Below are 108,246 nucleotides of genomic sequence, written 5' to 3'. Positions count from 1 at the left end.
CGGACGAAAGCCGAAGGACCTGCCCGAGTTCCAGTGGATCAACACCGTACTGGGCAACCTCAAGACCAGTCTGAGCGGGAGTTACCATGCATTCGACTTCCGAAAGTATGCGGCCCGATATCTCGCCGCTTTCACCTATCGATTCAATCGCCGATTCGATCTCAGCACACTGCATACGCGCCTGATCGTCGCCGCTGCCCGCTGTGGGCCGCACCCGCAGCGGGTGATTCGGACGGCTGAGGTTCATTGCTAATCAGGTTAACTGTTGAGCCAGATCGCAACCTTGTGGGAGGGGCTTTAGCCGCGAAACAATGTCAGTGTTTCGAAGATTTTCGCGGATGAAACGGAACGCCGCCCGGCCGCTCCTACAAAAACCTTATCTCTCATGCAACAGATAACGGGTACATCGCCATTTTTTAGTCGATTGCTGACCTAATGCTCGACCTGTCGGGGCGGGGGCGCCTGGCAGCCGCGAATTTGACGGCCGATGCGGGGCGTCGTCCGGCCGCAAATGGCGTACTGTTCCCAGCGCTTAACCGCCGAATCATCGCCCACAGGCCGAGTCGACCCTGGCCTGTGCCTGCTGCGGCCCTGATGCTCGCTACAGCAGCTCAAACCGTTGGGTCTGCACGGTTTGCGAATCCAGGCCGATCTGCACCTCGAATTCACCCGGCTCGGCCAGGTGCTGCAACTGCGCGTTGAAAAACTTCAGGTCCTCGTCATTGATGCTGAAACGCACCTGGGTCTGTTCGCCGGCCTTGAGCGTGACCTTGCGAAAGCGCTTCAATTCCTTGACCGGACGCACCACGGAAGCCGCAATGTCGCGGATATACAGCTGAACGATAGTCGCGCCGTCACGCGCCCCGGTGTTTTTCAGGGCCAGGCTGACGTCGAGGGTGCCGTCGCGTGCCAGGCGGCGGCTGGAAAGCTGCAACTCGGAAAGACTGAAATCGGTATAGCTCAAGCCATAGCCGAACGGATACAGCGGCCCGTTGGGTTCCTCGAAGTACTGCGAGGTGTAGTTGCCCGGATGGCCCTCGACAAAGGGACGACCGAGGCGCAAGTGGTTGTAGTAGGTCGGAATCTGTCCGACCGAGCGCGGGAAGGTGATGGGCAGCTTGCCGGACGGGTTGTAATCGCCGAACAGGACGTCAGCAATCGCATGACCGCCCTCGGTGCCGCTGAACCAGGTTTCCAATATCGCGTCGGCATTGGCCTGCTCCCAGTTGAGTGCCAGCGGCCTGCCATTCATCAACACCAGCACCAGCGGTTTGCCGGTCTTCTTCAGCGCGCGCAGCAATGCCTGCTGGCTGGGGGGAATGTCCAGACGTGTGCGGCTCGACGATTCGTGTGACATCCCCCGCGCCTCGCCAACCGCTGCGACTATCACATCGGCCTGTTCAGCGGCTTGCAGCGCTTCGGCGATCAACTCGGCGGGCGGACGCGGGTCCAATACGACCACCGGCTTGTCCTCTTTGAGGAAGTTCAGATAGTCGATAATGTGCTGATCATCGGTCATGTTCGCCCCCAGGGCGTAAATTACGCGCGCCTGTTCGCCCAGCGCCGCGTTCAGGCCCTGGCGCAGCGTTATCGACTGCGCAGCGTTACCGGCTGCCGACCAGCTACCCAGCATGTCGATGGGCGAATCCGCCAGGGGGCCAACCAGGGCAATGCTGGCGGTCTTTTTCAGCGGCAGGGTCTGCTGGTGATTCTTCAACAAGACCATCGACTGGCGCGCCACGGCCCTGGCCTCGGCGCGATGCAAGCGGCTTTCGGCGTGGACGTCAGCCGGGTCTTCGGCAGCGATGCCGATGCGCCGGTACGGGTCATGGAACAAGCCCATGTCGTATTTGGCACCGAGCACTTCACGCACGGCATTGTCGATCTCCTGCACCTTGACCTCACCCGCGCGCACCAGTGCGGGCAGCTCCTGGCGATACAGCGAGTCAGCCATGCTCATGTCGATTCCGGCCTTGATCGCCAGCTTGGCGGCCTCGCGACCATCCCTGGCAATCCCGTGGCTGACCAGTTCGCTGATCGCACCGTGATCGCTGATCGTGACCCCAGTGAAGCCCCAATCGCGGCGCAGCAGATCCTGCATCAGCCAGGTGTTGGCGCTGGCCGGCACGCCGTTGATCGTATTCAGGGCGACCATCAAACCGCCCGCACCGGCGTCAACGGCAGCACGGTAGGGCGGCAGATAGTCCTGATGCATGCGCATCGGGCTCATATCCACCACGTTGTAATCGCGCCCGCCCTCGACCGCGCCATACAGGGCGAAGTGCTTGACGCTGGCCATCACACTGTCGGCGGCGCTGGGCGTTGCCCCTTGCAAGGCTTTGACCATGGTTTGGGCAATCTGCGAGACCAGATAGGGATCTTCGCCAAAGCCTTCCGAGGTGCGCCCCCAACGCGGATCGCGGGTGATATCGACCATCGGCGCGAAGACCATATCGAGGCCGTCGGCGCTGGCCTCGATGGCGGCGATGCGACCGCTCAGGGCAATCGCCTGCAAATCCCAACTCGACGCCAGCGCCAGGCTGATCGGAAAAATCGTGCGATGGCCATGGATCACGTCGTAGGCGAAGAACAGCGGAATCTTCAGCCGGCTGCGCTGCACCGCGGCGTCCTGCATGGGGCGATTGTCGCGGCGCGTGACGGTATTGAAGGTGCCGCCGATATTGCCGGCGGCGATCTCCTCGATAATGCGCGGGCGCGGCATATCCCCGCCGATGCTGATCAAGCGCAATTGCCCGACCTTTTCCTCGAGCGTCATCTGCGTCATCAAATCGGCGATGAAGGCCTGTTTGTTGTCCAGCAGGACGGGAGAAGCCCCGGCCAGCGCCGCGTGACTGGTAAAGCAGGCTATCAGGCCAAGCAGATACAACCTGTTCATTCGATGCTATTTCCTGAGTGATGCAATGCTTGGACGCCACGGGGGCACATGGGTTGGGCTGCGCGATTGATGTATAACCGTGCCAGACGTTGGCACCGCCCAAGCGCCGGTCATGACCCGCGCAGGGTGTGCCGTGCGCACCAGCCAATCATCAGCAACGCGGGCAGGCTCTGACCGGTTGCCCGGCAGTATGGTTCACAACCAGCGGCGAACTCTGGATTTATAGTGATCAAATTCAGCGCCGAACAACGCCTCAAGCGCACGCTCCTCCACGGCAATCTGCAAGCGGTTCATATAGAGGGTGAACCCCAGTACCCCAACCAGCGCCCAGGGCGAGGCAAGAAACACCGCCCAGGCAACGAGAAACAGGGCAAAGCCAAGGTACATCGGGTTGCGCGAAACCCGGTAGATGCCCGAACTCACCAGCGCCGATGCCGTCTCCGGTTTCAGCGGGTTGACCGTGGTCCTGGCCCGGCGGAACGACAGCACACCCGCCAGGCAAAAGAACGCGCCAAACGCCAGCACCGCTAGCGTGATGGCTATACGCAGCGAATCGCTCACCTCGATGCCCGGCACAACGCTTGAAAGCCCCCACATAAACAGCGCGAACAGGGTCGCGACCAGGGGCGGTGGAATCCTGTTTTCAAGTGCTTGCATAGGCTGTCCTTGGATGGGGTTAAGGGTGCAGGGCATGATTGCTCCCACATGTTAGCCGGGGCAGGCCGGTCAGGTCGTCATCAGGTTAGCGGGCGGTCAACCTTGACAATGCACCTTGACCATAAAAAGTTAATCACTATGATTAATTTGAAATCAAAATGATGAATGCCAGCGCAAATGAAGACGCATTGCGCCAGACAATCGCCGCTCCTGAAAGTGGTCTGTCGTGCCTGTCTTTCGCGCTTACTTAAGGAGTAGCAACCATGGCACATACTGCCGAAACTAGAGTAGTCACCGCGCACGTCCCACTGCAGCTTGCCGAGAAGGTCGATCAGATGGCCGCTCGCCTGGACCGCTCCAAAGGCTGGATCGTCAAGCAGGCCCTGGCTGCCTGGATCGACCAGGAAGAAGAACGCAGCCGCTTGACCCGCGAAGCACTGGCCGATGTTGACGCCGGTCAGGTCATCGATCATCAAGCCGTCCAAGCCTGGGCCGACAGCCTTGGCACCGACACTGTGCTGCCGGTCCCGCGCTGATGGAGTTGAAGTGGACCGGCAAGGCGCTCAATGACTTGGCCAGGCTCTACGAATTTCTGGCCAGCGTGAACAAGGCTGCCGCTGCGCGCACGGTTCAACAGCTCACGGCCGCACCGATAACCCTGCTGAGCAATCCGCGTCTTGGCGAACGACTGGAAGAATTCGATCCGCGCGAGGTGCGACGTATTCTGGTCGGGCACTATGAGATGCGCTACGAAATTCAGGAATCCGCCCTCTACCTGTTGCGCCTGTGGCATACCCGCGAGAGTCGATAGCAAGGGTGTGCCGGGGTTAAAGAGTCGTAGTGCTACTTCACGCCGGGTGTCCGATTGTTCACTGCCCCTGACTGTTCTCTTCGTCTGCTGCTCGTCAAGGGCAATTACGGGACAGCCAGCCAAGTTGCTCTCCAATACGTAGCCCCTGCATAGGAACGACACTCGCAATACCTGCAGCCTTCAACTGTGGCGCCAAGAACTCCCGGTAGCGTTCGCCCGCCAAAAAGACAGCTCGGTTAATGCTGGGTGCGCTCGCAATGGGGCTCTGGTAAACGGCCAGCGCCCATGCCCGGCGATCCTCAATGGCCATCCTGTTAAATGTCTTTTCGTACGGGGCGATTACCGCTTCTGGTTCAACAAGGTTTCCGAGACGTCAAAAGCGAGCATTTAGGCTTTGGACTGAATCTGCACCGCAGTCGCTGTGCCAAGCGTATTGAAATACTCCTGTTGATTGCGGCCCTGGCTAATTACCTGGTCTTTTTACTTGGTTTAAAGGCCCGCCTGGCAGGCTATGAGCAACGCTTTCAAAGCAACAGCCTTGAGCACAAGCGGGCGTTATCGCTCTGGCGATTAGACGTTGAATATTACTGGATCGCAGAGGGCGGCAGACTGGCCAACTTATCGAGAACTTTAGCGCTCTGTGGCTTGGCGATCTACTCGCTGTAGATCTGCAACTTATTGAATAAAAAGGAATTACATCCTTAAGTCAGTGCCATTCCACTCTGACCCCATTGATCTGCATTGATCATATGACTCCATTGATTAGAGCCAGTAACCGTAGGATGGGTGACAACCCATCGCCGCGATTGATGGGTTATCACCCGTGATCCTTGAGTGCCCCAGTTTGCTGCGCGACAGCGCGGTATCGAAGACGGCGAGCGAACTCCTACGAGGTTGTGGGTTGTTCAGGCTCGGCGGACACTGGCAACTTCGCTCGCTGCCGTGATGCTTTCCGCTGCCGTCTAGTGGCCATGCGCGCCCCTGTTGCAATCGAGCTCATGCCGATACCAGTCGTTTGATCCATTCCAGCAGCACCCCGGGTAACAACTCGGGCTTGGGCAGCAGGGCGTATTGGCGGGGGCCGAACACCGCCGGCAGGTAGTTCGCGGCCTGGCGGTCGATGGTCAGGCAGAAGGGGTAGATGCCTTGCAACTTGGCTTCGGTCACCGCCTGGCGCATGTCTTCCACACCATAGCGCCCCTCATACTCGTCAACATCGTTCGGTTTGCCGTCGGAGAGCAGCAGGAGCAGCCGGTGTCTGGCCGCTTCGCGCATCAGCAAGGTGCTGGCGTGGCGGATGGCGGCGCCCGCCCGGGTATAGCGTTCCGGTTCGAGCGCGGCGATGCGCCGACCGACCTCGTCGCTGTAGCGCTCATCAAATGCCTTGAGCGTGCGTAGCGTGACCTGCTGCGACCCTTCGCCGGAGAACGCCAGCACGCTATAGGGTTCGCCCATGCTTTCCAGCGCCAGACAAACCAGGAGCAAGGCTTCGCGCTCGACATCGATGATCCGTCGATGCTGGGAGAGCCAGCCGTCGGTGGAGCCGCTGACGTCGATCAGCAGCATGATCGCCATGTCACGCCTGGTGCAATGCTGCGTCTGGTACAGCGCCTGCGGCATGCTCAGGCCGGCGCGGGCCTCGGCACAGCCATCGATATAGGCTTCCAGATCGATATCGTCGCCATCGAGTTGCTTACGCAGCCTGACACGACTGGCACGCAACCTTTCGAATTGCCGGCGGATGGCATCGAGCATCGAACGGTGGGTCTCCAGAGTCTGGTCGACCCATTGCTGCGGGCCGTCCTGGGCGCCGCACAGGCGCACAGTCGCGCCCGGGTCGCGGTAGGTCTGGCTGCGGTAATCCCATTCGGGGTAGCTGATCCCGTCGGCTGCCGGGGCCTCGGCGTTGCGCTGAACCCGCGTTTCTGGCGGCTCGTCGGCAAGCAGTACTTCCTTCGGCCGGCCCGGCGCGACCACCAGTCTGGCTTCGTTCAGCTCCGCCAGCGAGTCGGCGAAATCGGCGGCTGGGGTGGCGGTGTCCCGATCCGTGGGGCGCGACATGCCCATGGGGTCTTCGGCATGTTCCAGCGGCTCGCCGGGTTGCACCATGCTCGGGCCCTGTTCCTGGGCGTCATCCTCGCCGGCATGAGCCTCGCGCACGTTCGGTCGGCGCGGCAGGCGCGCGCTGCGCGGCAGGGCATCGGCTGGTTCGGTTTCGGCGCCGACAGTTTTCGGCAGTTTCAAGGCGGTTGCCGGCAAACGTAGATCGCCGGTCCAGGCGTCACACAACAGCGGCTGGGCGCCGAGCCTGCGGGTTTGCTCAGCCGACATAAGGCGTGCCGCCAGCGCCTGCGCCTGTTGCAGCGAGTCGGCCGCTGTCGCCGGTATCGGCAAATGCTCCAGCGGTTGGCCGCATTCGCTGCGCAGCAGGGCACGCAGGAAACTTTCCAACGGCTGGCGCTGGCTGGAGAAGGCGCGCATGGGCGGGCGATTGGCCAAGGCCTGCTGACGTAGCGCCTGCAGCGAGACGGTAAGCCCCGGCAATTGCTGTACAAGATCGCGATCTGCAGCCCAGGCTTCGAGAAGCAGATAGAGGCTGCGCTGCAGCGGATCGTCGAGAACATGCAGGTGGGCGGCGCTGCCGCGCTGGGCGCGCATTGCCTGTTGCAGGGCGAGGGTGCGGTAGCGCGCCAGGGCGAGCGGGGTATCCGCGCCGTCCAGTTGTCCCGGCAGCCATATATGCACGCCATCGGTAGCAGGAACGGCGGTCTGCTGGCGGGGTTTTTCGTTACGCCGGAACAGCTTTACCAGCAGCGTGGGTGGCAAGGGCGGTTGCGCGACACGTAGCGGATAACTGGTGCCGAACAGGGCCCTGATCAGCAGATCGAGGCGTTGCGCGACATCTGCCAAGGTGACGACTTTCGCTGCGTTCGCGGGACTGTGGTGGCGCCGCCACAACGCCTGGGCATAGACCGTGGCATGCCGCGCGACATCGGTGATGACATCTTCGGCTTCGGCCATTCAGATGAATGTCAGGTCGACCAGGTCGCGCATGGCGCCGACCAGCGCGGCATCATCGGACAGCGGTGAGATTAGCGCAGCCCGGCAGGCGATGGGGGCGGCGATGCCGCTGCTGATCAGGCGTGCGCTGGCGATCAGCAGGCGCGTGCTGGGGACTTCCGCCAGGCCGCGATCCTGCAGGGCACGCAGCCGCTGCGCGAGCGCGACCAGGGCGTGGGCGGTGGCGTGGTCGGTGCCACCTTCGTGCATGACGATGGCGATCTCGCGCTCGGCCGGCGGGAAGTCGAAGTCCAGTGCCACGAAGCGCTGGCGGGTACTCGGCTTCAAATCCTTTAGCATGCGCTGGTAGCCGGGGTTGTAGGACACCACCAGTTGGAAGTGCGGCGAGGCTTCGACAGTTTCGCCGGTTTTGTCCAGTGGCAAGATGCGCCGGTAGTCGGTCAGCGGGTGCAGCACGACAATGGTGTCCTGGCGCGCTTCGACCACCTCGTCCAGGTAGCAAATGGCGCCTTCGCGCACAGCCCGGGTCAGTGGGCCTTCCGCCCAATGGGTGCCTTGCTGACCGATCAGGAAGCGCCCAACCAGGTCGCTGGCGCTCAGGTCGTCATGACAGGAGATGGTGATCAGCGGGCGCTTGAGGCGCCAGGCCATGTGCTCGACGAAGCGGGTCTTGCCACAGCCGGTTGGTCCTTTGAGCATGATCGCCAGTTGCTGGGCATGGCATTGCTCGAAGATCGCCACCTCGTCACCGGAGGGCTGGTAATAGGGCTGTGCTTCCCGCAGTACGGACTCCGCGCCAGAGCGGTGCGACAGCGAATGCTCCATCATAAGGCAGCATCTGAGGTCGGCGGCGTTGCCAGAGCCGGATCGGGCTCGTCGATAACGAAGCGCGGCGCATGGCGGAAGAAATCGAAGATGAACAGCCCTACACCCAGGGCGAAGAGAGACGCAGTGGCCACCAGCATCAGGAAGTGCACCTGGATCTTCAGTTGCACGTCCAGGTAGCCCATACCGAGGATGCGTTCGAGGTAGACCTGGGCGATGCCGGCGGTGGCGAATGACAGGGTCATGCCGAACATGCCCGCCAACTGCAGCCAGAACGCCCAATAACCGATGCTGCTGCCTTCCTCGTTGCGCCGGGTCATGCGCGGCAGGGCATAGGTGATCATCGCCAGGATGATCATGGCGTAGGCTCCGTAGAAGGCCGCGTGGCCATGCATGGCGGTAATCAGGGTGCCGTGGGTCCACTTGTTAACGTCGGGAAAGGTGTGGGCCAAGCCCAGGAGACCGGCGCCGAACAGGGTGAAGATCGCACTGCCGAGGGTCCAGTGCAGCGCCAGTTTATTGGGGTGGGCGAGCCCGGAACGGCGTAACGCGTTGTAGGCATATATCGCCATGCCGGCCAGCGCTGCGGGCTCCAGCGCGCTGAAGACGCCTCCGATCGGCAACCAGTAACCCGGCACGCCGACCCAGTAATAATGGTGTGCGGTGCCGAGGATGCCGGCGATGAAGACCAGGCCGACGATCACGTACAGCCATTTTTCCATCACTTCACGGTCGGCGCCGGACAGACGTATCAGCAGGTAGGCGAGGAAGGCGCCCTGGATCATCTCCCAGACGCCTTCGACCCACAGGTGGATGGTCCACCAGCGATAGTAGATGGAGACCGTGTAGTTCTCGTAATGCAGCAGGGCCGGAACATACAGCACGGCGGCGCTGCCCAGGCCGAGCAAGAGCACGCCTTCGGTGGTGGTGAAACGCCCGGATTTCTTGATCGTCATGCCGATGTTGTAGAGGAAGATCAACATGCAGATGACGATCACGAGCTTGTGCGGCAGCGGTTGTTCGAGCAACTTGTTACCGGTGCCATAGCCGAACAGGTAGCCGATGATCGCGGTGACGCCCATGGCCGTCCACAAGCCGAGCTGGATGTACGCCAGCTTGGTGCTATGCAACTCGGTGCGTGACTCGTCGGGCACCATCCAATAGGTCGCGCCCATAAACCCGGTCAGCACCCAGACGATCAACAGGTTGGTGTGGATGACCTTGGTCACATCGAACGGCAGGAACTGTAGCAGCGGGTCCGGCCCCAGGTACTTCGCCGCCGAGAGCAGACCGAAGACCAGTTGCAGGCCGAACAGCACCATGGCGACGGCGAAATACCAGTAGGCGACGGATTGAGACTTGTAGCGCATGGTCATCCCCTGCGATCAGTTGCGCCGTTGCGCACGAGGCAACCGGCGGTTACTGGAAGGACGCCAGATAGGCGACCAGTTGGTCGATCTGTTCAGGCGTCAGCGATTTGGGGTAGGTGTTGGGCATGAAAGACATGCCGTCGGCTGAATACATTTCGCCGGGATGGAGGTAGGCGCTCGGCGTGATTATGGATTCGCGAATGAAGCCTTCGACGTCCTTGGCGTCGCCCTGGTAGTCGGCGGAGGCGATGACCTGTTTGGCCCGGCTGGCCAACCCGGCGAGCGTTGGCCCGGCAAGATTGACCCCCGGCGCAATGGAGTGGCAGGCGCTACACACTGGTGTAGCCGTGCGAAACAGCGCTTCACCGAGGGCGATCGGGTCTTCTGTACCGGAGATCGGGCGGGCACCAGGCGGCAGGAGGCTCTCGGATGGGGTCGAGCCGGAGACGTCCTGTTGTGCCACCGACAGGTCCGTACCGGGGATCGACGAGCCAGTGACCAGAATCGGTCGTGGCGGCCAGCCTTGGTTGTCGACCTTGCTCACCCAGTCAAGGAAGGCGATCAGCCCGGCGATTTCCTCGTCGTCGAGGTTCAGGTTTGGCATCAGCCGGCGATGGCGCTGCTCGTCGTAGAACTTGGAGGGATCCTTGAGGAAGGCCGTGAGATAGGGTGCGCCGCGCTGCTGGGAGATTTTCGTCAGATCGGGGGCGTAATAGGCGCCCTCGCCGAACAGGGTGTGGCAATTGATGCAGTTGTACTGGTGCCAGACATCCTTGCCGCGCGTGACTTGCGGGGTGATCTGGTCGGCATTGGTCAGTTTGGGGAACTGTCGGTGACTGTCGACTGTCAGGCCAAGAAATACAACAACAGCGATAGCGGTCGATATCAGAGCGAACGAGCGTGTTTGTCGTTTATTCATTGCCAACTCTCTAGACGCCGATGCCGGTCCAGTAGGTGATGCCGATAAGCCCGGCATAGACGACTGCGCCGGCCATCAGCGCAAGGATCACGAAGCTGACTATCTTCAGTGCTTTTTGCACGGCTGCATTCCTGGTTGAAGGTGCAGTTGGAAAGTGTCCGGCAGATCGCTGCGGCTGTGCCTCCTGACGCTAGCGACTTCGATTCGCGATTCGCCGACTATTGCCTGAAAGCTGAGTTCAGAGATTGGCCAGTAGGCAATGTGGATATTCACGATTTCACCCGCGTCCGCCTGCTTCAGGGGCCATGGTCGGGTGTCATGAAATTAAGTAAAGATGAAGGTAGTTAAGCTTTACGCCACTGTCCAGAAACGTGGCGGGATCGCACTTAACCCGGATGTTTCATAAAAACGGCAGTCTGCTCAAATTTTGAGCAGACTGCCGTTTTTGCTCGTGCGCTTGGAGGCCAGAACGGGTGTGGTCAGGATGGCGTAGATGCAATGCACATAAAGAACCCTGCAGGAGCGGATGTATCCGAGAATTTCGCGGCTGAAGCCGCTGCCACAGGGTGGCCTCGACACCAACGGCGTGCGCAATAGCGGATGACTACAAGGCCGGTTTATTCGTCGTGAACCGTGTTCGACGATCCTTGATCGAGGTCAAGCTCGGGCGGGCCTTTCTCGGGTAACTTCCACTGCATATTGTGTTTCAAGACAAATAAATGTCTATATGTGGTGTCAGGAGACGACATGCTTAGCCCGGTTAAGACCCTTCATCCTCAGCAATTATGCAAGCGCGATGGCAGCATTGCCGCGTTCGATCTCGGCAAGATTCGTCAGGCGATCGTCGCGGCGGGCGAGGCCAGTGGCGAGTTCGACGAGGTACTGGCGGGGGAGTTGGCCGAAGCGGTGCTGCTGCGCCTGCTGGACTTGCCCAGTATCGATGTCGAGCAGGTGCAGGATCGCGTCGAGCGGGTGTTGATGGAGGCCGGATTCTACCAGACCGCGCGCGCCTATATCGTGTACCGCGAGCGTCATGGCCGGTTGCGCCGTGATCGCAAGGCGCTGGTGGATGTGGCGGCGTCGATGAACGAATACCTGTCGCGCGAGGACTGGCGAGTACGGGCCAACGCCAACCAGGGCTATTCCCTCGGCGGCCTGATTCTCAACGTGTCGGGCAAGGTCACCGCCAACTATTGGCTGGACGAGGTGTACAGCCCGGAAATCGGCCAGGCTCACCGCGAGGCCGACCTGCATGTCCACGACCTCGACATGCTCGCCGGTTACTGCGCCGGCTGGTCGCTGCGCAGCCTGCTCAACGAGGGGTTCAACGGCATTCCCGGACGGGTCGAGGCGGGGCCGCCCAAGCACCTGTCCAGCGCCCTGGGGCAGATGGTCAACTTCCTCGGCACCTTGCAGAACGAGTGGGCCGGGGCCCAGGCCTTCAGTTCCTTCGATACCTACCTGGCGCCCTATGTGCGCAAGGACAACCTGGGGTTTGCCGAGGTGCGCCAGGCTATCCAGGAGTTCATCTATAACCTCAATGTGCCGTCGCGCTGGGGCACCCAGACGCCGTTCACCAACCTGACCTTCGACTGGGTCTGCCCGGAAGACCTGCGCGAGCAGATCCCCTATATCGGCGGGGTGGAAATGCCCTTCGCCTATGGCGAGCTGCAGGCTGAGATGGAGTTGATCAACCGCGCCTATATCGAAGTGATGCAGGCCGGCGACGCCATGGGCAGGGTGTTCACCTTCCCGATCCCGACTTACAACATCACCCACGACTTTCCCTGGGACAGCGAGAACGCCGACCGTCTGTTCGAGATGACTGCACGCTACGGCCTGCCGTACTTCCAGAACTTCCTCAACTCGGACATGCAGCCCAATCAGGTGCGCTCGATGTGCTGCCGCCTGCAACTGGACGTGCGCGAACTGCTCAAGCGCGGTGGCGGCCTGTTCGGCTCGGCCGAGCAGACCGGCTCGCTGGGTGTGGTGACGATCAACTGTGCGCGCCTGGGTTACCTCTATAAGGGCGACACCCAGGGTCTGCTCAAGCGCCTCGACCAGTTGATGGAGCTGGCGATGGAGAGCCTGGAGGTCAAGCGCAAGGTGATCCAGCACCATATGGACGCCGGTCTCTATCCCTATACCAAGCGTTACCTGGGCACCCTGCGCAATCACTTCTCGACTATCGGCCTGAATGGCATGCACGAGATGCTGCGCAACTTCACCGCTGACCAAGAGGGCATGCATACGCCGAAGGGGCGTGAATTCGCCCTGCATCTGCTCGACCATGTGCGGGCCACCCTGGTGCGCTTCCAGGAAGAAACCGGGCAGATGTACAACCTCGAAGCCACCCCGGCCGAGGGCACCACCTACCGCTTCGCCAAGGAAGACCGCAAGCGTTACCCGGACATTCTCCAGGCCGGCAGTAGCGAAGCGCCTTACTACACCAACTCCTCGCAATTGCCGGTGGGCTTCACCGACGACCCCTTCGAGGCGCTGGAACTGCAGGACGAACTGCAGTGCAAGTACACCGGCGGCACCGTGCTGCACCTGTACATGGCCGAGCGGATTTCCTCGATCCAGGCCTGCAAACAATTGGTGCGCAACGCCCTGGGGCGTTTCCGCCTGCCGTACCTGACGATTACCCCGACCTTTTCCATCTGCCCGGTACATGGCTACCTGGATGGCGAACACGAGTTCTGCCCTAAATGCGACGAAGCGCTGCTGCACAAGCAGCAAAGCTGTGCCTGATCGCTGGCGATCTGCCGGTGTTGCGGGCGGATCGCGGCTGAAGCCCCTCCCACAAAAAACCTCCCACAAACAGTGACGCAGGCAACAGGTCCACGCCTGGAATTTTCCGTTTCCCCACAGCAAGGAGCAACACCATGCAAAGCACACAGCAACTCCCCGCAGAACAACGCCAGCGCTGCGAGGTCTGGACTCGGGTGATGGGCTATCACCGGCCGGTCACCGCATTCAACCCGGGCAAGCAGTCCGAGCACCATGAGCGTCAGCACTTCACCGAAGCGGCGGCGCGAGTACGCACTGCGTGAGCAGAGTGCTACGGGTCGGGGGCATGGTGCCCCTGACCACCCTCGACTACCCCGGGCTGCTGGCCTGTGTGCTGTTCTGTCAGGGCTGCGCCTGGCGTTGTCGTTATTGCCACAACCCGCAACTGATCGCAGCCCGTGGCGAGCAGGAGATCGCCTGGTCGCAGGTGTTGGGGTTCCTCCAGCGGCGTCAGGGCCTGTTGCAGGCGGTAGTGTTCAGCGGCGGCGAGGCGACCCTGCAGGGTGGTCTGGTGCCGGCGATGGAGCAGGTGCGTCAGCTGGGTTATCGCGTCGGACTGCACAGTGCCGGGATCAAGCCCTGGGCGTTTTCCTGGGCGCTCAAGGCGGCGGATTGGGTTGGTTTCGACATCAAGGCCCTGGCCGAAGATGCCGAGCTGATCACCGGGGTCAGTGGCAGCGGCAAGGCCAACTGGCGCAGTCTGGAACACCTGCTGGTCAGCGGCGTGGATTACGAATGCCGCACCACCGTACACTGGCACCTGTTGGATGTGGAAAAGCTCTGGCGCATCGGCCAGCGCCTGCAAGCCTTCGGCGTCAAACGCTTCGCCGTGCAGCTGGTGCGCAGCGCGCACATGCTCGACCCGGAGCTGCCCATGACCGCGACGCCGCACGAGGCGGGCGAGCTGTGGCTGCGCCTGGCACAGCTGTTCCCTCATTTCGAGTTGCGCGATCATTGACCGCGCGACAGGTCATCGCTGATGCCTGTAGCTCGTGGGTTTCGCGTAGCTCAGTCAACGTGGCACGGCTCAACCTGCGAGCTGGATAGGCATTATGGACGCTGGAGCATCGAGAGCTGCATGCCCACGCGGAGCGTCATCGCTCTCACGATCATCTGCGCCTTGATTGACTTCAATCAGGTACGACGCTCGGACACGCGCCCTACAATCGCGGCATAATCCCAGCTACCGAACCGGGTGGGTGTTTTTTCCGCCGGTCTACCTATTCACTCCTCTCGCATCCGGCGCTTCGCGCCGCCTTCTCCCGGAGGTATAAAGTTAGCGGGAGGTCGTCGCCACGCGACTTTCACACTATAGAGGTGGTCGAACATGGACCAATCGCTGAACTTCAATCGCGCGCTGGTCGAGAAGTACGATCGACCGGGGCCGCGCTATACCTCTTATCCCACCGCGCCGCAGTTCCATCAGGCGTTTGCCATGGACGATTATCAGAACGCCGTTGCCGCCAGCAATCAGGCGGTCGCACCCAAGCCGTTGTCGTTGTATATCCACATCCCGTTCTGCCAGAGCCTTTGCTACTACTGCGCCTGCAACAAGATCATCACCAAGAAGACCCACCGCGCGGTGGAGTACCTGACCTATCTCAAGCGCGAGATCGCCATGCAGGCGGCGTTGTTCGACAGCACGCGCAAGCTGACTCAGCTGCACCTGGGTGGCGGTACGCCGACCTATCTGACCAGTGAACAACTGGCCGACCTGATGGCCACCTTGCACCAGGCGTTCAATATGGATGACAGCGACGATCACGAGTTCTCCATCGAGGTCGACCCGCGCACCATCAGCACCGAACAGATCCAGCATTTGCGTGGGCTCGGCTTCAACCGCCTGAGCTTCGGCGTGCAGGACTTCGATGCGGATGTACAGGCGGCAGTCAACCGGGTGCAGAGCGAGGAACAGGTCTACGCCCTGGTCGCCGCCGCGCGCGAGGCGCGCTTCAAGTCAGTCAGCGTCGACCTGATCTACGGCCTGCCGCTGCAGACGGTGGCCAGTTTCGACGTCACCCTGAGTAAGATCATCGCCCTGCGCCCGGACCGTATCGCCGCCTACAGCTATGCCCACCTGCCGGAAATGGTGCGCGCGCAACGGCTGATACGTCGCGAAGACATGCCGCCGCCGGAGCGCAAACTGGAGCTGCTGGAGCTGACTATCAAGCGCCTGACCGACGCTGGCTACGTGTATATCGGCATGGACCATTTCGCCCGGCCGGATGACGAGCTGGCCCTGGCCCGCGCCAATGGCACCTTGCAGCGTAATTTCCAGGGTTATTCCACCCATGCCGATTGCGACCTGATCGGCCTCGGCGTGTCCTCGATCGGCAACGTCGGCGACAGCTACAGCCAGAGCGTCAAGGAACTCTCGAAGTACTACGCGCGCCTCGATCAGGGCCTGCTGCCGGTGCATCGCGGCTACCGCCTGAACGCCGACGACCTGCTGCGCCGCGAGGTGATCAGCGCCCTGATGTGCCATGGACGGATCGACTTCGCCACTGTCGAGGCGCGTCACGGGATTGACTTCAAGGACTACTTCGCCGACTCCCTGGCGGCACTCGAGGAGCATGTAGCGGATCGCCTGGTGGAAATCCATGACGATGCTCTGGTGCTGCTGCCACAGGGGCATCTGATGATGCGCAGCGTGGCCATGGTCTTCGACGCCTATCTCGGTGACGCGCAGAAGGGCAACTTCTCGCGTACGGTTTGACGCCTGCCAACCCATCGTTTCCGGCCTGACCCACTGGTATTTGTAGGCGCTAGCTTGCTAGCGATTTTTGGACCATCAGATCGCCAGCAAGCTGGGCGTCCCCTGGCTCCTACGATCATTTCGAGGTGGTTCACTGAGACGGCTCACCAGAAAGGATCTCGTTATGAGTTATTCACTGCTGCATGTCGTGCACCTATTGGCGGCGATTGCCTTTATCGGCACGCTGTTCTTCGAGGTGATCATTCTCGCCAAGGTCAAGCCGCAGCTCGCTCCTGGCTCGCTGACCGAGCTGGAGCAGGCGCTCGGCCGGCGCACCCGCACGGTGCTGCACTGGGTGGTGCTGCTGGTCTACGGCGCCGGCTTCGGCCTGGCCTGGCAGCACCGCCAAGCGCTGGCCGATCCCTTCTCCAGCAGTTTCGCCACCTTGCTCAGCCTGAAAGTCGTGCTGGCCGTCAGCCTGTTCTTCAGCTTCGGCCTGGTCGCCATGCTGCTGCGCTCCGGACGCATGACCCCGAGCCTCTACCGCAAGCTGCACTGGGCCGTGCTGGCGCAGATGCTGGGCATCGTCCTGCTGGCCAAGGGCATGTTCTATATCCACTGGTGAGTCAGTCGCTTGGCACGTCAGGAGGCCACGGCCTACAAGAGCCGATGGTCACTCCAGGCTGCGTCGAACCGTGATTCGCGGGATGGTGTGGAGCGCAGCGATACCCGCCGCAACGGTTACCAGCAAGCTTCGCGGCCGACGCGGAGCACCGTCCGACCGATCAGCGCAGGGGGGCTGCTGCCCTATGCCCAGGTTGCCGCGCGGATGCAGCACAGCCTGCGCGAGCAGTCCACGCGCCGCGCCCTGCGACATTACCTGCTGGCACTGGGTAGGTGAGAGTTTTTTCACAGCCTCTCAGTTGTCGTACCCCAGGTTCGGCGCCAGCCAGCGTTCGCTGACATTCAGGGCCTGGTTCTTGCGCACCGTATAGCTTTCCACCTGGTCCTTGTCGATCTTGCCGACGGCGAAGTACTGCGCCTGCGGGTGGGCGAAGTACCAGCCGCAGACCGAGGCGGCCGGGAACATGGCGTAGTGGTCGGTGAGGAACACACCGCTGCGACCGGCCTGGCCTTCTTTGGCGGTGGGGTCGAGCAGATCGAACAGCGTGCCTTTCTCGGTGTGATCCGGGCAGGCGGGGTAGCCAGGGGCGGGGCGGATGCCTTTGTAGGTTTCCTTGATCAGCTCGTCGTTGGAGAGCTGTTCGTCCGGTTCGTAGCCCCACCAGGTCTTGCGCACCTGCTGGTGCAGCCATTCGGCGCAGGCTTCGGCCAGACGGTCGGCGAGGGCCTTGACCATGATCGAGTTGTAGTCGTCGCCGGCGTTCTGATAGGCCTTGGCTACTTCCTCGGCGCCGATGCCGGCGGTGGTGATAAACCCCCCCACGTAATCGGTGATGCCGCTGTCCTTGGGGGCGACGAAGTCGGCCAGGGAGAAGTTTGGCTTGCCGTCGGGCTTGATCGTCTGCTGGCGCAGGTGGTGCAGTTTGGCCAAGGGCTGGCCGTCCTCGCCATACAGCTCCAGGTCGTCGTCCTGCACCTGGTTGGCCGGCCAGAAGCCGAATACCGCACGGGCGCGAATCAGCTTCTCATCGATCAGTTTGGTGAGCATTTCCCGCGCGTCTTTATAGAGCGCGGTGGCGGCTTCGCCGATCACTTCGTCGTCGAAGATGCGCGGATACTTGCCGGCCAGGTCCCAAGCGATAAAGAACGGCGTCCAGTCGATGTATTCGGTCAGTACCTTGAGATCGATATCCTCCAGTACCTTGACCCCGGTAAAACTCGGCACGCTGGGCTGATAAGTCGCCCAGTCGAATTGCGGTTTGTTCTCGATCGATTTGGCGTAGCTCAGGCGTTCGGTGCGGGCGCTGCGGTTGGCGGTGCGTTCGCGCACCTGGATGTAATCGAGGCGGGTACGCTCGATAAAATCGGCCTTCAGTTCCTTCGACAGCAACTGGGTGGCCACGCCAACCGCGCGCGAGGCATCGGTGACATAGATCACCGCGTCGTTCTGGTACTTGGGCTCGACCTTCACCGCGGTGTGGGCTTTGGAGGTGGTGGCGCCGCCGATCATCAGCGGCAACGTGAAGCCCTGGCGCTGCATCTCGCGGGCGACATGGACCATCTCGTCGAGCGACGGCGTGATCAGCCCGGACAGGCCGATGATGTCGCATTTTTCGGCGATCGCGGTCTGCAGGATCTTCTCCGCCGGCACCATCACGCCCAGGTCGACGATGTCGTAGCCGTTGCAGCCCAGGACCACGCCGACGATGTTCTTGCCGATGTCGTGCACGTCGCCCTTGACCGTGGCCATGAGGATCTTGCCCTTGGCCTCCGGCTTGTCGCCTTTTTCCAGCTCGATAAAGGGGATCAGGTGGGCCACCGCCTGCTTCATCACCCGCGCGGACTTCACCACCTGGGGCAGGAACATCTTGCCCGAGCCGAACAGGTCGCCGACGATGTTCATGCCCGCCATCAGCGGGCCTTCGATCACCTCGATCGGACGGCTGAAGCCCTGTCGCGATTCCTCGGTGTCTTCGACGATATGGGTGGTGATGCCCTTGACCAGTGCGTGCTCGAGGCGCTTGTTGACGTGCCAGGTGCGCCATTCCTCGGTCTCGACTTCCTTGACGCTGCCATCGCCCTTGTAGTTGTCGGCGATCGCCAGCAAGGCCTCGGTGCCGTTCGGCGTGCGGTTGAGCACCACGTCTTCCACTGCATCGCGCAGCTGCTTGGGAATCTGGTCGTAGATTTCCAGCTGGCCGGCGTTGACGATGCCCATGGTCAGGCCGTTCTGGATCGCGTAGTAGAGGAACACCGAGTGAATCGCCTCGCGCACCGGGTTGTTGCCGCGGAACGAGAACGATACGTTGGACACGCCGCCCGAGGTCAGGGCATGGGGCAGGTGGTCGCGGATATAGGCGCAGGCTTCGATGAAGTCCACTGCGTAGTTGTTGTGTTCTTCGATGCCGGTGGCGATGGCGAAGATGTTCGGGTCGAAGATGATGTCTTCCGGCGGGAAGCCGACTTCATCGACCAGAATGTCGTAGCTGCGCTTGCATATCTCACGCTTGCGCGCAGCGGTGTCGGCCTGGCCGGCTTCGTCGAAGGCCATTACCACCACGGCCGCGCCGTAGCGCTTGCAAAGTTTGGCGTGATGCTTGAACTGCTCGACGCCTTCCTTCATCGAGATCGAGTTGACGATGCCCTTGCCCTGGATACATTTCAGACCGGCTTCGATCACTTCCCACTTGGAGGAGTCGATCATGATCGGCACGCGGGAGATGTCCGGCTCGCCGGCGATCAGATTCAAGAAGGTGACCATCGCCTTCTGCGAATCGAGCATGCCCTCGTCCATGTTGATGTCGATCACCTGGGCGCCGGCTTCGACCTGCTGCAGGGCGACTTCCAGGGCTTCGGTGTAGTTGTCATCGCGGATCAGTCGGGCGAACTTGGCCGAGCCGGTGATGTTGGTGCGCTCGCCAACGTTGATGAACAGCGAGTTGCGGTCGATGGTGAAGGGTTCCAGGCCCGACAGGCGGCAAGCCTTGGGGATATCCGGGATGGCCCGGGGCGGGTATTTGCTCACCGCCTCGGCGATCGCCTGGATATGCGCAGGTGTGGTGCCGCAGCAGCCGCCGACGATATTGAGAAAACCGCTCTGGGCGAATTCCTCGATCACCGCCGCGGTTTGCGCCGGGGTTTCATCGTATTCGCCGAAGGCATTCGGCAGGCCGGCGTTGGGGTGGGCGGAGACGAAGGTTTCGGCCTTGTTCGCCAGCTCTTCCAGGTAGGGACGCAAGTCCTTGGCCCCGAGCGCGCAGTTCAGGCCTACGGAAATCGGCTTGGCATGGCGCACCGAGTTCCAGAAGGCTTCGGTGGTCTGCCCGGACAGGGTGCGGCCGGAAGCGTCGGTGATGGTGCCGGAGATCATGATGGGCAACTCGACGCCATCGTCCTCGAACACCTGTTGCACGGCGAAGATCGCCGCCTTGGCGTTGAGGGTGTCGAAGATGGTCTCGATCAGGATCAGGTCCGCGCCGCCTTCGATCAGGCCGCGGGTGGCTTCGCTGTAGTTCTCCACCAGCTCGTCGAAGGTGACGTTGCGGTAGCCGGGGTTGTTGACGTCCGGCGACAGCGAGCAGGTGCGGCTGGTCGGTCCGAGGACGCCGGCGACGAAACGCGGTTTGTCCGGTGTCTCCAGAGTCTTGGCATCGGCCACCCGGCGCGCCAGGCGTGCGCCTTCGACGTTCAGCTCATAGACCAGCGCTTGCATGCCGTAGTCGGCCTGGGACACCTGGGTGGCGTTGAAGGTGTTGGTTTCGAGAATGTCGGCGCCGGCATCCAGGTAGGCCTTCTCGATGGCGCCGATCACATCCGGACGGCTGAGGATCAGCAGGTCGTTATTACCCTTCACATCGCTGGGCCAGCCGGCGAAGCGCGTACCGCGGTAGTCCGCTTCTTCCAGTTTGTAGCTCTGGATCATGGTGCCCATGCCGCCGTCGAGGATCAGGATGCGTTCTTTCAAGGCTTGCTGAAGGGCGTGGAGGCGGGCGCTACGATCGGACAGGGACATGGGCGGAACTACCTGAGCAAAGCTGACACAATGGGGGTGAGCAATGATAACAAAGCTGCGCGCTTTTGCAGTGCTCCGGTCTTTTGCATGAATTATTCTCATGTTGGCGCGCTAAGCTATGCGCTCTGCTCGACAGCTGAACTCACCGATTTAAACGTCCTGCTAATACGCTCACTCAGGGAATAGGTAGATGCCTTATTGCGCAATGCTCGGTGCTTGCTTGTGGTTTATCAGTGCGCTGCTGGCGGCCGAGCCGATTTCCTACAGTCGCGATATTCAACCGCTCTTCACCCAGTATTGCGTGGCCTGCCATGCCTGCTACGACGCGCCCTGCCAGCTCAATCTGGGCAGCGCCGAAGGCCTCGAGCGCGGGGCACACAAGCTGCCGGTATACGATGGCAAGCGCCTCAAGGCGCAGGACACCACCCGCCTGTTTCTCGATGCGCACGGCAGCGCGGCCTGGCGGCGCAAGGATTTCTTTTCGGTGCTGGAGCAGCAGGGCAGCCAGGCGACGCTGCTGACCCGCATGCTCGAACTGGGCCACAGCAAAACGCTCGAGGCCAACGTCAAGCTGCCGGCCGGGCTGGATATCGGCATCAAACGCGACAATCAGTGTCCGCGGCCCGATCAGTTCGCCGGTTTCGCCAGGGAAAATCCACAGGCCGGCATGCCCTTCGCGGTTACCGGCCTGAGCGAGGAGGATTATCAGACCCTGCAGCGCTGGCTGCAGCAGGGCGCGCCCGTCGACCGTCACGCGCTCGAGGCGAGTAAGGCCGAGGCGGTGCAGGTCGAGACCTGGGAGCGTTTTCTCAATGCCCCGGGTGCGCGTGAGAGCCTGGTCTCGCGCTGGCTGTACGAGCACCTGTACCTCGCACACCTGTATTTCAACGGCGGCGACCCCGGGCATTTCTTCCAGCTGCTGCGTTCGCGCACCCCGACCGGCCAGCCGGTCGACCCGATCGCCACGCGCCGTCCCAATGAAGATCCCGGCGGCCCCTTCTATTATCGTTTGACGCCGGTCCAGGGCGTGATCGTGCACAAGACCCACATGACCTACCCGCTCAGTGCGAACAAGCTGGCGCGCGTCAAACAGTTGTTCTTTGCCGAGGATTGGCAGGTGGAGGCGCTGCCCGGCTATGGCGCCCAGCGCCGCGCCAATCCGTTCGAGACCTTCGCGGCGATTCCGCCGCAGGCGCGCTACCAGTTCATGCTGGATAACGCCGAATACTTCGTGCGCACCTTTATCCGTGGCCCGGTGTGCCGCGGCCAGATTGCCACCGACGTGATCCGTGACAACTTCTGGGTGGTGTTCCAGGACCCGCGGCACGACCTGTATATGGTCGATGCCAACTACCGCGCCGAGGCGACACCGCTGCTGGCCATGCCCGGTCAGTTCGACGATATCGGCAATCTGCTCGGTCTGTGGCGAACTTACCGCAACCGGCGCAATGAGTACGAGGCCTTGCGCATGGCCAGCTACGCCGCTGCCCCCGCACCCAGCTGGGCGCATATCTGGGCCGGCAACGACAATGCGCTGTTGAGCATCTTCCGCCAGCATGACAGCGCCTCGGTGCGCAAGGGTCTGATCGGCGAGATCCCGCAGACCCTCTGGTGGATGGACTATCCACTGCTGGAACGGGCCTATTACCAGCTGGTGGTCAACTTCGATGTGTTCGGCAACCTGTCGCATCAGGCGCAGACGCGCTTGTATTTCGACTTGATCCGTAACGGCGCCGAGCAGAACTTCCTGCGCTTGATGCCGGCTGACTCGCGTCAGGCGATCCTCGATGACTGGTATCAGTACAGTGGTCAGCTGAAGCTGTGGCTGGACTACCAGCGCATCGACACCGAGACTCGGACTGCCCTGCAGTTGCCGGCAAAAGATCCCAAGCGCGGTTTTGCCGAGGCCCTCTTGAGCCGCTATGGCAGCCTCAATGCGCGGCCTGACCCGATCAGCCGTTGCCGCGGCGTGCACTGCCATCGCGCCGGGCTGCCGGCCGAGCTGCAAGCAGCCGAGCAGGCGCTGAGTCGTCTGATCGGCAAGCCGGCTGGCGGGCTCAAGGTCATTCACCAACTGCCGGAAGCGACCCTGCTGCACGTCGAACTGACCGATGGCAAGCGCGAGGTCTATAGCCTGCTGCGCAACCGCGCGCACAGCAACGTGGCCTTCATGTATGGCGAGGAACTGCGTTATCAGCCGGCGCTGGATACCCTGACCGTTTACCCGGGAGTGCTGACCAGTTACCCGAATTTCATGTTCAGCCTCGCGGCGCAGGAGGTTCCGGAGTTCGTGCGCAGCCTGGAATCGGCGCGTGATGGCCAGGCGTTCGGCAGGATTGTCGAGCGCTGGGGCATTCGTCGCAGCCATCCCGAGTTCTGGCGCTATTTCCATGACTTATCGGCGTATATCCGCGAAACCGAACCGATCGAGGCCGGCGTGCTGGATATGAACCGCTATGAAAACCTGTAAGGGTCAGCGCCTGGCATTATCTGTTTGCCGGCTCGTCTGTCTGGCTGTGGCTTAGCTGATGTCGCACATGTCGTGGTAAAACTATTCCGAGGTAAACACTCAAGCTTTATCGAAGCCCGGCGGTTGGCGTACACTGCGTGCATGTTTGCGAGGAGTTGCCATGAGCACCATTACCATTACCGACGCTGCCCACGATTATCTGGCTGATTTGCTGAGCAAGCAGAACACCACGGGCATCGGCATCCGTGTCTTCATCACCCAGCCGGGCAGCCAATACGCCGAAACCTGTATCGCCTACTGCAAGCCGGGCGAGGAGAAGCCGGAGGATACCGCGATTGGCCTGGCCAGCTTCACTGCCTGGATCGATGCGGTCAGCGAACCTTTTCTGGAAGATGCCGTGGTCGATTACGCGACCGACCGCATGGGCGGCCAGCTGACGATCAAGGCGCCCAATGCCAAGGTGCCGATGGTCAACGAAGACAGCTCGATCAATGAGCGCATCAATTACTACCTGCAAACCGAGATCAATCCGGGGCTGGCCAGCCATGGCGGCGAGGTGAGCCTGATCGAGGTAGTCGAAGACGGCATCGCAGTATTGAAGTTTGGTGGTGGCTGCCAGGGTTGTGGTCAGGCCGATGTGACCCTCAAGGAAGGCATCGAGAAAACCCTGCTTGAGCGGATCCCGGAACTCAAAGGCGTGCGCGACGTGACCGACCACAGCAACAAGGAAAATGCCTACTACTGAGGCGCGGGTTCAATAGATTCTGTACGAGGTGGCCCAATGGCCACCTTTTTTTGTTTTTATCTTTCAACCATCGGTTGGTGTTTTGCCGTAAAACTGCTGTCTATCATCAAGGCGAGGTGCTAACCCGTTGAAACCAGATACAGCTGATCTGTCGGGATCCGGCAGGCAGACAACTATAAGAAAGTGATGCGTATGACCGTCAGTAATCTGCTCATTTGTGACGACTCCAGCATGGCGCGCAAGCAATTGCTGCGTGCGCTGCCTGTCGACTGGCCTGTCGCCATCGTGCAGGCTGCCAACGGCATGGAGGCCATGGAGGTTCTGCGGCGGGGGCAGACCGATGTGATGCTGCTCGACCTGACCATGCCCGAGATGGACGGCTATCAGGTACTGACTGCCCTGCAGAGTGAAGGTCTGTCCTGCAAGGTCATTGTGGTGTCTGGCGATGTTCAGGAGCAGGCGTTGCAGCGGGTCATGGCGCTTGGGGCGCTGGCCTTCGTGCAAAAGCCGGCTGACCCGGATCTGCTCCGACAAACCCTCAATCGCCTGGGGTTGTTCTCTAACAGTGCGAGTGAACTGGCCGTGTGCGCGCTCGGTGATCAATCCGTTATCAGCTTTTTCGATGCCTTCCGTGAGGTGGTCAACGTCGCCATGGGCCGCGCTGCGGCCTTGCTGGCCAGGTTGCTAGGCGTGTTCGTGCAATTGCCGGTGCCTAATGTCAGCCTGTTCGAGGTCGGCGAGCTGCACATGGCCCTGGCCGATGCCCAGCGTGGTGACGGGCTTACCGCCGTCTGCCAGGGGTTTATCGGCAGCGGAATCGCCGGCGAGGCGCTGCTGATCTTCCATGACTCGGAAGTGGGCGACATGGCCCGCTTGATGAGTGGTTTTTCTTCCGACTATTCCGAAATAGAAATGCTCCTGGATCTGTCCACCGTCTTGATTGGCGCCTGCCTGAACGGCATTGCCGGGCAGATAGATGTGCAGTTTTCCCAAAGCCACCCCATAGTGCTGGGCGAGCACGCCTCCATCGAGGAGCTGATCAAGCTCAACCGCCCGCGCTGGAAAACCACCCTGGCGGTGGAAATCAGCTACAGCATCGAAGGCCACCATATCCATTTCGACCTGCTTTTGCTGTTCACTGAAGACTCGGTGGCGTTGCTTTCCAACAAGCTTGCTTACCTGATGAACTGAACATGAACGAAAAACCGGATCTCAACGAATTTCACTGGCTGCTGGCCGTGGTGCAGAGCATCGATGTCGGCGTCGTGGTGCTGGATCGCGAATACCGCATACAGGTCTGGAATACCTTCATGGAGAACCGCTCGGGCCTGCAGCCCCATGAGGTTCACCAGCAGTCATTGTTCAGCCTGTTTCCCGAAATCGAGGAGAACTGGTTCCGCCACAAGGTCGAAGGCGTGGTGACGCTGGGTACGCCGGCTTTCACCATCTGGGAACAGCGACCCTACCTGTTGAAATTCAAGAACTACCAGCCGATCACCGGGCAGGAAGAGTTCATGTTTCAGAACACCACCTTTCTGCCGCTGCAGGCCACCAACACCAGTATCGAACATATCTGCCTGATCATTTACGACGTGACCAGTGTGGCGGTCAACAAGCAGCAGTTGCAGGCGGCGAACCTGCAGTTGCAAAAACTCTCGCGCACCGATCGCCTGACCGGCTTGAACAACCGCGGCTACTGGGAAGAGTGCCTGCAGCACGAGTTTGCCCGGCACCGGCGCTATCAGAGCATGGCCGCGCTGGTGATGTTCGATATCGATCATTTCAAGAAGGTCAACGACAGCTATGGTCACCCGGCCGGGGACAAGGTGATTCAGGCCGTCGCCGAGGTGATGCGCGAGCAGGTGCGCGACACCGATTACGCCGGGCGCTATGGCGGCGAGGAGTTCGTGGTCCTGCTGCCGGATGTCGACAGCGCCGGTGCCATGCTGTTTGCCGAACGCCTGCGCCAGCGCATCGAATCCCTGCTGGTCACCTATGAGGGGCAAGGTATCCCGTTCACCATCAGCCTGGGGGTGGCTGATCTGAGCGACCCTGTCGAGGACTATCAGCAGTTGATCGAGCGGGCCGACCAGGCTCTGTATGCCGCCAAGGAGGCAGGGCGCAATCAAGTCAAGGTTTACCACAGCAACCAGGTGGCACTGCCGCCACCGACCTGAACCTGACGTCGAGTGCTTCTCCGTCAGTTATCGAGTCTCCAGGCGACTGCCGTCGTCGCCAAGGCCGGCGACCCGTTGTCGATCAGCCTGTCGCTCGGCTCCTTCGCTGCCTTCCGCGTGGCGGTCTTCGGCTTTCTCGACCTGCCATTTTCGCCGCCTGCGCAGGTTGAACATCCGTGTTCAATGCGCTGCTGGAACCGTTCAGAGGCCCAGTTCCGACAGGCCCGGGTGGTCGTCGGGGCGACGGCCCAGGGGCCAGTGGAACTTGCGTTCGGATTCCTTGATCGGCATGTCGTTGATGCAGGCAAAGCGGTTGGCCATCAGCCCGTTTTCATCGAATTCCCAGTTCTCGTTACCGTAGGAACGAAACCAGTTCCCCGAGTCGTCATGCCACTCGTAGGCGTAACGCACGGCGATGCGGTTGTTGGTGAACGCCCACAGCTCCTTGATCAAACGGTAGTCGAGTTCCTTGGCCCATTTGCGGGAGAGGAACGCCTTGGCTTCTTGCCGATTGAAGGCGAACTCGGCACGGTTGCGCCATTTGGTATCCAGGGTATAGGCCAGCGATACCCGTTCCGGGTCGCGGCCGTTCCAGCCGTCCTCGGCCAGGCGGATCTTCTCGATGGCGCTTTCCCGTGTGAAAGGCGGCAGGGGTGGGCGAACGGAGTTTTCAGCGGTCATGTGTTTCTCCTTGGTGAGTCGGGCCGGGTAGCTTCTAGTTTGGCCGTCTGACCAGCTCACCGCCACAGTTTGGGCAGCTGCCGTGCAGGAACTCGTCGCTGCAGTCACGGCAGAAGGTGCACTCGAACGAACAGATCAGCGCCTCAGTCGAGTCGGTCGGCAGATCGCGCTTGCAGCATTCACAGTTGGAGCGCAGTTGCAGCATGCTTGACTCCTGTCTGGAGGGTTGGGCTTCAGGCGAAGCGCTCGGCGTATTCCTGGGGGCTGACCGACAGATGCTTGTGGAAGCTGCGGCGCAGGTTTTCCGGGTGAGCGAAACCGGTCAAACGCGCCACCGTAACGATCGAGGCCTGAGCGTCTTGTAGTAGATGGCGTGCCGCTTCCAGGCGAATGCGTTCGACATAGCGGCCCGGCCCCATGCCCAGTTCCTGAACGAACACCCGCGACAGCGTGCGTGGGGTCATGTGCGCCTGGGCGGCCAGCGCCTCCAGCGACAGGTCGGCACTCAGGTGCGCAGGAATCCACTCCAGTAAAGCGGCCAGACGCGACACGCGGCTTGGCTCGGGCGTGAGCAGGGCGCTGAACTGGGCTTGCCCGCCCGGCCTGCGCAGGAACATCACCAGACGTCGCGCCACCGCCAGTGCGGTGACACGGCCGAGGTCGGCTTCGATCAGGTCGATACCCGCGGTGACTCCTGCCGAGGTGAAGACATGGCCATTGCCGTGCAGATCCTGCGGGTCATAGGTGTGCAAGCAGTCCGCGAGGACCTCGACCTCCGGATAATCCCGGCGCAGTTTGTCCGCATCGGCCCAGTGGGTAGTCGCCCGGCAACCTTCGTGCGCGGCTTCACGGTGATCTCGGCAGCGAGGATTGGCTATGTACAACAGATAACGGGTACATGGCCTGAGAGGGTGTGAAAAACGCTCGCCTACTGCGCACCCTGCTGCAAACGCCGGGAGGCGGCCTCGCGACGGCGCTCGAGATTTTCACAACCGCAGAGGATTACTCCGGCATGCTCCAGGGAGCCAGGTCGTAACCCTGCTGGCTCAATTCGGCACGGGACTTGTTCAGCACGTTGGCTAGCTGGATCGGGTCGCTGTAGATGCTGCTCGACAGCTGGGTGCGGCCCAGTAGACGGGTGCTGGTGCGGTCGATGACCGTCAGGCTGAGTTCGCAGCTGCCGCCGTCTTGCGGGGCCCAGGCGACACACTGGAAAGGTTGAAAGGCGCGATCGGCGATCAGCAGTGCTTCGTTACAACGCAACGGGGCGTCCATGGGGTCGGTTTCTCCGAGGTAATCCCAAAAGTCTTAAGAGCCTGCGGCGTGGGTCGCTCGCTGGCCAGTCATAGTGTTGATGATATGAGTTGACCGTCAAGTCACATTAATGTTCGAAAAGTGTGCACTTTGGCGAAGAAGAGTAAATGCATGTCGCACATCGCCAGGTGCCGCTCGCGACTCTTGTTACGCCTGCTTCGCCTTGGTCTGCCTCGAGCCTGCAGACCGTCAATATATGCCGCAGATAATGCGCGACGTAATTGCGGACGCGGCGGTCGTCCCAGTGGGCCAGATGGCGTATGGCGTTTGTACCAGAGTCGACCGGCCCGGCGCCGGCCGACGAGCCAGGCGACTGCGCCCGTATGCCGGCGCGGTTAGATGTCGAGGAGCTGCCGTCACATGCCGTTGGCAAACGCCAGGTTGCTCATGTCGATGCTTTCGCGCACGGCTGCAGGGCATTGGGGTATTTGCCCAGAATATCCAGGGCATAATCGATGCGGCCGCGCAGGCGCTGGTGGGCTTCGCTGGCGGGCTCGGGGCTGCTGAGAACCTTTTCGACCTGGCGCACGATCAGGTGCTCGGGGACGTAGCAGAGACGACAGTTCTTGTCGCTGGAGGCGCGCAGTTCGCTGATCGGGTAGGCGCCACCGGCGCCGGATGAAACGCCGACCAGCAAACCAGGTTTGTGCGCCAGTTCGGCTTTGTTGGCGTAGATGAAAAAGTTCTTGATCACCGGCCTGGGCGGCAAGGCATCGGGCGCCAGCCACTCAGACGCGGAACTGATCCATCAGCTTTTGTTGCTGGTTGGCCAGGCGGTTGAGGTTCTGGCTGACCTGGGCCGATTCGTCGGCTTGTCCGGCCATGGTTTCGGTGACGTCGCGGATCGAGGCGACGTTGCGGTTGATCTCTTCGGCTACCGAACTCTGCTGCTCGGCCGCGCTGGCGATTTGCAGGTTCATGTCGGTGATCACGCTCACTGCCTGGCTGATCCGCTGCAGCACGGCCACCGCTTGTTCGACCTGTTCGACACTGCCCTGGGCCTGGCGGTGGCTGCTGTGCATGGTACTGACCACCTCGCGGGTGCCCTTTTGCAGGCCTTCGATGACCTGGCGGATTTCCTCGACCGAGTCCTGGGTACGTTTGGCCAGGTTGCGCACTTCATCGGCGACTACCGCGAAGCCACGCCCAGCCTCGCCGGCACGGGCCGCTTCGATGGCGGCGTTGAGTGCCAGCAGATTGGTCTGGTCGGCAATCGAGCGAATCACTTCGAGCACCGAACCGATCTGTTCGCTGCTGTTGGCCAAGCCTTCGACTTCCTGCATGGCCACGTTCATTTCGTTGGCCAGTAGCTCGATGGTCGCGGTGGTCTTGCCGATCACCCCCAGCCCCTCACTGCTGGCCTGGTCGGCGCTGCGGGCGGCGTCGGCGGCTTGTGCGGCGTTATGCGCGACGTCATGGGCGGTGGCGCTCATTTCCTGGAAGGCGGTGGCCACCTGGTCGACCTCGCGGAACTGCTGCTGCATGCCGGCGCTGGTCTGGCTGGCGATGGCGGCGGACTGGTCTGCAGTGCCGCGGGCGTCCTGCACGCTGCGTTTGACCTCGGCGATGATCGGCTGCAGCTTGTCGAGGAAGCGATTGAACCAGCCGGCCAGCTCGCCCAACTCGTCTTGTCCGGGGTAGTCGAGGCGACGGGTCAGATCACCTTCGCCGCTGGCGATGTCTTTGAGCATGGCGGCGACACCCAGGATCGGCCGGGTCACCCCGCGGGCGGTCAGCCACATCAGCAGCAGGCCGAGGAGCATGGCCAGCAGGCCGATGGTCAGCGCCACTGCGCTGTCGCCGGTGCGGCGCTGGTCGAGTTGCCGCTCCAGTTGCAGGGCTGGCGCGAGCAGTTGCTGCTCGGGCACTTCGAGCAATACGCTCCAGGGCTTGGCCTCGGGAATCGGCTTGAACGGCTGCAGCACGCGGAGCATCTCGCCGTGCTGCAATTCGGCGGCTTGGCCGCTGGCGATCAAGGGCCGCAATTCGCCGGCGTGTTCGCTGTAAGCCTTCTCGACCGGGTTGCTGAGCAGGCCGGCAGCGCGGCTGTGGCCGGCCAGCAATGCTGCCGGGCTGAAGATGCTGACATGGCCGGCACCGTCATAGAGTTCGCGATTGGCTTGCAGGCTCAGCTGTTGCAGGCTGTCCAGGCTGATGTCGAGACCGACCACGCCGATCACCTTGCCGTCCAGTTCGAGGGGGAAGGCGATGCTGGTCATCAGCACCTGCTGGCCGCCGACTTCGTCGTAGTAAGGTTCCAGCACGCAGGTCGTGCCGCTGTCACGTGGGCAGGTGTACCAGGCGTTGTAAGGGTCGCCACTGGGGCCGGTCTTGGTGTCGCTGAGCATTTCCTCGCTCATCGTTTCCGACTCCAGTTGCCCCGGCTTGGGTTGCGACCAGTACAGTGAGAAGCGTCCCTGGTCATTGCTGCCGAGTTCGGTTTGTTCGGCGAACAGTTCGTCCTTGCCGTCCAGCGCGTTGGGTTCAAACACCATATACAGGCCAAGCAGCGAGGGGTTGGCTTCCAGGCTGCTGCGCGCTTGCCGGGTAAGGTCTTCGCGCAGGTCGAAGGCATCGAGAAAGCGCTTCTCGGCCTGGTCGCGCAGGAACAGGATTTGCCGGGAAAAGCCTTTGCCGTACTGGTAGGTGTCCATGAAGTAGCGCTGGATGCGCATCGCCTGTAGTTCGCCACGGGCCTGCAGGCGCAACTTGGCGCTGTCGGCCAGCATGCTGCTGCTGGCACTGCGCACCAGCTCGGCACTACGGGTGGACTGGTAGAGCGAGGCGCCGACCAGCAACGTCACGATCGCGAGCAGGCACAGGCCGGCAAGCAGGGTGATTTTCCACTGGATAGAAAGACGGCTGAACGGCATGAAACGCTCCTTATTCTGGTGTTTTACCAATCGGCTATCGGCGCGTGTGTGGTTTTCTTGATCGAATTGGCCGCGTCGTGCGCGATGACCATGGCTTATTGGGGCTGTTGCTCAGCGCCCGAGCAGGATTGTGCACGGCACGATCGGTATTCTGCACGTTATATTTTTGACAGCTCAGTGGGCTTGCGGCAGAGTACGCGGCTTTTTTCGGGGTGTAGCGAGGTTGCCGGTCCGTCTGCTGTTTGACGGCTGGGCTGCGCCGATCAAGGGCGGCGAACAGGCATCCGTCGGCACGGCCACGCAGCATCCACTCTCGGGTTTTCCAGCAGAGCTTCTTTGGAGCGTTTATGAATGCAGTAATCGCAGCGGTCGGCATCATGCTTATCCTCAGCCTGTGCCGTGTGCATGTGGTGGTCGCGCTGATCGTCGGCGCCCTGGCCGGGGGTGTGCTCGGCGGCTTGGGCTTGGACGGTTCGCTGACGGCGTTCAATCGGGGCCTGGGCGGCGGCGCCACGGTGGCGCTGTCCTATGCCTTGCTCGGCGCCTTCGCCGTGGCCATCGCCAAGTCCGGCCTGGCTCACGCGCTGGCCGACAAGGCCCTGGCGCTGGTCGGCAAACAGGATGCACAGGGGGGCGGGTTGCTCAAGTGGCTGTTGATCGCCTTGCTGCTGGCGGTGGCGATTGCCTCGCAGAACGTGCTGCCGATCCACATCGCCTTCATTCCGCTACTGGTGCCGCCGTTGCTCTATGTGTTGAGCAAGCTGCAACTGGATCGTCGGCTGATCGCCTGCGTGTTGACCTTTGGCCTGATCACGCCCTACATGTTCCTGCCGGTCGGTTTTGGCGGCATCTTCCTCAATGAAATCCTCCTGGCCAATGTGGCCAAGGCCGGGGTGGATGTGATGGGTGTCAGCATCACCGAGGCCATGGCGATTCCGGCGCTGGGCATGCTGCTCGGTCTGCTGGTGGCGGTGCTGTTCAGCTACCGCAAGAAACGCGTCTATGATCTGGCGAAGATCGAGCAGGCCGAACGCATCGATGTGGCCTACAACCCGTTGAGCCTGCTGGTGGCCGCTGTGGCCATCGCCGCGGCATTCGTCGTGCAGTTGTGGCTGGACTCGATGGTCATCGGTGCCCTGGTCGGTTTCGTGATCTTCTCGGTGTCCGGGGTGGTGCGCTGGAAAGAGGCCGATGGGCTGTTCACCGAAGGCATGAAGATGATGGCGATGATCGGCTTCATCATGATCGCCGCCGGCGGTTTCGCCGAAGTGATGAAGGCCACCGGCGAGATCAAGACCCTGGTCGACAGCGCGGCCGAGCTGGTGGGGCAGGACAAGGCCTTAGGCGCATTGCTGATGCTGCTGGTCGGCCTGCTGGTGACCATGGGCATTGGTTCGTCGTTCTCCACCGTGCCGATCATCGCGGCGATCTTCGTGCCGCTGGGCGTGCAACTGGGTTTCAGCCCGCTGGCCATCGTCTGCATCGTCGGTACTGCCGGCGCCCTGGGCGATGCCGGATCGCCGGCCTCGGACTCGACCCTCGGACCGACCTCGGGGCTGAATGTCGACGGCCAGCACAACCACATCTGGGACAGCGTGGTGCCGACCTTCCTGCACTACAACCTGCCGCTGCTGGTGTTCGGCTGGGGTGCGGCGATGGTGCTGTAAGGGCTGCTCGGGTTTGGCGTCTGCTCGACAAATAACCGGGCCTGGCGACGCTGGGCTGGCACTTGACGGCTATGCTGCTGACTAACCAGAGATATTCTCATACTGGTACTCAGCCATGTTACCGCCCAGCATTGAACAAAAGACCTTCCTGATCCTGTTGGTCGGCGTCACCCTGGCTTTCGGCTGGCTGCTCCTGCCGTACTACGGTGCGCTGTTCTGGGCCGTGGTACTGGCAGTGGTGTTCGGCCCGGTGCAGCAGCGCCTGGTGCTGCACACGGGGGGGCGGGGCAACATGTCCGCGCTGCTCACCCTGGTTATCTGCCTGCTGGTCGCGGTGCTGCCGGTGATCGTGATAATCGGCATGCTGGTCCAGGAAGGGCGCTCCATTTTTCAGCGACTCGAGTCCGGGGAGCTCGACATCGGCATGTATGTGGCACAGCTGAAGGATATGCTGCCGCCGTTCCTGCAACGTCTGCTCGACAGCGTCGGCATGGGCAACTTCGATGACCTGCGCGAGCGAATCTCCAGCGCCGCCCTTGCGGCTAGCGAATTCCTCGCCACCAAGGCCTTCGACATCGGCCAAGGCACCTTTCACTTTGTTGTCGGCTTCTTCGTGATGCTCTACCTGCTGTTCTTCTTCCTGCGCGATGGCCCGGAATTGACGCGCAAGCTGCGCATGGCGATTCCGCTGGGTGCCATGGAGAAGCGTCGTCTGCAGATCAAGTTCACCCGGGTGGTGCGTGCCACGCTGAAGGGAAATATTGTCGTGGCGATTATCCAGGGCGCTGTCGGCGGGCTGATCTTCTTGCTGTTGGGTATCCCCAGCCCATTGCTCTGGGGCGTGCTGATGGCGTTTCTGTCCCTGTTGCCGGCTGTGGGCTCGAGCATCGTCTGGGCGCCAATTGCCGCTTACCTGCTGCTCAGTGGCAGCTTCTGGCGAGGGCTGACGCTGGTGTTCTGCGGGATCTTCGTGATTGGCCTGGTGGACAACGTCCTGCGTCCGCTATTGATCGGCAAGGACACCAAGATGCCGGATTATCTGGTGCTGATCTCCACCCTCGGTGGGCTGACGTTGTTCGGCCTCAACGGTTTTGTTATCGGCCCCTTGATTGCCGCGCTGTTCATCGCCACCTGGGATCTGTACGTCAATGAAAAGACCAGCATCAATCTGCCCTGAACCAGGCGTTTACCGGATGATCCCCGCCAACCCGGCGCCGGGCATGCTGTTCGGCCTGCTGGTGGCCATGGGCATCGGTTCGCCGGCCTCGGACTCAACCCTTGGGCCGACCTCGGGGCTGAATGTCGACGGCCAGCACAATCATACGATTGCCGGTACGTCCTGGTTTCAAAGGATGTGAAAAAACCAAGGGCGCCGCGAGGGCGCCGTCAGGCGCGCGAAACAAGGCGCGCCAGGTGAAAACGAGGGAGTCTGCCAGGCCAAATGGCCGAGGTTTTGACTCGCTTCGCTCGCCCTGCGGGCCAGTCGCGGCTGTTACTCCGCTGTGCTCTGTTTGCGCAACGCAGTTGCAACCGCCCGCCGCTAGTCGCAGCAGGCAAGCGATTTTTCACAACCTCTCAGCCGGGCAACTGGCGCAGCAGGGCGAAGGCGTTCTGCAGGCGACCCTCGCTGACCACAAAACCGCGCAACTGTGCCTGCGCGTCGAAGGCCTGGGCCAGCATGCCCTGGTCGTTGAAGCTGAGCTGCCAGTCGAGGTGCTCGCCGATGGTCTCGCCGGCCAGTTGCAGCGGCAGGCGCGGCGTCTTCACCCGGATCAGCATGGGCGGCAGCTGCAGCGCCTGCGGCTGGCCGAGCAAGGTCTTGGCCAGGGCGCTGGCCGCCAGCTGGGTCGGCTGCAGGAACGGTAGCACGCGGCCATCGATCTCGGCGCAATCGCCCAGGGCGTAGATGTGCTCGGCGCTGGTCTGTAGATGGCGGTCGACCTGAATGCCACGGCCTACGGTGAGCCCGGTCTGGCGTGCCAGTTCGATGTTCGGGCGCAGGCCGATGGCGGCGATCGCGCTGTCACAGTCGACCGATTGGCCATCGCCCAGGTAGGCACGAATGCCGTTGTCGCTTCGCTCCAGGCGCTGCAGGCCGCTACCCAAGCGCAGCTGCGCGCCACTGGCGACCAGGCAGGCTTGCAGGCGGGCGCTGACCGCCGCCGGCATCAGGGACGCCAGCACGCTGCTGGCCTGGTCGACCAGCACCACCTGTTTGCCGCTGCTGAGCAGATCCATTGCCAGCTCGCTGCCGATCAGCCCGGCGCCGAGCACCAGTACGCGACGCGCATCGCGCAGCTGCGCCTCGGCGGCCTGGTATTCGCCCTGGCTGTTGAGCGTCAGCAGCAGCTCATGGCCCGGCACTGGCGGCACCAGGGCACTGGCCCCGGTGGCCAGCACCAATTGTGCGTAATCGTGGCTGCCGTCGGCGGTGTAGAGGCGCCGCGCCTGCGGGTCGATCGACTCGACCCGGGTGAAGGGTTGTATGACGACCTGGTACTGCTCGGCGAAGCGCGCGGCGCTCAGACGGGTCAGCTCGGCACTGCTGCGGCCCTGGCTGAACACATGGCTGATGTCCGGCTTGTTGTACTCGTCGCCGCTGTCGGCAGTGAGCAGGCGGATGGGCACCTGCGCGTCCAGTTTGCGCAGGCTCTTGACCAGTTGGCAGGCGGCGAAGCCCGAGCCGATGATGAGGATTTCGTGGCTCATGCTGCTTTCTCCTGCAGTACTTCAAAGACATCCTTGCCCAGGCTGCATTCGGGGCAGAGAAAATTGTCCGGCACCTCGCTCCAGGGCGTGCCGGCAGCGACGCCTTGAATCGGCTCGCCGAGTTCGGGTTGGTAAACCCACTGGCAGACGCTGCACTGCATGGCCGGGCCGACATCGCCCAACGGGGCGACGGGCGCCTGAACGGCGGGTTTGGCCGCTGCCGGGGCCGCGGCTCGGCTGAATCCCGACGGCGCTGTCAGCGCCCATTCGCGGGCCAGTTGCCGGCCATGGGCGCGACAGGCTTCAAGGGCGCTGCCATCGGGGCGCCATTTGCTCTTGAGCGACAGCGAGGTGGTGAAGCCGGCGTCCATCAGGCGGGTCTGGATGCGGTCCACGGCGCCGCCGTTCCAACCGTAGCTGCCGAAGGCGGCGGCCTTCTTGTTGCGAAAGCGCAGGCCGGTGATCTCCTCCAGCATGCCGGCGACCTTTGGCATCATCACGTTGTTCATGGTCGAGGAGCCGACCAGGACGGCCTTGGAGCGGAACACCTGGGTGAGGATCTCGTTCTTGTCGTGGCGGGCGACGTTGAAGATCTTCACCGCTACGCTTGGGTCGGCCTCGTGGATACCCTGGGCCAGGGCATCGGCCATCATCCGGGTGTTGTTCGACATGCTGTCGTAGAACAGGGTGATACGGTTTTCCTGATAGTGATCGGCCCACTCCAGGTACTTGCCGACGATCTGCGCCGGATCGGTCCGCCAGACCACGCCGTGGGCGGTGGCGATCATCGACAGCGGCAGATTGAAGCCGAGCACCTCGTTGATCTTGGCGGTGACCAGCGGGCTGAAGGGGGTGAGGATGTTGGCGTAGTAGCGCAGGCACTGCTCCAGCAGCTCCTGCTGATCGACCTCGTCGTTGAACAGGTGCTCGTCGCAATAGTGCTGGCCGAAGGCGTCGTTGCTGAACAGCACGGCATCGCCGCTGAGGTAGGTCATCATGCTGTCGGGCCAGTGCAGCATCGGCGTTTCGATGAACACCAGCTGCTTGCCATTGCCGATGTCCAGGCTGTCGCCGGTCTTCACCGGGATGAAGTTCCAGTGCGGCTGGTGGTGATGGCCGGTGATCGAGTCGATGGCGTTGGCGGTGCAGTAGATCGGTGTGCCCGGGATGAGCGCCATCAGCTCGGACAGCGCGCCGGCGTGATCCTCTTCGGCATGATTGATGACGATGTAGTCGATGCTCGCCAGGTCGACTTCGTTGGCCAGGTTGAGGATGAATTCCCGGCTGAAACGATGGTCGACGGTGTCGATCAGTACGGTCTTCTCCTCACGGATCAGGTAGCTGTTGTAGCTGGTGCCCTTGAGGGTCTTGTACTCGGTGCCGTGAAAATCGCGGACCTCCCAATCGCGCTGACCGACCCAGTGGATGTTCTCTTTGAGCAAAATTGTCATGCAGATACGTACCTTGCAGAAGTGGATGGATAAGCCTGCCCATCTCTACTGCAGGGTGCGTGCCAATATTCAAGTCATTGAAATATAAGGTATTTATAATATGTGTTTGTCAAATGTACAGTGCCTGTGTAGTGTCATCGCGACATACATTGGTCATAAAGACAGAACATGACGCTTTCGATGGATAACCTGGCGCGTATCGCCCTCGATCTACAGTGGGGCATCTGCAATCAGGATCGTTTTCAGCAGTTGATCAACAGCCTGCGTCAGCTGTTGTTGTGCGATGCCCTGGCCCTGTTGCGCTACGAGGGCCAGTTGTTCCGCCCGCTGGCGATCGATGGGCTGGCCCCGGACGTGCTCGGTCGGCGTTTCCACCTCGGCGAGCACCCGCGCCTGGAGGCCATCGCCCGCGCCGGCGATGTGGTGCGCTTCCCCGCCGACAGCCAGTTGCCGGACCCTTACGACAACCTGATCCTGCCCAGCCGTGAGCAGCTCAAGGTACATGCCTGTATCGGCCTGCCGTTGTTCGCCAACCAGACCCTGATTGGCGCGCTGACCATCGATGGTTACGACCCCGCCCAGTTCGATCATTTCAACGACGAGGAGCTGCGCCTGATCGGCGCGCTGGCCTCGGCGGCCCTGAGCAATGCGCTGCTGGTCGAGCGCCTGGAACAGCAGACGATGGCGCCGATCGCCAACCCGCAGGCGAACAAGCCGGGGGCGGACGAGATCGTCGGTTTGTCGGCCGGCATGCTGCAGCTGAAGAAGGAGATCGGCGTGGTCGCCGGCTCCGACCTCAACGTGCTGATCATGGGCGAGACCGGGGTCGGCAAGGAGCTGGTGGCCAAGGCCATCCACCTGGCCTCGCCGCGTGCCAGCCATCCGCTGGTCTACCTCAACTGCGCGGCGCTGCCCGAGTCGGTGGCCGAGAGCGAGCTGTTCGGCCACGTCAAGGGCGCCTTCACCGGCGCCATCCACCACCGCGCCGGCAAGTTCGAGATGGCCGACCAGGGCACCCTGTTCCTCGACGAGATCGGCGAGCTGTCGCTGACCCTGCAGGCCAAGTTGCTGCGCGTGCTGCAGTATGGCGACCTGCAGCGCATCGGCGACGACCGCAGCCTCAAGGTCAACGTACGCATCCTCGCCGCCACCAACCGCGATCTGAAGAGCGCGGTGCTGGCCGGGCAGTTCCGCGCCGATCTCTACCATCGCCTCAGCGTGTTCCCGATCACTGTGCCGGCGCTGCGCGAGCGACAGGAGGACATCGCCCTGCTCAGCGGCTTCTTCTGCGAGCGTTGCCGCAGCCAGTTGGGCCTGGGCAGCCTGGCGCTGAGCAAGGCTGCGTTGACGCTGTTGCAGCGCTACCCCTGGCCGGGCAACGTGCGCGAGCTGGAACACGCCATTCACCGCGCCGCGGTGCTGGCGCGTGCCGAACAGGGCCTTGGCGAGGTGCTGCTCAATCCGAGCTATTTCAGTCTGGAAGGCTCGGCCCAGGTCGCCAGCCAGACCCCGCTGACGCCCGCCACGGCGGCCACCGCAATGCCTGGCGTCGGCCTGCGTGAGGCGCTCGACGAGTTCCAGGGCCAACTGATCCGTCAGACCCTGGAGAGCTTCAGCGGCAACTGGTCGGCTACCGCCCGCCACCTGCAGATCGACAGCGGCAACCTGCACCGCCTGGCCAGGCGTCTGGGGGTCAAATAGCTGGACGGGATGCCCGACGATCTGCTGCGGCGCGCTTTGTGACGAGCGGGAGAGGGGGATGGCTGCGCAGGCCGCGCCGGAACCCCCGGGTTTACGAGGCGAAGCCGGCGTTTAGTATTAACTCCAGCAACGGTTGCGGATAAACGCCGAGCATGAACGCCAGCAGGGCGACGATCAGCAGCATGACGCCGCCGGCCCGTTGACCCCAGTTGAACGGCGCATCGTGACGGCGCAGGTTGGGTTCGACCATGAACAGGGTGACCATCACTCGCAGGTAGTAGAACACCCCGATCGCGCTACCCAGCACCAGCGCGCCGAGCAGCCACCAGAGTTGGGCCTGCACGCCGACGGTGATGATATAGAACTTGCCGATGAAGCCCGCGGTCAGCGGAATGCCCGCCAGCGACAGCATCATCACCGTGAGCACCGCGGTCAGGTAGGGCCGGCGCCAGAACAGCCCGCGGTATTCGTACAGGGCATCGCAGTCGCGGCCGTTATAGGGCGTGGACATCAGGGTGACCACGCCGAAGGCGCCGAGCACGGTCAGCACGTAGGTGGCCAGGTAAACGCCGACCGCTTCGACCGCCAGGCCCTTGCTGGCGATCAGGGCTACCAGCAGATAGCCGAAGTGGGCGATCGAGGAGTAGCCGAGCAGGCGCTTGAGGTTGTTTTGCAGCAGGGCCAGCAGGTTGCCGAAGAGGATCGAAGCGACTGCGATCAGCGCCAGCAGATCGTGCAGCGCCGGGCTCGCAGCTGCGGGCGACAGCTGGAACAGGCGCAGCAGCACGGCAAACACCGCGACCTTGCTGGCGGTGGCGAGAAAGGCTGCGACCGGTGCCGGCGCGCCCTCGTAGACATCCGGCGTCCACAAATGAAAGGGCACCAGCGACAGCTTGAACGCCAGTGCCACCAGCAGCATGGTCATGCCCAACTGCACCAGCGGACCGGGCTGCGCGGCCGGTGCCAGGATGGCACCGATCCCGGCAAAGCTCAGGCTGCCGGCGTCGGCATACAGCAGGGCCATGCCGAACAGCAGGAAGGCGCTGCCTGCGGCCGACAACACCATGTACTTGAGGCCAGCCTCCAGTGAGCGCTTGTTGAAGAAGGCATAGGCGACCAGCCCGTAGGTCGGCAGCGAGAGCAGTTCCAGACCGATGAACAAACCGGCCAGGTGCTGCGCGCTGACCAGCACCAGGCCACCGGCGGCAGCCAGCAGCATCAGCAGGTAGAGTTCTTCGCGGTTGCCCGGATAGCCCTTGGCCTGCTTCTCGCCGAGGTAGGCGTGGGCCAGGGTGATGCAGGCCAGGGTGGCGATCAGGATCAGGGCCATGTAGAAGCAGGCGAAGCGATCGACCATCAGCAAGGCGGTGACCGGCAGCGGGGCGACCTGCAGCGCGGGGAGCAGGGACAGCAAGGCCAGGTTGAGGCCGATCACCGCGAGCAGAAAACTCTGGGTATGGTTGCGCCGCCAGGCGATCCCGAGCATCACCAGCACGGCGGTGGCGCTGGTGATCAGCAGCGGCAGCAGGGCGATGAAATGCTGCAGGGTCAGGTCCAAGTCCATGTCCATGTGCGCTACCGGGCCGAGAGCAGTTGAGAGAAGGCCGTGGCCAGCCATTGCTGGACGCCGTGCATGCTCGCCGCCGAGGTGTCCAGCACCGGCTGCGGATAGACCCCGAGCAGCAACAACAAGCCGATCAGGCCGAGCATCATGCTCAACTCGCGGCCATCCAGCCCCTGCAGTGGCCCTTCGGCTTTGGCCGGGCCATAGAACGCGCGCTGGATCATGATCAGCGAATACACCGAGGCCAGCACCAGGCCGCCGGTGGCGATCACGGTGATCAGCGGGGCGACCTTGAAGGTGCCGAGCAGGATCAGGAATTCGCCGACGAAGTTGCCGGTACCGGGCAAACCCAGCGAGGCGGCAGCGAAGAACAGCATCACCCCCGGCAGGTAATTCAGGCGCCCCCACAGGCCGCCCATGAGGCGCAGGTCGCGGGTGTGCAGGCGCTCGTAGAGCTGGCCGCAGAGGATGAACAGCGCCGCGGCAGACAGGCCGTGGGCGAGCATCTGGATCACCACGCCTTGCAGCGCCAGCTGCGTGCCGGAATAGATACCGATCAGCACGAAGCCCATGTGCGACACGCTGGTGTAGGCAATCAGTCGCTTGATGTCGGTCTGGGCGAAGGCCAGTAGGGCGCCGTAGACGATGCCCAGCACGCCGAGGCCCATGGCGATCGGGGCGAACTCGGCCGAGGCATTGGGGAACAGCGGCACGCCGAAGCGCAGCAGGCCGTAGGCCGCGGTCTTCAGCAGGATCCCGGCCAGGTCCACCGAGCCGGCGGTCGGTGCCTGGGCGTGGGCATCCGGCAGCCAGGAATGCAGCGGCACCACCGGCAGCTTGACGGCGAAGGCGATGAAGAAACCGAGCATCAGGGTGTATTCGACTGCCGGGTCGAGTTTGGCTTGCAGCAGCAGGGCGTAGTCGAAGGTCAGCACGCCGCTGCCGTGGAAGTTGGCGAATACCAGGCCGAGAATCGCCACCAGCATGATCAGGCCGCTGGCCTGGGTGTAGATGAAGAACTTGGTCGCCGCGTTGATCCGCGAGGTCTTGCCGTCCGCCGCGCTGTGGCCCCACAGGGCGATGAGGAAGTACATCGGCACCAGCATCATTTCCCAGAAGAAGAAGAACAGGAACAGGTCCAGGGCCAGGAACACGCCGATCACGCCGCCGAGAATCCACATCAGGTTGAGGTGGAAGAAACCGACCCGCTTCTGGATTTCCCGCCAGGAACAGAGCACCGACAGTACCCCGAGCAGGCCGGTGAGCAGGATCATCAGCAGCGACAGGCCATCCAGCGCCAGGTGCAGGCTGATGCCGAAGCGTGCGATCCACGGATACTTGAACTCCAGCGCCCAGGCCGGCTCGCTGCCGGCGCTGGGCGCCAACTGAAAGTCGCCCTGCTGCCACAGCCACAGGCTGATCAGCAGCACCAGGCCCATGGTCAGCAGCGCCAGCCAGCGTGGCAGGGTGCTGCTGTGGCGCTCGGCCAGCCAGCAGAGCAGGCCGCCGATAAAGGGAATCAAGACCAGCCAGGGCAGAATCACGCGGTCACGCTCCTTGGTTCCATGATCAGAGCACCTTCAACAGGCCGAGCAGCAGCACCGTGCCAGCGGCCAGGCTTAGCGCATACCAGCGCAACTGGCCGGTCTGGCTGCGGCTGAGCAGCAGGTGCAGAACCCGCGCCAGGCGCGGCAACAGGCCGATGCTGCGGTCGAACGGATCGCGCCGCAGCACCCGGCACAGCCACAGGTAGGGTTTGACGAACAGCCGGTCGTAGAGCCAGTCGAAGCCCCAGGCGGCGAACCACCAGGCGCTGAAGAAGCGCCCCGGCGCACTGGCGGCCAGACGCCTGACCAGCTCGCGCTGGCCGAGAAACAGGGCCGCGGCAGCAGCAATGCCAAGCACCGCGATAAAGCCGGAGAACAGCTCCAGACTGTGTTTGCCTGCGCCCCCGGCATGCCCGACGCTGTCTGGCAGCACCCCGGCCAGGGGTGGCTCGATCAGCGCGCCGACGAAGGTCGAGAGCAGCATCAACAGCGTCAGTGGCAGCCAGTAGGCGACGCCCTTGCCCGCATGGGCCTCGCTCTGTTGCGGGCCGTGAAAGACGATGAAGATCAGGCGGAAGCTGTACAGCGAGGTCAGTACCGCGCCGACCAACCCGGCCAGCAACAGCGGCTGGTTACCACTGGCCAGGGCTTCCCAGAGGATTTCATCCTTGGAGTAGAAACCGGCCGTGACCAGGGGCAGGGCGGCCAGTGCCGAGCCGCCGACCAGGAAGCACAGGTAGGCCAGCGGCAGCGGTTTGCGCAGCCCGCCCATCTTGAAGATGTTCTGCTCGTGGTGGCAGGCGACTATTACCGCTCCGGCGGTGAGGAACAGCAGGGCCTTGAAGAAGGCATGGGTCATCAGGTGGAAGATCGCCGCCTGCCAGGCGCCGACGCCGAGGGCGAGGAACATGTAGCCGATCTGGCTCATGGTCGAGTAGGCGAGGATGCGCTTGATGTCGGTCTGTACCAGGGCGGCGCAACCGGCCAGCAGCAGGGTCACGCCGCCGACCAGGCCGACCAGGCCCAGGGTCAGGGGCGTCAGGCTGAACAGCGCGTGGCAACGGGCGATCAGGTAGACCCCGGCGGTGACCATGGTCGCCGCGTGGATCAGCGCGGAGACCGGGGTCGGGCCGGCCATGGCGTCGGCCAGCCAGGTCTGCAGCGGCAGTTGCGCCGACTTGCCCACCGCGCCGCCGAGCAGCAGCAGGGTCGCGGTGGTCAGCAGCGGATCGCCACTGGCGAATTTCTGCGGCGCCAGCGCCAGCATGTCCTGGATATTCAGGGTGCCGAAGGCATGGAACAGCACGAACAGGCCGAGGGCCATGAACACATCGCCGATGCGGGTGACGATAAACGCCTTGAGCGCCGCGCCGCCGTTGGCCGGGTTGCGGTAGTAGAAGCCGATCAGCAGGTAGCTGCACAGGCCGACACCCTCCCAGCCGAAATACAGCAGCAGCAGGTTATCGCCGAGCACCAGCAGCAGCATGCTGGCGATAAACAGGTTCATGTAGGCGAAGAACCGCGAATAGCCTTCCTCGCCGCGCATGTACCAGGAGGCGAACAGGTGGATCAGAAAACCCACGCCAGTGACCACCCCGAGCATGGTCAGCGACAAGCCATCCAGGTGCAGGGCGACGCTCGGGGTAAAGCCATCCACCGCCAGCCACTGCCAGAGCACCTGCACATACACGCCGTCGGCTGGCGGGGCAGTGAGAAATTGCCAGCCGGCAAACAGACTGACCAGGGCGGCGAGGCCCACCGAACCGACGCCGATCAGCGCCGTCAGCTGTTCGGTAAAGCGCCCACGGGAGAAGGCCAGCAGGCAGAAACCCAACAAGGGCAGTAGCAGCGTCAGGTAGAGAAGGTTCATCCGTGCATCTCACTGGCAGCGTCGATGTCCAGGGTGTGAAAACGGCGGTACAGCTGCAATAGCAGGGCCAGACCGACGGCCGCCTCGGCGGCCGCCAGGGTGATCACCAGGATGAACATCACCTGGCCATCGGCCTGGGCCCAGCGACTGCCTGCGACGATAAAGGCCAGGCCGGCGGCGTTCATCATGATTTCCAGGCTCATCAGCACGAAGAGGATGTTGCGCCGCACCATCAGGCCGACCAGGCCCAGGCAGAACAGCACGCCGGCCAGGGCCAGGCCATGTTCCAGCGGGATCGACGCGATCATGATTTCGCCTCATAGCGGCCCAGGTGAAAGGCGACGACCAGCGCCGCCAGCAACAGCAGCGACGCCAGTTCGACCACCAGCAGATAGGGGCCGAACAGGCTGATGCCGACCGCCTTGGCCTCCACCACCTGGGTGCCCAGCACGGCGCCGCTGGGCGTGTCGAACAGCACGTAGAGCAGCTCGCCGAGCAGCAACAGTGCCAGCAGCGCCGGCCCCAGCCAGATGCCCGGGGTCAGCCAGCGGCGCTCCTGGTCGATGGCCGCCGGGCCGAGGTTGAGCATCATCACCACGAAGACGAACAGCACCATGATCGCCCCGGCATAGACGATGACCTCCAGGGCGCCGGCGAAGGGCGCGCCGAGGGCGAAGAAACACATCGCCACCGCCAGCAGCGAGATGATCAGGTAGAGCAGGGCGTGCATCGGGTTGCGATTGGTGATCACCCGCAGGGTGGCCAGCACCGCGATACCCGATGCGAAATAGAAGGCGAACTCCATCAGCGACTCCTCGGCGTCATGGCAGCAACCCCTTGACGTTGACCGGCTCGGCCTCGTTCTGCGCCGCGCCCTTGGGTTTGCCGGCGATGGCCAGGCCGGCGACCCGGTAGAAGTTGTAGTCCGGATACTTGCCGGGGCCGGCGATCAGCAGGTCGTCCTTCTCGTAGACCAGCTGCTGGCGATCGAACTCGGCCATCTCGAAGTCGGGGGTCAGCTGGATGGCGTTGGTCGGGCAGGCCTCCTCGCACAGGCCGCAGAAAATGCAGCGTGAGAAGTTGATGCGGAAGAACTCGGGATACCAGCGCCCATCGGCGCTTTCGGCCTTCTGCAGGGAGATGCAGGCCACCGGGCAGGCCACCGCGCAGAGGTTGCAGGCCACGCAGCGCTCCTCACCGTCCGGATCGCGGGTCAATACGATGCGTCCGCGGTAGCGCGGCGGCAGGTACACCGGCTCCTCGGGATATTGCAGGGTGTCGCGCTTGCGCCAGGCATGGGCAAAGATCATCCCCAGGCTGCGCAACTGGGTAAAGGTGCCATGCAGGATGTGCCAGATGTAGCTGAACATACCGGTTCTCCCTAGTCGGCGGCGGCCAGCACCAGGGCGCCGGTCACTAGCAGGTTGAGCAGGGTCAGCGGCAGGCAGAAGACCCAGCTGAAAGTCATCACCTGGTCGTAGCGCGGCCGCGGGATGGAGGCGCGCAGCAGGATGAAGACCATGATGAAGAAACCGGTTTTCAGGGCGAACCAGAGGAACGGTGGCAGTAGCGGGCCGTGCCAGCCGCCGAAGAACAGGGTCACCAGCAGCGCCGAGATCAGCACGATGCCGATGTATTCGCCGACGAAGAACATGCCCCATTTCATCCCGGCGTATTCGATGTGGTAGCCGTCGGCCAGTTCCTGTTCGGCTTCCGGCTGGTCGAACGGGTGGCGGTGGGTGACCGCCACACCGGCGATGAAGAAGGTACAGAAACCGAGAAATTGCGGAATGATGAACCACAGGTGCTGGTGCTGGTAGTCGACGATGTCGCGCAGGTTGAACGAACCAGCCTGGGCCACCACGCCCATCAAGGCCAGACCCATGAACACTTCGTAGGACAGCGTCTGCGCCGAGGCGCGCAGGCTGCCGAGCAGGGCGAACTTGTTGTTGCTGGCCCAACCGGCGAACAGCACCGCATACACCGACAGCCCGGCCATGGCGAAGAAGAACAGCAGGCCGATATTGAGGTCGGCCACGCCCCAGGTCGGGGTGATCGGCACCACCACGAAGGCGATCAGCAGCGCGCTCATGGCCATAACCGGCGCCAGGGTGAAGATCAAGCGGTCGGCGAACGGGGGCGTCCAGTCTTCCTTGAAGAACATCTTGAGCATGTCGGCAGCGATCTGGAACATGCCGAAGGGGCCAACCCGGTTGGGCCCGTAGCGATCCTGCCAGAGACCGAGCAGGCGGCGTTCGACCCAGCTGAGCAGGGCGCCGAGAATCACCACGCTGAGCAGAATCACCACGGCCTTGAGTACCGCGAGCAGGATCGCCTGCAGGTCGGGGGTCAACCAGCTCATGGCGCCACCTTCTGCAGCACGGTGACCATGGCGCCGGCGATAACCGCCGGGATCCCGGGCAAGCCGACCGGCAGGCCGATCAGGCCGCTGGCCAGTTCGTCACACACGCGCAACGGCAAACGCAACACCTGACCGTCGATGGTCAGCGCCACTGGCGCACCCTCGCCAAGCCCGAGGCGCTCGGCATCGACTCCGCCCATCGCCACATAGGGCGGCGGGATACGCTGCTGCAGCGGCGCGGCGCGGGCGGAAGTTTCTTCGCTGCCGAACAGGTGATGCATGGGCACGGCCTGCCAGGTGCCCGGCGCCGGCTCGAATGCGGCGGGCACGCCGAACCAGGGCAAGGCCGTGCCTTTGGCTTCGATCAGGCGCACACCCGGATCGCCGGCGCGCAGATGGCCGCCGACTTCATCCTGGAACTTGTTCCACGCCTGCGGCGAGTTCCAGCCCGGCGCCCAGGCGAAGGGAATCTGCTGGCGCCGTTCCTGGCTGCCGGAATAACCTTCCATAGAGAAGGCCAGGGCCGAGTCCTGATCCTGCGGCTGGCGTGGCTCATGCACGCTGATATTGGCGCGCATGGCGGTGCGGCCGCTGTAGCGCAGGGGTTCGCGCGCCAGCTTGAGGCCCTTGATGCGGAACGCGGCATTCGGCGCGGCTTCGCCGATTCGAGCCAATAGAGGGTTGCTGGCCGCGCAGGCGGCGGTGACTTCATCCAGTTGGGTCCAGTCGACCGGCTTGCCGAGCAGGGTGCTGTGCAGCGCATGCAGCCAGCGCCAGCTCTCGCGCACCAGGTTGTCGGCGTCGTAGTAGGCAGGGTCGAAGACCTGGAAAAAGCGCTGGGCGCGGCCTTCCTGGCTGACCAGGGTGCCGTCGGCTTCGGTAAAGCTGGCCGCGGGCAGCAGCAGGTGCGCTTTGGCGCTGGTGGTCGTGTGTTGATGGTCGACGACTATCACCAGCTTGGCGGCCTGCAGCGCGGCATCGACTGTGGCGCTGTCGGCACGGCGGTAGAGGTCGTTTTCCAGCACCACCACGGCATCGGCCTGAGCGCTGCTCAGGGCCTGCAAGGCGGCGTCCAGCGACTGTTCGCCGAACCGTTCGTCGAGTAGCAGTGCCAGGCCCATGCTGTTGGCTTCCGCCACTACCGGGCTGATGGAGGCGTTTTTCCCACGGTTGTGCAAGGCGCTGGCGATATTCGCGGCCGCCTCGATCAGCGCCGTACAGCTCAGGGAGGTACCGCAGACCAGCAGCGGGCGTTCGGCTTCGAGCAGGGTCGCGGCGATGCGCTGCGCCAGTTCGGCGGCGTCGCCTGGCATGCCGTGCACCGCTGGCGCGTTCGGGTCGATGGCGTGGGCCACGGCGCAGCCCAGGCGCGCCAGGTCGACCGGGGCGGCATGCACGCACTCGGCGGCGATGTCATCCAGGCGGGTGGCTGTGGCGCTGGCGATAAACAGTGGGTTCAACGCATGCTGGCCAACGTTGTGCACGGCGGCGTTGTGCCATGGCGCGATGTTCAGCGCGGCGGCCATGGCGGTCGCCTTGCCTTTCACCGCCTGGCGCAGGGCCAGCGCCAGGCGGGCGGCGGTCTGGGTCAGGTCTTCGCCGAGGATGAACAGCGCATCGTGGCTTTCCACCTCGCGCAGGGTCGCTACCGGCAGCGGCCCGTTCAGCAGCAGATCGCGGATCAGTACCAGGTTTTCCAGCTCTGCGGCGGCGATGCCGCAATAGTAGTTGTCGTCGCCGACCAGCTCGCGCAGGGCGAAGTTGCTCTCCAGACTGGCGCGGGGCGAGCCGATGCCGATCACCTTGCGCGGTCTGAGTAACGCCGCCGCCTGGTCGAGGGCCGAGTCGAGGCCCATCTTCATCTTGCTCAGCATCATCATCGGCTGGCGCGGGCGGTCTGCGCGATTGACGTGGCCATAGCCGAAGCGCCCGCGATCGCAGAGGAAATACTGGTTCACCGCGCCGTTGAAGCGGTTCTCGATGCGCCGGATCTCGCCGTAGCGCTCGCCGGGGCTGATGTTGCAGCCGAGCGAACAGCCGTGGCAGATGCTCGGGGCGAACTGCATGTCCCACTTGCGGTTGTAGCGCGCCGAGTGGGTCTTGTCGGTGAACACCCCGGTCGGGCAGACCTCGGTGAGGTTGCCGGAGAATTCGCTTTCCAGCACACCGTCCTGTACGCGGCCGAAGTACAGGTTTTCATGGGCGCCATACACGCCCAGGTCGCTGCCGCCGGCGTAGTCCTGGTAGTAGCGCACGCAGCGGTAGCAGGCGATGCAGCGGTTCATCTCGTGGCCGATGAAGGGGCCCAGATCCTGGTTCTGGTGGGTGCGTTTGCTGAAGCGGTAACGCCGGCGGTTGTGCCCGCTCATTACCGTCATGTCCTGCAGGTGGCAGTGGCCGCCTTCCTCGCACACCGGACAGTCATGCGGGTGGTTGGTCATCAGCCACTCGACCACGCTGGCGCGGAACTGCCGGGCTTCCTCGTCGTCGATGGAAATCCAGCTGTTGTTGCTGGCCGGGGTCATGCAGGACATCACCAGGCGCCCACGCGTGTCGTTCTCGTCGCTGAACTGCTTGACCGCGCATTGCCGGCAGGCGCCCACGCTGCCGAGCGCCGGGTGCCAGCAGAAGTAGGGAATATCCAGGCCCAGCGACAGGCAGGCCTTGAGCAGGTTATCTGCGCCATCGACTTCGAACGCCTTGCCGTCTACGTGAATAGTGGCCATGTCTTCAGTCTTCGTATGCCCATGGATGCGGGCGGGCTAAGGTCATCATTCATGCCCCACTGGCCTGACTCACCAGGGGCGTCTGCGTTGGCGGGGCGGCGGATTTTCCCGTGATCCCCGCTTCGAATTCGTTGCGGAAATACTTGAGCGCGCTGGCCAGCGGTTCGACGGCGCCGGGGGCATGGGCACAGAAGGTCTTGCCCGGGCCGAGGAAGCTGCACAGTTGCTCGAGGATGTCGATATCGCCGGGTTGGCCCTGGCCACGTTGCAGCGCGTCGAGCAGCTTGACGCTCCAGGGCAGGCCATCGCGGCAGGGGGTGCAGAAACCGCAGGACTCGCGGGCGAAGAACATCTCCATATTGCGTAGCAGGCCGACCATGTCGACGCCGTCGTCCACTGCCATGGCCAGGCCGGTGCCCAGGCGCGTGCCGACTTTGGCGATGCCGGTGCTGCACAGGGGGGCGTCGAGGTGCTCGGGCAGCAGGAAACCGGTGCCGGCGCCGCCCGGCTGCCAGGCTTTCAGCCGATAGCCGTCGCGCATGCCGCCGGCGTAGTCCTCGAACAGCTCGCGGGCCGGGATGCCGAACGGTAACTCCCACAGCCCGGGGTGCTTGACCTTGCCGGAGAAACCCAGCAGTTTGCTGCCCATGTCTTCGCTGCCGGGGCGGGCCAGGGCCTTGTACCAGTCGACGCCGTTGCCGATGATCGCCGGCACGTTGCACAGGGTCTCGACGTTGTTGACGCAGGTCGGCTTGCCCCATACGCCGACGACGGCGGGGAAGGGCGGCTTGGCCCGCGGGTTGGCCCGGCGCCCCTCCAGCGAGTTGATCAGTGCGGTTTCTTCGCCGCAGATGTAGCGACCGGCGCCGCTGTGCACCAGCAGCTCGAGGTCGAAGCCGCTGCCGAGGATATTGTGGCCGAGCAGGCCGGCCGCCTCGGCCTCGGCGATGGCTCGCTTGAGGTGCCGCGCGCAGTCGATGTATTCGCCGCGCAGGAAGATATAGCCGCGATAGGCCTTGAGCGCGTAGGCGCTGATCAGCATGCCCTCGATCAGCAGGTGCGGCAGCTGCTCCATCAGCAGGCGGTCCTTGTAGGTGTTGGGCTCCATCTCGTCGGCGTTGCACAGCAGGTAGCGTTTGTTCTGGGTTTCGTCCTGGGGCATCAGCCCCCACTTCACCCCGGTGGGGAAGCCGGCGCCGCCACGGCCCTTGAGGCCGCTGTCCTTGACCTGCTGGGTGATCTGCTCCGGGCTGAACTGGGCGAGGGCCTTGCGCGCGGCGGCATAACCGTCCTGGCGAACGTATTCGTCGAACCAGACCGGTTCGCCGTCGTCGCGCAGGCGCCAGGTCAGCGGCTGGCTTTCGGCGCTGCGCGGGCTGTGGTTGGCGGTACTCAAGGAGACGCAACTCATGGGTAGCGCTCCAGCAGTTCGGCGAGGCTGGCGGCATCCAGGTGGCTGTAGGTGTCGTCGTCGATCATCAGGGTCGGCGCCTTGTCGCAGTTGCCCAGGCAGCACACCGGCAGCAGGGTGAAGCGGCCGTCGCTGCTGGTTTCGCCCAGGCCGATGCCAAGCCGTTGCTGCAGCGCGACCTGGATCGCCTCATGGCCCTGGAGATAGCAGACCATGCTGTCGCACAGCAGGATGATGTGGCGGCCCACCGGCTGGCGGAAAATCAGACTGTAGAAGGTGGCCACGCCTTCCACGTCGCTGGCCGGGATGCCGAGCAGCTCGCCTATGGCCGGGATAGCGCCGTCCGGCACCCAGCCGCGGGCCTTCTGCACGATCTTCAACGCCTCGATGGAGGCCGCGCGCGGGTCCTCGTAATGCGCGAGTTCGTGCTCGATGGCCAGGCGTTCGCTGGCGCTCAGGGCAAAACGGTCGGTTTGGATCAGCGAGTCGGTCATATCAGCGGTCCACGTCGGCCATGACGAAATCGATACTGCCCAGGTAGGCGATCAGGTCGGCGACCATGCTGCCTTTGATCACCACGGGGATCTGCTGCAGGTGCGGGAAGCTCGGGGTGCGGATGCGCGTGCGGTAACTCATGGTGCCGCCGTCGCTGGTCAGGTAGTAGCTGTTGATGCCCTTGGTCGCCTCGATCATCTGCAGGGATTCATTGGCCGGCATTACCGGGCCCCAGGACACCTGGAGAAAGTGGGTGATCAGGGTTTCGATGTGCTGCAGGGTGCGCTCCTTCGGCGGCGGCGTGGTCAGCGGGTGATCGGCCTTGTACGCCCCGGCCGGCATGTTGCGCAGGCACTGCTCGATGATCCGCAGGCTCTGGCGCATCTCCTCGACGCGGATGGTGCAGCGGTCGTAGGCATCGCCATTGACCGTCAGGGGGATTTCGAATTCGAAGTGATGGTAGCCGGAGTAGGGCCGCGCCTTGCGCAGATCGAAGTCCAGCCCGGTGGCGCGCAGGCCCGAACCGGTGACGCCCCATTCCAGCGCCTGAGCGCTGTTGTAGGCGGCCACGCCGATGGTGCGACCGCGCAAGATACTGTTCTGCAGGGCGGCTTTTTCGTACTCGTCGAGGCGTTTGGGCAGCCAGGTGACGAACTCCTGCACCAGCGTGTCCCAGCCGCGCGGTAGGTCATGGGCGACGCCGCCGATGCGGTACCAGGCCGGGTGCATGCGAAAGCCGGTGATGGCCTCGATCACCCGGTAGGCGCGCTGGCGATCGGTGAAGGTGAAGAACACCGGGGTCATGGCGCCGACGTCCTGGATATAGGTGCCGAGGAACAGCAGGTGGCTGCTGATGCGGAAGAACTCGGCGAGCATCACGCGGATGAAGTCGACCCGGTCCGGCACCTTGATCCCAGCGAGCTTCTCCACCGCCAGCACATAGGGCAGGTTGTTCATCACCCCGCCGAGGTAGTCGATTCGGTCGGTGTAGGGAATGAAGCTGTGCCAGCTCTGGCGCTCGGCCATCTTCTCGGCGCCGCGGTGGTGGTAGCCGATCTCCGGCACGCAATCGACGATTTCCTCGCCGTCCAGTTGCAGGATGATGCGAAAGGCGCCGTGGGCGGAGGGGTGGTTGGGGCCGAGGTTGAGGAACATGAAGTCCTCGTACTCGCTGTGGCGTTGCATGCCCCAGTCTTCCGGCTTGAAGCGCAGGGCTTCCTGCTCCAGGTCCTGCTTGGCGGCGGACAGGCTGTAGGGGTCGAACTCGGTGGCGCGCGCCGGATAGTCCTTGCGCAGGGGATGCCCCTCCCAGGTTGGCGGCATCATGATCCGGGTCAGGTGCGGGTGGCCGTCGAAGCGGATGCCGAACAGGTCCCAGACTTCCCGCTCGTACCAGTTGGCGTTGGCCCAGATGCGCGTGGCGCTAGGCAGGCTGAGGTCGCTTTCCTGCAGGGCGACCTTGAGCATGATGTCGCTGTTGCGCTCGATCGACAGCAGGTGATAGAACACGCTGAAGTCCGCAGTCGGCAGCCCGCGGCGCTGGGTGCGCAGGCGCTCGTCCATGGCGCTGAGGTCGTAGAGCATGACGTAGGGCTTGGGCAACTGACGCAGGTAGTTCAGCACCTCCAGCAGCAGGTCGCGCTCGACCCAGAGCACCGGCATACCGGTGCGGGTGTCTTGCACGGTCAGGTTGCCGGCGCCGAAACGCGCCTGCAACTCGACGACCACGTCAGGCGTGGCAAGCGGTTGCGAGGCTGTGTGCTGGGCGCTTGATGCAGTCATGGTTCGCTCGCTGTCCGTTAGCAGGCTGTTGAAAAACTACCTACGTTGGCAATACCGCGTTAAAAACGGCCTCAAAATGCTCATTTACAGCATGTAAACTCCGCTTTTGACTCGCTTCGCTCGCCCTGCGGGCCAGCCTTCGGCTGTTACTCCGCTGCGCTACGTTGCGGCCGTTTTTGCCTTGTCTTGCCTGCCTCGCCTACGTTTTTCAACGGCCTGCTAGCGTAAAACTCGATTCAGACCTCGTCAGGGCTGCGCAGGTGGGTCACTTGAATGCGTTCGGCGCGTCGTTGCTCGCGTTGCGAGGGCATGTCGGCGCGGTAGATGCCCTGGTCGCCGACCACCCAGGATAGCGGCCGGCGCTCCTGGCCAATGGACTCCTGCAACAGCATCAGACCTTGCAGAAACGCCTCGGGCCGTGGCGGGCAGCCGGGCACATAGACATCCACCGGGAGAAACTTGTCGACCCCCTGGACCACCGAATAGATGTCGTACATGCCGCCGGAGTTGGCGCAGGAGCCCATGGATATCACCCATTTTGGCTCGAGCATCTGCTCGTAGAGGCGCTGGATGATCGGCGCCATCTTGATGAAGCAGGTGCCGGCAATGACCATGAAGTCCGCCTGGCGCGGCGAGGCGCGGATCACTTCGGCGCCGAAGCGGGCGATGTCATGCGGGGCGGTGAAGGCCGTGGTCATCTCCACGTAGCAGCAGGACAGGCCGAAGTTGTAGGGCCACAGCGAGTTCTTGCGGCCCCAGTTGACCGAGTCGTTGAGCACCTCGTGCAACTTGCCCATATAGATGTTGCGGTGCACCTGACCGGCGAGCGGGTCAGCGACGGTCTCCCGCTCGCCAATCGGGTACTGGGCATTGGCCGCGTCGGGATCGATTCGTGTGAGTGTGTACTGCATCCCCGTACCTCAAGGTTTGTGCTGGTTGGCGAGGCGTTTACGCCGCGCTTGCGGAGCCCAGTCGAGCGCACCGATGCGCACCAGGTAAAACAGCCCGATCAGCAGGATCACGATGAACACCAAGGCCTCGATAAATCCGGGCCAGCCGCTTTCGCGCAGCGAAATGGCCCAGGCAAAGAGAAACAGGGCTTCTACATCGAAGATCACGAACAGCATCGCAACCAGATAGAACTTGGCGGAAAAGCGCAGGCGCGCGCCGCCGGTAGAAACGATGCCGGACTCGAATGGCTGGTTCTTGCTATGCCCCCAGGCCTTGCTGCCGAGCAGACTGGAAACCCCAAGCATGAAGGCGCACAACCCGGCTACGCCCAATAGAAAAACCGCAAACCCCCAGTTATGGGCCAGGCTCGCTACCACATCAGACATGCCGTACTCCTCGACAAGGATGGGTGTTGCTGACGCATCACTCCCTGTGACTCAGTCACAGCGGTTTACTCAATACTAGGCGGGGTTTGGCGAGTCAGTGGCTTTTTGCTGAAAAAAACTCGATCCATGACCTTGGTCGGTTTCCAAGCTGGTGCCCGGGGCCGCGCGCCGGCTTTGCCCGATTGGCGGTTTCAGCGGGCTGTATCGGCCCCGGCCTGCTTGCCGAGGGTGCCGAATTCGACAGCTGTCTTCACGTAGAACAGGGCGAGATCTTCCTGCTGCACGCGCTCGAATAGCTGGCTGCATTCCTCTTCACTGAGCACCAGGGAGACTTCCATCGGCTGATCGGCAAGTTCGAAGAAATGGTAGGAATGAAGCTTGCCCGTATGGCCGAAGCCCTCGATCCCGGACACCAGGGTGGCGCCGCGCAGATGCATCTCCTTGGCCAGGGCGACCAGCCAGTCCGCGAGCATCTTGCCCTTATGGCGGCGATTCTGTTGGGTAAAGAAGGTCACCTGATAACCGTGCATGATGGCTCTCCCGCAGCGTGCGATGACACTTTCAGCATAGCGCCAGCCGGCCGGCATAGCGCATGGCGGGCAATGCCGTTCGGGAGCGGCCCTGTGCACGAATTTTCGTAGGAGTTCTCTCGCCGTCTTCGACAGAGCGCTGTCGCACAGCAAGCTGAAGGCAATTGCGCCTATCGGCTTGTAGGGACCCCTGTAGGAGCGGATTTATCCGCGAAAACTCTCGAATGAACAAAAGCTTCGCGAATAAATTCGCTCCTACATGACGCGTGATAATCCATAAAATCAATGAGAAGCGGGTTGTTTGATAAGTTGGGCCACTTGCTGGCGATCCGCTATTGGGTAGCCCGGATAAGCCGCGGGACGCGGTGCAATCCGGGGGCGCTCCCGGATTGCGCTGGCGCTTATTCGGGCTACGAGAGCACAGCGGCCAGGTAATAGCTGAATCGGCACCAATGAAAAAGCCCCGGCTTGTTAAGGCCGGGGCTTTCTTGTCGCGGGTTCGGTCGGGACGCGAGGTCCTGACCGGGTGAAGCAGTGGCGCTTAGCCGAACTGGTTCATGGTGTTGTCTTTGCCGCTTGCTTTCAGAGCCGCTTCGCCAGCGAAGTACTCTTTATGGTTGTCGCCGATGTCGGAGCCAGCCATGTTCTGGTGCTTGACGCAGGCGATGCCCTGACGCAGTTCCTGACGCTGAACACCTTTGACGTAGGCCAGCATGCCTTCTTCTGCAAAGTAACCCTTGGCCAGGTTGTCGGTGGACAGCGCGGCGGTGTGGTAGGTCGGCAGGGTGATCAGGTGATGGAAGATACCGGCTTGAGCCGAACCGTCACGCTGGAAGGTGCGGATCATTTCGTCGGCACGCAGAGCCAGCTCGGTTTCGTCGTAGTCGACGCTCATCAGCTTGGCGCGGTCGTAGGCGGAAACGTCTTTGCCTTCGCCGGCCATGATGTCGAACATCTGCTGGCGGAAGTTCAGGGTCCAGTTGAAGGACGGGCTGTTGTTGTAAACCAGCTTGGCGTTCGGGATCACTTTGCGGATCTCGTTAACCATTTCGGCGATCTGACCGACGTGCGGCTTCTCGGTTTCGATCCACAACAGGTCGGCACCGTTCTGCAGCGAGGTGATGCTGTCCAGTACGCAGCGCGCTTCGCCGGTGCCCTTGCGGAACTGGAACAGGTTGCTTGGCAGGCGCTTGGGACGCAGCAGCTTGCCTTCGCGGTTGAGTACCACGTCGCCGTTCTTCAGGTCGGCAGTGGAGACTTCGTCGCAGTCGAGGAAGGCGTTGTACTGGTCGCCCAGGTCGCCTGGCTCGTTGGTCACGGCGATCTGCTTGGTCAGGCCGGCACCCAGGGAGTCGGTACGGGCAACGATCACGCCGTTGTCGATTCCCAGCTCGAGGAAGGCGTAACGAACGGCAGCGATCTTGGCGAGAAAATCGGCGTGCGGAACGGTAACCTTACCGTCCTGGTGGCCGCACTGCTTCTCGTCGGAAACCTGGTTCTCGATCTGGATGCAGCAGGCGCCCGCTTCGATCATGCGCTTGGCCAGCAGGTAGGTGGCTTCCGGGTTACCGAAGCCGGCGTCGATGTCGGCGATGATCGGTACGATGTGGGTTTCGTAGGTGTCGATCTGGTTCTGGATGTCAGCAGCCTTGGCGCTGTCGCCGGCGGCGCGGGCAGCGTCCAGGGCGGTGAACAGCAGGTCCAGTTCGCGCGAGTCGGCCTGGCGCAGGAAGGTGTACAGCTCTTCGATCAGGTCGGAGACTGCGGTCTTCTCGTGCATCGACTGGTCCGGCAGCGGGCCGAACTCGGAACGCAGGGCCGCGACCATCCAGCCGGACAGGTAGAGGTAGCGCTTGTCGGTGGTCTTCAGGTGCTTCTTGATGGAGATCATCTTCTGCTGACCGATGAACCCATGCCAGCAGCCCAGGGACTGGGTGTAGACGGAAGAGTCGGCGTCGTACTCGGCCATGTCCTTGCGCATGATGTCGGCGGTGTATTGGGCGATTTCCAGACCGGTCTTGAAGCGGTTCTGGGTGCGCATGCGGGCCACGGACTCCGGGTTGATAGCGCTCCAGCTGTTGCCGTTGGTCTCTTTGAGAGCGGCTACTGCCTTGATATCGTTTTGATAAGCGGACATGGTCAATCCTTCAATGTATGTGTTTGGTTGAGCACCGACTTTCCCACTCAAAACCTGTGAGGGTCATGGTTGCGGGGGCTCACAACAGTACGAGAGAGAGTGACCAGGGCGCAGTTGCAGCCGCGAGGAGGGGGGACGAAACGAACAGTGCGCTGGCTACAGCTGCTGCAAATGATCGGGTCATTTGGCGTTTACCGGATCAAAGATGCCGTTGGACGACTCAGTAGGCTGTAACTGTCTGCTGGCTGCTACGTTGAAGCGCTTCCCCGTCCCTCAGGACAACTTCGTTCCAGTCGCAATCTCGTCGAACTGCCTTGTGGGCTTTACAACACGAATCGGCTCTGGCGGTAAGCTGGAACACGACCCGGAGACCCTTTCCAGGGCCCCTGATTAGCGGGAGCGAGGCCATGATGCCTCTGCTAATAGTGTTCGTCAAACGTTTTGTAGTGCTTTTTTATGACTACTACATAAGTATTAGGATGACCGGCGGGTCAGTGATTGCGGAAGTCTCAGCCTCCGTTGCGAGGCTGTCGCTGTGGGTTCGCGATCAGCCACGCAAGGCAAAAAGACCAGGTCATTTGGTGCGCTAAACATGCCGCATGTCTCGCCTGGCGCAACCCCTGTGAGGTCGATGCAGGGAGCATTTTTACGGCTTTTCGCAGCTGCGCAGGCTTTACTCGACGACCTCGACCTTGACCCGCAAGCTCATGTCCTCACGTCCCTGGGTCGAGCGCTGGCGCAGGACGTCGCCTTGCTCGGCCTGGCTCTGCTGGTTGACGCCGCCGATGCTGATCCATTCGCCAAGCCGGCCGCTGACCCGGGTATCAGTGCTCTGGATGTCGATTACCCCGGGCTGCGATGGGCTCAGGCGGTCGCGATTGCTGCTGATATCGATATGTACGATTTCGCCCGTGAGGCTGGCGGTCACGTAGAAACCACGGGTGACGTCGCGGTATTCGCTGCTGTTGTACACCTGGCCGTAGGCGTCGCGCTGGGTCGAGCGCAGGGGCACGCTCTGGCCGACCTGGATCAGCGCCGGGTAGCCCTCGGTGGCCTGCACGTGTTGGGTGCCGCCGCCACGGCTATCGGTAGTGCGGCTGATGATGCGTACCTGATCGCGACCGTTGCTTTCGCCCCGACCAATCTGCACCTGGGCATCGCCGGCGCTTATAGTGCCGTCGGCGCGATAGCCGCGGTCGCTCTGGTAGCTGGATTCCGAACTATCGACGCTGATCAGCAAGCGCCGTGGGCGGGTGTCCAGTTGCTCGAGCAATTGGCGAATTTCCGCGATCTTGGCCGGCGCGGCGTTGACGATCAGCTGGTTGCCGTAGCTGTTGGCACGGCCGTCGTTGCCCAGCAGCGACTGCACCAGCGGCAGCACATCGTCGGCGCTGCGGTAATTCAGCGCGATGACCTCGGTGGCCGCACTGAGGGGCAGGGCAATGCCAAGCAGCAGGGCCGCGAGCAGGGTGCGCACACTCATAGCAGGAAACTCCTTAGATCGGGGGAGGTGATGCTGGTCTGCCAGGCCTGATCGAATTGAGCCTGGCGCAAGCGTACCCGGGCGGGATCCTGGTACAGCGCATAACCGGCGAATTGCTCGGGTTCGGGGCGCAGCAGCAAGCCGCGGTCATCGGCCAGTAAAAAAGCCACTTCCTCACCGGGGTAGTCCGGGTGCAGCTGGCGAATATGCAGGTTGCTCGAGAGTCGGCGCGACAAGCCAAGCAAGCGGTGGCCCTGTTTAACCGCGCGGCTGATGTCTTTGACCAGGATGCGCAGGCGGTTGTTCGTGCTGGCCAGGAGGAAACGGGTGCAGGCCTGCTGGATGCTGCTGTGGTGATACAGCCAGGGGTCGAGGTCGGCGCTATAGATGCACAAGCTGCGCTGGGCTTGCTGGAGCATGGCCAGTGCGTGGGCACGGGCCAGCTCCGGCTGCTCGAAGCGCTCCAGCACCAGGTGCTCGCCGAGGATGAACGGCGCCGGTTCTGCCTGTGGGGTTTCGCTCGGGATCGGTTCTGGATTGCGCACGGCAAAACGCCCCGGCGACTGAAACTCGATGGCGGGAAGCTCTGCTGGCTCGTGGCTCTCGGTTGCGTCTGACGGGGCGTTCTGGTTCATCCTGACCTCGCGGCTATTGCTCGCGGTTATTGGCTGTGGCGCACCATATCCACATGGGGAATACCTGCGTCGAGGTATTCGCCGCTGACGATGGCAAAGCCAAGCCTTTCATAGAAAGGCGTGGCCTGCACCTGGGCGCTGAGCATTTGTTGCTGCAGGCCAAGCTTTTCCGCTTCCGCGATCACCGCGCGCAGCAACGCATCGCCGACGTTCAGGCCACGCCAGTCCTTGAGCACCGAAACCCGGCCGATATGCCCGTCTGGCAGCAGGCGCGCGGTACCGATCGGGTAATCGCCCTCGCAGGCGAGAAAGTGCAGGGCCTCGGCATCCTCGGCATCCCACTCCAGTTCCGGCGGCACCGCTTGCTCGGCAATGAACACCGTTTCGCGAATGCGCCGCAGCTCGGCATTGTCCTTTTGCCAGTCGGCCAGGCGTACGTGAATGCTATTCATCGGCAAACTCCAGGCTACCCTGTTTGGTCAGCTCCAGAAGCAGATTACGCCCCTCGTCATCGGCCAGCCATGGTGCAAGGTTGTCGATATGCAGCGCGTCGGCCGAGCAGATCAGCTTGAGCAGGTCGCGCTGGCTGGCAGACAACAGGCGGCTCTGGCCACTGGCGAACAGCGCCAGGTCTTCGCCCACTTCGGACCAGGCCAGGCGGGCGCTGGGGTTGCGGATCAGCACGGCACCGTCTTGCAGGCTGCCGAGGAAGGCCGGCTCGTCGATCTCGATGCCGGCGATCAGTTCGGGGTAGCGCGGTTCGGTCATGAACTGGCCGAACCAGGTCATCAGCAGGCGCTCATCGCTCATGTGTTCATTGAGCAGGGCTTTCAGGCGATCCAGGGCGTCACGCTGGATCTGGTGCGGATCGCTGGTCGGCTGCGCATCGGCGTCGCCGTAGCGGTCTTCATCCGGCAGGAACTGGCCGAGAAAGTCGGTGAAATGGGTCAGTACTTCGGCGGCGCTAGGCGCGCGGAAGCCTACGGAATAGGTCATACAATCATCCTCAGCGGTACCACAGTGGGCCAGGAGCGGCGGCAGGTAGAGCATGTCGCCGGGTTCCAGTACCCATTCTTCAGTTTTAGCGAATTCGGCAAGGATCTTCAGATCCGCGTGTGGCAGCAGCGGGCTGTCGGAGTTGCACATCTGGCCGACCTGCCAGCGGCGCTTGCCGTAGCCCTGCAGCAGGAACACATCGTAGTTGTCGAAGTGCGGGCCGACGCCGCCGCCAGGTGCGGCAAAGCTGATCATCACGTCGTCGATGCGCCACTTGGGCAAAAACTTGAACTCCTCGAGCAGTTCGGCCACTTCCGGGACGAACTGGTCGACGGCTTGCACCAGCAGGGTCCAGTCGCGTTCCGGCAGTTGGGCGAAGGCGTCTTCGGCGAACGGGCCGCGGCGCAACTCCCAGGGCCGCTCACCGTGTTCGATGACCAGGCGCGACTCGATTTCCTCTTCCAGGGCCAGACCGGCCAGTTCGTCCGGCGAGATCGAGCTCTCGAAGCCGGGCATGGCCTGACGCACCAGCAGGGGTTTCTTCTGCCAGTAGTCGCGCAGGAACTCACGGGCCGTCAGGCCGCCCAACAGCTGCAGCGGAGTATCAGGATTCATTGCTAAGCCCTTGAAATAAATAAAAGCCCAAAAATAAAAACGCCCGGCACTGCCGGGCGTGCAAAGGACTCGAGCGGTTAAATGCGCTTGGCCTGGGCGACTGCATTGCCGATGTAGTTGGCTGGGGTCAGCAACTTCAGTTCGGCTTTGGCCGCGGCCGGCATATCGAGGCCGTCGATGAAGGTCTGCAGCGCGTCTGCGCTGATGCCCTTGCCGCGCGTCAGCTCTTTGAGCTTCTCATAGGGGTTTTCAATGGCGTAGCGGCGCATGACGGTCTGGATCGGCTCGGCCAGCACTTCCCAACAGGCGTCCAGATCATCAGCAATACGTTGAGCATTCAGCTCCAACTTGCTGATTCCCTTGAGGCTTGCTTCATAAGCGATAACGCTATGGGCGAAGCCGACACCCAGGTTGCGCAGCACGGTGGAGTCGGTCAGGTCACGCTGCCAGCGCGAGATCGGCAGCTTGCTGGCCAGGTGCTGGAACAGCGCGTTGGCGATGCCCAGATTGCCTTCGGAGTTCTCGAAGTCGATCGGGTTGACCTTGTGCGGCATGGTCGAGGAGCCGATTTCGCCGGCGATGGTGCGCTGCTTGAAGTAGCCCAGGGAGATATAGCCCCAGATATCGCGATCGAAGTCGATCAGGATGGTGTTGAAGCGGGCGATGGCGTCGAACAGCTCGGCGATGTAGTCGTGCGGTTCGATCTGGGTGGTGTAGGGGTTGAACTGCAGGCCCAGGTCGTCTTCGATAAAGGCGCGGGCGTTGGCTTCCCAGTCGACCTGCGGGTAGGCCGACAGGTGCGCGTTGTAGTTGCCCACCGCGCCGTTGATCTTGCCCAGCAGCGGTACGGCCGCGACCTGGGTGATCTGCCGCTCGAGGCGATAGACCACGTTGGCCAGTTCCTTGCCCAGGGTGGTCGGCGAGGCTGGCTGGCCGTGGGTGCGCGAGAGCATCGGCACGTCGGCGAATTTCACCGCCAGTTCACGGATGGCTTCGGCAGTCTGGCGCATCAGCGGCAACAGTACGGTGTCGCGGCCTTCACGCAGCATCAGGGCGTGGGACAGGTTGTTGATGTCCTCGCTGGTGCAGGCGAAGTGGATAAACTCACTGACCTTCTCCAGCTCCGGCAGCTTGGCGGCCTGTTCCTTGAGCAGGTACTCCACGGCCTTGACGTCGTGGTTGGTGGTGCGCTCGATCTGTTTGACGCGCTCGGCGTGCTCGATGGCGAAGTTGTCCGCCAACTGGTTGAGTACCGCCTGGGCTTCGGCCGAGAAGGCGGGGACTTCGCCGATGCCTTCGTGGGCGGCCAGGCGTTGCAACCAACGCACTTCAACCAGGACGCGAAAGCGGATCAGGCCGTATTCGCTGAAAATGGGGCGCAGGGCGCTGGTTCTGCCGGCATAGCGGCCATCAACGGGGGAAACCGCGGTGAGCGAGGAAAGCTGCATAAGAGTGCGTTCTCGGACAATCGGCTGACGAAAAGGGCGCATATCATACATTAAATCGCTGCGCTGGCCGCGTTTGCTCGCTAGCCGTTCAGCGGCTGCGTCGGGCAATCGACAGCAGGCTGGAGGCAAAAATCAGGCCGGCACCGATCAGCGAGGTCGTATCCGGGATTTCGCCCCAGCGCAACCAGGCGATCACGCCGGCAAAGACGATGGCCAGGTAGGCAAAGGGCCCGATCAGGCCGGGCGGCGCCATGCCGTAGGCCTTGGACATGATGATTTGGCTGACGGTGGCGAGCAGGCCGATTGCCAGCAGCAGGCTCAGTTCGTGATTGCTCAAGGGCTGCCAAGTCCAGGTCAGCGGGATTGCGGAGGCCAGCGCGCTGAACAACGAAAAATAGAACACGATGCGATAAGCTGGCTCGGTATCGCTCATCTCGCGGATGGAGACAAAGGCAAATGCCGCCAGAACACTGGCCGCCATGCCGATCAGGGTATTGCCACTGAGCAAGGCGCTCGAGGGTTTAGCCACCAGCAGCACGCCGAGCAAGCCGATGCCGGTTGTCAGCAGGATGCGTTTGCTCAGCGGCTCCTTCAGCCACCACCAGGCGATCAGTGGCGTGAACAGCGGGGCCGAGTAGGTGAACAGCATGGCGTCGGCCAGGGGCAGGTGGGCCAGCGCGTAGAAGAAACAGTACATCGCCGCCAGGCCATAACCGGTGCGCCAGAGATGCCCTTTGAGGCGCGTGGTTTTGAGCGGCGCCACGCCCCTGAGCAGGATCAGCGGCAGAAAGAACAGCACGCCGACCAGGTTGCGAAAGAACACCACCGACTCGTTATTGACGCTGGCGGAGACTTCGCGCACGCCGACACCCATCAGCGAGAACAGCAGCGCCGAAAGCGCCAGCAGCGCGGCACCCTGCATGGGTTTGACCATGCGGGTATTCATGGTTAACCGCGCAACAGCGGGTAAAGTTCCTTGAGCAGCTTGCTGCGGCTGAACACCAGTTGCCAGCGGTGGCCGCCGAGCTGACGCCACAGCCGTGCCGAGCGGATGCCGGCGAGCAACAGGGCGCGAATCTTCGAAGCGTTGCTCGGTTGCTGCAGGTGGCGCATGTCGCCCTGCACCTGGATACGCTGACGGAAGGTGCTGATGGTGTCCTCGTAGAGACTGCCGCAGGCGGCAATGACGTTGTCATGCACCAGGCCGAAATGACCGACCTGGTTCTGGATCTGATCCAGGCGGCTGCCCATGACCTGCAGCATGTCGTCGCGCTTGGCCAGTTGCCTTTCCAGTCCGAGCAGGGCCAGGGCGTAGCGCAGCGGTTCGCGCTGCAGGCTGGCCGGGTCGCGCTCCAGGGCACTGATCAGGGCGCGATAGCCCTCGCGCAGGTTGAGGTCGTCACCGCCATACACGTCCAGGGTGCTCTTGGGATCGCGCTCCAGCAGGCTGCCGAGCATGCAGGCCAGTCCTGGCTCGCCAACCTGTCCGGTCTTGGCCAGTTTATCGACCAGCACTGCTGCTTCGAAAACCGCGCCCAGGGCAACCAGTTGTTCCTGCGTTGGACTCATTGATGCTTATCCTTGCTGCTCCAGGGTTCTGCTATTTCGATCACGCCGCCGCCGAGGCAGACTTCGCCGTCATAGAACACCACTGACTGGCCGGGGGTGACCGCGCGTTGCGGCATGGCAAAACTGGCGCGATAACCGCTGGCGGTTTTTTCCAGGGTGCAGGCTTGATCGCCTTGGCGATAGCGCACCTTGGCCGTCAGCTGGCGCGGCTGGTTTAGCTCGATCGGGTTGACCCAATAGATCTCCGAGGCGAGCAGGGCGCTGGCAAACAGCCAGGGGTGATCGTTGCCCTGACCGACCACCAGCACATTGCGTTGCAGGTCTTTCTGCAGCACGTACCAGGGCTCCTCGCTGGCGTCTTTCAAGCCGCCGATGCCCAGGCCCTGGCGCTGGCCGATGGTGTGGTACATCAAGCCATGGTGGCGACCGATGACCTCGCCTTCAGTGGTTTCGATATCGCCGGGTTGGGCCGGCAGATACTGCTTGAGAAAGTCGCTGAAGCGCCGCTCGCCGATAAAGCAGATGCCGGTCGAGTCTTTCTTCTTCGCCGTGGCCAGCTCATGTTTTTCGGCGATGGCGCGCACCGCCGGCTTTTCCAGTTCGCCCACCGGAAACAGGGTCTTGGCGATCTGCTCGCCACCCACGGCATGCAGGAAGTAGCTTTGATCCTTGTTCGGATCCAGGCCTTTGAGCAGTTCGGTGCGGCCGTCGCGATCGCGCCGGCGCACATAGTGGCCGGTGGCGATCAGGTCGGCGCCGAGCGCCAGGGCGTAGTCGAGGAAGGCCTTGAACTTGATTTCGCGGTTGCACAGGATGTCCGGGTTGGGCGTGCGCCCGGCCTTGTATTCGGCGAGGAAATGCTCGAACACGTTGTCCCAATACTCCGCGGCGAAATTGGCGGTGTGCAGTGTGATGCCGAGCTTGTCGCACACGGCCTGGGCATCGGCCAGGTCATCCATGGCGGTGCAGTATTCGGTGCCGTCGTCCTCGTCCCAGTTCTTCATAAACAGGCCTTCGACCTGATAGCCCTGTTCAAGCAGCAGCAGAGCGGAAACGGAGGAGTCGACGCCGCCGGACATGCCGACGATTACGCGCTGAGTAGTTGGATCTGGCATGGGAATACTGGGCACGGGTCTAAAAAGAGGGCGATTCTAGCAGGCTGAGGCGCGGGGCCGTTAATCGCGAATCAGGCTGAGTGAAAAGCACTGGCCGCTCAGGTAATCATCGATACAGCGCAGCACTAGCTCACTGCGCCAGCGTTCGGGTTGCGCTGCCAGCTCGTCTCGGGTCAGCCAGCGTGGGCCGATGATGCCGTCATCCAGCGGGTGATTGGGCCTCTGTTGCAGCGGCTTGGCGGCAAAACACACGCGTTGGTAGGTGATGCCGTTACTTGGTGCGGTATACAGGTAAATGCCGGTAACGCCAGTCAGCTCGACATCCCAGCCAGTTTCTTCGAGGGTTTCGCGCAGCGCGGCCTGTATCAGGCTTTCGTTTGCTTCTAGGTGCCCAGCCGGCTGGTTGAACACGGCGCGGCCTTCGGCCATTTCTTCGACTAACAGAAAACGGCCCTGGTCTTCGATGACCGTGGCCACGGTGATGTGCGGCTGCCACTGCATGAACGTGCTACCTGTTATGAGAAAAGGCGATCTTATCCTGATTCTCTCGGCCCTCAATGCACAAACCCCGGCGCGGAGGCCGGGGTTTGCGGTGTTGCTGCGCCCGAGGGCGCAGGGCGTTACGCCTTAGTTCAGTGCAGCGAGCGCAGCATTGAAGGTCGTGCTTGGACGCATGACCTGGCTGGTCAGCTTCGGGTTGGAGCGGTAGTAGCCACCGATGTCCACGGGCTTGCCCTGTACGGCGCTGAGCTCGGCAACGATGGTTGCTTCGTTCTCGCTAAGGGTTTTTGCCAGTGGCGCGAACTGCGCTTTCAATTCGGCGTCATCGTTTTGTGCGGCCAGTTCCTGAGCCCAGTACAGCGCCAGGTAGAAATGGCTACCACGGTTGTCCAGTTCGCCGGTCTTGCGCGATGGCGACTTGTTGTTGTCCAGCAGCTTGCCGGTGGCCGCGTCGAGGGTGGTGCCCAGGAGCTTGGCTTTCAGGTTGTTGGTCTTGATCCCGGTTTCTTCCAGGGAAACCGCCAGAGCCAGGAATTCGCCCAGCGAGTCCCAGCGCAGGTGGTTTTCTTCAATCAGTTGCTGCACATGCTTGGGCGCGGAGCCGCCAGCACCGGTCTCATACATGCCGCCGCCCGCCATCAGCGGAACGATGGAAAGCATCTTGGCCGAAGTGCCCAGCTCCATGATCGGGAACAGGTCGGTCAGGTAGTCACGCAGTACGTTACCGGTCACCGAAATGGTGTCCTGGCCACGAATCAAGCGCTCCATGCTCACGCGGATGGCCTGGTTGTAGTCCATAACGCGGATGTCCAGACCGGTCAGGTCATGTTCCTGCAGGTAGGCTTCGACCTTTTTCTGCAGTTCACGGTCGTGGGCGCGCTCCGGGTCGAGCCAGAAGATTGCCGGGGTGTTGGACTGGCGAGCGCGGGTGACGGCCAACTTGACCCAGTCGCGGATCGGCGCATCTTTGGTTTGGCAGGCGCGCCAGATGTCGCCGGCTTCGACTTCATGCTGCATCAGCACAGTGCCGTCGGCTGCGACAACGCGCATGATGCCGCTCTCGGTCAATTCGAAGGTCTTGTCGTGGGAGCCGTATTCTTCGGCCTTCTGCGCCATTAGGCCGACGTTCGGTACGCTGCCCATGGTGGTCGGGTCGAACGCGCCATTGGTTTTGCAGAAGTTGATCATTTCCTGGTAGATGCGGGCGTAGGTGCTTTCCGGCATCACCGCTTTGGTGTCTTTGAGCTTGCCATCCTTGCCCCACATCTGACCGGAGCTGCGAATCATCGCTGGCATCGAGGCATCGACGATTACATCGCTAGGGATGTGCAGGTTGGTGACGCCCTTGACCGAGTCGACCATGGCCATTTCTGGGCGATGGCTGTAGCAGGCATGGATGTCATCGAGTATTTCTTCCTGACGCGAGGCGGGCAGGGATTTGATTTTGTCGTAGACGCTGCTGATGCCGTTGTTCGGGTTGACGCCCAGTTCTTTGAACAGCTCGCCGTATTTGTCGAATACATCTTTGTAGTAGACGCTGACGGCGTGGCCGAAGACGATCGGGTGGGAGACCTTCATCATGGTCGCCTTGACGTGCAGGGACCACATCACGCCGGTTTCCTTGCAGTCCTGCAGGGTCTTCTCGAAGAACTCGCGCAGCTTGCGGCAGCTCATGAACATGCTGTCGAAGACTTCGCCTTCCTGCAGGGCGAGCTGCTTCTTGACCACGACCTGACCATTCTTGCCGACAAACTCGATGCGTACATCACCGGCCTTGGCCATGGTGATCGACTGCTCGCTGGAGAAGAAATCGCCGCCGCGCATGTAATCGGCATGGGATTGCGAGGCCATGCTCCACTTGCCCATGGAGTGCGGGTGCTTGCGTACGAAAGCCTTAACTGCTGCAGGTGCGCGGCGGTCGGAGTTGCCTTCGCGCAGCACTGGATTTACCGCACTGCCAAGCACCTTGCTGTAGCGGGCGCTGGCGTCTTTCTCGGCATCAGTTTGCGGGTCTTCAGGGAAGTCCGGGATGTTGTAGCCCTGGGCCTGCAGCTCGGCGATTGCGCCTTTGAGCTGCGGCACCGAAGCGCTGATGTTTGGCAGTTTGATGATGTTGGCGTCTGGCGAGGTGGCCAGTACGGCCAGCTTGGCGAGGTCGTCGTCGACTTGCTTGTCGGTATCCAACTGGTCGGCAAAGCTTGCAAGGATGCGCCCTGCAAGAGAGATGTCGCGCGTTTCGACGGCAATCTCAGCAGAGGCTGCGAAGGCTTCTACAATAGGCAGAAGCGAATAGGTCGCAAGGGCTGGGGCTTCGTCGGTGAAGGTATAGATGATCTTCGAAGGGGTGGACATTCTGAGTTAACTCTCTTCTTTGCTGAGCGTGCACAGGCACTCGACATGCGCAGGTAAGCGCTGAGGCCCATGCGAACGAGCCAGAAGTCGAGGTCTTGCCGCGGTGATGTTGGATGCACCAGTAGAGTGTCGAGCGTTTCGATCCGTTGAATCGCTGTAGCAGTTCGACGGTTTCAAGATGCGGACATCGTGCTTGAACGATCCGCGCCTTATGACCTGTTAGTCACTTGTGAAGTATACCACCGCGCTAACGCGTCGCAGAATGCCTTGGCGCATAAGACCAACGAACATATGGTTTCGCCCGATTCAAGTGAGTTACTCTGGGGCGATCTGACTGTTTAACCACAAGACGGAGTCCAGCATGGGATACCAAAAGATCCAGGTGCCTGCCACCGGTGACAAAATCACCGTTAATGCCGACACATCCCTGAACGTACCGAACAATCCAATCATCCCCTTTATCGAAGGTGATGGCATCGGTGTCGATATCAGCCCGGTCATGATCAAAGTCGTTGATGCTGCCGTACAGAAAGCCTACGGCGGCGAGCGCAAGATCTCCTGGATGGAAGTTTACGCTGGCGAGAAAGCCACTCAGGTTTACGATCAGGACACCTGGCTGCCTCAGGAAACCCTGGATGCAGTCAAAGACTACGTCGTCTCCATCAAGGGCCCGCTGACCACTCCAGTCGGTGGCGGCATCCGCTCCCTGAACGTTGCCCTGCGTCAGCAGCTCGACCTGTACGTCTGCCTGCGTCCAGTACGCTGGTTTGAAGGCGTGCCTAGCCCGGTGAAGAAGCCAGGCGACGTCGACATGACCATCTTCCGCGAGAACTCTGAAGACATCTACGCGGGTATCGAGTGGAAGGCTGGCTCGCCGGAAGCGACCAAGGTGATCAAGTTCCTCAAAGAGGAAATGGGTGTTACCAAGATTCGCTTCGACCAGGACTGCGGTATCGGCGTTAAGCCGGTTTCCAAAGAAGGTACCAAGCGTCTGGCACGTAAAGCGCTGCAGTACGTAGTCGATAACGACCGCGACTCGCTGACCATCGTGCACAAAGGCAATATCATGAAGTTCACCGAAGGTGCCTTCAAGGAGTGGGCCTACGAAATTGCCGCTGAAGAATTCGGCGCCACCCTGCTCGATGGCGGTCCTTGGATGCAGTTCAAGAACCCAAAAACCGGCAAGAACGTCATTGTTAAAGACGCCATCGCCGACGCCATGCTGCAGCAAATCCTGCTGCGTCCGGCCGAGTACGACGTAATCGCCACCCTTAACCTGAACGGCGACTACCTGTCCGACGCCCTGGCGGCTGAAGTAGGTGGTATCGGCATCGCTCCAGGTGCCAACCTGTCCGACACCGTTGCCATGTTCGAAGCCACCCACGGTACTGCGCCGAAGTACGCGGGCAAGGACCAGGTGAACCCAGGCTCGCTGATCCTTTCCGCCGAAATGATGCTGCGCCACATGGGCTGGATCGAAGCGGCCGACCTGATCATCAAGGGCACCAACGGTGCTATCTCGGCCAAGACCGTGACCTATGACTTCGAGCGTCTGATGGACGGTGCCAAGCTGCTGTCCTGCTCGGCATTCGGTGATGCACTGATTTCGCATATGTAAGCAAATCAGCTGCAAAAAATTGCTCGGAGCAATTTTTAACGTCGCATGGCGACGGCCCGTAGGGTGGTCGCCATGGATGGCAGACCATATAAAGAAAGGCCGGTCATATGACCGGCCTTTTTTGTGGGCGATTAACTGCCCAGGTAACTCTAATCAGACTTCAACCGTTGAGCCCTGGTGTTGCTTAACTGCGGCGGGCGCTTCACTGACGGCAGTAGCCGCACTGATGTTTACGGCGTGGAGTCCTTTTGGACCTTGAATAATATCGAAGCTTACCGGCTGGCCAGCCTTCAGCGTTTTATAGCCGTCCATCTGGATAGCCGAGTAATGAGCGAACAGGTCCTCATCTCGACCATCGGCCAGGATGAACCCATAGCCTTTGGCGTTGTTGAACCACTTGACCTTACCGCTAACCATGCTGATATCCCTCTGCAAAGGACTCCATCACTGGAGTATCATCCACTTCAATTCCACGCTCTGCTTGACGTGAGTCGGCAAAGCTGTGAAACCCCTTAATACCCACGCTGGGTATTCATTGTTTGTAACACCGTTTTGCCGATAGTCAAGGCAATGCTGTAACTGGCTGAGAAGCCGTTCAAACTCTGTCTAGCACAGACTATTCGCCCATCAACGAAGCTATTCAGCATGCATGCACGTAGCCAGATTCGACTAACATTCAATCAGGATCGCCCCGCAGAGCATGAGGACGATTCCTTCGGCTTAGCCGTTCAGGAATCCAAGCCCGCTTTGCAGGCGCCTCCTATGTATAAAGTGATTTTGTTTAACGACGACTACACGCCCATGGATTTCGTGGTCGAGATTCTCGAGGTGTTTTTCAACCTGAATCGAGAATTGGCGACCAAAGTCATGCTGACCGTCCATACAGAGGGGCGGGCAGTGTGTGGAGTGTTTACCCGCGATATTGCTGAAACCAAAGCAACACAGGTGAATCAATATGCGAGAGAGAGCCAGCATCCGCTACTCTGTGAAATAGAGAAGGACGGTTAACGCCGGCCACTTGGGCATGAGGTGAAGCTATGTTAAATCGAGAGCTCGAAGTCACCCTCAATCTGGCTTTCAAGGAGGCTCGTACCAAGCGTCATGAATTTATGACGGTTGAGCATTTGTTGCTGGCCCTCCTGGATAACGAGGCCGCCGCCAGCGTATTGCGCGCATGCGGGGCCAATCTGGACAAGCTGCGGCATGATCTGCAGGAGTTTATCGACTCCACCACGCCGCTGATTCCCCAACACGACGAAGAGCGCGAAACTCAGCCTACCCTGGGCTTTCAGCGCGTTCTGCAGCGCGCGGTTTTCCACGTACAGAGCTCCGGCAAGCGTGAAGTGACCGGTGCCAACGTACTGGTTGCGATTTTCAGCGAGCAGGAAAGCCAAGCGGTGTTTTTGCTCAAGCAGCAGAGCGTCGCGCGTATCGATGTGGTCAACTTTATTGCCCACGGTATCTCCAAGGTGCCAGGCCATGGTGGCCATTCGGAAACCGAACAGGAGATGCAGGACGACGAGGGTGGCGAATCCTCCAGTTCGAGCAACCCACTGGACGCTTATGCCAGCAACCTGAATGAACTGGCCCGCCAGGGGCGCATCGATCCACTGGTCGGCCGTGAATCGGAAGTCGAGCGTGTGGCGCAGATTCTCGCGCGTCGGCGTAAGAACAATCCGCTATTGGTAGGTGAGGCGGGTGTCGGTAAAACCGCTATCGCCGAAGGCCTGGCCAAGCGCATTGTCGATAACCAGGTACCTGATCTGTTGGCCGACAGCGTGGTCTACTCGCTGGATCTCGGTGCACTGCTGGCTGGCACCAAATACCGCGGTGATTTCGAGAAGCGCCTGAAAGCTCTGCTTAATGAGCTGCGTAAGCGCCCGCACGCCATTCTGTTTATCGATGAAATCCACACCATCATTGGCGCTGGCGCCGCTTCTGGCGGAGTCATGGATGCGTCTAACCTGCTCAAGCCCATGCTCTCCTCGGGTGAGATTCGCTGCATCGGTTCGACGACCTTCCAGGAGTTCCGCGGCATTTTCGAGAAAGACCGTGCTTTGGCGCGGCGCTTCCAGAAAGTCGATGTAGTCGAGCCCTCGGTGGAGGACACCATCGGCATTCTGCGCGGCCTGAAAGGTCGCTTCGAGCAGCATCACAGTATCGAATACAGTGATGAAGCCCTGCGCGCAGCGGCGGAGCTGGCTTCGCGCTATATCAATGACCGGCATATGCCAGACAAGGCCATTGATGTAATCGATGAGGCAGGGGCCTATCAACGCTTGCAGCCTCTGGAGAAACGCCTGACCCGTATCGACGTGGCGCAGGTCGAAGACATCGTGGCGAAGATTGCCCGTATTCCGCCAAAACACGTCAGCAGCTCGGACAAAGAACTGCTGCGCAACCTGGAGCGCGACCTGAAACTCACGGTGTTTGGTCAGGACGCTGCAATTGACTCGCTGTCGACCGCGATCAAGTTGTCGCGTGCAGGACTTAAGGCGCCTGACAAGCCTGTAGGCTCCTTCCTGTTTGCCGGCCCTACGGGTGTTGGTAAAACGGAAGCCGCTCGCCAGCTGGCCAAGGCCATGGGTGTTGAGCTGGTTCGTTTCGACATGTCCGAATACATGGAGCGCCACACTGTTTCGCGGCTGATCGGTGCGCCGCCGGGCTATGTCGGCTTTGATCAGGGCGGTCTGCTAACCGAGGCGATCACCAAAACGCCGCACTGCGTATTGCTGCTCGATGAAATCGAAAAGGCTCACCCGGAAGTCTTTAACCTGCTGTTGCAGGTTATGGACCACGGCACCTTGACCGATAACAACGGCCGTAAGGCGGACTTCCGCAACGTGATCGTGATCATGACCACTAACGCCGGTGCCGAAACTGCGGCGCGGGCATCCATTGGATTCACCCATCAGGACCACTCGTCTGATGCCATGGAAGTGATCAAAAAGAGCTTCACGCCAGAGTTCCGTAACCGTCTGGATACCATTATCCAGTTCGGCCGCCTCAGCCACGAAGTGATCAAAAGCATCGTCGACAAGTTCCTCACCGAACTGCAGGCGCAGCTGGAGGATAAGCGCGTCACGCTGGAAGTCAGCGATGCGGCGCGTAGCTGGTTGGCAGAAAGCGGTTACGACGTGCAAATGGGGGCTCGACCGATGGCGCGCCTGATTCAGGACAAGATCAAGCGTCCGTTGGCGGAAGAGATCCTGTTTGGTGAGCTGGCTGAGCACGGTGGTGTGGTGCATATCGACATTGAAGGTGGAGAGTTGACCTTCGATTTCGAAACCACGGCGGAAATGGCCTAGGCGTAGTTTTCTTGCGCGCACAAAAACGCCCGGCATTGCCGGGCGTTTTTACTGGAGCTTGGTGTAACAGATGCCGGAAAACTGAGTTTTCGCAGGCCTGTTAACGGGCGCGGTAAGTAATGCGGCCTTTGCTCAAGTCATAAGGCGTAAGTTCAACGCGAACTTTGTCGCCAGTCAGAATGCGGATGTAATTTTTGCGCATCTTTCCGGAGATGTGCGCAGTAACGACGTGCCCATTTTCCAACTCCACACGGAACATGGTGTTGGGCAGGGTGTCGACGACAGTGCCTTCCATTTCGAAGCTGTCTTCTTTCGACATGCAGTAAAGCCCTCGGTATCCAATGAATGGCCCGGTGCAACTGGCGCCAGGCAAAAGCGGCGTGCATTGTGCCCGAAATTTGGGGTTTGCGCCAAGGGCTTCAGTTAAGACTGACCCAACGTTGATTGACGAACAGCTCGATTGGCCGGTACTGGGTCTTATAATTCATCTTGCGGCAGTTCTTGATCCAGTAACCCAGATAGACCGCATGCAGCCCCAGACGCGCCGCTTCGGCAATTTGCCAGAGGATGGCAAAGCGTCCGAGGCTGCGCCGTTCCTCGCTCGGCTCATAAAAGGTGTAAACCGCTGATAGCCCATTGGGCAGCACATCGGTTACGGCAATTGCCAGCAGACGGTTGTCCTGGCGGAACTCATAGAAGCGCGAGAAGGCTAGATCGCGCACTAGAAAAGTCGAAAATTGTTCGCGGTTGGGCGGGTACATATCGCCATCGGCGTGCCGCTGCTCAATGTAGCGCACGTACAGCGCGTAATATTCTTCGGTAAAAGCTGGGCGCACCAGGCGCACCTGAATGTCCTGATTACGCTTGAAGATACGTCGTTGCTGACGATTCGGGCTGAACTGCGCGGCAGGGATGCGCGCCGGGACGCAAGCGGTGCAGCGTTGGCAGTGCGGGCGATAGAGGTGGTCGCCGCTGCGACGAAAGCCCATTTCCGAAAGCTCAGCATAAACATCCGCATCCATGGGCTGACTGGGGTCGAGGAACAGGGTGGTGGCCTGCTCGTCGGGCAGATAGCTGCAAGGGTGCGGTTGAGTGGCGTAAAACTTCAGGCGGGCCAGCTCAGTCATGATCGACTCTCAGGGTCGGGCTTAAATCAAGTGTAAGCCAGGCTGGCAAACTCGCCTAGGCGACCCAGTCGGCCTTACTGGGTTGATCAAGATGGTCACTCAGGTAGCCGGCGAACTCGCTCCGGGAAATCGTCTGCGCACCAAGGCTGAGCAGATGTTCGGTTGGCATCTGACAGTCGATCAGCACAAAGCCCCAGTTCTTCAAGTGTTCAACCAGCGTGACAAAACCCACCTTGGATGCATTGTCTGCGCGGCTAAACATCGACTCACCAAAGAACAGCTGACCCATAGCCAGGCCATAGAGCCCACCAACCAATTTGTCATCACGCCAGACTTCGACCGAATGAGAGATACCGCGCCTGTGCAGCTCCAGGTAAGCATCCTGCATGGGGTTGGTGATCCAGGTTTCTGCTGCATAGCTGCGCGGCGCGGCGCAGGCGCGGATCACGTCAGCGAAAGCCTGATCAAAGGTCACCCGATAACGGCCCTGGCGCAGCACTTTGCCAAGGCTACGCGAGACGTGCAGCTGGTCAGGCAGCAGCACGGTGCGCGGGTCTGGCGACCACCAGAGAATCGGCTGGCCATCCTGAAACCAGGGGAAGCAGCCGTGCCGATAAGCTTGAATCAAGCGTTCGGGGCGCAGGTCGCCACCAGCGGCCAGCAAGCCATTGGGCTCGCGCAGGGCTTTATTAAGGGGCGGGAAATCCAGTGAGTCGCGTTGCAGCCACGTCAGCATGTGCAGGGCCGGAATTGGACAGAGGAGGGCAGGGCGGACTGTGCGTCCGCCCTGGATGGATCAATTGTCGTCGAGGAATTTCTCGACATCCAGCGCGGCCATGCAGCCGGCACCGGCAGAGGTGATGGCCTGGCGGTAAACGTGGTCCGCCACGTCACCTGCGGCAAATACACCTTCAATGCTGGTGGCGGTGGCATTGCCTTCATTGCCACCCTTGATCAGCAGGTAGCCGTCGCGCATTTCCAGCTGGCCGTGGAACAGCTCGGTATTGGGCTTATGGCCGATGGCGATAAACACGCCAGCCAACGGCAGGTCTTTGCTCACGCCACTCTGCGTATCTTTCAGGCGCGCGCCAGTTACACCGGTGTTGTCGCCCAGCACTTCTTCCAGCGCGTGGTTCCAGTGCAGCACCACGTTGCCGTTAGCTGCCTTGTCGAACAGTTTGTCCTGAAGAATTTTCTCGGAACGCAGCTTGTCGCGGCGATGCACCAGGTGCACTTCCTTGGCGATATTCGACAGGTACAGCGCCTCTTCAACGGCGGTATTGCCACCGCCGATCACCGCGACCACCTGATTGCGATAGAAGAAGCCATCGCAGGTGGCACAGGCCGATACGCCCTTGCCGGAAAACGCTTCTTCGGACGGCAGGCCCAGATACTGCGCCGATGCACCCGTGGCGATAATCAGTGCATCACAGGTGTAAGTGCCGCTGTCACCCTTGAGGGTAAAAGGGCGCGATTGCAACTCGGCGGTATGAATGTGGTCGTAGACGATCTCGGTTTCAAAACGCTCGGCATGCTTTTGCATACGCTCCATAAGCGCCGGGCCGGTCAGGCCTTCAACATCACCCGGCCAGTTGTCCACTTCGGTGGTGGTGGTCAGCTGACCGCCGGGCTGGATGCCGGTAATGATCACAGGCTTGAGGTTGGCGCGGGCAGCGTAAACGGCAGCGCTATAACCGGCAGGGCCGGAGCCCAGGATGATCAAGCGTGAATGCTTGACTTCGCTCATAAAAACACCTCATAAGCCTTTGTCACAAAAGAGAATGCATGCTCCAATTGAGCCGCACGGAAGATGTTGGCGGATATGCTACACCGAAGCGGGCGAAGAGCGGGAGTCAACCGCCGTAGCTGTTTATGCATACAGCTCGGTCTGGTATCGTGCGGTTAAACCCGTACAATCGCAGCATATTTTGCCGTTAACCAATTATTCGGCGCCTCTGGCGCAGGAACAGATGCGTTTTGAAGAAATCTAGCCCAACCGCACAAGCCCCTCTCTGGCGCCAACAGCTGCCTTATCGACTCAAAGAAGGCGCGCTGATTGGCCTGGGCGCACTTTGCCTTTATCTGTGGATGGCCTTGCTGACCTACGATGCGGCCGATCCGGGCTGGACCCACACCAGCAATGTTGAGCAGGTGCAGAACGCCGCCGGCCGCGCCGGTGCTTGGTTTGCCGACATTCTGTTTATGGCGCTGGGTTATTTCGCCTATCTATTCCCGCTGCTGTTGGCAGTAAAAACCCTGCAGGTATTCCGCGCCCGCCATCAGCCGTGGCAGTGGAGCGGCTGGCTGTTCTCCTGGCGGCTGATTGGCCTGGTCTTTCTGGTGTTGTCCGGTGCCGCGCTGGCCTATATCCATTTTGACGCCAGCTCGAGCATGCCGGCCTCTGCCGGCGGTGCGCTGGGTGAAAGCCTCGGCCAATTGGCGATCAATGCGCTGAATGTACAGGGCAGTACGCTGCTGCTGATTGCATTGTTCCTGTTCGGCTTGACGGTGTTTACCGACCTGTCCTGGTTCAAAGTGATGGACCTGACCGGCAAGATCACCCTTGATCTGATTGAGCTGATCCAGAGCCTGGCCAACCGCTGGTGGAGTGCGCGAGTTGAGCGCAAGCAGCTGGTGGCGCAGTTGCGTGAGGTAGATGAGCGCGTCAGTGAAGTATCCGCGCCGATCGTGCTGGATCGCCGTGAACAGGCCAAGGTCAAAGAGCGTCTGATTGAGCGTGAAGAATCGCTGAACAAACATATGAGCGAGCGGGTTAACCGTCCAGCTCCAGTGATCACGCCGCAGGCCGCGCCGAAAGCGCCTGAACCGAGCAAGCGCGTGCTGAAAGAGAAGCAGGTCAACCTGTTTGAAGACAGCGCTCTGGCCGGCAGCTTGCCTCCGATTTCCATCCTTGATGTGGCGGAAAAGGTTCAGAAGAAATACTCGCCTGAATACCTGGAAGCCATGTCGCGTTTGCTTGAAATCAAACTCAAGGAGTTTGGCGTCGAGGTTATCGTCGAGTCGGTCCATCCGGGCCCGGTGATCACTCGCTTTGAGATCCAGCCCGCAGCTGGGGTCAAGGTCAGTCGTATTTCTGGCCTGGCCAAAGACCTGGCGCGTTCGATGGCAATCATCAGCGTGCGCGTGGTCGAAGTAATTCCGGGCAAGACCACCGTCGGTATCGAAATCCCCAACGAAGACCGGCAAATCGTGCGCTTCTCCGAAGTGCTATCGTCGCCTGAGTACGATGAAGCTAAGTCGCCGGTTACCCTTGCCCTGGGTCACGATATCGGCGGCAAACCGGTGATCACCGATCTGGCGAAGATGCCCCACCTGCTGGTGGCCGGTACTACCGGCTCGGGTAAGTCGGTCGGGGTTAACGCAATGATCCTGTCGATTCTGTTCAAGTCCACGCCGGAAGAGGCGCGCTTGATCATGATCGACCCGAAAATGCTCGAACTGTCGATCTACGAAGGCATCCCGCACCTGCTTTGCCCGGTAGTGACCGACATGAAGGAAGCCGCCAACGCCCTGCGCTGGTCGGTGGCCGAAATGGAGCGTCGCTACAAGCTGATGTCGAAGATGGGTGTGCGCAACCTGGCCGGCTTTAACCGCAAGGTCAAGGACGCCGAAGAGGCGGGCGAACCGCTTAGCGATCCGCTGTACAAGCGCGAAAGCATGCATGACGAAGCGCCGCTGCTGAAAACCCTGCCGACCATCGTGGTGGTGGTCGACGAATTTGCCGACATGATGATGATCGTCGGCAAGAAGGTCGAAGAGCTGATTGCACGTATTGCGCAGAAAGCCCGTGCTGCGGGGATTCACCTGATTCTCGCGACCCAGCGCCCTTCGGTGGATGTGATAACCGGTCTGATCAAGGCCAACATCCCGACCCGTATGGCGTTCCAGGTATCGAGCAAGATCGACTCGCGCACCATCCTTGACCAAGGCGGCGCCGAACAGCTGTTGGGGCACGGTGACATGCTCTATATGCCGCCGGGCACCGGCTTGCCGATTCGTGTACATGGCGCCTTCGTTTCCGATGAAGAAGTACACCGTGTGGTCGAGGCCTGGAAACAGCGCGGCACGCCTGACTATATCGATGACATCCTGGCTGGCGCCGAAGAGTCCGGTAGCGGGTTCGAGGGTGGCAGCGGCGAAGGCAGTGAAGGCAGCGAGGCCGACCCGCTTTACGACGAAGCAGTGAATTTCGTCCTGGAAAGCCGTCGCGCCTCTATTTCCGCCGTGCAGCGCAAGCTGAAGATCGGCTACAACCGCGCCGCGCGGATGATCGAGGCCATGGAAATGGCCGGCGTCGTCACCTCAATGAACACCAATGGCTCTCGCGAGGTCATAGCACCAAGCCCTGTTCGCGATTAACGCCTAGCCCGATCTTAAGGAGTCCCATGCGCCTGATTCGCATGTTGTTGCTGACCGTACTGAGTTTTACCAGCGTTGCCGCAATGGCCGACGATGAAGTCGCTGTGCAGCGTCTGACCGAGCTGCTCAACCAAGCGCAGACCATCAATGCGCGTTTTTCCCAGTTGACCCTCGATGGCAGTGGTACCCAGCTGCAGGAAACCGCCGGCCAGCTCGCGCTAAAACGTCCAGGCCTGTTCCGCTGGCACACCGATGCGCCGATGGAGCAGCTGCTGGTTTCCAATGGCGAGAAGGTCTGGCTGTATGACCCGGATCTGCAACAGGTGACCATTCAGACCCTCGATCAGCGTCTGACCCACACCCCGGCGCTGCTGCTGTCCGGCGATGTGTCGAAGATCCGTGAGAACTTCGAGATCAGCCACAACGAAGGTGGCAACGTGGTCGACTTTATTCTCAAGCCAAAATCCAAGGACACCCTGTTCGACAGTCTGCGTCTGTCGTTCCGCAACAATGTGCTCAACGATATGCAGCTGATCGACAGCATTGGCCAGCGCACCAACATTCTTTTCCTCAACGTGAAAATGAATGAGCCGCAGGACGATGCGCAGTTCACCTTCGATATCCCGGCCGGCGCGGACGTGATTCAAGAGTAGTAAGCTCAAAGCAAGAGGCGTTAAACCGCAGTCATGGATCTGTTTCGCAAGGCTCCCGTCGCTCAACCCCTGGCTGCCCGTTTACGCGCAGCCAGCCTGGATGAGTACGTCGGCCAGGAGCATTTGCTGGCCCGTGGCAAACCCTTGCGTGAAGCGCTGGAGCAGGGCGCGCTGCATTCGATGATCTTCTGGGGCCCGCCAGGTGTCGGCAAGACCACCCTGGCGCGGCTGCTGGCGCAGGTGTCCGATGCGCATTTCGAGACGATCTCCGCCGTGCTCTCCGGGGTTAAGGAGATTCGCCAGGCCGTGGAAGTGGCGCAGCAACATGCCGCGCAATATGGCCGGCAGACCATCCTGTTTGTTGATGAAGTGCACCGCTTCAATAAGTCGCAGCAGGATGCTTTTTTGCCCTATGTGGAAGACGGCACGCTGATCTTTATCGGCGCCACTACGGAAAATCCATCGTTCGAGCTGAACAACGCCTTGCTCTCACGGGCTCGCGTGTATGTGCTGAAAAGCCTCGACGAAACCGCGCTGCGCAAATTGGTCGACCGCGCCCTGAGTGACTCGAAGGGCCTGGGCGAGCGCCAGTTAAGTCTGCCTGAGGAAAGCTTCAAGATTCTCCAGGCCGCCGCCGATGGTGATGGCCGGCGTTTGCTCAACTTCCTCGAGAACGCCGCCGACCTGGCCGAGGACGGCAGCGAGATCGGCAGTGAGTTGTTGCTCAATCTACTCGGCGATACCCGTCGGCGCTTCGACAAGGGCGGTGAAGCCTTCTACGACCAGATATCCGCGCTGCACAAATCCGTGCGTGGCTCCAGCCCCGACGGCGCGCTGTACTGGTTTGCACGCATGCTCGATGGCGGCTGTGATCCACTCTATATCGCCCGGCGTGTGGTGCGTATGGCCAGCGAAGACATCGGCAACGCCGACCCGCGCGCCTTGACCCTCTGCCTTAACGCCTGGGATGTGCAGGAGCGCCTGGGTAGCCCGGAGGGTGAGCTGGCGGTGGCCCAAGCGATTGTCTATCTGGCCTGCGCGCCAAAAAGCAATGCGGTCTACAACGCCTTCAACGCCGCCATGCGTGATGCCGCCGAGCATGGCTCGCAGGAAGTCCCGCTGCACCTGCGCAATGCGCCGACCAAGCTTATGAAAGAGTTGGGCTATGGCGACGAATACCGCTACGCCCACGATGAGCCTGATGCCTATGCGGCAGGGGAAGATTACTTCCCCGACACCTTCGAACCGCGTCAGTACTACCAACCGGTGCCACGTGGCCTGGAGTTGAAGATTCGCGACAAGCTGCAGCACTTGAAAAACCAGGATCGCAACAGCCCTCGCCAGCGGAGAAAACCATGATTCGCGTCGCCATGGCCGTTGCCCTCGGTGGTGCTGTGGGTTCTGTGCTGCGCTTTCTTACCGCCAGCTGGGTAGTGGCGCAGTGGCCTCGGCATTTCTACCTGGGCACCTTCACCGTCAATATCCTCGGCTGTCTGCTGATCGGTCTGTTGTCCGGCCTGTTTCTGCTGCGCAGCGACCTGCCTATTGAATTGCGCAGCGGCCTGATCATCGGCCTGCTCGGCGGTTTCACCACCTTTTCCTCATTCAGCCTTGAGCTGCTCAAGCTGTTTGAAAGTGGCCGCCACAATGAGGCTTTTGCCTACCTACTGTGCAGCGTGGTCGGTGGTGTGCTCGCCGTCTGGGCCGGTTTTGCCCTGGTGCGGCTCTACCAGTAGCCACGCCGACTAACGCGCGGTGTGGCACCCAACCCTGTTAAAGCCTTAAACTGCGCGGCATTGCGCGTCATGGCCAAGGCCATGCAAACCCTTGTGATGTGTTGAGACCAGAACATGCTCGATTCCAAACTCGTTCGTACCCAGCTCCATGAAGTGGCCGAGCGCCTGGCCGCCCGTGGTTTTGTTCTTGATGTTGCGCGTTTCGAAGCGCTCGAGGCCCAGCGCAAGGATGTGCAGACCCGCACCGAGCAGCTGCAGGCCGAGCGTAACAGCCGCTCCAAATCGATTGGCCAGGCCAAGCAACGCGGTGAAGACATTGCGCCGCTGCTGGCCGAAGTCGATCAGATGGGCAGCGATCTGGAGCAGGGCAAACGTGACCTCGACAGCATCCAGAGCGAGCTCGACAACCTGCTACTGAATATCCCCAACCTGCCGCATGAGTCGGTGCCGGTAGGTGAAGACGAAGAGGGCAACGTTGAGGTTTCCCGTTGGGGCACGCCGCGCAGCTTCGATTTCCCGATTCAGGATCACGTTGCCCTGGGTGAACAGCACGGTTGGCTGGATTTCGAGACTGCAGCCAAACTGTCCGGCGCGCGCTTTGCCGTGCTGCGTGGCCCCATCGCCCGCATGCACCGTGCTCTGGCGCAATTTATGATCAACCTGCACACCGGCGAGCATGGTTACGAAGAAGCCTACACGCCGTATCTGGTGCAGGCGCCGGCGCTGCAGGGCACCGGCCAGCTGCCGAAGTTCGAGGAAGACCTGTTCAAGATCAGCCGCGAAGGCGAAGCCGATCTGTACCTGATCCCGACCGCTGAAGTGTCGCTGACCAATATCGTCGCCGGCGAAATTCTCGATGCCAAGCAGCTGCCGTTGAAACTCGTGGCCCACACCCCATGCTTCCGCAGCGAAGCCGGCGCATCCGGCCGTGATACCCGCGGCATGATCCGTCAGCACCAGTTCGACAAGGTTGAGATGGTGCAGATCGTCGAGCCAAGCAAATCCTTCGAAGCGCTGGAAAGCCTGACCGCTAACGCCGAACGCGTATTGCAGCTGCTCGAGCTGCCGTACCGCAAACTGGCGCTGTGCACTGGTGATATGGGTTTTGGCGCAGTGAAAACCTACGACCTGGAAGTCTGGGTGCCGAGCCAGGACAAGTACCGCGAGATTTCTTCGTGTTCCAACTGCGGCGACTTCCAGGCGCGCCGCATGCAAGCACGCTACCGCAATCCGGAAACCGGCAAACCAGAGCTGGTGCACACCCTCAACGGCTCCGGCCTGGCAGTAGGTCGCACTCTGGTTGCCGTGCTGGAGAACTACCAGCAGGCCGATGGCAGCATCCGCGTGCCAGACGTGCTGAAGCCCTATATGGGCGGTATCGAAGTCATCGGCTAACAGGCTGTTGAAAAACTACCTGCGTTGGCAATACTGCGTTAAAAACAGGCTCGGAATGCTCATTTACAACCCGTAAACTCCGCTTCCTCGCCGTTTTGACCAGCCGGAGGCTGTTACTAACGTAGCGCCTTGCCTTGCCTGCCTCGGCTACGTTTTTCAACGGCCTGCTAAGCCGGCTTCAGTTACCTGCGACGGGGCGGCCAGTGCCGCCCCGTTTTGTTTATCCGATCGAGAGCGTGCGTCATGGATTTTCTGCCCCTGTTCCACAAACTGCAGGATCGCCTGGTACTGGTGGTCGGTGGCGGCGAAGTTGCCGTGCGTAAGGCGCGCTTGCTCAGCGATGCCGGTGCGACGCTGCGGGTGGTAGCGCCGGAGATTCGTGATGAGCTGCGTGAGATGGCCAGCGCGCGCAATGGCGAAGTGCTGCTGCGTGATTATCAATCGGTTGATCTGCAGGGCGTGGCCCTGATCATTGCCGCCACCGATGACGAGCCGCTGAATGCACAGATATCGGCCGAGGCCCAGGCCTTGGGTATCCCGGTCAATGTGGTGGATGCGCCGAAGCTGTGCAGCGTAATTTTCCCGGCTATTGTCGACCGCTCACCGCTAATAGTCGCGATCACCAGTGGCGGTGATGCACCGGTGCTGGCACGGCTGATTCGCGCCAAGATCGAAACCTGGATTCCTGCAACCTATGGTCAGCTAGCCAGTTTGGCCAAGCGTTTTCGTGCTCAGGTCAAAGCGCTGTTTCCCGATGTGCAACAGCGCCGGGTGTTCTGGGAGGATGTGTTCCAGGGCCAGGTCGCCGAAAGCGTATTCGCCGGCAAACTGCAGGAAGGTCAGCGTCTGCTGGAAGAGAAGATCGCCGGGATTGCGCCGCGCACCTTGGGTGAGGTGTATCTGGTTGGCGCTGGACCGGGTGATCCTGACTTGCTGACCTTTCGCGCGCTGCGCCTGATGCAGCAAGCCGATGTGGTGCTGTATGACCGCCTGGTGGCCCCGGCCATCATTGAGCTGTGCCGCCGCGATGCCGAGCGCATCTATGTTGGCAAACAGCGCGCCGAGCATGCGCTGCCGCAGGATCAAATCAATCGACGCCTGGTTACCCTGGCCAAACAAGGCAAGCGGGTATTGCGCCTTAAGGGCGGCGATCCGTTTATTTTCGGCCGTGGCGGCGAAGAAATCGAAGAGCTGGCTGCCCACGGCATTCCGTTCCAGGTGGTGCCGGGCATCACCGCCGCCTCAGGCTGCGCGGCTTATGCCGGGATTCCGCTGACCCACCGTGACCATGCGCAGTCGGTGCGCTTTGTTACCGGTCACCTGAAAGATGGCAGCAGCAATCTGCCCTGGAATGAGCTGACGGCTAGCAGTCAGACCCTGGTGTTTTATATGGGCCTGGTGGGCTTGCCGGTCATCTGTCAGCAGCTGATTGCCCATGGCCGCGCCGCAACAACCCCGGCGGCATTGATTCAGCAGGGCACCACGCAGAACCAGCGGGTGTTTACCGGCACCCTGGCCAATCTGGCCGAGCTGGTGGCGGAGCATGAGGTGCATGCGCCGACCCTGGTGATAGTCGGCGAAGTGGTGCAGCTGCGGGAAAAACTGGCCTGGTTCGAAGGGGCTCAGGCCAGCGTCTGATTACGCTCGGCCCACAGCAGCGCGGCACGCTCCAGGGCCTGTTCGCGCGGCTCACCCAGGGCGCGCAAGGCCAGGGCCATGGTGCTGATAACGGCAAGCTGACCGTAATCATCGGCCACTTCACCACGCCAGAACGCTGCCAGATGAGCGGGTTGCAGTGATTCGGGTTTGACGTGGCGCAACGCCGACAGCGCCGGCCATTCTTCATCCCAGTTATCGCCGTTGGCCGTGCCATACAGGTGGCTGGTGGCGTCCGGGTTGATCTCGATTTCGCCGCCTTCGCCCTTGATCACCACCGCGCTATCGCCGAGCAACTGGCTGGCTTCGCGGTGCACCGCCTGATAACCCGGATGAAAGATGCTTTGCAGGCCGCAACGCGCGCCCAGCGGATTGAGAATGCGTGCCAGGGAATGAATTGGTGAGCGCAAGCCAAGGATATTGCGCAGGTCGATCATCCGCTGCAGTTGCGGCATCCAGTCACCCAGCGGGATAAACGCCAGCTGCTGTTGCGCCAGTGCCTGCTCGACACTGCCCCAGTTGCGACACAGTGGAATGTGCAGAGCTTCGAGTAACTGTTCGCTGTACATGCGCCCGGCCGTGTGCGGGCCGCCGCCATGCAGCAGGATGCGAATACCGCTACCCGCCAGGGCTTTGGCGGCCAGCAGGAACCAAGGCAAGTGGCGCTTCTTCCCGGCATAGCTGGGCCAATCCAGATCAACCTGAATTGCCGGCGCCTGCAGGCGTGCACGCACAGCTTCGGCAAAACCGGCCATTTCCTCGGCGCTTTCTTCTTTGTGCCGCAGCAGCATCAGGAATGCGCCCAACTGGCTTTCTTCGGCCTGACCGTCGAGCAGCATGCCCATGGCCTCACGAGCTTCCTCGCGAGTGAGGTTGCGCGCGCCACGCTTGCCCTTGCCCAGAATGCGTACAAATTGCGCGAAGGGATGTTCCGGCGGAGTCACAAGGTTCATAGGCAATTGGTCGGCTTGGGCAGGCCCGCCAGCTTGGCGGCAAGTTTGGCGGGAGCGCCATTGAACAGGCGATTGAGGTTCAGGCTATTGCCTTTCTCGGGGCCGAGTTTGCTGGCAATAAATTTGATCAGCGGGCGATTGGCCGGCGACAGCTGGAACTCGTCGTAAAAGCTGCGCACCAGCCAGAGGATTTCCCAGTGATCAGCACTCAGGTTGATGCCCTCACGTTGCGCCAGGGCGTGCGCAGCGGCCTCGGACCAATCGGCGAGGTCGAGCAGATAGCCGTCTTTGTCCAGTGCCAGGCTGCGGCCTTCAACATTCAATGCCGTCATAGCCAGGTGTTTACCTTGTCGTATTGGCAGCTCAGGGCCACGAAAGCGGGGTAATCGACCAGTGTGAGGCGGCTAGGGTGCGCAACGCCGCGGGCCTGGACATCTTCATCCAGGGCATACAGCGCAATGGCTTCGGGCATCAGCTCCAGCGCCTGGCGCTGCGCGCTGCCGGCCTGCAAGGCATACACCGCATCACCACAGAGAAGCAGGGCATCCTGGCTGCCGAGCAGGCGCAGGCAACTGCTCAGGCGGCTATCGGTAAAGGGCGAATGTGAAAGCACGTGCAAGGTAGCCATCAGAGCGTAATCACCTGGTCATAACGGTCAATCAAGGCGCTTATCGAGGAGTCATCGAGGCGCTCGACAGCGAGACTGCTGGGCTGATCCTGCAGACCGCGTTCGGCCAGGCTGCGCTGGGCAACATACAGCGCCTCGACGCCAAACATCGGCAGAGCCTGCAGATTGGCACCGAGGTCTTTCTGCTGCAGGCTGGCCGGCTGCTGTGCACTGCTCAGCTGAAATACCCCGTCGTCGAGAAACAGCATACCAATCGGCAAATCGAAGGCGCCGCCAGCCAGCGCGATATCCAGCACTTCCCGCGCACCGGGGCCGGACCAGGGCGCTTGGCGGCTGATGATCAATAGCGACTTGCTCATTTCAAGGCCCTCCAAAGCACACTAGGCGATCCGCCAGCTGCGCCGCTTCGTGCAACTGGCCCAGGCCGGAAAGCTCCCAGGGTGTGTCCAGGTTGGCGGCAGTGCGCGAGTAACGCTGCGCTTCGTCGTCATTCAATACGCCACGGCGCAAGGCGGCGGCGATACACACCACGCCATCCAGTTGCTGCGCTCGCACAAACTCACGCCATTCACGCGGTAGATCCACTTCATCCTGCGCGCAGACCACATTGCTCGAGGCGCTGTGGACGCCGTCCTGATAGAAAAACAGCCGCACAATCTCATGCCCACCGGCCAATGCCGCCTGGGCAAAACGCAGCGCACGGCGCGAGGAGGGCGCATGAGGAGGTGAGAACAGGGCGATGGCGAACTTCATAGCAAACCTGGCAAGCCAATTTGCCGGAATGATAAAGCCTGAGCCGCCAAGATGCGCGCCATCTATGGACGGCAGGCATAAAAAAGCCCGCCGAAGCGGGCTTTGCACAGCAAGTTGAATCAGTCGTCGCTGCCCATGATGCCGAAAATCTGCAGCAGGCTGACAAACAGGTTGTAGATCGATACATACAGGCTGATGGTCGCCATGATGTAGTTGCGCTCGCCGCCATGGATGATCGCGCTGGTCTGGAACAGGATGCAGGCCGAGGAGAACAGCACGAAACCTGCGCTGATCGCCAGTTGCAGGCCGCTGATCTGGAAGAAGAAGCCTGCAACCATCGCGCCGATCAGCACAAAGAAACCTGCAGTGATAAAGCCACTGAGGAAGCTCATGTCCTTGCGGGTGGTCAGCACGTAAGCCGACAGGCCGCAGAACACCAGTGCTGTCATGGCGAAAGCCGAACTGACAACTTCAGCACCGTTGGCCATACCCATATAACGATTGAGAATTGGGCCGAGGGTGTAGCCCATAAAACCGGTCAGAGCGAGAGTCGAAACCAGGCCCCAGGCCGAGTTACGCAGTTTGGCGGTGAGGAAGAACAGGCCGTAAAAGCCGATCAGCACCACGAAGATATTTGGATAAGGCACATTTGCGCGCTGCGCGATGTACGCCACCAGGCCACTGAAGGCCAGGGTAATGGCCAGCAGGCCATAGGTGTTGCGCAGGACGCGGCTGACTTCTTGCTGCTCAACCTGCGTGTGGTCAAGTGCATAATTGTGTTCGTTCATGGCGACACTCCTGAAATGGCTGATGGTTCCGTGACCAAGGTCAGGCCCGATCATAGCAGAGGCAGATAAAGAGCCAATACGCAGAGTTTGACAGCGTGTTGCGTTCGGGTAAGATTGCCGCCCGCAATCGCCGGAAGCGTGGCAGAGCGGTTGAATGCAACGGTCTTGAAAACCGTCGAAGGGGAAACTCTTCCGTGAGTTCGAATCTCACCGCTTCCGCCAAATTCCTCTGGCCGTCACCCTAGCGCACAGTTTTATTGGCGCTTGCATTTTGACGGTTATGCGCCAAGCTGGGTTTACAAATCTCCAGCCTTCCAACCCAACCAGCCGCTTTTAGCGACTGATGCAAACGGGGTGTCGCTTGATCAGGGTGCTAGTTGTTGATGACCACGACCTGGTACGTACCGGCATCACCCGTATGCTGGCTGATATCGACGGCTTGCATGTAGTGGGTCAAGCCGAGTCCGGCGAAGAATCCCTGAAGAAAGCCCGCGAGCTGAAGCCCGACGTTGTTCTGATGGACATCAAGATGCCGGGTATCGGCGGCCTCGAAGCCACGCGCAAACTGATTCGCAGCCATCCCGACCTTAAAGTCGTCGCGGTTACCGTTTGCGAAGAAGATCCGTTCCCCACGCGCTTGCTACAGGCGGGTGCCGCCGGCTACCTGACCAAGGGTGCCGCGTTGGAAGAGATGGTTCAGGCGATTCGCATGGTGTTCAGCGGCCAGCGCTATATCAGCCCGCAGATCGCCCAGCAGCTGGCCCTCAAGTCGTTCCAGCCGCAGAGCAGCAATTCGCCTTTCGACCTATTGTCCGAGCGTGAAATCCAGATCGCGCTGATGATTGCTGGTTGCCAGAAGGTTCAGGCCATATCCGATAAGCTCTGCCTGTCGCCGAAAACCGTGAACACCTACCGCTATCGCATCTTCGAAAAGCTGTCGATCACCAGCGATGTCGAGCTGGCCCTGCTGGCCGTGCGCCACGGCATGATTGATGCCAGCAGCTGACGACAGCCGCGCCGCCTTCGATTCCAGCGCGTTTCTCTCCACCTGCAGCGGTCGCCCTGGCGTGTACCGCATGTTCGATGTGGACGCCAAACTGCTCTACGTCGGCAAAGCCAAAAACCTGAAAAAACGCCTGGCCAGTTACTTTCGCCAGAGCGGCTTGGCGCCGAAGACCGCCGCCCTGGTGGGCCGCATTGCGCAGATCGAAACCACCATTACCGCCAACGAAACCGAAGCCCTGCTGCTTGAACAGACGCTGATCAAGGAATGGCGGCCGCCGTACAACATCCTGCTGCGCGACGATAAGTCCTATCCCTACGTGTTTCTTTCCGACGGTGACTTCCCGCGCCTGAGCATTCACCGTGGGGCGAAAAAGCAGAAGGGCCGGTACTTCGGCCCGTATCCCAGCGCCGGTGCCATCCGCGAAAGCCTCAACTTGCTGCAGAAGACTTTTCTGGTGCGCCAGTGCGAGGACAGTTTCTACAAAAACCGCACGCGCCCCTGCCTGCAGTACCAGATCAAACGCTGCAAAGGCCCCTGTGTCGGCCTGGTAGAGCCCGCCGAATATGCCGATGACGTACGCCACTCGGTGATGTTTCTTGAGGGGCGCAGCAATGCCCTGACCGATGAGCTGTCCAGCGGTATGCAGGCTGCCGCAATGGCCCTCGACTTCGAGCGGGCGGCCGGGTTGCGCGACCAGATATCGCTGCTGCGCCGGGTACAGGATCAGCAGAGCATGGAAGGCGGCACCGGTGATGTGGATGTGGTCGCCGCCATGGTCAACCCAGGCGGCGCCTGCGTGCATTTGATCAGCGTGCGTGGCGGTCGAGTGCTCGGCAGCAAGAACTTCTTCCCGCAGGTGGCGATTGAGGAGGAGGGCAGCGGCGTATTGCTGGCCTTCCTCGCGCAGTATTACCTGAGTAGTCAGGAGCGCGACCTGCCGAGCGAGCTGATCGTCAATGCGCAACACGAAGACTTCCCCACGCTGATCGCCGCCATTGATGAGCTGCGCGGCCGTGAGCTGAGCATCAGCTACCGCGTGCGCGGCACCCGGGCGCGCTGGCAACAGCTGGCCGTGACCAATGCCGAGCAGGCCCTGGCTGCGCGTCTGGCTAACCGGCAGCACGTTGCCGCACGTTTTGATGCCTTGGCACTGGCGCTGGATATGGATGAAGTGCCGCAGCGCCTGGAGTGCTTCGACATCAGCCACTCCAGTGGTGAGGCTACGGTCGCCTCCTGCGTGGTGTTTGGCCCCGAAGGCCCGCTCAAGTCTGATTACCGCCGCTACAACATCGAAGGCGTTACGCCTGGCGACGATTACGCGGCCATGCACCAGGCGCTGACCCGACGCTTCAGCAAGATCAAGGATGGCGAAGGCAAGCTGCCGGACATCCTTCTGGTCGATGGTGGTAAAGGCCAGCTGGCCATGGCCCGTGAAGTGCTCGAAGAACTTTCAGTGCCTGACCTGATTCTGCTTGGCGTGGCTAAGGGCACAACCCGCAAGCCGGGCTTGGAAACCCTGTACCTGAATGACGCCGCTCATGAATTCACCCTGCCGGGTAATTCACCAGCCCTGCATCTGATTCAGCAGATCCGCGATGAGTCGCACCGTTTTGCTATTACCGGCCACCGCGCCCGCCGTGGCAAAACCCGCCGTACCTCGACCCTGGAGGAGGTTGCCGGCGTCGGGCCCAAGCGCCGGCGCGAGCTGCTCAACCACTTCGGTGGGCTGCAAGAACTGTCCCGCGCGAGCATCGAAGAAATCGCCAAAGCACCCGGGATCAGTAAAAAACTCGCCGAGTTGATTTATGCGGCCCTGCACAGTGAGTAGAATGCCGACTCTCTTTACCGCCAAGTTGTGTCGATGAATATCCCCAACCTGCTGACCGTGCTCCGCGTATTGCTGATTCCGGTGTTTATTCTGCTGTTCTACCTTCCCTTCAGTTGGAGCTATTGGGCCGCTAGCGCGGTGTTTTCAGTCGCAGCTGCCACCGACTGGCTGGATGGTTACCTGGCCCGCCGCTGGGAGCAAAGCACGCCTTTCGGGGCTTTCCTCGACCCGGTTGCCGACAAGCTGATGGTGGCGGTTGCCCTGGTATTGCTGGTGGCTGAACACGCCAATCTCTGGCTGACCCTGTCTGCGGCGATCATCATCGGTCGCGAAATCGTGGTGTCGGCGCTGCGTGAATGGATGGCAGAGCTGGGCGCCCGCGCGCATGTTGCCGTGTCAAAATTGGCTAAGTGGAAAACCGCCGCGCAGATGGTCGCCCTGGTGATTTTGCTGGCAAATCCGCCGATTTTTACCGCTTGGGTTGTGTTTGGTTATGCGCTGTTGATCATTGCGGCGGTACTCACCCTGTGGTCCATGGCGCAGTACCTGCTAGCCGCATGGCCACACCTGCGACTCACCTCGGAAAAGAAATAAGCTTTTTTGAATCAAGGGGTTGACGGGCCGTTCTGAAGCTATAGAATGGCGGCCGTCAGCACGACACGCGGGAATAGCTCAGTTGGTAGAGCACGACCTTGCCAAGGTCGGGGTCGCGAGTTCGAGTCTCGTTTCCCGCTCCATTTTCAACGGGCCGTTTTACACGGTCCGTTTAGTTTCAAGGCTGAGTAGCAGAGTGGTTATGCACCGGATTGCAAATCCGTGAACGCCGGTTCGATTCCGACCTCAGCCTCCAATTAGAAAAGCCTCGTAGATCACTGATTTACGAGGCTTTTTCATTTAAGCTTGAAACCTTGCGAGGCATCCAAGGGCTGTATATAGTCCAAGCCTCGCAACGCAGCGCTACCGCCCGAATGGCGAAATCGGTAGACGCAAGGGACTTAAAATCCCTCGAGGGTAACCTCGTGCCGGTTCGACCCCGGCTTCGGGCACCATGTACATGATTTCAGATGTTCGCCCGCGAACCTGAAATCCACTAAAACCGGCTTTCGTAGCCGGTTTTTTTGTGCCCGGAATTTGTACATCTAGCGCTGTCATCCGAGCGTCTTGCGCATGTCATACGCCTGCCATCTGCTTTAGCTGCAATCGCGGTAACTCAGTGAGGAGTGCAGGCGATGCGGATTTGTGTGATTGGCGCAGGCTATGTAGGGCTGGTATCAGCGGCCTGTTTTGCCGAGATGGGCAATCGGGTGATCTGCATTGAGCGCGATGCGCAGCGTGTGGCACGGCTTGCCCGTGGCCAGTCACCGATTTACGAGCCTGGGCTGGAGGCCATGCTGCAAACGCATTTGAGCAGCGGTCAGCTGAGTTTCAGCCAGCACCTGCATGAAGGCATCAAGCAGGCCGAGATCATTTTTATCGCCGTCGGCACGCCGAGCGGGGAGGACGGCTCAGCGGACTTGTCGCATGTCCTGGCTGTGGCCGACGAGCTGGGCGATCAGCTTGAGCAGAGCTGCGTGGTGGTGAATAAATCCACGGTGCCGGTGGGCACAGCCGGGCGTGTTGCCCAGCTCATCAACAGTCGCTTGAGCAAACGCGGCAAGCGCTTTGCGGTGACGCTGGCGAGCAACCCGGAATTTCTCAAGGAAGGTTCGGCGATTGACGACTTTATGCGCCCTGATCGGGTGATTGTCGGTTGCGATGAACCCCGTGGCCATGAGCTTTTACGCCGCCTGTATGCGCCGTTTCTGCGCAATCACGAGCGCTTGTTATGCATGGGCCTGCGCGCGGCAGAGTTCAGCAAATATGCCGCCAACGCCTTTCTGGCCACCAAGATTTCCTTTATCAACGAAATGGCCAGTCTATGTGCGCGCCTGGATGTTGATATCGAAGATGTACGCCGCGGCATCGGCAGCGACAAGCGCATTGGCACTCACTTTATCTACGCCGGTTGCGGCTATGGCGGCTCATGCTTCCCCAAGGATGTACGGGCGCTGATTCGCTGCGCAGAGCAGGAGGGCATTGAACCCGGCATCCTGCGCGCAGTCGAAGCCCGTAACGCATTGCAGAAAACCCTGTTGTTCCAGGCGCTGCGTGAGCATTTTTCCGGCTATTGGCAAGGGCGAGTGGTGGCGCTGTGGGGCTTGGCTTTCAAACCAGGCACCGATGACCTGCGTGAAGCGCCCAGCCTGGTTCTACTGGATGCCTTGTTGGCAGCTGGCGTCAGCGTTCAGGCGTGCGACCCTGTTGCCACAACGGCTCTGGCAGAGCGCTATGGCCAGGCGATCAGCAGCGGCCAGCTGCGCTTAAGCACGTCGCCGTATAGTGTTGTTGAAGGCGCGGATGCGTTGGTGTTGGTCACTGAATGGAAGCAATTCCGCCAGCCCGACTTCGCGCGCATTCGTGGCTTGATGCGCATGCCTGTGCTGTTTGACGGGCGTAATATCTACGATGCCGCGCAGTTGGCTGAGCTGGGTTTTCTCTACCGAGGCATTGGTCGCCCCGCGCAGGGGCATTGTAAGGCCAGTGCAGCCTGATAAACTGCGCACGCGATTTTCACCCCTATCTTCCCAAGGTCTCCTATGATCAAGAAATGCTTGTTCCCAGCAGCCGGTTACGGCACCCGTTTTCTGCCAGCCACCAAGGCTATGCCCAAGGAAATGCTGCCGATTGTGAACAAGCCGCTGATCCAATACGGCGTCGAAGAGGCGCTGGAAGCCGGGTTGACGGAAATTGCCATGATCACTGGCCGCGGCAAACGCGCGCTGGAAGATCACTTCGACATCAGCTACGAGCTTGAGCACCAGATCCGCGACACTGACAAGGAAAAATACCTGGTTGGCATCCGCCGTCTGATCGACGAGTGCACCTTTTCCTACACCCGTCAGGTGGAGATGAAAGGCCTGGGCCACGCCATTCTCTGTGGCCGCCCGCTGATTGGTGATGAGCCATTCGCCGTAGTGCTGGCCGATGACCTGTGCCTGAACCTGGACGGCGATGCGGTACTGACGCAGATGGTCAAGCTGTACAACCAGTTCCGCTGCTCGATTGTGGCCATCCAGGAAGTGCCGCCAGAAGAGACCCACAAATATGGCGTGATCTCCGGCGAGATGATTCGTGACGACATCTACCGGGTCAACAGCATGGTCGAGAAGCCACGTCCGGAAGATGCGCCGTCGAACCTGGCGATTATCGGTCGCTATATCCTCACCCCGGATATCTTCGAACTGATCGAGCAGACAGAACCTGGCAAGGGCGGAGAAATCCAGATCACCGACGCACTGATGAAGCAGGCACAGAACGGCTGCGTGATGGCCTATAAGTTCAAGGGCAAGCGCTTCGATTGCGGCGGTGCTGAAGGCTATATCGAGGCCACCAACTTCTGCTTCGAGAACCTCTACAAAACCGGCAAGGCCTATTGATTCGGCTTCTAGCGCGGCAACACACAGCCACCTTCGGGTGGCTGTGTGCATTCAGGGCAACGGCATATGCTCGGCGCCAGGTCCTAATGGCTGACCGTAGCTGAACTCCACATAGTTGCCTGCCGGGTCACGCAGGCCGCAGTAGTAGCCAACGGGGTAGGGCTCATCACGCGGCTCCCAGACCAGGCAGCCGGCAATCCTTGCTCGCGCGGCAAGGCTATCGACCTGCTCGCGACTCTCCAGAGCAAAGCCAAAGTGGCTGTAGTCATCCGCAGCCAGTTGACGATCCTGCCCGCCGGGCATGATCACGAAGATAAAGCTGTGTTCCTTGCCGGGCTCGGCCATCCAGACAATCTTTGAACCTTTGCCGGCGCGCTGGTGAATCACCCGCATCGCACAGAACTGCTCATAAAAGGCTACACACGCAGCCAAGTCAGGTACGTGCAAGGCCAGATGAGTAAGGGTAGGGCGCATCATTGTTCTCCTGTTCCGCATGCTTCAAGTTTAGGCACTGGCGCGCCTTGGGGTATGCTGGCGGCCTGTTCTGGAGGCTGAAATGACCTACGACTTCGACCTGTTTGTGATCGGCGCCGGTTCCGGCGGTGTTCGGGCTGCGCGCTTTGCCGCTGGTTACGGTGCCCGTGTGGCGGTTGCCGAAAGCCGCTACCTCGGCGGCACCTGCGTCAACGTGGGTTGCGTACCGAAGAAGCTGCTGGTCTACGGCGCGCACTTCGCCGACGACTTCGAGCAGGCGCAGGGCTTCGGCTGGTCGCTGGGCGAGGCCAGCTTCGATTGGTCGACCCTGATCAGCAACAAGAATCGTGAAATCGAGCGACTCAACGGCATCTACCGCAACCTGCTGGTGGGCAGCGGGGTGACCTTGCTGGAAGGCCACGCGCGGATTGTTGACGAACACAGCGTTGAGCTGGGCGGTAAACGCTACAGTGCCAAGCACATCCTGATCGCCACTGGCGGCTGGCCGCAGATTCCTGAAATTCCCGGGCATGAACATGCCATCGGCTCGAACGAAGTCTTCTTCCTTGAGCAGCTGCCCAAGCGGGTGCTCGTGGTGGGTGGCGGTTATATCGCCGTGGAATTCGCCTCAATCTTTAACGGTATGGGGGCAAAGACCTCGCTGCTGTACCGCGGCGAGCTGTTCCTACGCGGCTTTGATGGCGCGGTGCGCCGACACCTGCGGGAAGAATTGAGCAAGCGCGGCGTGGATTTGCAATTCAACAGCGATATCGCCCGCATCGACAAACAGGCCGATGGCAGCCTGCTAGCTACCCTCAAGGATGGTCGCATGCTTGCGGCCGACTGTATCTTCTACGCCACCGGGCGCCGGCCGATGTTGGATAACCTGGGCCTGGAAAACACCCACGTACAGCTTGATGAGCGTGGCTTTATCAAAGTCGATGAGCAGTATCAGACCAGCACGCCGTCAATCCTAGCGATTGGTGATGTGATCGGCCGCGTGCAGCTGACGCCCGTTGCGCTGGCTGAAGGCATGGCCGTGGCCAGGCGCCTGTTCAAGCCAGAGCAATACCGCAAAGTCGACTATCGGATGATCCCGACGGCAGTGTTCAGCCTGCCGAATATCGGCACGGTCGGGCTCAGTGAAGAGCAGGCGAAGGAGGAGGGCTACAACGTTCAGATATTCGAAAGCCGCTTCCGGCCGATGAAACTGACCATGACCGAAAGCCAGGAACGCACCCTGATGAAACTGGTGGTGGACGCTGCCACAGACCGCGTGCTGGGTTGCCATATGGTCGGCCCGGACGCTGGAGAAATCGTGCAGGGATTGGCCGTGGCGCTTAAAGCCGGCGCGACCAAGCAACTATTCGATGAAACCATCGGTGTGCACCCAACGGCCGCCGAAGAGTTCGTCACCATGCGTACTCCTGTGTCGTCCTGAGGTCAGCATGGCGCAACTGTTCTATCTGGCCGACCTGTTCGGCGTCGCGGTATTCGCCATCACGGGCGCGCTGATGGCCGGGCGCAAGTCCATGGACCTGTTCGGCGTGCTGGTAATTGCCATCGTCACCGCATTGGGCGGCGGCACGCTGCGTGACGTGATTCTGGACAACCATCCGGTCAGCTGGATTCGCAACGATCTGTATATCGTCGTGGCCTCGCTGGCGGCAGTCGGCACGGTGATCTGGGTGCGGCTGACCCAGCCAATTCATGAGAAAGGCCTGCTATTGGCGGATGCCTTCGGCCTAGCCGTGTTTACCGTGATCGGCACCGAGGTCGCCATGCAACACAACGTGCCGCACAGCACGGCGGTAATCATGGGCGTGATGACCGGAGTTGCCGGCGGCGTGATGCGCGATGTGATCTGCAACGAGATCCCGCTGATCTTCCAGAAGGAAATTTACGCCACCGCCTGCATAGCCGGCGCAGTGGTGTTTATCGGCATGCGCGCGCTGGACACGCCACATTGGCTGGATACAGGCGTGGCCATGCTCACCGTGTTGCTGATTCGTCTGGCCGCTATTCGCTGGCATGTGGCGTTGCCCAGTTTTCATTTGCTGGATCGTGACTGAGCAGAAGTGGGCGGAGGCTGCAGCGGGGATTGAATCCTGTTGTCAGCCGCCAGCTCCATATAGGTGATTTAACATAATATACATTATGCGAAGCCTCTAGTCAGGAAGGCGCCAGAAAGGCGCTGTGCTTTGCGATCTGCGCGATCTGGTATCACGCAGTGGGTTTAGCCGAAAAACGCCCAAAATCGAATATAGAGCGCCCTGAAAGCATCAGGCATTAAAACGAAGTAAGTCGTTATCACTATCGCGCCAACCAACAGCCCCAGGGCGAAGCCAGGGGCAAACCTCGAACGAATGATCACGGCAGGCCTAGAGAACGTTTGCCGGCTGCGGTTGCTGTGCGTTTGTTGCTGCTGTTGCCGGTGGTGTTCCTTGTACCAATCCCTGTCCAGCATTCCCATTTTTCGAGCCTCCACGTGTTCCGACAATAATCGACCTAGGCAAGGGGTTGATGATTGCAGAAAGGCACATGGCATGCGAGAGCTTGAGGGCTGCACCTGCCTCGTTAAAACACTGGCACTTAGTCTTAGAGCTGATGCAACCAGCAATGGGCGTTACAGGCTCAGTGTCGGCCCAGTCGTAAATGGCCGTGGACGCTGGCCGGATCGGGCTGGTGGTGGCGGCGGAGCCGACACCACCCAGCGCCGATGCGGCTGCTTTGAACGGCGATGATTCGACAGGCGGCTCATCTGATGCCTGCTCACCAGAAGCAAAAAGATAGCTGTCTTTGCTAGTGGCGGCGTTGTAAGCCGTAAGACCAGCAACGACGAAAATAAAAGCAACCAGGGCGGCGAGCTTCTTGGGCAATTTGAACTTGTGGGTGTGGATAGTGGCGGACTTATACAGGCCGTAATGTTCCTTCGGAAACTTCCAAGGAAAGGCATCTGCCCTCGCCTGTTCAGCACGATCATTAGGAGAATCAACGCAATGCTGCCAGGTGTACTTGGTGACGGTTTTGGAACCGAACGCCCGGTAAAAATGGATGTGCTCACCGGCGAGCTTTCTTATGTGGTGATGGAGAAAGCTTTGAGATTGGCTAACAAAAATAAGGTCGTGACCAGTATGGCGATGGACTTCCATCTGCCGCAAACGATCATCTTTAACTTCGCCACGATGGGCGGTCGATGGATACAAATGAGGCTGCTGGGCTTCATCGTAGATGACCAGGGAGCCTTCTGGAGTGTCGCGCCAATCATCTGGAGCCGGATGACACTTGGGAACTTGCAAGCCGTCGATATTTGAATAAACGGGCCTACCCTGCTCAATCGCCTTGACGATAAGGCCGATGCAATAAAGCGTTTTGCCGCTACCAGGGACGGCGGTAATTATCGTAATCATGAGCGAACACCGAAAAACACTTCGACGGATTTAATAGCAGCGCGAGTTAAAACGGCACTGCCAATGATTGACATAGCCTGAGGAATTCCACCAAGGCTGATAATCTGGAAAACCTGAGGTGGCAGGCTCGAAATTAGCCCTTGAACTTGACCGAGCAACTGCTGAACAAGTTCATAAAGGCCGTAATAACTCAAAAGACCTATGCCCAAGGCAACGAATACTTTAGCGATGACACTGGAAATTATGTAGATGCCGATAGTGACAAGGATAGCTGGCATTATTCATTACCTCGGGCCATTCCAAGATTGATAAAAATCGCAGCAATAAGAGCAGCAATGATGACCAGGGGTTTAACCAATCCAGCCCATTGGCAAGCGGGCTCCCATGAAAATTCATAAGTGCCGCGACTGGTTGCGATCATGGACGGCCCAGGGCAAGAGGCATTAGAAGAAAAGTTTATTTCCCGCTCAAAATCTTCATCAGATATGAATTCTGATAAATCTGGCTCCTCCTCATTAAATGGAGTCTTAACCCAATCAATGAAAGAGCAGACCGTAGGCATAAAATCGCAATCTGTCGGAATTTCAGCAACAGGCGTTTCTACGGATGTGTTGGTTTCAGTGCTAACTGATGTGCTTGTCTGAGTTCCATTCTGATATGTATTGGTTACTGTGGTTTGAGTCGAAGTAATAGAGAGCGGGGAAGTACCATACTCAAGCTGAATTGAAGGCAAAGACTCAACGACAGTAGTGTCACCGGTAGTTGGATTTGTGGTTGTCGTTATAGACCCCGGCAAATCTATAGAATTTGGGCCGCCGAAAGTCTCTGAGTCTGGATAGTCAAACGAACCGGGGACGGAATCATTGATAAAGGGTGCGGAAGAAGCTGCAAAAGAAGGATCAGAGATACCGGAAATAAAAGAGTCGATATCAGAGTCGGTAATTGGTAGAGCCTGTGAACTTACACAGGCGAGAGTATTAGAAGCCAACGAAAGACCGGTTGGGCAGGTAGTGCCGGAAGCTGAAATTGTAGGATAAAAAGTCTCTTGATAACTGCCTTGGCTGTAGTTTACGGCACACTTTACATCGGTATATGGCCGATGACTGTGGATAGATACAGAGTTGATGGAAGCACCCCAAGTACTTGCAGCAAATCGGCTAGCAAGACCCTGGCAAGCACTTATAGCTGAGGGATACTTCACGCCCTCGTGAAGCCAATGAATGTTAGAGCCTGTTGGTGTGTAGGAAACAGGGCTGTTATCAACTCGGGTTATTTGACTGTTTTCATCTATAAGCCAACCAACGGAGGCAACTGCTCCGGTTACAGCGCCTGATAGAAGAAGCTGGCCTGGATTGAGCTTTAGTGCGTTTTTAAGAGCACCGCGAAAACTTGGCCATGAGTATTTCTTTTCACGAACCACAGGAACGGTATGGCGAGTGCCCTTCTGATCGCTGATAGTTGCATTCCAGTCACGCGAATCGATGAAAGCATCAGGGCCGACACCAGGGCCGTAAGTTGGGAGTAGCTCGCCGGGTTGAACGATAACTGTCCTAGCGGCCTCAGCAGTTAAGACCGAAAAAGAAAGAAGCCCGAAGAGACAATAACTAAGAAAATTAACCATCCTGAATACTCCCACTCGATACCCATAATGCTCTCCAAAAGAAAAGAGGGAGCATAAGCCCCCTCTTGTGTTGCAAGGCCGAATTAACGAGCCGAGCGGCGGAAGTATGCAAAAGCAACCACCACCAGGGTAACGAGGAACATTGCGCCACCAATAGTGGTGATGTCGCCCTTGAGTGCAGTAATGCCGGCTTCGATTGCAGTTGTATCCATTTTCAATTACCTATGTGAGACCAAAGAAAGCGTATTAGTAAGTTGCAACCCCAGGCTGTCGCGTAACACGCCAAAACACTCCAGCCGAGACTCAGCCCCTCAGAAAAACTAAGAGGCGGAATTAAAACGCTCTGCTCTACCCAAGTAGTGCAGGCACCATTGACTAGTTCAGAGCAAACAAACATTTAAGCGGCCTCCGAATCGAGTTGAGCGGCAAGGCGTTCAAAAGCAACGACTGCAACTTTCTCGGCTTCGGCTTGATGCAATTCGTAGGCAGCGCCGCCGATGGCTCCGGAGTCACGTAGGCCACGCAGATAGCCAGCGTGTTCAGAGCTGGAAAATGCCAACTCGTAGTGATCCGGGGCGGACTTCATGAGGCACAGCAGACGCTGGCGTTCTTGATGAAATTCGGCGGTAACCATGGCAGCGCCCTCCCCTTAAGCCGTTTTGGCTACAGAAGGCTGGCCAGTAGAGGCAACAGCGGGTGCAGGCGCAGCAGCCTGGAGGCGAAGCGGAGCACCGGTAACGTCAACTTGGTCGTAGGCAGTGGCGCCCTTTTCTTTCTGGTAAAAGCCGAAAAGGCAGGGAACAAAAACCTCTTTGCCCAGGTAAGGGCGGAAGGCGTTGTGGAGGCCTTTTTCGACCTCAAACTTGTCAATACGAGCATCGACGTAGCTGGTAGTTGGACGACCTTTACGGTCGGCACCTTGCACTTGCAGGGAAAGCTCAACACCACCGTAAGGGGTTTCTTTGATGCCTTCCAATACGCCGTGAACGATTCCAGGATTTGCCATTTTCAGTTGCCTCTAGGTGGTGGGCTGATGCCCGGTTAAAAAGCGTTTTTGATAAGGAAGTAGCCGATAAAACAGAAAGGGCCGATGAAGAAAATCAGGATGCCAATCTGAGAAAGAGACCACTTGAAAACGTGTGAAAGCGGCATGGGGCGACCGCTCTTGAACTCAAGTTTCATGCGGCCTCCACACACGGTTCGACGTACCAGTCAGGGCGCTGTGCGCCGAAATCGACGTTCACAAAACGAAGCAGCGGTACGACGTTCGACTTGCGGTCGTGTTCGTTGAGTTTTTGCAGTGCAGCCTTCGAAAGGCCGACTTCGCAGAGGTCAGCGACGTGGCGGTAGAAAGTCGCCTTGCCTAGCTCTTTCGTGTACTCCCAGCCGTAGTCTTTGATGCTCAGGTAGGTGCGGAAAATAGACTTGGCATGAGACGTGGAAGGCTTGCCTTCGACATAGATCGAGGGCTTGAGCACACCGGCTTCCATGCGCTCTTTAGTCATGCGGCCCTTGCCGGGCTTGGTGAATTTTTCGAGCAGCGCTTCGTACACTTTGTCGTCATTAATCACTTTCATTTCCACACCTCCAAAGGCCGCGAATAGGTCCTTTGTCACTTCCTTCCAGCACTCTTGAATGAGGCAGCGCCCCTGACTTTCCAGCTCTTCCTGATACGCACACAGGTCAATCAATTTCGTTGGGATATTCCGGCGACTCATCCAGCGGTGAAGCACGGTGGCTTCCATACGGAGCAGGTACTTGGTCCACTCGATCAACCGCGGATCAGACATGACTTTGAGCGCTCGACGGGCACCGAAGTCGCCCCGCCCTGCCCGCTTCAATTCCTCAAGCTGGTTCTGATATTCCAGATGCTTGAGGTATGCCTTTAGGCGCTTGAGGCGGGTCTGTTTTGAACCGAAATAGGCGGAGCTGGAGTAGTTGTCGCCACGGCTTTTGGTCTGGCCGTTGCTGACGTTGGTCAGGGCGTCAATGACTTGGTAGGCGGTGCGCTCATCGTCTAGACGGCTGCTGTAGGTGCAGTCCATGCCGTAAACGACTGTTTCGCGGATATCGAGCAGTGCGAACAGCTTCGGATAGCTACCGGCAAGCCACTTGAGCATGACCTCTGCCCCGCTACGGATGCTGGTAGGGCCAAAAACGTTATGACCCTGGAGCAGCTTTGCAGGGCTGGCTTTCAGCTCAACGCCAGGATCGAGGCGCTTACCCAATGTTTGATGGAAAACCTTGAACGCCATCGGCGTAAAACCAGTAGAAAGCGATTCCCATGGGTGACGCAGGTAATCAGCCTGCAATTGGCCGTCTTCGTCACGACTAACCTGACCCTGGAGCGGAACGCCTAGGCTCTCCAAATCCACGTAGAAATGCGGATCACCCGACTCAAGGCGGGAAACGCATGGCACGCGGAACGGAATGAAGAGGTGAAGACGGTCGAGCATTTTTGACTTCCCTGACCAATTGCATGCATGCATGCAAGTAACATTGGCCGGGAATGTATACGCGTCCACATGCATGCGTCAACACAAGTAACATGCATGCACGTACACTTTTTGGGAGATAACCGATGAAAGGTGATGGCTCGATGCCAGCAACGCTTAGATTGACCAACGCAGAGCAAGAGCTGTTGCGTAAAAAATGCATAGAAATCAATAAGTTACTGATAAAGCAAGGCCGCCAGCCCATCAGGGACAGCGAGCTAGCGCATTTTTTACTAGAGAAATCAGTCGGTTACGTGGAAATAAGCGAGTCAGGCGAGCTGAAGCTTGATCTTTGAAAAGCCCCACCACGAAAGCCAAAAAGTCTCACCATGAGACAAGAGTCCACCATTAGAGATGGTGGACCCTGGCCGCTGCGCGTCCAGGGAATCAACTGCGGCAACGCTCTGCACATTCGTGCCGGCTTGCCAGGGGTTCCCCCTCGCGCAGAGCGCTACCCCAAATGACTATGACGACGAACACTGAGGCACGCTAAGAGCCGATTTGCTGTCGCGTGTGTACCTGAGGGGATTTACCTCCGGGACCCACCACCGAATGAACCTGACGTGACTCTGCCGATGCGGAAAAGCGGGTTGATCAATGAAGGGGGTAAATGGTACCTAAAGGCCGCGCCCTGGAGCGCGATCGATGGCGGAAACGGTACCTAGGAAAGCAAGTCGCCCTGGGCAACATGGTCAAGCAGTGCAGACGCAGATTCGCGAGCGCGGTCTATGACCTGCTGCTGAACACGGCACCTCTCTCGAAGAGTGCCTATCTCGCGCTCAAGCCGAGCGATCATATTCAGCTGGTCAAGGTAAGTGGTCGCAGCCTCGGCGACGGCCTTGCTGCCAGTGCTCTGACCAAGAGCTTTCTTGAGTCGTGAAACTAGTTCGTCGTCAGCCTGAAACTTGATAAGCATAGGTACCATTCCTGTTCACCTGGTGAAGTTCCCAGGCTTGATAATGGTACCAAAAGGCCGAGGCAGTCAAGACATTTTGGTACCATTTTCTCCTGCAGGAAAACAACCTGGTTGAGCGATATGGTACCGCTAGAGATCCAAGATCTTGCGAGCGACGCCCTGAAGCTCAGAAACGAGAGCATCGATGCTCGAAGATTCGGCATCGAGTTGGGCGAGCCTGGAACGCATCTGTCGAACGTCAGCGACAAGTCGAGGGTAGTCAGAAAGCACATGGCAAACAGCGTCCAGGGCATCCCTGGAGGGCGCGTAGAGCTGTGCTTGTTTGATCAAGTGAGGCGGGATGTCGAGGGGCGTTCGCATAATGGCCGTTACATTAAATCGGCCCTGGAGGCGTTGCCAGTATCCAGAGCCGATGTGAACGTAACGCCTGTAAATTATACGAACTTCCATATTGCGAGCGGTGAACCCAGATCACTCAGGATTCACTGCTCTCGCCCTAATTCGGGCTTCGCATAATGTGAGTTATGTTTAACGCGCGCCGAGATCCAGCAGCACGCGGCCACGGCTTGGGCAGGTTTCCATATAGCGATGCGCTTCAACTACATCGTCGAAGCTGAACACCTTGTCGATCAGCGGCTTGAGCAAACCATCTGCCGTCAGTTGGTTGATGGCTTGCACGGCCTTGGCTACTGCAGCCTGGTCTTGTGGAATGTTCAGCTCTTCCTTGCCGGTGAAATTACCGATGCAATGCACGAAGAACTGGATGTTCTTCTGGAACGCCGCGCAGGCTGGGAATGGCGTTTCATTGCCGCCTTGCAGGTCGAACAGGATCAATCGACCGCGCGGCGCGATGGCGTCGCCCAGCAGGCACATCTGCGGACCGCCGAGTGCATCCATCACCACATTGACGCCACGGCCATCGGTCAGCTTGCTGACGCGGCTAACCAAGTCCTGCTCTTCGGTAAGGATGATGTAGTCGGCGCCCAGCTGCTTGAGAAAGTCGCTGTCTTCGGCAAAGGCCGTAGCGGCAATTACTGTGGCGCCCAGGGCTTTGCCCATCTGCACGATATACGGGCCCCAGCAGCGGCTTGCGGCGGTTACCAGCACGGTTTCGCCGGGTTGCAAACGGGCCAGCTCGCTAAAGCCGAACCAGCCGACCATCGAAGGCAGATAGTGCACGGCGGCCTGTTGCGCGGTCAGATTGTCCGGGTAACGCGCCAGAGAACTGCGCGGCAATACCACCTGTTCGGCGTAACTGGGATAACGATTGGCACTGTGCCCCGGGAAGCTGGCCACTTTGTCGCCCACGGCCAGATCGGTAACGCCATCGCCGACTGCCAGTACCACGCCGGCCAGTTCGTGGCCCAGGCCTGCCGGTAATTGCGTCGGGGTATTGGCCAGGTTCTGCCGCCAGAGCACGTCGTACCAACTGACGCCCACAGCTTCAACACCGACCAGCACTTCACCTGCGGCCGGCGCAGGCGCTTGGCGCTCTTCGATCTTGAGGACATCAGCCTCACCAAACTCATGGAAACGCACTATGCGGGACATCGCAAACCTCTTCGGTTGACCCATTCAGGTCGCGGCACTGTCTGGCATTTCTGCGCTATACAGCTGTGGCGACCCCTTATGGCCACGGACTTTATCCGGGCTTTGCCAGCAATTCCACCGCTCGGGGCTGATATTCACCATGCTTGTCGATGATGATGAGCCACAAACACATCATTTAGCCGTGCATATTGCCTGGCGACAGCATTCGGCATTAGCCTGAGTCGCGCGCAAAACCGCAGCCACTCCAGAATGGACACCGGATGAACCGTAACGATCTTCGCCGCGTCGATCTCAACCTGCTGATCGTCTTCGAAACGCTGATGCATGAGCGCAGCGTGACCCGTGCGGCGGAAAAACTGTTTCTCGGTCAGCCGGCCATCAGCGCCGCCCTCGCCCGTTTGCGCAGCCTGTTTGACGACCCGCTGTTCGTGCGCACCGGCCGCAGCATGGAGCCTACCGCGCGGGCCATGGAGATCGCCGCCCTGCTCTCGCCGGCGCTGGATTCGATCTCCACTGCCGTCAGCCGCGCCGCTGACTTTCATCCAGCCACCAGCACTGCGGTGTTTCGCATCGGCCTGTCGGATGACGTCGAGTTCGGCCTGTTGCCGCCACTGATCAAGCGCCTGCGTGCTGAAGCGCCGGGCGTGGTGCTGGTGATTCGCCGCACCAACTATCTACTGATGCCGTCGCTGCTGGCCTCTGGCGAGATTTCCGTGGGCGTCGCCTACACCGATGAACTGCCGGCCAATGCCAAGCGCAAGGTGCTACGCCGTAGCAAACCGAAACTGCTGCGTGCCGATGCGGCGCCGGGGCCATTGAGCCTGGATGACTTTTGCGCGCGGCCCCATGCGCTGGTGTCCTTTGCCGGTGACCTCGGTGGTTTTATCGATACCGAACTGGAGAAAATTGGCCGCAAGCGTCGGGTGGTCCTCGCCCTGCCCCAGTTCAACGGCCTCGGCACCCTACTTTCCGGCACCGATATTATTGCCACCGTGCCGGATTACACCGCTGCTGCCCTGACCTCTGCAGGCGGCGTGCGCGCCGAAGAGCTGCCGCTTCCGTCGCAAACCTTCGAGCTGCACATGGCCTGGCGTGGCGCCCAGGACAACGACCCGGCGGAACGCTGGCTGCGTTCGCGCATCCAGATGTTCTGCGGCGACCCCGACAGCCTTTAGCCTGTCCGTCGGTTGCTGCTAGCCCAATAGCCTATTCGGATAAACCCGTTGGGCTTCGGCGCTACGCGTCTCAACCCAACCTACCCCCTCCTCCTGACGCTTTGTTCACAATCGGCACTATCGATACAAGCCAGCGAATCATCACTAAGACTGATACTCATCTTCGCCCCGTTCGATTCGTCGCCATCGCACCCGCCGCCGCAGACTCCGCCCATTCATAACACCCTCTGGCGGAAGCACACATGGAACAGTCCAATAAAAACCTCTGGCATTTCCCCCTCGCCCTGGCTGCTGTACTGGTGCTGAGCGCCTGCGGCAAAGCACCGGAAAGCGCCCAGCAGATGCCTGCGGCGAAAGTCAGCGTGGCCGAAGTGATTGAACAACCAATCAATGAATGGGATGAATTTACCGGCCGCCTGGAAGCGCCAGAGTCGGTGGAAATTCGCCCACGGGTATCCGGCTTCGTCGACCGCGTAGCCTTCAATGAAGGCAGCCTGGTGAAGAAAGGCGACCTGCTGTTCCAGATCGATCCGCGCCCCTTCCAGGCCGAAGTCAAACGCTTCGAAGCTCAGCTGCAACAGGCCCGCGCCAGCCAGGCACGGACTCAGAGTGAAGCCAATCGCGGCGAGCGCTTGCGTCAGAGCAATGCCATCTCCGCCGAGCTGGCCGATGCCCGCGCCAGCGCCGCAGCGGAAGCCAAGGCAGCAGTAGCCGGCATCCAGGCAGAGCTGGATAACGCCCGCCTTAACCTCAGTTTTACCCGGGTTACCGCGCCGATTGATGGCCGCGTTAGCCGGGCGGAAATCACTGAAGGCAACCTGGTCAATGCCGGACAAAGCCTGCTGACCACCCTGGTCAGCACCGACAAGGTTTACGCCTATTTCGATGCCGATGAGCGCGTGTTCCTCAAATACGTTGAGCTGGCGCGTCAGGCCGGCGGTCAGACCCGCGATGCCAGCCCGGTGTACCTGGGCCTGTCCAGCGAAGATGGCCACCCGCACTTGGGCGCGCTGGATTTCCTCGACAACCAGGTCAACCCGCAGACCGGCACCATCCGTGGCCGTGCGGTGTTCGACAACCGCGATGGGCGCTTCACCCCTGGCCTCTACGCACGCCTGAAGCTGGTTGGCAGCGGCCAATACGCCGCGGCGCTGATCAAGGACGAAGCGGTCGGCACCGACCTCGGTAAGAAGTACGTGCTGGTGCTCGATAAGGACAACGCCGTGCAGTACCGCGCCATCGAGCTGGGGCCGAAGCTGGAAGGCCTGCGTATCGTGCGCCAGGGCCTGGCCAAGGGCGAGAAGATCGTGGTCAACGGTCTGCAGCGCGCCTTCCCCGGGTCCACGGTCGATCCGCAAAGCGTGCCCATGGCCGATGAAAAGACCCAGGCGCTGCTGACCGAGCAACGTCAGGCCATCGAACGCCAGAACAGCCGCCGGGTCGCTGCGAAAAACAGCCCTGCCAACACTGCGCCACGCGGTTAATTAGGTAGACGACGATGAATTTCTCGCAATTTTTTATTCAGCGGCCGATCTTCGCCGCCGTGCTCTCGCTGCTGATCCTGATCAGCGGGGCCATCTCACTGTTCCAATTGCCGATCAGCGAATACCCGGAAGTGGTGCCGCCCACCGTGGTGGTGCGCGCCACCTTCCCCGGCGCCAACCCCAAGGTGATCGGCGAAACCGTCGCCTCGCCGCTGGAGCAGGCGATTACCGGTGTGGAAGGCATGCTCTATATGTCGTCCCAGGGTACTGCCGACGGCAAGATGACCCTGACCCTGACCTTCGCCCTCGGCACTGATCTGGACAAAGCCCAGGTGCAGGTGCAGAACCGCGTCACGCGCACCATGCCGACCCTGCCCACTGAAGTGCAGCGCCTCGGTGTGACCGTCGACAAGGCCTCGCCCGACCTGACCATGGTCGTGCACCTGACCTCGCCGGACGACCGTTACGACATGCTGTATCTGTCCAACTACGCCGCGTTGAATATCAAGGATGAGCTGGCGCGTCTGGATGGCATCGGTGATGTGCAGCTGTTCGGTCTGGGCAACTATTCGCTGCGCGTGTGGCTCGACCCAAACAAGGTCGCCTCGCGCAACCTGACTGCCGCCGACGTGGTTAACGCCATTCGCGAGCAGAACCGTCAGGTCGCCGCCGGGTCCCTCGGTGCGCCGCCGTCGGATGCTGGCAATAGTTTTCAGTTGTCGATCAACACCCAGGGCCGTCTGGTCACTGAGGAAGAGTTCGAGAACATCATCATCCGCGCCGGTGAAAACGGCGAAATCACTCGCCTGAAAGACATCGCACGGATCGAACTGGGCTCCAGTCAATACGCCCTGCGTTCCTTGCTGAATAACAAACCCGCAGTCGCCATCCCGGTATTCCAGCGCCCCGGCTCCAACGCCATCGAAATTTCCGACGCGGTGCGTGAGCGCATGGCCGAGCTGAAGCAGAGCTTCCCGCAGGGGGTGGACTACGAAATCGTCTATGACCCGACCATCTTCGTACGTGGCTCCATCGAGGCGGTGGTACACACCCTGCTCGAAGCCATCATCCTGGTGGTGCTGGTGGTGATTCTGTTCCTGCAAACCTGGCGCGCCTCGATCATTCCGCTGGCCGCCGTGCCGGTGTCCTTGATCGGCACCTTCGCCGTGATGCACATGTTCGGCTTCTCGCTCAACGCGCTATCGCTGTTCGGCCTGGTGCTGGCCATCGGTATCGTGGTGGACGACGCCATCGTCGTGGTGGAAAACGTCGAGCGTAATATCGGCCTGGGCAAGACCCCGGTGGAAGCCACCAAGCAGGCGATGAAGGAAGTGACCGGGCCCATCGTCGCCACGGCCCTGGTGCTCTGTGCGGTGTTTATCCCTACAGCCTTTATCTCCGGGCTGAGCGGGCAGTTCTATCAACAGTTCGCCCTGACCATTGCCATCTCCACGGTGATCTCGGCGATCAACTCGCTGACCCTGTCCCCTGCCCTGGCCGCAATATTGCTGAAAAGCCATGACGCGCCGAAAGACCGCTTCTCCAAACTGCTCGACCGGCTGTTCGGCGGCTGGTTGTTCAAACCGTTCAACCGCGCATTCGACCGTGCCAGCCATGGCTATGTCGGCACCGTAAAACGCGTGCTGCGCGGCAGCGGCATCGCCCTGTTCGTCTATGCCGGGCTGATGGGCCTGACCTACCTGGGTTTTGCCACGACACCGAGCGGTTTCGTGCCGCCGCAGGACAAGCAGTACCTGGTGGCCTTCGCCCAACTGCCGGACGCCGCCACCCTGGATCGCACCGAAGACGTGATCAAAAAGATGTCGGAAATCGCCGGTAAGCACCCCGGTGTGGAAAACACCGTGGCCTTCCCAGGCCTGTCGATCAACGGCTTCACCAACAGCCCGAACAGCGGCATCGTCTTCACCCCGCTCAAGCCGTTCGATGAGCGCAGCGACCCATCGATGAGCGCCACGGCTATCGCGGCCGAGCTGAACGCCCAGTTCGCGGGTATTCAGGACGCCTATATCGCGATCTTCCCGCCACCACCGGTACAAGGCCTGGGCACCATCGGCGGCTTCCGCCTGCAGGTGCAGGACCGTGGCAACCTCGGCTATGACGAGCTGTATGTACAGACCCAGAACGTCATCGCCAAGGCCCGCGCGCTGCCGGAACTGGACCCGATGTCGGTATTTACCAGCTACCAGGTGAATGTGCCGCAGATCGATGCTGCTATCGACCGCGAAAAGGCCAAGACCCACGGCGTGGCGATCAGCGACATCTTCGACACCATGCAGATCTACCTGGGCTCGCTGTACGCCAACGACTTCACCCGTTTTGGCCGTACCTCTCAGGTCAACGTGCAGGCTGAGCAACAGTTCCGCCTGGAGCCGGAGCAGATCGGCCAGCTCAAGGTGCGCAACAACCGTGGCGAAATGGTCCCGCTGTCAGCCTTCCTCAAGGTCAGCGCCAGCTCGGGCCCGGATCGGGTGATGCATTACAACGGCTTCCTCACCGCCGAAATCAACGGTGCGGCAGCCCCCGGTTACAGCTCTGGCCAGGCCGAAGCGGCGATCGCCAAACTGCTCAAGGAAGAACTGCCCAACGGCATGAGCTTCGAGTGGACCGACCTGACCTACCAGCAGATCCTCGCCGGTAACAGCGCGATCTTTATCTTCCCGCTCTGCGTGCTGCTGGCCTTCCTGGTGCTGGCCGCCCAGTACGAAAGCTGGAGCCTTCCGCTGGCGGTGATCCTGATCGTGCCGATGACCCTGCTGTCGGCCATTACCGGGGTAATCCTGGCGGGAGGCGACAACAACATCTTTACCCAGATCGGCTTGATCGTACTGGTGGGACTGGCCTGCAAGAACGCCATCCTGATCGTCGAGTTCGCCAAGGAGAAACAGGAAGAAGGCATGGACCGCGTCAG

At 60.8% G+C, this 108,246-nt stretch carries 96 protein-coding genes, 4 tRNA genes and 7 pseudogenes; 44 read left to right on the top strand and 63 right to left on the bottom strand.

The annotated features are described in order from the left end of the window. Positions 1–253: transposase (locus tag Q8O69_RS09205; RefSeq protein WP_305591469.1), on the top strand; the 253-nt coding region annotated here is incomplete at its 5' end. Between the two features lie 348 nt (positions 254–601). Here Q8O69_RS09205 and bglX read toward each other — a convergent pair. Together bglX and Q8O69_RS09195 are read right to left on the bottom strand one after the other, a co-directional pair. Then, the gene (bglX, locus tag Q8O69_RS09200) at positions 602–2,896 is read right to left on the bottom strand and encodes a beta-glucosidase BglX (protein ID WP_305591467.1); all 2,295 of its coding nucleotides are present in this window, start codon (positions 2,894–2,896) and stop codon (positions 602–604) included. 195 nt (positions 2,897–3,091) lie between these two features. Beyond that, positions 3,092–3,553 carry an isoprenylcysteine carboxylmethyltransferase family protein gene (locus Q8O69_RS09195; RefSeq protein ID WP_305591465.1) on the bottom strand — a complete coding sequence of 154 codons (462 nt, stop codon included), beginning with the start codon at positions 3,551–3,553 and terminating at the stop codon, positions 3,092–3,094. A 263-nt stretch (positions 3,554–3,816) separates the two neighbouring features. On the opposite strand from Q8O69_RS09195, the gene Q8O69_RS09190 reads away from it, so the two are divergent. Both Q8O69_RS09190 and Q8O69_RS09185 read left to right on the top strand, forming a co-directional pair. Continuing rightward, positions 3,817–4,089 (top strand): CopG family ribbon-helix-helix protein, encoded by a 273-nt coding sequence (locus Q8O69_RS09190; protein WP_305591463.1) that lies wholly within the window; start codon positions 3,817–3,819, stop codon positions 4,087–4,089. Further along, on the top strand, positions 4,089–4,364 hold the full coding sequence (locus Q8O69_RS09185; protein WP_305591461.1) for a type II toxin-antitoxin system RelE/ParE family toxin: 276 nt from the start codon (positions 4,089–4,091) through the stop codon (positions 4,362–4,364). The genes Q8O69_RS09190 and Q8O69_RS09185 overlap by 1 nt, the downstream gene beginning before the upstream one ends. Positions 4,365–4,458: 94 nt before the next feature. Here Q8O69_RS09185 and Q8O69_RS22180 read toward each other — a convergent pair whose 3' ends face one another. Next, on the bottom strand, positions 4,459–4,674 hold the full coding sequence (locus Q8O69_RS22180; RefSeq protein WP_371136080.1) for a DUF6884 domain-containing protein: 216 nt from the start codon (positions 4,672–4,674) through the stop codon (positions 4,459–4,461). 41 nt (positions 4,675–4,715) lie between these two features. Here Q8O69_RS22180 and Q8O69_RS09180 point away from each other — a divergent pair. Further along, positions 4,716–5,030, top strand: a pseudogene (locus Q8O69_RS09180) (IS4 family transposase); the annotation flags it as partial. Positions 5,031–5,360: 330 nt separating this feature from the next. On the opposite strand, the gene Q8O69_RS09175 reads toward Q8O69_RS09180, so the two are convergent. The 4 genes from Q8O69_RS09175 to Q8O69_RS09160 are packed head-to-tail and all read right to left on the bottom strand — an operon-like array spanning position 5,361 to position 10,499. Beyond that, positions 5,361–7,385 (bottom strand): nitric oxide reductase activation protein NorD, encoded by a 2,025-nt coding sequence (locus tag Q8O69_RS09175; protein WP_305591459.1) that lies wholly within the window; start codon positions 7,383–7,385, stop codon positions 5,361–5,363. Next, a complete protein-coding gene (locus Q8O69_RS09170) occupies positions 7,386–8,213 on the bottom strand; it encodes a CbbQ/NirQ/NorQ/GpvN family protein (RefSeq protein ID WP_371136079.1) in 828 nt (275 codons plus the stop codon). Further along, a complete protein-coding gene (locus tag Q8O69_RS09165; RefSeq protein WP_305591457.1) occupies positions 8,210–9,580 on the bottom strand; it encodes a cbb3-type cytochrome c oxidase subunit I in 1,371 nt (456 codons plus the stop codon). Before Q8O69_RS09165 ends, Q8O69_RS09170 begins: the two co-directional genes overlap by 4 nt. 49 nt (positions 9,581–9,629) lie before the next feature. After that, positions 9,630–10,499 carry a c-type cytochrome gene (locus Q8O69_RS09160; protein ID WP_305591455.1) on the bottom strand — a complete coding sequence of 290 codons (870 nt, stop codon included), beginning with the start codon at positions 10,497–10,499 and terminating at the stop codon, positions 9,630–9,632. 747 nt (positions 10,500–11,246) lie between these two features. Here Q8O69_RS09160 and Q8O69_RS09155 point away from each other — a divergent pair. The 6 genes from Q8O69_RS09155 (at position 11,247) to Q8O69_RS09130 (ending at position 16,888) form a co-directional block, all read left to right on the top strand. Further along, entirely contained in the window at positions 11,247–13,253 is a 2,007-nt protein-coding gene (locus tag Q8O69_RS09155) for a ribonucleoside triphosphate reductase (protein WP_305591453.1), read from the top strand. A gap of 134 nt (positions 13,254–13,387) precedes the next feature. Further along, a complete protein-coding gene (nrdD, locus tag Q8O69_RS09150; protein WP_305591451.1) occupies positions 13,388–13,555 on the top strand; it encodes an anaerobic ribonucleoside-triphosphate reductase in 168 nt (55 codons plus the stop codon). Beyond that, positions 13,552–14,250, top strand: a complete 699-nt coding sequence (locus Q8O69_RS09145) for an anaerobic ribonucleoside-triphosphate reductase activating protein (protein ID WP_305591449.1) — start codon at positions 13,552–13,554, stop codon at positions 14,248–14,250. Before nrdD ends, Q8O69_RS09145 begins: the two co-directional genes overlap by 4 nt. 369 nt (positions 14,251–14,619) lie before the next feature. Then, the gene (hemN, locus tag Q8O69_RS09140; RefSeq protein ID WP_305591447.1) at positions 14,620–16,008 is read left to right on the top strand and encodes an oxygen-independent coproporphyrinogen III oxidase; all 1,389 of its coding nucleotides are present in this window, start codon (positions 14,620–14,622) and stop codon (positions 16,006–16,008) included. 163 nt (positions 16,009–16,171) lie between these two features. Beyond that, the gene (locus tag Q8O69_RS09135; RefSeq protein WP_305591445.1) at positions 16,172–16,612 is read left to right on the top strand and encodes a CopD family copper resistance protein; all 441 of its coding nucleotides are present in this window, start codon (positions 16,172–16,174) and stop codon (positions 16,610–16,612) included. 9 nt (positions 16,613–16,621) lie between these two features. Beyond that, positions 16,622–16,888 carry a hypothetical protein gene (locus Q8O69_RS09130; RefSeq protein ID WP_305591443.1) on the top strand — a complete coding sequence of 89 codons (267 nt, stop codon included), beginning with the start codon at positions 16,622–16,624 and terminating at the stop codon, positions 16,886–16,888. A gap of 18 nt (positions 16,889–16,906) precedes the next feature. Here Q8O69_RS09130 and metH read toward each other — a convergent pair whose 3' ends face one another. Further along, positions 16,907–20,623 (bottom strand): methionine synthase, encoded by a 3,717-nt coding sequence (gene metH / locus Q8O69_RS09125; protein ID WP_305591441.1) that lies wholly within the window; start codon positions 20,621–20,623, stop codon positions 16,907–16,909. Positions 20,624–20,813: 190 nt separating this feature from the next. Between metH and Q8O69_RS09120 the strand changes: the two genes are divergently transcribed. From Q8O69_RS09120 to Q8O69_RS09105, 4 genes are all read left to right on the top strand, one after another. Then, complete coding sequence (locus Q8O69_RS09120; protein WP_305591439.1) at positions 20,814–23,093, top strand: fatty acid cis/trans isomerase; 2,280 nt, start codon at positions 20,814–20,816, stop codon at positions 23,091–23,093. A 160-nt stretch (positions 23,094–23,253) separates the two neighbouring features. Continuing rightward, positions 23,254–23,838: a Fe-S biogenesis protein NfuA gene (gene nfuA / locus Q8O69_RS09115; RefSeq protein WP_305591437.1), complete on the top strand. Its 585-nt coding sequence runs from the start codon at positions 23,254–23,256 to the stop codon at positions 23,836–23,838. 192 nt (positions 23,839–24,030) lie between these two features. Next, positions 24,031–25,029 (top strand): response regulator, encoded by a 999-nt coding sequence (locus tag Q8O69_RS09110; RefSeq protein WP_305591435.1) that lies wholly within the window; start codon positions 24,031–24,033, stop codon positions 25,027–25,029. A gap of 2 nt (positions 25,030–25,031) precedes the next feature. Beyond that, entirely contained in the window at positions 25,032–26,015 is a 984-nt protein-coding gene (locus Q8O69_RS09105) for a sensor domain-containing diguanylate cyclase (protein ID WP_305591433.1), read from the top strand. Between the two features lie 27 nt (positions 26,016–26,042). Here the strand turns inward: Q8O69_RS09105 and Q8O69_RS09100 are convergent, their stop codons facing one another. The 8 genes and pseudogenes from Q8O69_RS09100 to Q8O69_RS22170 all read right to left on the bottom strand — a co-directional run. Then, positions 26,043–26,189, bottom strand: a complete 147-nt coding sequence (locus Q8O69_RS09100; protein WP_305591431.1) for a hypothetical protein — start codon at positions 26,187–26,189, stop codon at positions 26,043–26,045. A gap of 27 nt (positions 26,190–26,216) precedes the next feature. Next, a complete protein-coding gene (locus tag Q8O69_RS09095; RefSeq protein WP_305591429.1) occupies positions 26,217–26,696 on the bottom strand; it encodes a nuclear transport factor 2 family protein in 480 nt (159 codons plus the stop codon). Positions 26,697–26,736: 40 nt separating this feature from the next. Further along, positions 26,737–26,901 (bottom strand): annotated as a pseudogene (locus Q8O69_RS09090) (DUF1272 domain-containing protein); the annotation flags it as partial. Positions 26,902–26,929: 28 nt separating this feature from the next. Further along, positions 26,930–27,598 (bottom strand): annotated as a pseudogene (locus tag Q8O69_RS09085) (GlxA family transcriptional regulator); the annotation flags it as partial. Between the two features lie 100 nt (positions 27,599–27,698). Beyond that, a complete protein-coding gene (locus Q8O69_RS09080) occupies positions 27,699–27,971 on the bottom strand; it encodes a hypothetical protein (protein WP_305591427.1) in 273 nt (90 codons plus the stop codon). 395 nt (positions 27,972–28,366) lie between these two features. Beyond that, positions 28,367–28,707: pseudogene (locus Q8O69_RS09075) on the bottom strand (NADPH-dependent oxidoreductase); the annotation flags it as partial. Positions 28,708–28,738: 31 nt separating this feature from the next. Beyond that, a pseudogene (locus tag Q8O69_RS22175) lies at positions 28,739–29,254 on the bottom strand (methyl-accepting chemotaxis protein); the annotation flags it as partial. Between the two features lie 342 nt (positions 29,255–29,596). Continuing rightward, positions 29,597–30,505: pseudogene (locus Q8O69_RS22170) on the bottom strand (HAMP domain-containing protein); the annotation flags it as partial. Positions 30,506–31,230: 725 nt separating this feature from the next. On the opposite strand from Q8O69_RS22170, the gene Q8O69_RS09065 reads away from it, so the two are divergent. From Q8O69_RS09065 to Q8O69_RS22165, 3 genes and pseudogenes are all read left to right on the top strand, one after another. After that, positions 31,231–32,550, top strand: a complete 1,320-nt coding sequence (locus tag Q8O69_RS09065) for a Na+/H+ antiporter family protein (RefSeq protein WP_305591421.1) — start codon at positions 31,231–31,233, stop codon at positions 32,548–32,550. Positions 32,551–32,665: 115 nt separating this feature from the next. Beyond that, complete coding sequence (locus Q8O69_RS09060; protein WP_305591419.1) at positions 32,666–33,727, top strand: AI-2E family transporter; 1,062 nt, start codon at positions 32,666–32,668, stop codon at positions 33,725–33,727. A gap of 70 nt (positions 33,728–33,797) precedes the next feature. Next, positions 33,798–33,872: pseudogene (locus Q8O69_RS22165) on the top strand (Na+/H+ antiporter NhaC family protein); the annotation flags it as partial. 253 nt (positions 33,873–34,125) lie between these two features. On the opposite strand, the gene norW reads toward Q8O69_RS22165, so the two are convergent. Together norW and norV are read right to left on the bottom strand one after the other, a co-directional pair. Next, positions 34,126–35,259 carry an NADH:flavorubredoxin reductase NorW gene (gene norW / locus Q8O69_RS09050; RefSeq protein WP_305591415.1) on the bottom strand — a complete coding sequence of 378 codons (1,134 nt, stop codon included), beginning with the start codon at positions 35,257–35,259 and terminating at the stop codon, positions 34,126–34,128. Beyond that, positions 35,256–36,710: an anaerobic nitric oxide reductase flavorubredoxin gene (norV, locus tag Q8O69_RS09045; protein ID WP_305591413.1), complete on the bottom strand. Its 1,455-nt coding sequence runs from the start codon at positions 36,708–36,710 to the stop codon at positions 35,256–35,258. The genes norW and norV overlap by 4 nt, the downstream gene beginning before the upstream one ends. Positions 36,711–36,878: 168 nt before the next feature. Here norV and norR point away from each other — a divergent pair, with 168 nt between their 5' ends. Next, complete coding sequence (norR, locus tag Q8O69_RS09040; protein WP_305591411.1) at positions 36,879–38,411, top strand: nitric oxide reductase transcriptional regulator NorR; 1,533 nt, start codon at positions 36,879–36,881, stop codon at positions 38,409–38,411. A gap of 91 nt (positions 38,412–38,502) precedes the next feature. Here the strand turns inward: norR and nuoN are convergent, their stop codons facing one another. The 25 genes from nuoN to Q8O69_RS08915 form a co-directional block, all read right to left on the bottom strand. Further along, positions 38,503–39,969, bottom strand: a complete 1,467-nt coding sequence (nuoN, locus tag Q8O69_RS09035; RefSeq protein WP_305591473.1) for an NADH-quinone oxidoreductase subunit NuoN — start codon at positions 39,967–39,969, stop codon at positions 38,503–38,505. A 17-nt stretch (positions 39,970–39,986) separates the two neighbouring features. Further along, positions 39,987–41,519: an NADH-quinone oxidoreductase subunit M gene (nuoM, locus tag Q8O69_RS09030; protein WP_305591409.1), complete on the bottom strand. Its 1,533-nt coding sequence runs from the start codon at positions 41,517–41,519 to the stop codon at positions 39,987–39,989. Positions 41,520–41,544: 25 nt separating this feature from the next. Next, positions 41,545–43,392 carry an NADH-quinone oxidoreductase subunit L gene (gene nuoL / locus Q8O69_RS09025; protein ID WP_305591407.1) on the bottom strand — a complete coding sequence of 616 codons (1,848 nt, stop codon included), beginning with the start codon at positions 43,390–43,392 and terminating at the stop codon, positions 41,545–41,547. Continuing rightward, complete coding sequence (gene nuoK / locus Q8O69_RS09020; protein WP_305591471.1) at positions 43,389–43,697, bottom strand: NADH-quinone oxidoreductase subunit NuoK; 309 nt, start codon at positions 43,695–43,697, stop codon at positions 43,389–43,391. The genes nuoL and nuoK overlap by 4 nt, the downstream gene beginning before the upstream one ends. Next, on the bottom strand, positions 43,697–44,197 hold the full coding sequence (nuoJ, locus tag Q8O69_RS09015) for an NADH-quinone oxidoreductase subunit J (RefSeq protein ID WP_305591405.1): 501 nt from the start codon (positions 44,195–44,197) through the stop codon (positions 43,697–43,699). Before nuoJ ends, nuoK begins: the two co-directional genes overlap by 1 nt. 16 nt (positions 44,198–44,213) lie before the next feature. Next, positions 44,214–44,762 (bottom strand): NADH-quinone oxidoreductase subunit NuoI, encoded by a 549-nt coding sequence (gene nuoI / locus Q8O69_RS09010; RefSeq protein WP_305591403.1) that lies wholly within the window; start codon positions 44,760–44,762, stop codon positions 44,214–44,216. A gap of 11 nt (positions 44,763–44,773) precedes the next feature. Then, positions 44,774–45,754, bottom strand: a complete 981-nt coding sequence (nuoH, locus tag Q8O69_RS09005; RefSeq protein WP_305591401.1) for an NADH-quinone oxidoreductase subunit NuoH — start codon at positions 45,752–45,754, stop codon at positions 44,774–44,776. Next, entirely contained in the window at positions 45,751–48,480 is a 2,730-nt protein-coding gene (nuoG, locus tag Q8O69_RS09000; RefSeq protein ID WP_305591399.1) for an NADH-quinone oxidoreductase subunit NuoG, read from the bottom strand. Before nuoG ends, nuoH begins: the two co-directional genes overlap by 4 nt. Before the next feature lie 49 nt (positions 48,481–48,529). Then, positions 48,530–49,891 (bottom strand): NADH-quinone oxidoreductase subunit NuoF, encoded by a 1,362-nt coding sequence (gene nuoF, locus Q8O69_RS08995; RefSeq protein ID WP_305591397.1) that lies wholly within the window; start codon positions 49,889–49,891, stop codon positions 48,530–48,532. Then, complete coding sequence (gene nuoE, locus Q8O69_RS08990; protein WP_305591395.1) at positions 49,888–50,385, bottom strand: NADH-quinone oxidoreductase subunit NuoE; 498 nt, start codon at positions 50,383–50,385, stop codon at positions 49,888–49,890. Before nuoE ends, nuoF begins: the two co-directional genes overlap by 4 nt. Before the next feature lies 1 nt (position 50,386). Continuing rightward, positions 50,387–52,168, bottom strand: coding sequence for an NADH-quinone oxidoreductase subunit C/D (nuoC, locus tag Q8O69_RS08985; RefSeq protein WP_305591393.1), 1,782 nt, complete (start codon positions 52,166–52,168; stop codon positions 50,387–50,389). Between the two features lie 236 nt (positions 52,169–52,404). Next, positions 52,405–53,079, bottom strand: a complete 675-nt coding sequence (locus tag Q8O69_RS08980) for an NADH-quinone oxidoreductase subunit B (RefSeq protein ID WP_238041395.1) — start codon at positions 53,077–53,079, stop codon at positions 52,405–52,407. Between the two features lie 9 nt (positions 53,080–53,088). Beyond that, complete coding sequence (locus Q8O69_RS08975) at positions 53,089–53,505, bottom strand: NADH-quinone oxidoreductase subunit A (RefSeq protein ID WP_305591390.1); 417 nt, start codon at positions 53,503–53,505, stop codon at positions 53,089–53,091. A gap of 191 nt (positions 53,506–53,696) precedes the next feature. Continuing rightward, the gene (locus tag Q8O69_RS08970; protein WP_305591388.1) at positions 53,697–54,035 is read right to left on the bottom strand and encodes a DUF190 domain-containing protein; all 339 of its coding nucleotides are present in this window, start codon (positions 54,033–54,035) and stop codon (positions 53,697–53,699) included. 541 nt (positions 54,036–54,576) lie between these two features. After that, positions 54,577–56,172 (bottom strand): isocitrate lyase, encoded by a 1,596-nt coding sequence (locus tag Q8O69_RS08965; RefSeq protein ID WP_305591386.1) that lies wholly within the window; start codon positions 56,170–56,172, stop codon positions 54,577–54,579. Between the two features lie 673 nt (positions 56,173–56,845). After that, positions 56,846–57,655: a secretin N-terminal domain-containing protein gene (locus tag Q8O69_RS08960; RefSeq protein ID WP_305591384.1), complete on the bottom strand. Its 810-nt coding sequence runs from the start codon at positions 57,653–57,655 to the stop codon at positions 56,846–56,848. Next, positions 57,652–58,290, bottom strand: a complete 639-nt coding sequence (locus Q8O69_RS08955) for a histone acetyltransferase HPA2 (RefSeq protein WP_305591382.1) — start codon at positions 58,288–58,290, stop codon at positions 57,652–57,654. The genes Q8O69_RS08960 and Q8O69_RS08955 overlap by 4 nt, the downstream gene beginning before the upstream one ends. A 26-nt stretch (positions 58,291–58,316) precedes the next feature. After that, positions 58,317–58,742, bottom strand: a complete 426-nt coding sequence (locus Q8O69_RS08950; RefSeq protein WP_305591380.1) for a GNAT family N-acetyltransferase — start codon at positions 58,740–58,742, stop codon at positions 58,317–58,319. After that, the gene (locus Q8O69_RS08945; protein WP_305591378.1) at positions 58,735–59,901 is read right to left on the bottom strand and encodes a cupin domain-containing protein; all 1,167 of its coding nucleotides are present in this window, start codon (positions 59,899–59,901) and stop codon (positions 58,735–58,737) included. The genes Q8O69_RS08950 and Q8O69_RS08945 overlap by 8 nt, the downstream gene beginning before the upstream one ends. Positions 59,902–59,978: 77 nt before the next feature. Further along, positions 59,979–61,349 carry an adenylosuccinate lyase gene (gene purB / locus Q8O69_RS08940; protein WP_305591376.1) on the bottom strand — a complete coding sequence of 457 codons (1,371 nt, stop codon included), beginning with the start codon at positions 61,347–61,349 and terminating at the stop codon, positions 59,979–59,981. An 88-nt stretch (positions 61,350–61,437) separates the two neighbouring features. Continuing rightward, positions 61,438–62,295: a DMT family transporter gene (locus Q8O69_RS08935; RefSeq protein WP_305591374.1), complete on the bottom strand. Its 858-nt coding sequence runs from the start codon at positions 62,293–62,295 to the stop codon at positions 61,438–61,440. 2 nt (positions 62,296–62,297) lie between these two features. Next, complete coding sequence (gene hflD / locus Q8O69_RS08930) at positions 62,298–62,918, bottom strand: high frequency lysogenization protein HflD (protein WP_305591372.1); 621 nt, start codon at positions 62,916–62,918, stop codon at positions 62,298–62,300. Continuing rightward, entirely contained in the window at positions 62,915–64,033 is a 1,119-nt protein-coding gene (mnmA, locus tag Q8O69_RS08925) for a tRNA 2-thiouridine(34) synthase MnmA (RefSeq protein ID WP_305591370.1), read from the bottom strand. Before mnmA ends, hflD begins: the two co-directional genes overlap by 4 nt. A 60-nt stretch (positions 64,034–64,093) precedes the next feature. Then, positions 64,094–64,534: an NUDIX hydrolase gene (locus tag Q8O69_RS08920; protein WP_305591368.1), complete on the bottom strand. Its 441-nt coding sequence runs from the start codon at positions 64,532–64,534 to the stop codon at positions 64,094–64,096. Positions 64,535–64,660: 126 nt separating this feature from the next. Then, a complete protein-coding gene (locus tag Q8O69_RS08915) occupies positions 64,661–66,886 on the bottom strand; it encodes an NADP-dependent isocitrate dehydrogenase (protein WP_305591366.1) in 2,226 nt (741 codons plus the stop codon). A gap of 361 nt (positions 66,887–67,247) precedes the next feature. Here Q8O69_RS08915 and icd point away from each other — a divergent pair, with 361 nt between their 5' ends. Next, entirely contained in the window at positions 67,248–68,504 is a 1,257-nt protein-coding gene (gene icd / locus Q8O69_RS08910; RefSeq protein WP_304866812.1) for an NADP-dependent isocitrate dehydrogenase, read from the top strand. Between the two features lie 153 nt (positions 68,505–68,657). On the opposite strand, the gene cspD is transcribed toward icd, so the two are convergent. Continuing rightward, on the bottom strand, positions 68,658–68,921 hold the full coding sequence (cspD, locus tag Q8O69_RS08905; RefSeq protein WP_160086966.1) for a cold shock domain-containing protein CspD: 264 nt from the start codon (positions 68,919–68,921) through the stop codon (positions 68,658–68,660). 228 nt (positions 68,922–69,149) lie between these two features. Here cspD and clpS point away from each other — a divergent pair, with 228 nt between their 5' ends. Next, complete coding sequence (clpS, locus tag Q8O69_RS08900; RefSeq protein WP_305591364.1) at positions 69,150–69,512, top strand: ATP-dependent Clp protease adapter ClpS; 363 nt, start codon at positions 69,150–69,152, stop codon at positions 69,510–69,512. 29 nt (positions 69,513–69,541) lie between these two features. Continuing rightward, the gene (gene clpA / locus Q8O69_RS08895; protein WP_160086965.1) at positions 69,542–71,812 is read left to right on the top strand and encodes an ATP-dependent Clp protease ATP-binding subunit ClpA; all 2,271 of its coding nucleotides are present in this window, start codon (positions 69,542–69,544) and stop codon (positions 71,810–71,812) included. A gap of 100 nt (positions 71,813–71,912) precedes the next feature. Here the strand turns inward: clpA and infA are convergent, their stop codons facing one another. The 4 genes from infA to trxB form a co-directional block, all read right to left on the bottom strand. Next, on the bottom strand, positions 71,913–72,131 hold the full coding sequence (gene infA / locus Q8O69_RS08890) for a translation initiation factor IF-1 (RefSeq protein WP_002553999.1): 219 nt from the start codon (positions 72,129–72,131) through the stop codon (positions 71,913–71,915). Between the two features lie 100 nt (positions 72,132–72,231). After that, positions 72,232–72,939 carry an arginyltransferase gene (locus Q8O69_RS08885; RefSeq protein ID WP_304866823.1) on the bottom strand — a complete coding sequence of 236 codons (708 nt, stop codon included), beginning with the start codon at positions 72,937–72,939 and terminating at the stop codon, positions 72,232–72,234. Positions 72,940–72,994: 55 nt separating this feature from the next. Continuing rightward, a complete protein-coding gene (aat, locus tag Q8O69_RS08880; RefSeq protein WP_305591356.1) occupies positions 72,995–73,675 on the bottom strand; it encodes a leucyl/phenylalanyl-tRNA--protein transferase in 681 nt (226 codons plus the stop codon). Between the two features lie 60 nt (positions 73,676–73,735). Continuing rightward, positions 73,736–74,686, bottom strand: coding sequence for a thioredoxin-disulfide reductase (gene trxB, locus Q8O69_RS08875; protein WP_090253685.1), 951 nt, complete (start codon positions 74,684–74,686; stop codon positions 73,736–73,738). Between trxB and Q8O69_RS08870 the strand changes: the two genes are divergently transcribed. The 7 genes from Q8O69_RS08870 to cysG all read left to right on the top strand — a co-directional run bounded on the left by Q8O69_RS08870 (position 74,655) and on the right by cysG (position 82,741). Next, positions 74,655–74,930: a hypothetical protein gene (locus tag Q8O69_RS08870; RefSeq protein WP_305591354.1), complete on the top strand. Its 276-nt coding sequence runs from the start codon at positions 74,655–74,657 to the stop codon at positions 74,928–74,930. The two genes, trxB and Q8O69_RS08870, sit on opposite strands and share 32 nt — an antisense overlap. After that, a complete protein-coding gene (gene ftsK, locus Q8O69_RS08865; RefSeq protein ID WP_305591352.1) occupies positions 74,917–77,319 on the top strand; it encodes a DNA translocase FtsK in 2,403 nt (800 codons plus the stop codon). Before Q8O69_RS08870 ends, ftsK begins: the two co-directional genes overlap by 14 nt. Before the next feature lie 26 nt (positions 77,320–77,345). After that, positions 77,346–77,972: an outer membrane lipoprotein chaperone LolA gene (gene lolA / locus Q8O69_RS08860; protein WP_305591350.1), complete on the top strand. Its 627-nt coding sequence runs from the start codon at positions 77,346–77,348 to the stop codon at positions 77,970–77,972. Between the two features lie 33 nt (positions 77,973–78,005). Continuing rightward, on the top strand, positions 78,006–79,331 hold the full coding sequence (locus Q8O69_RS08855) for a replication-associated recombination protein A (RefSeq protein ID WP_305591348.1): 1,326 nt from the start codon (positions 78,006–78,008) through the stop codon (positions 79,329–79,331). Continuing rightward, the gene (crcB, locus tag Q8O69_RS08850) at positions 79,328–79,708 is read left to right on the top strand and encodes a fluoride efflux transporter CrcB (RefSeq protein WP_305591346.1); all 381 of its coding nucleotides are present in this window, start codon (positions 79,328–79,330) and stop codon (positions 79,706–79,708) included. The genes Q8O69_RS08855 and crcB overlap by 4 nt, the downstream gene beginning before the upstream one ends. Positions 79,709–79,822: 114 nt before the next feature. Next, complete coding sequence (serS, locus tag Q8O69_RS08845; protein ID WP_305591344.1) at positions 79,823–81,103, top strand: serine--tRNA ligase; 1,281 nt, start codon at positions 79,823–79,825, stop codon at positions 81,101–81,103. Positions 81,104–81,346: 243 nt separating this feature from the next. Then, positions 81,347–82,741: a siroheme synthase CysG gene (gene cysG / locus Q8O69_RS08840; RefSeq protein ID WP_305591343.1), complete on the top strand. Its 1,395-nt coding sequence runs from the start codon at positions 81,347–81,349 to the stop codon at positions 82,739–82,741. On the opposite strand, the gene Q8O69_RS08835 is transcribed toward cysG, so the two are convergent. The 6 genes from Q8O69_RS08835 to Q8O69_RS08810 all read right to left on the bottom strand — a co-directional run bounded on the left by Q8O69_RS08835 (position 82,726) and on the right by Q8O69_RS08810 (position 85,881). Continuing rightward, complete coding sequence (locus tag Q8O69_RS08835; protein WP_305591341.1) at positions 82,726–83,712, bottom strand: glycosyl transferase family protein; 987 nt, start codon at positions 83,710–83,712, stop codon at positions 82,726–82,728. The genes cysG and Q8O69_RS08835 overlap by 16 nt on opposite strands. Next, a complete protein-coding gene (locus Q8O69_RS08830) occupies positions 83,709–84,044 on the bottom strand; it encodes a TusE/DsrC/DsvC family sulfur relay protein (RefSeq protein ID WP_275962972.1) in 336 nt (111 codons plus the stop codon). Before Q8O69_RS08830 ends, Q8O69_RS08835 begins: the two co-directional genes overlap by 4 nt. After that, positions 84,041–84,340: a sulfurtransferase complex subunit TusB gene (tusB, locus tag Q8O69_RS08825; protein ID WP_275962973.1), complete on the bottom strand. Its 300-nt coding sequence runs from the start codon at positions 84,338–84,340 to the stop codon at positions 84,041–84,043. Before tusB ends, Q8O69_RS08830 begins: the two co-directional genes overlap by 4 nt. Further along, positions 84,340–84,699, bottom strand: a complete 360-nt coding sequence (gene tusC / locus Q8O69_RS08820) for a sulfurtransferase complex subunit TusC (protein WP_305591339.1) — start codon at positions 84,697–84,699, stop codon at positions 84,340–84,342. Before tusC ends, tusB begins: the two co-directional genes overlap by 1 nt. 1 nt (position 84,700) lies before the next feature. Then, positions 84,701–85,093, bottom strand: a complete 393-nt coding sequence (gene tusD / locus Q8O69_RS08815) for a sulfurtransferase complex subunit TusD (RefSeq protein WP_305591337.1) — start codon at positions 85,091–85,093, stop codon at positions 84,701–84,703. Between the two features lie 119 nt (positions 85,094–85,212). Continuing rightward, positions 85,213–85,881: a Bax inhibitor-1/YccA family protein gene (locus Q8O69_RS08810; protein ID WP_275962976.1), complete on the bottom strand. Its 669-nt coding sequence runs from the start codon at positions 85,879–85,881 to the stop codon at positions 85,213–85,215. A 132-nt stretch (positions 85,882–86,013) separates the two neighbouring features. Here Q8O69_RS08810 and Q8O69_RS08805 point away from each other — a divergent pair. The 9 genes from Q8O69_RS08805 to galU all read left to right on the top strand — a co-directional run bounded on the left by Q8O69_RS08805 (position 86,014) and on the right by galU (position 92,191). Continuing rightward, a tRNA-Ser gene (locus Q8O69_RS08805) sits at positions 86,014–86,103 on the top strand. Between the two features lie 139 nt (positions 86,104–86,242). Continuing rightward, entirely contained in the window at positions 86,243–86,887 is a 645-nt protein-coding gene (uvrY, locus tag Q8O69_RS08800; RefSeq protein ID WP_160014285.1) for a UvrY/SirA/GacA family response regulator transcription factor, read from the top strand. After that, entirely contained in the window at positions 86,874–88,715 is a 1,842-nt protein-coding gene (gene uvrC / locus Q8O69_RS08795; RefSeq protein ID WP_304866866.1) for an excinuclease ABC subunit UvrC, read from the top strand. Before uvrY ends, uvrC begins: the two co-directional genes overlap by 14 nt. Positions 88,716–88,748: 33 nt before the next feature. Beyond that, positions 88,749–89,309, top strand: coding sequence for a CDP-diacylglycerol--glycerol-3-phosphate 3-phosphatidyltransferase (gene pgsA / locus Q8O69_RS08790; protein ID WP_305591334.1), 561 nt, complete (start codon positions 88,749–88,751; stop codon positions 89,307–89,309). A 67-nt stretch (positions 89,310–89,376) separates the two neighbouring features. After that, positions 89,377–89,452, top strand: a tRNA-Gly gene (locus Q8O69_RS08785). Between the two features lie 39 nt (positions 89,453–89,491). Next, positions 89,492–89,565 (top strand) — tRNA-Cys (locus Q8O69_RS08780). A 112-nt stretch (positions 89,566–89,677) separates the two neighbouring features. Continuing rightward, positions 89,678–89,764: transfer RNA gene (locus tag Q8O69_RS08775), tRNA-Leu, on the top strand. 180 nt (positions 89,765–89,944) lie between these two features. Further along, complete coding sequence (locus Q8O69_RS08770; protein ID WP_305591332.1) at positions 89,945–91,306, top strand: UDP-glucose/GDP-mannose dehydrogenase family protein; 1,362 nt, start codon at positions 89,945–89,947, stop codon at positions 91,304–91,306. A gap of 45 nt (positions 91,307–91,351) precedes the next feature. After that, complete coding sequence (gene galU / locus Q8O69_RS08765) at positions 91,352–92,191, top strand: UTP--glucose-1-phosphate uridylyltransferase GalU (RefSeq protein WP_275962980.1); 840 nt, start codon at positions 91,352–91,354, stop codon at positions 92,189–92,191. A 51-nt stretch (positions 92,192–92,242) separates the two neighbouring features. Here galU and Q8O69_RS08760 read toward each other — a convergent pair whose 3' ends face one another. Then, complete coding sequence (locus Q8O69_RS08760; protein ID WP_305591329.1) at positions 92,243–92,665, bottom strand: VOC family protein; 423 nt, start codon at positions 92,663–92,665, stop codon at positions 92,243–92,245. 82 nt (positions 92,666–92,747) lie between these two features. Here Q8O69_RS08760 and gorA point away from each other — a divergent pair, with 82 nt between their 5' ends. Both gorA and Q8O69_RS08750 read left to right on the top strand, forming a co-directional pair. After that, positions 92,748–94,106: a glutathione-disulfide reductase gene (gene gorA, locus Q8O69_RS08755; protein ID WP_305591327.1), complete on the top strand. Its 1,359-nt coding sequence runs from the start codon at positions 92,748–92,750 to the stop codon at positions 94,104–94,106. Between the two features lie 7 nt (positions 94,107–94,113). After that, positions 94,114–94,737 carry a trimeric intracellular cation channel family protein gene (locus Q8O69_RS08750; RefSeq protein ID WP_305591325.1) on the top strand — a complete coding sequence of 208 codons (624 nt, stop codon included), beginning with the start codon at positions 94,114–94,116 and terminating at the stop codon, positions 94,735–94,737. A 309-nt stretch (positions 94,738–95,046) separates the two neighbouring features. Here Q8O69_RS08750 and Q8O69_RS08745 read toward each other — a convergent pair whose 3' ends face one another. The 7 genes from Q8O69_RS08745 to Q8O69_RS08715 all read right to left on the bottom strand — a co-directional run bounded on the left by Q8O69_RS08745 (position 95,047) and on the right by Q8O69_RS08715 (position 100,152). Then, positions 95,047–96,075: a zonular occludens toxin domain-containing protein gene (locus tag Q8O69_RS08745; protein WP_305591323.1), complete on the bottom strand. Its 1,029-nt coding sequence runs from the start codon at positions 96,073–96,075 to the stop codon at positions 95,047–95,049. Then, positions 96,072–96,353, bottom strand: a complete 282-nt coding sequence (locus Q8O69_RS08740; protein ID WP_305591321.1) for a DUF2523 domain-containing protein — start codon at positions 96,351–96,353, stop codon at positions 96,072–96,074. The genes Q8O69_RS08745 and Q8O69_RS08740 overlap by 4 nt, the downstream gene beginning before the upstream one ends. Then, a complete protein-coding gene (locus tag Q8O69_RS08735; RefSeq protein ID WP_305591319.1) occupies positions 96,353–97,696 on the bottom strand; it encodes a virulence factor TspB C-terminal domain-related protein in 1,344 nt (447 codons plus the stop codon). The genes Q8O69_RS08740 and Q8O69_RS08735 overlap by 1 nt, the downstream gene beginning before the upstream one ends. Before the next feature lie 83 nt (positions 97,697–97,779). Continuing rightward, entirely contained in the window at positions 97,780–97,908 is a 129-nt protein-coding gene (locus Q8O69_RS08730) for a major capsid protein (protein WP_305591317.1), read from the bottom strand. 185 nt (positions 97,909–98,093) lie between these two features. Continuing rightward, complete coding sequence (locus Q8O69_RS08725) at positions 98,094–98,330, bottom strand: hypothetical protein (protein ID WP_305591315.1); 237 nt, start codon at positions 98,328–98,330, stop codon at positions 98,094–98,096. Between the two features lie 15 nt (positions 98,331–98,345). After that, positions 98,346–98,702, bottom strand: a complete 357-nt coding sequence (locus Q8O69_RS08720) for a hypothetical protein (protein ID WP_305591313.1) — start codon at positions 98,700–98,702, stop codon at positions 98,346–98,348. 172 nt (positions 98,703–98,874) lie between these two features. Beyond that, a complete protein-coding gene (locus Q8O69_RS08715) occupies positions 98,875–100,152 on the bottom strand; it encodes a phage/plasmid replication protein, II/X family (protein ID WP_305591311.1) in 1,278 nt (425 codons plus the stop codon). 125 nt (positions 100,153–100,277) lie between these two features. On the opposite strand from Q8O69_RS08715, the gene Q8O69_RS08710 reads away from it, so the two are divergent. After that, a complete protein-coding gene (locus Q8O69_RS08710; RefSeq protein WP_305591309.1) occupies positions 100,278–100,487 on the top strand; it encodes a hypothetical protein in 210 nt (69 codons plus the stop codon). 314 nt (positions 100,488–100,801) lie between these two features. After that, positions 100,802–101,071: a hypothetical protein gene (locus Q8O69_RS08705; protein ID WP_305591308.1), complete on the top strand. Its 270-nt coding sequence runs from the start codon at positions 100,802–100,804 to the stop codon at positions 101,069–101,071. Between the two features lie 564 nt (positions 101,072–101,635). On the opposite strand, the gene Q8O69_RS08700 is transcribed toward Q8O69_RS08705, so the two are convergent. Then, positions 101,636–102,658: a zinc-dependent alcohol dehydrogenase family protein gene (locus tag Q8O69_RS08700; RefSeq protein WP_305591306.1), complete on the bottom strand. Its 1,023-nt coding sequence runs from the start codon at positions 102,656–102,658 to the stop codon at positions 101,636–101,638. A 260-nt stretch (positions 102,659–102,918) separates the two neighbouring features. Here Q8O69_RS08700 and Q8O69_RS08695 point away from each other — a divergent pair, with 260 nt between their 5' ends. The 3 genes from Q8O69_RS08695 to Q8O69_RS08685 all read left to right on the top strand — a co-directional run. Next, entirely contained in the window at positions 102,919–103,833 is a 915-nt protein-coding gene (locus tag Q8O69_RS08695; RefSeq protein WP_305591304.1) for a LysR family transcriptional regulator, read from the top strand. Positions 103,834–104,075: 242 nt separating this feature from the next. After that, positions 104,076–105,317, top strand: coding sequence for a multidrug efflux RND transporter periplasmic adaptor subunit MexE (mexE, locus tag Q8O69_RS08690; protein ID WP_305591302.1), 1,242 nt, complete (start codon positions 104,076–104,078; stop codon positions 105,315–105,317). A 14-nt stretch (positions 105,318–105,331) separates the two neighbouring features. Further along, positions 105,332–108,246: multidrug efflux RND transporter permease subunit (locus Q8O69_RS08685; protein ID WP_305591300.1), on the top strand; the 2,915-nt coding region annotated here is incomplete at its 3' end.

This window comes from Pseudomonas sp. (genome assembly GCF_030690725.1).
Taxonomy (GTDB): domain Bacteria; phylum Pseudomonadota; class Gammaproteobacteria; order Pseudomonadales; family Pseudomonadaceae; genus Aquipseudomonas.
The sequence above is the reverse complement of the archived record's forward strand: the minus strand, read 5'-3'. Positions and strand labels throughout refer to the sequence as shown.

Bases quoted from the DNA above. Each gene is read 5' to 3' on its own strand.
- bglX (WP_305591467.1), bottom strand. From the start codon at position 2,896: ATGAACAGGTTGTATCTGCTTGGCCTGATAGCCTGCTTTACCAGTCAC.
- Q8O69_RS09195 (WP_305591465.1), bottom strand. From the start codon at position 3,553: ATGCAAGCACTTGAAAACAGGATTCCACCGCCCCTGGTCGCGACCCTG.
- Q8O69_RS09190 (WP_305591463.1), top strand. From the start codon at position 3,817: ATGGCACATACTGCCGAAACTAGAGTAGTCACCGCGCACGTCCCACTG.
- Q8O69_RS09185 (WP_305591461.1), top strand. From the start codon at position 4,089: ATGGAGTTGAAGTGGACCGGCAAGGCGCTCAATGACTTGGCCAGGCTC.
- Q8O69_RS22180 (WP_371136080.1), bottom strand. From the start codon at position 4,674: ATGGCCATTGAGGATCGCCGGGCATGGGCGCTGGCCGTTTACCAGAGC.
- Q8O69_RS09175 (WP_305591459.1), bottom strand. From the start codon at position 7,385: ATGGCCGAAGCCGAAGATGTCATCACCGATGTCGCGCGGCATGCCACG.
- Q8O69_RS09170 (WP_371136079.1), bottom strand. From the start codon at position 8,213: ATGATGGAGCATTCGCTGTCGCACCGCTCTGGCGCGGAGTCCGTACTG.
- Q8O69_RS09165 (WP_305591457.1), bottom strand. From the start codon at position 9,580: ATGCGCTACAAGTCTCAATCCGTCGCCTACTGGTATTTCGCCGTCGCC.
- Q8O69_RS09160 (WP_305591455.1), bottom strand. From the start codon at position 10,499: ATGAATAAACGACAAACACGCTCGTTCGCTCTGATATCGACCGCTATC.
- Q8O69_RS09155 (WP_305591453.1), top strand. From the start codon at position 11,247: ATGCTTAGCCCGGTTAAGACCCTTCATCCTCAGCAATTATGCAAGCGC.
- nrdD (WP_305591451.1), top strand. From the start codon at position 13,388: ATGCAAAGCACACAGCAACTCCCCGCAGAACAACGCCAGCGCTGCGAG.
- hemN (WP_305591447.1), top strand. From the start codon at position 14,620: ATGGACCAATCGCTGAACTTCAATCGCGCGCTGGTCGAGAAGTACGAT.
- Q8O69_RS09135 (WP_305591445.1), top strand. From the start codon at position 16,172: ATGAGTTATTCACTGCTGCATGTCGTGCACCTATTGGCGGCGATTGCC.
- metH (WP_305591441.1), bottom strand. From the start codon at position 20,623: ATGTCCCTGTCCGATCGTAGCGCCCGCCTCCACGCCCTTCAGCAAGCC.
- Q8O69_RS09120 (WP_305591439.1), top strand. From the start codon at position 20,814: ATGCCTTATTGCGCAATGCTCGGTGCTTGCTTGTGGTTTATCAGTGCG.
- nfuA (WP_305591437.1), top strand. From the start codon at position 23,254: ATGAGCACCATTACCATTACCGACGCTGCCCACGATTATCTGGCTGAT.
- Q8O69_RS09110 (WP_305591435.1), top strand. From the start codon at position 24,031: ATGACCGTCAGTAATCTGCTCATTTGTGACGACTCCAGCATGGCGCGC.
- Q8O69_RS09105 (WP_305591433.1), top strand. From the start codon at position 25,032: ATGAACGAAAAACCGGATCTCAACGAATTTCACTGGCTGCTGGCCGTG.
- Q8O69_RS09100 (WP_305591431.1), bottom strand. From the start codon at position 26,189: ATGTTCAACCTGCGCAGGCGGCGAAAATGGCAGGTCGAGAAAGCCGAA.
- Q8O69_RS09095 (WP_305591429.1), bottom strand. From the start codon at position 26,696: ATGACCGCTGAAAACTCCGTTCGCCCACCCCTGCCGCCTTTCACACGG.
- Q8O69_RS09080 (WP_305591427.1), bottom strand. From the start codon at position 27,971: ATGGACGCCCCGTTGCGTTGTAACGAAGCACTGCTGATCGCCGATCGC.
- Q8O69_RS09065 (WP_305591421.1), top strand. From the start codon at position 31,231: ATGAATGCAGTAATCGCAGCGGTCGGCATCATGCTTATCCTCAGCCTG.
- Q8O69_RS09060 (WP_305591419.1), top strand. From the start codon at position 32,666: ATGTTACCGCCCAGCATTGAACAAAAGACCTTCCTGATCCTGTTGGTC.
- norW (WP_305591415.1), bottom strand. From the start codon at position 35,259: ATGAGCCACGAAATCCTCATCATCGGCTCGGGCTTCGCCGCCTGCCAA.
- norV (WP_305591413.1), bottom strand. From the start codon at position 36,710: ATGACAATTTTGCTCAAAGAGAACATCCACTGGGTCGGTCAGCGCGAT.
- norR (WP_305591411.1), top strand. From the start codon at position 36,879: ATGACGCTTTCGATGGATAACCTGGCGCGTATCGCCCTCGATCTACAG.
- nuoL (WP_305591407.1), bottom strand. From the start codon at position 43,392: ATGAACCTTCTCTACCTGACGCTGCTACTGCCCTTGTTGGGTTTCTGC.
- nuoJ (WP_305591405.1), bottom strand. From the start codon at position 44,197: ATGGAGTTCGCCTTCTATTTCGCATCGGGTATCGCGGTGCTGGCCACC.
- nuoI (WP_305591403.1), bottom strand. From the start codon at position 44,762: ATGTTCAGCTACATCTGGCACATCCTGCATGGCACCTTTACCCAGTTG.
- nuoH (WP_305591401.1), bottom strand. From the start codon at position 45,754: ATGAGCTGGTTGACCCCCGACCTGCAGGCGATCCTGCTCGCGGTACTC.
- nuoG (WP_305591399.1), bottom strand. From the start codon at position 48,480: ATGGCCACTATTCACGTAGACGGCAAGGCGTTCGAAGTCGATGGCGCA.
- nuoF (WP_305591397.1), bottom strand. From the start codon at position 49,891: ATGAGTTGCGTCTCCTTGAGTACCGCCAACCACAGCCCGCGCAGCGCC.
- nuoE (WP_305591395.1), bottom strand. From the start codon at position 50,385: ATGACCGACTCGCTGATCCAAACCGACCGTTTTGCCCTGAGCGCCAGC.
- nuoC (WP_305591393.1), bottom strand. From the start codon at position 52,168: ATGACTGCATCAAGCGCCCAGCACACAGCCTCGCAACCGCTTGCCACG.
- Q8O69_RS08980 (WP_238041395.1), bottom strand. From the start codon at position 53,079: ATGCAGTACACACTCACACGAATCGATCCCGACGCGGCCAATGCCCAG.
- Q8O69_RS08975 (WP_305591390.1), bottom strand. From the start codon at position 53,505: ATGTCTGATGTGGTAGCGAGCCTGGCCCATAACTGGGGGTTTGCGGTT.
- Q8O69_RS08970 (WP_305591388.1), bottom strand. From the start codon at position 54,035: ATGCACGGTTATCAGGTGACCTTCTTTACCCAACAGAATCGCCGCCAT.
- Q8O69_RS08965 (WP_305591386.1), bottom strand. From the start codon at position 56,172: ATGTCCGCTTATCAAAACGATATCAAGGCAGTAGCCGCTCTCAAAGAG.
- Q8O69_RS08960 (WP_305591384.1), bottom strand. From the start codon at position 57,655: ATGAGTGTGCGCACCCTGCTCGCGGCCCTGCTGCTTGGCATTGCCCTG.
- Q8O69_RS08955 (WP_305591382.1), bottom strand. From the start codon at position 58,290: ATGAACCAGAACGCCCCGTCAGACGCAACCGAGAGCCACGAGCCAGCA.
- Q8O69_RS08950 (WP_305591380.1), bottom strand. From the start codon at position 58,742: ATGAATAGCATTCACGTACGCCTGGCCGACTGGCAAAAGGACAATGCC.
- Q8O69_RS08945 (WP_305591378.1), bottom strand. From the start codon at position 59,901: ATGAATCCTGATACTCCGCTGCAGCTGTTGGGCGGCCTGACGGCCCGT.
- purB (WP_305591376.1), bottom strand. From the start codon at position 61,349: ATGCAGCTTTCCTCGCTCACCGCGGTTTCCCCCGTTGATGGCCGCTAT.
- Q8O69_RS08935 (WP_305591374.1), bottom strand. From the start codon at position 62,295: ATGAATACCCGCATGGTCAAACCCATGCAGGGTGCCGCGCTGCTGGCG.
- hflD (WP_305591372.1), bottom strand. From the start codon at position 62,918: ATGAGTCCAACGCAGGAACAACTGGTTGCCCTGGGCGCGGTTTTCGAA.
- mnmA (WP_305591370.1), bottom strand. From the start codon at position 64,033: ATGCCAGATCCAACTACTCAGCGCGTAATCGTCGGCATGTCCGGCGGC.
- Q8O69_RS08920 (WP_305591368.1), bottom strand. From the start codon at position 64,534: ATGCAGTGGCAGCCGCACATCACCGTGGCCACGGTCATCGAAGACCAG.
- Q8O69_RS08915 (WP_305591366.1), bottom strand. From the start codon at position 66,886: ATGTCCACCCCTTCGAAGATCATCTATACCTTCACCGACGAAGCCCCA.
- icd (WP_304866812.1), top strand. From the start codon at position 67,248: ATGGGATACCAAAAGATCCAGGTGCCTGCCACCGGTGACAAAATCACC.
- cspD (WP_160086966.1), bottom strand. From the start codon at position 68,921: ATGGTTAGCGGTAAGGTCAAGTGGTTCAACAACGCCAAAGGCTATGGG.
- clpS (WP_305591364.1), top strand. From the start codon at position 69,150: ATGCATGCACGTAGCCAGATTCGACTAACATTCAATCAGGATCGCCCC.
- clpA (WP_160086965.1), top strand. From the start codon at position 69,542: ATGTTAAATCGAGAGCTCGAAGTCACCCTCAATCTGGCTTTCAAGGAG.
- infA (WP_002553999.1), bottom strand. From the start codon at position 72,131: ATGTCGAAAGAAGACAGCTTCGAAATGGAAGGCACTGTCGTCGACACC.
- Q8O69_RS08885 (WP_304866823.1), bottom strand. From the start codon at position 72,939: ATGACTGAGCTGGCCCGCCTGAAGTTTTACGCCACTCAACCGCACCCT.
- aat (WP_305591356.1), bottom strand. From the start codon at position 73,675: ATGCTGACGTGGCTGCAACGCGACTCACTGGATTTCCCGCCCCTTAAT.
- Q8O69_RS08870 (WP_305591354.1), top strand. From the start codon at position 74,655: ATGATCAAGCGTGAATGCTTGACTTCGCTCATAAAAACACCTCATAAG.
- trxB (WP_090253685.1), bottom strand. From the start codon at position 74,686: ATGAGCGAAGTCAAGCATTCACGCTTGATCATCCTGGGCTCCGGCCCT.
- lolA (WP_305591350.1), top strand. From the start codon at position 77,346: ATGCGCCTGATTCGCATGTTGTTGCTGACCGTACTGAGTTTTACCAGC.
- Q8O69_RS08855 (WP_305591348.1), top strand. From the start codon at position 78,006: ATGGATCTGTTTCGCAAGGCTCCCGTCGCTCAACCCCTGGCTGCCCGT.
- crcB (WP_305591346.1), top strand. From the start codon at position 79,328: ATGATTCGCGTCGCCATGGCCGTTGCCCTCGGTGGTGCTGTGGGTTCT.
- serS (WP_305591344.1), top strand. From the start codon at position 79,823: ATGCTCGATTCCAAACTCGTTCGTACCCAGCTCCATGAAGTGGCCGAG.
- cysG (WP_305591343.1), top strand. From the start codon at position 81,347: ATGGATTTTCTGCCCCTGTTCCACAAACTGCAGGATCGCCTGGTACTG.
- Q8O69_RS08835 (WP_305591341.1), bottom strand. From the start codon at position 83,712: ATGAACCTTGTGACTCCGCCGGAACATCCCTTCGCGCAATTTGTACGC.
- Q8O69_RS08830 (WP_275962972.1), bottom strand. From the start codon at position 84,044: ATGACGGCATTGAATGTTGAAGGCCGCAGCCTGGCACTGGACAAAGAC.
- tusB (WP_275962973.1), bottom strand. From the start codon at position 84,340: ATGGCTACCTTGCACGTGCTTTCACATTCGCCCTTTACCGATAGCCGC.
- tusC (WP_305591339.1), bottom strand. From the start codon at position 84,699: ATGAGCAAGTCGCTATTGATCATCAGCCGCCAAGCGCCCTGGTCCGGC.
- tusD (WP_305591337.1), bottom strand. From the start codon at position 85,093: ATGAAGTTCGCCATCGCCCTGTTCTCACCTCCTCATGCGCCCTCCTCG.
- Q8O69_RS08810 (WP_275962976.1), bottom strand. From the start codon at position 85,881: ATGAACGAACACAATTATGCACTTGACCACACGCAGGTTGAGCAGCAA.
- uvrC (WP_304866866.1), top strand. From the start codon at position 86,874: ATGCCAGCAGCTGACGACAGCCGCGCCGCCTTCGATTCCAGCGCGTTT.
- pgsA (WP_305591334.1), top strand. From the start codon at position 88,749: ATGAATATCCCCAACCTGCTGACCGTGCTCCGCGTATTGCTGATTCCG.
- Q8O69_RS08770 (WP_305591332.1), top strand. From the start codon at position 89,945: ATGCGGATTTGTGTGATTGGCGCAGGCTATGTAGGGCTGGTATCAGCG.
- galU (WP_275962980.1), top strand. From the start codon at position 91,352: ATGATCAAGAAATGCTTGTTCCCAGCAGCCGGTTACGGCACCCGTTTT.
- Q8O69_RS08760 (WP_305591329.1), bottom strand. From the start codon at position 92,665: ATGCGCCCTACCCTTACTCATCTGGCCTTGCACGTACCTGACTTGGCT.
- gorA (WP_305591327.1), top strand. From the start codon at position 92,748: ATGACCTACGACTTCGACCTGTTTGTGATCGGCGCCGGTTCCGGCGGT.
- Q8O69_RS08750 (WP_305591325.1), top strand. From the start codon at position 94,114: ATGGCGCAACTGTTCTATCTGGCCGACCTGTTCGGCGTCGCGGTATTC.
- Q8O69_RS08745 (WP_305591323.1), bottom strand. From the start codon at position 96,075: ATGATTACGATAATTACCGCCGTCCCTGGTAGCGGCAAAACGCTTTAT.
- Q8O69_RS08740 (WP_305591321.1), bottom strand. From the start codon at position 96,353: ATGCCAGCTATCCTTGTCACTATCGGCATCTACATAATTTCCAGTGTC.
- Q8O69_RS08735 (WP_305591319.1), bottom strand. From the start codon at position 97,696: ATGGTTAATTTTCTTAGTTATTGTCTCTTCGGGCTTCTTTCTTTTTCG.
- Q8O69_RS08730 (WP_305591317.1), bottom strand. From the start codon at position 97,908: ATGGATACAACTGCAATCGAAGCCGGCATTACTGCACTCAAGGGCGAC.
- Q8O69_RS08725 (WP_305591315.1), bottom strand. From the start codon at position 98,330: ATGGTTACCGCCGAATTTCATCAAGAACGCCAGCGTCTGCTGTGCCTC.
- Q8O69_RS08720 (WP_305591313.1), bottom strand. From the start codon at position 98,702: ATGGCAAATCCTGGAATCGTTCACGGCGTATTGGAAGGCATCAAAGAA.
- Q8O69_RS08715 (WP_305591311.1), bottom strand. From the start codon at position 100,152: ATGCTCGACCGTCTTCACCTCTTCATTCCGTTCCGCGTGCCATGCGTT.
- Q8O69_RS08710 (WP_305591309.1), top strand. From the start codon at position 100,278: ATGAAAGGTGATGGCTCGATGCCAGCAACGCTTAGATTGACCAACGCA.
- Q8O69_RS08705 (WP_305591308.1), top strand. From the start codon at position 100,802: ATGGTACCTAAAGGCCGCGCCCTGGAGCGCGATCGATGGCGGAAACGG.
- Q8O69_RS08700 (WP_305591306.1), bottom strand. From the start codon at position 102,658: ATGTCCCGCATAGTGCGTTTCCATGAGTTTGGTGAGGCTGATGTCCTC.
- Q8O69_RS08695 (WP_305591304.1), top strand. From the start codon at position 102,919: ATGAACCGTAACGATCTTCGCCGCGTCGATCTCAACCTGCTGATCGTC.
- mexE (WP_305591302.1), top strand. From the start codon at position 104,076: ATGGAACAGTCCAATAAAAACCTCTGGCATTTCCCCCTCGCCCTGGCT.